This is a genomic window from Methylobacterium sp. 1973 (genome assembly GCF_040545035.1).
Classification (GTDB): domain Bacteria; phylum Pseudomonadota; class Alphaproteobacteria; order Rhizobiales; family Beijerinckiaceae; genus Methylobacterium; species Methylobacterium fujisawaense.
The window spans coordinates 449,088-558,119 of the sequence record NZ_JBEPLA010000002.1 but is presented as its reverse complement, the minus strand read 5'-3'; the positions used below and the strand labels follow the sequence as shown (position 1 = coordinate 558,119).

108 protein-coding genes (2 of these 108 running past the window's edge) are annotated in these 109,032 nt (G+C 72.4%); 60 read left to right on the top strand and 48 right to left on the bottom strand.

The window, feature by feature from the left end; all coding sequences use genetic code 11:
• From ABIC70_RS06670 to queC, 3 genes are all read left to right on the top strand, one after another.
• Window positions 1-97: the end of a dihydrodipicolinate synthase family protein gene (locus ABIC70_RS06670; protein ID WP_053608482.1), read on the top strand. It extends 869 nt beyond the left edge of the window; 97 of the gene's 966 nt are visible here — the last part of the coding sequence; the start codon falls outside the window, past its left edge; its stop codon occupies window positions 95-97.
• 135 nt (window positions 98-232) lie between these two features.
• Window positions 233-589 carry a 6-carboxytetrahydropterin synthase QueD gene (queD, locus tag ABIC70_RS06665; protein WP_053608481.1) on the top strand — a complete coding sequence of 119 codons (357 nt, stop codon included), beginning with the start codon at window positions 233-235 and terminating at the stop codon, window positions 587-589.
• Entirely contained in the window at window positions 579-1,298 is a 720-nt protein-coding gene (gene queC / locus ABIC70_RS06660; protein ID WP_053608480.1) for a 7-cyano-7-deazaguanine synthase QueC, read from the top strand. Before queD ends, queC begins: the two co-directional genes overlap by 11 nt.
• Here queC and ABIC70_RS06655 read toward each other — a convergent pair.
• Window positions 1,285-1,851, bottom strand: coding sequence for a TetR/AcrR family transcriptional regulator (locus tag ABIC70_RS06655; protein WP_043381993.1), 567 nt, complete (start codon window positions 1,849-1,851; stop codon window positions 1,285-1,287). The genes queC and ABIC70_RS06655 overlap by 14 nt on opposite strands.
• Before the next feature lie 126 nt (window positions 1,852-1,977).
• Here ABIC70_RS06655 and ABIC70_RS06650 point away from each other — a divergent pair, with 126 nt between their 5' ends.
• From ABIC70_RS06650 to ABIC70_RS06630, 5 genes are all read left to right on the top strand, one after another.
• A complete protein-coding gene (locus tag ABIC70_RS06650) occupies window positions 1,978-2,946 on the top strand; it encodes a quinoprotein relay system zinc metallohydrolase 2 (protein ID WP_052083604.1) in 969 nt (322 codons plus the stop codon).
• Window positions 2,947-2,988: 42 nt separating this feature from the next.
• Window positions 2,989-3,828, top strand: a complete 840-nt coding sequence (locus tag ABIC70_RS06645; RefSeq protein WP_051045068.1) for a quinoprotein dehydrogenase-associated SoxYZ-like carrier — start codon at window positions 2,989-2,991, stop codon at window positions 3,826-3,828.
• Between the two features lie 2 nt (window positions 3,829-3,830).
• The gene (locus ABIC70_RS06640) at window positions 3,831-4,427 is read left to right on the top strand and encodes a rhodanese-like domain-containing protein (protein WP_043757176.1); all 597 of its coding nucleotides are present in this window, start codon (window positions 3,831-3,833) and stop codon (window positions 4,425-4,427) included.
• Window positions 4,428-4,606: 179 nt separating this feature from the next.
• On the top strand, window positions 4,607-5,425 hold the full coding sequence (gene panB / locus ABIC70_RS06635) for a 3-methyl-2-oxobutanoate hydroxymethyltransferase (protein WP_043355852.1): 819 nt from the start codon (window positions 4,607-4,609) through the stop codon (window positions 5,423-5,425).
• 14 nt (window positions 5,426-5,439) lie between these two features.
• Window positions 5,440-5,721 carry a DUF333 domain-containing protein gene (locus ABIC70_RS06630; RefSeq protein ID WP_051976039.1) on the top strand — a complete coding sequence of 94 codons (282 nt, stop codon included), beginning with the start codon at window positions 5,440-5,442 and terminating at the stop codon, window positions 5,719-5,721.
• A gap of 424 nt (window positions 5,722-6,145) precedes the next feature.
• Here ABIC70_RS06630 and ABIC70_RS06625 read toward each other — a convergent pair whose 3' ends face one another.
• Window positions 6,146-7,141 carry an NUDIX hydrolase gene (locus tag ABIC70_RS06625; RefSeq protein ID WP_043355850.1) on the bottom strand — a complete coding sequence of 332 codons (996 nt, stop codon included), beginning with the start codon at window positions 7,139-7,141 and terminating at the stop codon, window positions 6,146-6,148.
• 199 nt (window positions 7,142-7,340) lie between these two features.
• On the opposite strand from ABIC70_RS06625, the gene thiE reads away from it, so the two are divergent.
• The 3 genes from thiE to ABIC70_RS06610 all read left to right on the top strand — a co-directional run bounded on the left by thiE (window position 7,341) and on the right by ABIC70_RS06610 (window position 9,614).
• Window positions 7,341-8,051, top strand: coding sequence for a thiamine phosphate synthase (gene thiE, locus ABIC70_RS06620; RefSeq protein ID WP_111473985.1), 711 nt, complete (start codon window positions 7,341-7,343; stop codon window positions 8,049-8,051).
• Entirely contained in the window at window positions 8,048-8,863 is an 816-nt protein-coding gene (gene thiD, locus ABIC70_RS06615; protein WP_043757169.1) for a bifunctional hydroxymethylpyrimidine kinase/phosphomethylpyrimidine kinase, read from the top strand. The genes thiE and thiD overlap by 4 nt, the downstream gene beginning before the upstream one ends.
• Before the next feature lie 124 nt (window positions 8,864-8,987).
• Complete coding sequence (locus ABIC70_RS06610; RefSeq protein ID WP_043355842.1) at window positions 8,988-9,614, top strand: helix-turn-helix domain-containing protein; 627 nt, start codon at window positions 8,988-8,990, stop codon at window positions 9,612-9,614.
• A gap of 7 nt (window positions 9,615-9,621) precedes the next feature.
• Here ABIC70_RS06610 and ABIC70_RS06605 read toward each other — a convergent pair whose 3' ends face one another.
• From ABIC70_RS06605 to ABIC70_RS06585, 5 genes are all read right to left on the bottom strand, one after another.
• Window positions 9,622-10,203, bottom strand: coding sequence for an ABC-type transport auxiliary lipoprotein family protein (locus ABIC70_RS06605; RefSeq protein WP_043382003.1), 582 nt, complete (start codon window positions 10,201-10,203; stop codon window positions 9,622-9,624).
• A 121-nt stretch (window positions 10,204-10,324) separates the two neighbouring features.
• A complete protein-coding gene (locus ABIC70_RS06600; protein ID WP_354439231.1) occupies window positions 10,325-11,407 on the bottom strand; it encodes an MlaD family protein in 1,083 nt (360 codons plus the stop codon).
• A 107-nt stretch (window positions 11,408-11,514) separates the two neighbouring features.
• On the bottom strand, window positions 11,515-12,300 hold the full coding sequence (locus tag ABIC70_RS06595; RefSeq protein ID WP_170861809.1) for an ABC transporter ATP-binding protein: 786 nt from the start codon (window positions 12,298-12,300) through the stop codon (window positions 11,515-11,517).
• Between the two features lie 10 nt (window positions 12,301-12,310).
• Window positions 12,311-13,465 carry an ABC transporter permease gene (locus ABIC70_RS06590; protein ID WP_043355836.1) on the bottom strand — a complete coding sequence of 385 codons (1,155 nt, stop codon included), beginning with the start codon at window positions 13,463-13,465 and terminating at the stop codon, window positions 12,311-12,313.
• A 48-nt stretch (window positions 13,466-13,513) separates the two neighbouring features.
• Complete coding sequence (locus ABIC70_RS06585) at window positions 13,514-14,689, bottom strand: MFS transporter (protein WP_354439230.1); 1,176 nt, start codon at window positions 14,687-14,689, stop codon at window positions 13,514-13,516.
• A gap of 137 nt (window positions 14,690-14,826) precedes the next feature.
• Here ABIC70_RS06585 and ABIC70_RS06580 point away from each other — a divergent pair, with 137 nt between their 5' ends.
• Together ABIC70_RS06580 and ABIC70_RS06575 are read left to right on the top strand one after the other, a co-directional pair.
• On the top strand, window positions 14,827-15,942 hold the full coding sequence (locus ABIC70_RS06580) for a hypothetical protein (RefSeq protein WP_354439228.1): 1,116 nt from the start codon (window positions 14,827-14,829) through the stop codon (window positions 15,940-15,942).
• Between the two features lie 148 nt (window positions 15,943-16,090).
• Entirely contained in the window at window positions 16,091-16,531 is a 441-nt protein-coding gene (locus tag ABIC70_RS06575) for a DUF1489 family protein (protein ID WP_053608474.1), read from the top strand.
• 216 nt (window positions 16,532-16,747) lie between these two features.
• Here ABIC70_RS06575 and ABIC70_RS06570 read toward each other — a convergent pair whose 3' ends face one another.
• The gene (locus tag ABIC70_RS06570; protein ID WP_354439227.1) at window positions 16,748-24,238 is read right to left on the bottom strand and encodes an apolipoprotein A-IV repeat region-like domain-containing protein; all 7,491 of its coding nucleotides are present in this window, start codon (window positions 24,236-24,238) and stop codon (window positions 16,748-16,750) included.
• A 290-nt stretch (window positions 24,239-24,528) separates the two neighbouring features.
• Here ABIC70_RS06570 and ABIC70_RS06565 point away from each other — a divergent pair, with 290 nt between their 5' ends.
• Both ABIC70_RS06565 and ABIC70_RS06560 read left to right on the top strand, forming a co-directional pair.
• Complete coding sequence (locus ABIC70_RS06565) at window positions 24,529-24,849, top strand: Hpt domain-containing protein (protein ID WP_075380151.1); 321 nt, start codon at window positions 24,529-24,531, stop codon at window positions 24,847-24,849.
• Between the two features lie 134 nt (window positions 24,850-24,983).
• Window positions 24,984-25,304, top strand: coding sequence for a 2Fe-2S iron-sulfur cluster-binding protein (locus ABIC70_RS06560; RefSeq protein ID WP_043347410.1), 321 nt, complete (start codon window positions 24,984-24,986; stop codon window positions 25,302-25,304).
• Between the two features lie 214 nt (window positions 25,305-25,518).
• On the opposite strand, the gene ABIC70_RS06555 is transcribed toward ABIC70_RS06560, so the two are convergent.
• Entirely contained in the window at window positions 25,519-26,694 is a 1,176-nt protein-coding gene (locus tag ABIC70_RS06555) for a vWA domain-containing protein (protein ID WP_354439226.1), read from the bottom strand.
• A gap of 335 nt (window positions 26,695-27,029) precedes the next feature.
• On the opposite strand from ABIC70_RS06555, the gene ABIC70_RS06550 reads away from it, so the two are divergent.
• The gene (locus ABIC70_RS06550; RefSeq protein ID WP_043347415.1) at window positions 27,030-27,437 is read left to right on the top strand and encodes a hypothetical protein; all 408 of its coding nucleotides are present in this window, start codon (window positions 27,030-27,032) and stop codon (window positions 27,435-27,437) included.
• A gap of 32 nt (window positions 27,438-27,469) precedes the next feature.
• Here the strand turns inward: ABIC70_RS06550 and ABIC70_RS06545 are convergent, their stop codons facing one another.
• Both ABIC70_RS06545 and ABIC70_RS06540 read right to left on the bottom strand, forming a co-directional pair.
• The gene (locus tag ABIC70_RS06545; RefSeq protein WP_182592256.1) at window positions 27,470-28,444 is read right to left on the bottom strand and encodes a helix-turn-helix domain-containing protein; all 975 of its coding nucleotides are present in this window, start codon (window positions 28,442-28,444) and stop codon (window positions 27,470-27,472) included.
• A 715-nt stretch (window positions 28,445-29,159) separates the two neighbouring features.
• Window positions 29,160-31,004: a cation:proton antiporter domain-containing protein gene (locus ABIC70_RS06540; RefSeq protein WP_043347418.1), complete on the bottom strand. Its 1,845-nt coding sequence runs from the start codon at window positions 31,002-31,004 to the stop codon at window positions 29,160-29,162.
• A gap of 314 nt (window positions 31,005-31,318) precedes the next feature.
• Here ABIC70_RS06540 and ABIC70_RS06535 point away from each other — a divergent pair, with 314 nt between their 5' ends.
• The 7 genes from ABIC70_RS06535 (at window position 31,319) to ABIC70_RS06505 (ending at window position 38,446) form a co-directional block, all read left to right on the top strand.
• A complete protein-coding gene (locus ABIC70_RS06535) occupies window positions 31,319-32,578 on the top strand; it encodes a hypothetical protein (RefSeq protein WP_043347420.1) in 1,260 nt (419 codons plus the stop codon).
• Window positions 32,575-33,216, top strand: coding sequence for a hypothetical protein (locus ABIC70_RS06530; protein WP_043347422.1), 642 nt, complete (start codon window positions 32,575-32,577; stop codon window positions 33,214-33,216). The genes ABIC70_RS06535 and ABIC70_RS06530 overlap by 4 nt, the downstream gene beginning before the upstream one ends.
• 231 nt (window positions 33,217-33,447) lie before the next feature.
• Window positions 33,448-34,299, top strand: coding sequence for an AAA family ATPase (locus ABIC70_RS06525; RefSeq protein WP_043347425.1), 852 nt, complete (start codon window positions 33,448-33,450; stop codon window positions 34,297-34,299).
• A gap of 62 nt (window positions 34,300-34,361) precedes the next feature.
• Window positions 34,362-35,312 carry a 3-hydroxyacyl-CoA dehydrogenase family protein gene (locus tag ABIC70_RS06520; protein ID WP_182592255.1) on the top strand — a complete coding sequence of 317 codons (951 nt, stop codon included), beginning with the start codon at window positions 34,362-34,364 and terminating at the stop codon, window positions 35,310-35,312.
• The gene (locus tag ABIC70_RS06515; RefSeq protein ID WP_053608470.1) at window positions 35,309-36,067 is read left to right on the top strand and encodes an SDR family NAD(P)-dependent oxidoreductase; all 759 of its coding nucleotides are present in this window, start codon (window positions 35,309-35,311) and stop codon (window positions 36,065-36,067) included. The genes ABIC70_RS06520 and ABIC70_RS06515 overlap by 4 nt, the downstream gene beginning before the upstream one ends.
• A gap of 16 nt (window positions 36,068-36,083) precedes the next feature.
• Entirely contained in the window at window positions 36,084-36,971 is an 888-nt protein-coding gene (locus ABIC70_RS06510; RefSeq protein ID WP_182592254.1) for a beta-keto acid cleavage family enzyme, read from the top strand.
• 245 nt (window positions 36,972-37,216) lie between these two features.
• Window positions 37,217-38,446, top strand: a complete 1,230-nt coding sequence (locus tag ABIC70_RS06505; RefSeq protein WP_182592253.1) for an ABC transporter substrate-binding protein — start codon at window positions 37,217-37,219, stop codon at window positions 38,444-38,446.
• A gap of 157 nt (window positions 38,447-38,603) precedes the next feature.
• Here ABIC70_RS06505 and ABIC70_RS06500 read toward each other — a convergent pair whose 3' ends face one another.
• Window positions 38,604-39,473 (bottom strand): aldo/keto reductase family oxidoreductase, encoded by an 870-nt coding sequence (locus ABIC70_RS06500; RefSeq protein ID WP_182592252.1) that lies wholly within the window; start codon window positions 39,471-39,473, stop codon window positions 38,604-38,606.
• 92 nt (window positions 39,474-39,565) lie between these two features.
• On the opposite strand from ABIC70_RS06500, the gene ABIC70_RS06495 reads away from it, so the two are divergent.
• The gene (locus ABIC70_RS06495) at window positions 39,566-40,486 is read left to right on the top strand and encodes a LysR family transcriptional regulator (protein WP_043757148.1); all 921 of its coding nucleotides are present in this window, start codon (window positions 39,566-39,568) and stop codon (window positions 40,484-40,486) included.
• On the opposite strand, the gene ABIC70_RS06490 is transcribed toward ABIC70_RS06495, so the two are convergent.
• The 3 genes from ABIC70_RS06490 to ABIC70_RS06480 form a co-directional block, all read right to left on the bottom strand.
• Entirely contained in the window at window positions 40,470-43,685 is a 3,216-nt protein-coding gene (locus tag ABIC70_RS06490) for an autotransporter domain-containing protein (protein WP_354439224.1), read from the bottom strand. The two genes, ABIC70_RS06495 and ABIC70_RS06490, sit on opposite strands and share 17 nt — an antisense overlap.
• Window positions 43,686-44,094: 409 nt before the next feature.
• Window positions 44,095-45,861, bottom strand: a complete 1,767-nt coding sequence (locus ABIC70_RS06485) for a methanol/ethanol family PQQ-dependent dehydrogenase (protein WP_279901550.1) — start codon at window positions 45,859-45,861, stop codon at window positions 44,095-44,097.
• 56 nt (window positions 45,862-45,917) lie between these two features.
• Window positions 45,918-46,514, bottom strand: a complete 597-nt coding sequence (locus ABIC70_RS06480) for an LOG family protein (RefSeq protein WP_043347456.1) — start codon at window positions 46,512-46,514, stop codon at window positions 45,918-45,920.
• A 220-nt stretch (window positions 46,515-46,734) separates the two neighbouring features.
• Between ABIC70_RS06480 and ABIC70_RS06475 the strand changes: the two genes are divergently transcribed.
• On the top strand, window positions 46,735-48,237 hold the full coding sequence (locus tag ABIC70_RS06475) for a LysM peptidoglycan-binding domain-containing protein (protein WP_354439259.1): 1,503 nt from the start codon (window positions 46,735-46,737) through the stop codon (window positions 48,235-48,237).
• A 299-nt stretch (window positions 48,238-48,536) separates the two neighbouring features.
• On the opposite strand, the gene ABIC70_RS06470 is transcribed toward ABIC70_RS06475, so the two are convergent.
• Complete coding sequence (locus ABIC70_RS06470) at window positions 48,537-49,871, bottom strand: aminotransferase-like domain-containing protein (RefSeq protein ID WP_043347461.1); 1,335 nt, start codon at window positions 49,869-49,871, stop codon at window positions 48,537-48,539.
• A gap of 106 nt (window positions 49,872-49,977) precedes the next feature.
• On the opposite strand from ABIC70_RS06470, the gene ABIC70_RS06465 reads away from it, so the two are divergent.
• The 3 genes from ABIC70_RS06465 (at window position 49,978) to ABIC70_RS06455 (ending at window position 52,486) form a co-directional block, all read left to right on the top strand.
• Entirely contained in the window at window positions 49,978-50,172 is a 195-nt protein-coding gene (locus ABIC70_RS06465; protein ID WP_043383150.1) for a DUF1127 domain-containing protein, read from the top strand.
• A gap of 85 nt (window positions 50,173-50,257) precedes the next feature.
• Window positions 50,258-52,177 carry an ABCB family ABC transporter ATP-binding protein/permease gene (locus ABIC70_RS06460; protein WP_179696555.1) on the top strand — a complete coding sequence of 640 codons (1,920 nt, stop codon included), beginning with the start codon at window positions 50,258-50,260 and terminating at the stop codon, window positions 52,175-52,177.
• A 72-nt stretch (window positions 52,178-52,249) separates the two neighbouring features.
• Window positions 52,250-52,486, top strand: a complete 237-nt coding sequence (locus ABIC70_RS06455) for a DUF6894 family protein (RefSeq protein WP_043382977.1) — start codon at window positions 52,250-52,252, stop codon at window positions 52,484-52,486.
• A 132-nt stretch (window positions 52,487-52,618) separates the two neighbouring features.
• Here the strand turns inward: ABIC70_RS06455 and ABIC70_RS06450 are convergent, their stop codons facing one another.
• Entirely contained in the window at window positions 52,619-53,524 is a 906-nt protein-coding gene (locus ABIC70_RS06450) for an NAD(P)-dependent oxidoreductase (protein WP_053608319.1), read from the bottom strand.
• Between the two features lie 415 nt (window positions 53,525-53,939).
• Here ABIC70_RS06450 and thrS point away from each other — a divergent pair, with 415 nt between their 5' ends.
• Together thrS and ABIC70_RS06440 are read left to right on the top strand one after the other, a co-directional pair.
• Entirely contained in the window at window positions 53,940-55,967 is a 2,028-nt protein-coding gene (thrS, locus tag ABIC70_RS06445; protein ID WP_043757140.1) for a threonine--tRNA ligase, read from the top strand.
• A 330-nt stretch (window positions 55,968-56,297) separates the two neighbouring features.
• Window positions 56,298-57,308, top strand: a complete 1,011-nt coding sequence (locus ABIC70_RS06440; RefSeq protein ID WP_182592249.1) for a sensor domain-containing diguanylate cyclase — start codon at window positions 56,298-56,300, stop codon at window positions 57,306-57,308.
• A gap of 242 nt (window positions 57,309-57,550) precedes the next feature.
• Here ABIC70_RS06440 and ABIC70_RS06435 read toward each other — a convergent pair whose 3' ends face one another.
• The 5 genes from ABIC70_RS06435 to ABIC70_RS06415 all read right to left on the bottom strand — a co-directional run bounded on the left by ABIC70_RS06435 (window position 57,551) and on the right by ABIC70_RS06415 (window position 59,111).
• The gene (locus ABIC70_RS06435) at window positions 57,551-57,976 is read right to left on the bottom strand and encodes a hypothetical protein (protein WP_043353555.1); all 426 of its coding nucleotides are present in this window, start codon (window positions 57,974-57,976) and stop codon (window positions 57,551-57,553) included.
• Window positions 57,977-58,034: 58 nt separating this feature from the next.
• Window positions 58,035-58,268, bottom strand: a complete 234-nt coding sequence (locus ABIC70_RS06430; RefSeq protein WP_043353552.1) for a DUF6894 family protein — start codon at window positions 58,266-58,268, stop codon at window positions 58,035-58,037.
• A 117-nt stretch (window positions 58,269-58,385) separates the two neighbouring features.
• A complete protein-coding gene (locus tag ABIC70_RS06425; protein ID WP_182592248.1) occupies window positions 58,386-58,640 on the bottom strand; it encodes a hypothetical protein in 255 nt (84 codons plus the stop codon).
• Between the two features lie 50 nt (window positions 58,641-58,690).
• Window positions 58,691-58,876, bottom strand: a complete 186-nt coding sequence (locus tag ABIC70_RS06420) for a hypothetical protein (protein ID WP_043353550.1) — start codon at window positions 58,874-58,876, stop codon at window positions 58,691-58,693.
• Between the two features lie 34 nt (window positions 58,877-58,910).
• Window positions 58,911-59,111: a hypothetical protein gene (locus ABIC70_RS06415; RefSeq protein WP_425285088.1), complete on the bottom strand. Its 201-nt coding sequence runs from the start codon at window positions 59,109-59,111 to the stop codon at window positions 58,911-58,913.
• A gap of 325 nt (window positions 59,112-59,436) precedes the next feature.
• Here ABIC70_RS06415 and ABIC70_RS06410 point away from each other — a divergent pair, with 325 nt between their 5' ends.
• From ABIC70_RS06410 to ABIC70_RS06390, 5 genes are all read left to right on the top strand, one after another.
• Complete coding sequence (locus tag ABIC70_RS06410) at window positions 59,437-59,904, top strand: Ros/MucR family transcriptional regulator (protein WP_043353547.1); 468 nt, start codon at window positions 59,437-59,439, stop codon at window positions 59,902-59,904.
• Window positions 59,905-60,143: 239 nt separating this feature from the next.
• Window positions 60,144-60,419, top strand: a complete 276-nt coding sequence (locus ABIC70_RS06405; RefSeq protein ID WP_043353563.1) for a hypothetical protein — start codon at window positions 60,144-60,146, stop codon at window positions 60,417-60,419.
• A 126-nt stretch (window positions 60,420-60,545) separates the two neighbouring features.
• Window positions 60,546-60,920, top strand: coding sequence for a hypothetical protein (locus tag ABIC70_RS06400; protein WP_111473990.1), 375 nt, complete (start codon window positions 60,546-60,548; stop codon window positions 60,918-60,920).
• 260 nt (window positions 60,921-61,180) lie between these two features.
• Window positions 61,181-61,363 (top strand): hypothetical protein, encoded by a 183-nt coding sequence (locus tag ABIC70_RS06395; RefSeq protein ID WP_043353544.1) that lies wholly within the window; start codon window positions 61,181-61,183, stop codon window positions 61,361-61,363.
• 253 nt (window positions 61,364-61,616) lie between these two features.
• Window positions 61,617-61,916 (top strand): PilZ domain-containing protein, encoded by a 300-nt coding sequence (locus ABIC70_RS06390; RefSeq protein ID WP_043353543.1) that lies wholly within the window; start codon window positions 61,617-61,619, stop codon window positions 61,914-61,916.
• A 112-nt stretch (window positions 61,917-62,028) separates the two neighbouring features.
• Here the strand turns inward: ABIC70_RS06390 and ABIC70_RS06385 are convergent, their stop codons facing one another.
• Window positions 62,029-62,247: a hypothetical protein gene (locus tag ABIC70_RS06385; protein WP_210274712.1), complete on the bottom strand. Its 219-nt coding sequence runs from the start codon at window positions 62,245-62,247 to the stop codon at window positions 62,029-62,031.
• Between the two features lie 479 nt (window positions 62,248-62,726).
• Here ABIC70_RS06385 and ABIC70_RS06380 point away from each other — a divergent pair, with 479 nt between their 5' ends.
• Window positions 62,727-62,969, top strand: coding sequence for a hypothetical protein (locus ABIC70_RS06380; protein ID WP_043383152.1), 243 nt, complete (start codon window positions 62,727-62,729; stop codon window positions 62,967-62,969).
• A 51-nt stretch (window positions 62,970-63,020) separates the two neighbouring features.
• On the opposite strand, the gene ABIC70_RS06375 is transcribed toward ABIC70_RS06380, so the two are convergent.
• The gene (locus ABIC70_RS06375) at window positions 63,021-63,272 is read right to left on the bottom strand and encodes a hypothetical protein (protein WP_043382995.1); all 252 of its coding nucleotides are present in this window, start codon (window positions 63,270-63,272) and stop codon (window positions 63,021-63,023) included.
• Window positions 63,273-63,657: 385 nt separating this feature from the next.
• On the opposite strand from ABIC70_RS06375, the gene ABIC70_RS06370 reads away from it, so the two are divergent.
• The gene (locus ABIC70_RS06370) at window positions 63,658-63,885 is read left to right on the top strand and encodes a hypothetical protein (protein WP_043382998.1); all 228 of its coding nucleotides are present in this window, start codon (window positions 63,658-63,660) and stop codon (window positions 63,883-63,885) included.
• Between the two features lie 29 nt (window positions 63,886-63,914).
• On the opposite strand, the gene ABIC70_RS06365 is transcribed toward ABIC70_RS06370, so the two are convergent.
• The 3 genes from ABIC70_RS06365 to ABIC70_RS06355 form a co-directional block, all read right to left on the bottom strand.
• A complete protein-coding gene (locus tag ABIC70_RS06365) occupies window positions 63,915-64,268 on the bottom strand; it encodes a hypothetical protein (protein WP_043383001.1) in 354 nt (117 codons plus the stop codon).
• A 148-nt stretch (window positions 64,269-64,416) separates the two neighbouring features.
• The gene (locus ABIC70_RS06360; RefSeq protein WP_043353533.1) at window positions 64,417-64,665 is read right to left on the bottom strand and encodes a hypothetical protein; all 249 of its coding nucleotides are present in this window, start codon (window positions 64,663-64,665) and stop codon (window positions 64,417-64,419) included.
• A 79-nt stretch (window positions 64,666-64,744) separates the two neighbouring features.
• Window positions 64,745-65,773 carry a hypothetical protein gene (locus tag ABIC70_RS06355; protein ID WP_354439221.1) on the bottom strand — a complete coding sequence of 343 codons (1,029 nt, stop codon included), beginning with the start codon at window positions 65,771-65,773 and terminating at the stop codon, window positions 64,745-64,747.
• 212 nt (window positions 65,774-65,985) lie between these two features.
• Here ABIC70_RS06355 and ABIC70_RS06350 point away from each other — a divergent pair, with 212 nt between their 5' ends.
• The 4 genes from ABIC70_RS06350 to ABIC70_RS06335 all read left to right on the top strand — a co-directional run bounded on the left by ABIC70_RS06350 (window position 65,986) and on the right by ABIC70_RS06335 (window position 69,492).
• The gene (locus ABIC70_RS06350; RefSeq protein ID WP_354439220.1) at window positions 65,986-68,067 is read left to right on the top strand and encodes a hypothetical protein; all 2,082 of its coding nucleotides are present in this window, start codon (window positions 65,986-65,988) and stop codon (window positions 68,065-68,067) included.
• Window positions 68,068-68,152: 85 nt separating this feature from the next.
• Window positions 68,153-68,422, top strand: a complete 270-nt coding sequence (locus ABIC70_RS06345) for a hypothetical protein (RefSeq protein ID WP_043757120.1) — start codon at window positions 68,153-68,155, stop codon at window positions 68,420-68,422.
• An 84-nt stretch (window positions 68,423-68,506) separates the two neighbouring features.
• Complete coding sequence (locus tag ABIC70_RS06340; protein ID WP_354439218.1) at window positions 68,507-68,707, top strand: hypothetical protein; 201 nt, start codon at window positions 68,507-68,509, stop codon at window positions 68,705-68,707.
• Window positions 68,708-68,781: 74 nt separating this feature from the next.
• Window positions 68,782-69,492 carry a YidB family protein gene (locus ABIC70_RS06335; protein ID WP_354439216.1) on the top strand — a complete coding sequence of 237 codons (711 nt, stop codon included), beginning with the start codon at window positions 68,782-68,784 and terminating at the stop codon, window positions 69,490-69,492.
• 550 nt (window positions 69,493-70,042) lie between these two features.
• Here ABIC70_RS06335 and fabF read toward each other — a convergent pair.
• The 4 genes from fabF to fabD all read right to left on the bottom strand — a co-directional run bounded on the left by fabF (window position 70,043) and on the right by fabD (window position 73,760).
• Window positions 70,043-71,305 (bottom strand): beta-ketoacyl-ACP synthase II, encoded by a 1,263-nt coding sequence (gene fabF, locus ABIC70_RS06330; protein WP_182592244.1) that lies wholly within the window; start codon window positions 71,303-71,305, stop codon window positions 70,043-70,045.
• A 183-nt stretch (window positions 71,306-71,488) separates the two neighbouring features.
• Window positions 71,489-71,728 (bottom strand): acyl carrier protein, encoded by a 240-nt coding sequence (locus ABIC70_RS06325; protein ID WP_007559070.1) that lies wholly within the window; start codon window positions 71,726-71,728, stop codon window positions 71,489-71,491.
• Window positions 71,729-72,060: 332 nt separating this feature from the next.
• On the bottom strand, window positions 72,061-72,798 hold the full coding sequence (fabG, locus tag ABIC70_RS06320; protein WP_043355943.1) for a 3-oxoacyl-[acyl-carrier-protein] reductase: 738 nt from the start codon (window positions 72,796-72,798) through the stop codon (window positions 72,061-72,063).
• 17 nt (window positions 72,799-72,815) lie between these two features.
• Window positions 72,816-73,760 carry an ACP S-malonyltransferase gene (gene fabD / locus ABIC70_RS06315; RefSeq protein ID WP_043355941.1) on the bottom strand — a complete coding sequence of 315 codons (945 nt, stop codon included), beginning with the start codon at window positions 73,758-73,760 and terminating at the stop codon, window positions 72,816-72,818.
• Window positions 73,761-74,054: 294 nt separating this feature from the next.
• Here fabD and rpoZ point away from each other — a divergent pair, with 294 nt between their 5' ends.
• The 3 genes from rpoZ (at window position 74,055) to ABIC70_RS06300 (ending at window position 77,916) form a co-directional block, all read left to right on the top strand.
• Window positions 74,055-74,465, top strand: coding sequence for a DNA-directed RNA polymerase subunit omega (rpoZ, locus tag ABIC70_RS06310; RefSeq protein WP_010685409.1), 411 nt, complete (start codon window positions 74,055-74,057; stop codon window positions 74,463-74,465).
• A gap of 202 nt (window positions 74,466-74,667) precedes the next feature.
• Window positions 74,668-76,923 carry a RelA/SpoT family protein gene (locus tag ABIC70_RS06305; protein ID WP_043355937.1) on the top strand — a complete coding sequence of 752 codons (2,256 nt, stop codon included), beginning with the start codon at window positions 74,668-74,670 and terminating at the stop codon, window positions 76,921-76,923.
• A 354-nt stretch (window positions 76,924-77,277) separates the two neighbouring features.
• Entirely contained in the window at window positions 77,278-77,916 is a 639-nt protein-coding gene (locus tag ABIC70_RS06300; RefSeq protein ID WP_043383019.1) for a LabA-like NYN domain-containing protein, read from the top strand.
• 4 nt (window positions 77,917-77,920) lie between these two features.
• On the opposite strand, the gene ABIC70_RS06295 is transcribed toward ABIC70_RS06300, so the two are convergent.
• The 3 genes from ABIC70_RS06295 to dapA form a co-directional block, all read right to left on the bottom strand.
• Entirely contained in the window at window positions 77,921-78,490 is a 570-nt protein-coding gene (locus ABIC70_RS06295) for a peroxiredoxin (RefSeq protein ID WP_043355932.1), read from the bottom strand.
• A 148-nt stretch (window positions 78,491-78,638) separates the two neighbouring features.
• Entirely contained in the window at window positions 78,639-79,112 is a 474-nt protein-coding gene (gene smpB, locus ABIC70_RS06290; protein WP_043355930.1) for an SsrA-binding protein SmpB, read from the bottom strand.
• Window positions 79,113-79,123: 11 nt separating this feature from the next.
• On the bottom strand, window positions 79,124-80,023 hold the full coding sequence (gene dapA, locus ABIC70_RS06285) for a 4-hydroxy-tetrahydrodipicolinate synthase (protein WP_043383024.1): 900 nt from the start codon (window positions 80,021-80,023) through the stop codon (window positions 79,124-79,126).
• Between the two features lie 200 nt (window positions 80,024-80,223).
• Here dapA and ABIC70_RS06280 point away from each other — a divergent pair, with 200 nt between their 5' ends.
• On the top strand, window positions 80,224-82,569 hold the full coding sequence (locus tag ABIC70_RS06280) for a lytic transglycosylase domain-containing protein (RefSeq protein ID WP_354439215.1): 2,346 nt from the start codon (window positions 80,224-80,226) through the stop codon (window positions 82,567-82,569).
• 284 nt (window positions 82,570-82,853) lie between these two features.
• Window positions 82,854-83,840 carry a catalase family peroxidase gene (locus ABIC70_RS06275; RefSeq protein ID WP_043383032.1) on the top strand — a complete coding sequence of 329 codons (987 nt, stop codon included), beginning with the start codon at window positions 82,854-82,856 and terminating at the stop codon, window positions 83,838-83,840.
• A gap of 214 nt (window positions 83,841-84,054) precedes the next feature.
• Here the strand turns inward: ABIC70_RS06275 and ABIC70_RS06270 are convergent, their stop codons facing one another.
• Complete coding sequence (locus tag ABIC70_RS06270; protein ID WP_043757099.1) at window positions 84,055-84,303, bottom strand: hypothetical protein; 249 nt, start codon at window positions 84,301-84,303, stop codon at window positions 84,055-84,057.
• Between the two features lie 141 nt (window positions 84,304-84,444).
• A complete protein-coding gene (locus ABIC70_RS06265) occupies window positions 84,445-85,035 on the bottom strand; it encodes a thermonuclease family protein (protein WP_043757094.1) in 591 nt (196 codons plus the stop codon).
• 114 nt (window positions 85,036-85,149) lie between these two features.
• Between ABIC70_RS06265 and ABIC70_RS06260 the strand changes: the two genes are divergently transcribed.
• The 3 genes from ABIC70_RS06260 to ABIC70_RS06250 are packed head-to-tail and all read left to right on the top strand — an operon-like array spanning window position 85,150 to window position 87,503.
• Window positions 85,150-85,482 carry a PepSY domain-containing protein gene (locus ABIC70_RS06260; protein ID WP_053608308.1) on the top strand — a complete coding sequence of 111 codons (333 nt, stop codon included), beginning with the start codon at window positions 85,150-85,152 and terminating at the stop codon, window positions 85,480-85,482.
• A gap of 12 nt (window positions 85,483-85,494) precedes the next feature.
• Window positions 85,495-86,163 (top strand): response regulator transcription factor, encoded by a 669-nt coding sequence (locus tag ABIC70_RS06255; RefSeq protein ID WP_043355909.1) that lies wholly within the window; start codon window positions 85,495-85,497, stop codon window positions 86,161-86,163.
• Window positions 86,160-87,503 (top strand): sensor histidine kinase, encoded by a 1,344-nt coding sequence (locus ABIC70_RS06250; protein ID WP_354439214.1) that lies wholly within the window; start codon window positions 86,160-86,162, stop codon window positions 87,501-87,503. Before ABIC70_RS06255 ends, ABIC70_RS06250 begins: the two co-directional genes overlap by 4 nt.
• Window positions 87,504-87,757: 254 nt before the next feature.
• Here ABIC70_RS06250 and cysC read toward each other — a convergent pair whose 3' ends face one another.
• From cysC to ABIC70_RS06210, 8 genes are all read right to left on the bottom strand, one after another.
• Window positions 87,758-88,405, bottom strand: a complete 648-nt coding sequence (gene cysC / locus ABIC70_RS06245) for an adenylyl-sulfate kinase (RefSeq protein WP_043383157.1) — start codon at window positions 88,403-88,405, stop codon at window positions 87,758-87,760.
• An 82-nt stretch (window positions 88,406-88,487) separates the two neighbouring features.
• The gene (locus ABIC70_RS06240; protein WP_354439213.1) at window positions 88,488-89,609 is read right to left on the bottom strand and encodes a hypothetical protein; all 1,122 of its coding nucleotides are present in this window, start codon (window positions 89,607-89,609) and stop codon (window positions 88,488-88,490) included.
• A gap of 387 nt (window positions 89,610-89,996) precedes the next feature.
• Entirely contained in the window at window positions 89,997-90,695 is a 699-nt protein-coding gene (gene metW, locus ABIC70_RS06235; RefSeq protein ID WP_043355923.1) for a methionine biosynthesis protein MetW, read from the bottom strand.
• Window positions 90,696-90,823: 128 nt separating this feature from the next.
• A complete protein-coding gene (metX, locus tag ABIC70_RS06230) occupies window positions 90,824-92,029 on the bottom strand; it encodes a homoserine O-acetyltransferase MetX (protein ID WP_043355903.1) in 1,206 nt (401 codons plus the stop codon).
• Window positions 92,030-92,200: 171 nt separating this feature from the next.
• Window positions 92,201-92,362, bottom strand: a complete 162-nt coding sequence (locus ABIC70_RS06225) for a hypothetical protein (protein WP_158713284.1) — start codon at window positions 92,360-92,362, stop codon at window positions 92,201-92,203.
• A gap of 125 nt (window positions 92,363-92,487) precedes the next feature.
• On the bottom strand, window positions 92,488-92,658 hold the full coding sequence (locus tag ABIC70_RS06220) for a hypothetical protein (protein ID WP_236961430.1): 171 nt from the start codon (window positions 92,656-92,658) through the stop codon (window positions 92,488-92,490).
• Window positions 92,659-92,749: 91 nt separating this feature from the next.
• Complete coding sequence (locus ABIC70_RS06215) at window positions 92,750-92,917, bottom strand: hypothetical protein (RefSeq protein WP_164706390.1); 168 nt, start codon at window positions 92,915-92,917, stop codon at window positions 92,750-92,752.
• A gap of 186 nt (window positions 92,918-93,103) precedes the next feature.
• A complete protein-coding gene (locus ABIC70_RS06210; protein WP_043355896.1) occupies window positions 93,104-93,400 on the bottom strand; it encodes a hypothetical protein in 297 nt (98 codons plus the stop codon).
• Between the two features lie 491 nt (window positions 93,401-93,891).
• On the opposite strand from ABIC70_RS06210, the gene ABIC70_RS06205 reads away from it, so the two are divergent.
• Both ABIC70_RS06205 and ABIC70_RS06200 read left to right on the top strand, forming a co-directional pair.
• Window positions 93,892-95,019, top strand: a complete 1,128-nt coding sequence (locus ABIC70_RS06205) for a pyridoxal phosphate-dependent aminotransferase (protein ID WP_354439211.1) — start codon at window positions 93,892-93,894, stop codon at window positions 95,017-95,019.
• The gene (locus ABIC70_RS06200; RefSeq protein WP_043353972.1) at window positions 95,012-95,956 is read left to right on the top strand and encodes a prephenate/arogenate dehydrogenase family protein; all 945 of its coding nucleotides are present in this window, start codon (window positions 95,012-95,014) and stop codon (window positions 95,954-95,956) included. The genes ABIC70_RS06205 and ABIC70_RS06200 overlap by 8 nt, the downstream gene beginning before the upstream one ends.
• Window positions 95,957-95,978: 22 nt before the next feature.
• Here ABIC70_RS06200 and msrA read toward each other — a convergent pair whose 3' ends face one another.
• Complete coding sequence (gene msrA, locus ABIC70_RS06195; protein WP_354439210.1) at window positions 95,979-96,695, bottom strand: peptide-methionine (S)-S-oxide reductase MsrA; 717 nt, start codon at window positions 96,693-96,695, stop codon at window positions 95,979-95,981.
• A 142-nt stretch (window positions 96,696-96,837) separates the two neighbouring features.
• Here msrA and trpB point away from each other — a divergent pair, with 142 nt between their 5' ends.
• A complete protein-coding gene (gene trpB, locus ABIC70_RS06190; RefSeq protein WP_043353967.1) occupies window positions 96,838-98,079 on the top strand; it encodes a tryptophan synthase subunit beta in 1,242 nt (413 codons plus the stop codon).
• A 228-nt stretch (window positions 98,080-98,307) separates the two neighbouring features.
• Here the strand turns inward: trpB and ABIC70_RS06185 are convergent, their stop codons facing one another.
• Window positions 98,308-98,604: a helix-hairpin-helix domain-containing protein gene (locus tag ABIC70_RS06185; RefSeq protein WP_244538785.1), complete on the bottom strand. Its 297-nt coding sequence runs from the start codon at window positions 98,602-98,604 to the stop codon at window positions 98,308-98,310.
• Between the two features lie 380 nt (window positions 98,605-98,984).
• Here ABIC70_RS06185 and ABIC70_RS06180 point away from each other — a divergent pair, with 380 nt between their 5' ends.
• On the top strand, window positions 98,985-100,850 hold the full coding sequence (locus ABIC70_RS06180) for an ABC transporter ATP-binding protein (RefSeq protein ID WP_043383052.1): 1,866 nt from the start codon (window positions 98,985-98,987) through the stop codon (window positions 100,848-100,850).
• A 109-nt stretch (window positions 100,851-100,959) separates the two neighbouring features.
• Entirely contained in the window at window positions 100,960-101,871 is a 912-nt protein-coding gene (locus tag ABIC70_RS06175; RefSeq protein ID WP_274927394.1) for a cell envelope integrity EipB family protein, read from the top strand.
• A gap of 278 nt (window positions 101,872-102,149) precedes the next feature.
• Here the strand turns inward: ABIC70_RS06175 and ABIC70_RS06170 are convergent, their stop codons facing one another.
• On the bottom strand, window positions 102,150-102,446 hold the full coding sequence (locus tag ABIC70_RS06170) for a DUF3572 domain-containing protein (protein ID WP_043353976.1): 297 nt from the start codon (window positions 102,444-102,446) through the stop codon (window positions 102,150-102,152).
• Between the two features lie 80 nt (window positions 102,447-102,526).
• On the opposite strand from ABIC70_RS06170, the gene ABIC70_RS06165 reads away from it, so the two are divergent.
• From ABIC70_RS06165 to ABIC70_RS06150, 4 genes are all read left to right on the top strand, one after another.
• Complete coding sequence (locus tag ABIC70_RS06165) at window positions 102,527-102,895, top strand: response regulator (protein WP_043353956.1); 369 nt, start codon at window positions 102,527-102,529, stop codon at window positions 102,893-102,895.
• Between the two features lie 172 nt (window positions 102,896-103,067).
• Window positions 103,068-104,441, top strand: coding sequence for a PleD family two-component system response regulator (locus ABIC70_RS06160; protein WP_043383055.1), 1,374 nt, complete (start codon window positions 103,068-103,070; stop codon window positions 104,439-104,441).
• Window positions 104,442-104,598: 157 nt separating this feature from the next.
• Entirely contained in the window at window positions 104,599-105,561 is a 963-nt protein-coding gene (locus ABIC70_RS06155; RefSeq protein ID WP_043353946.1) for an acetyl-CoA carboxylase carboxyltransferase subunit alpha, read from the top strand.
• Window positions 105,558-106,289, top strand: a complete 732-nt coding sequence (locus ABIC70_RS06150) for a DUF1796 family putative cysteine peptidase (protein ID WP_043353944.1) — start codon at window positions 105,558-105,560, stop codon at window positions 106,287-106,289. Before ABIC70_RS06155 ends, ABIC70_RS06150 begins: the two co-directional genes overlap by 4 nt.
• Before the next feature lie 78 nt (window positions 106,290-106,367).
• On the opposite strand, the gene ABIC70_RS06145 is transcribed toward ABIC70_RS06150, so the two are convergent.
• Window positions 106,368-107,288 carry a LysR family transcriptional regulator gene (locus ABIC70_RS06145; protein ID WP_354439256.1) on the bottom strand — a complete coding sequence of 307 codons (921 nt, stop codon included), beginning with the start codon at window positions 107,286-107,288 and terminating at the stop codon, window positions 106,368-106,370.
• Window positions 107,289-107,562: 274 nt separating this feature from the next.
• On the opposite strand from ABIC70_RS06145, the gene ABIC70_RS06140 reads away from it, so the two are divergent.
• The gene (locus tag ABIC70_RS06140) at window positions 107,563-108,726 is read left to right on the top strand and encodes an MFS transporter (protein ID WP_354439208.1); all 1,164 of its coding nucleotides are present in this window, start codon (window positions 107,563-107,565) and stop codon (window positions 108,724-108,726) included.
• Between the two features lie 161 nt (window positions 108,727-108,887).
• On the top strand, window positions 108,888-109,032 hold the start of the coding sequence (locus ABIC70_RS06135) for a L,D-transpeptidase family protein (RefSeq protein WP_043383066.1). It continues 1,373 nt past the right edge of the window; 145 of the gene's 1,518 nt are visible here — the first part of the coding sequence; its start codon is at window positions 108,888-108,890; its stop codon lies off the right edge, out of view.

Here is a 109,032-nt window from a genome sequence, read left to right as displayed (position 1 = left end):
CGGCCAGCGCCACTACGCGGAGACGCAGCTGCGCCTGTTCAAGGCCTGGTACGCCCGGTGGTCGGAAGAGGCCGCGGAGGACCGCCCCCGGGCCTGACCCTGCACCGGGGCGGCCCTCCTCGGCCATCGGGGGGGGGCGGGCGGCACGCCCCGGAACAGCCAGCCTTTGCGCGAAACGGTCCGTCGGCGCTATTGCGGGTGCGAGATCGGTCCCAGCCCGCGAACCCCGCCCATGAAGATCACCCAAGCCTTCACCTTCGAGGCGGCCCACCGGCTGCCGAACGTGCCCGAGACCCACCGCTGCCACCGGATGCACGGGCATTCCTACCGGGTCGAGCTGACGGTGGCCGGTCCGGTCGATGCCCACACCGGCTGGGTGATCGACTTCTACGACATCGAGTCGATCTTCGGGCCGCTGCTCGCCCGGCTCGACCACCATTGCCTCAACGAGATCGAGGGGCTGGAGAACCCGACCGCCGAGAACATCGCGGCCTGGATCTGGCAGCGCCTCCAGCCGGACCTGCCGGGCCTCACGCTGGTGCGGGTCGCCGAGACCCCGATGTCCTGGGCCGAGTACGATGGCGAGTGAGGCCGCGCCTTCGGGGGACCGCGCCGCGCTGGTGCTGTTCTCCGGCGGCCAGGATTCGGCCACCTGCCTCGCCTGGGCGCTGGACCGGTTCGACCATGTCGAGACCCTCGGCTTCGATTACGGACAGCGCCACCGGGTCGAGCTCGACCGCCGCGCCGCCCTGCGGGCGGGCACGACGGACATCAATCCCGACTGGGCGCCCCGCCTCGGGGCGGACCACACGCTCGCCCTCGACGCCCTCGGGCAGGTGTCCGAGACGGCACTCACCCGGGAGGCCGCGATCGGCTACGAGGCGTCGGGCCTGCCCAACACCTTCGTGCCCGGCCGCAACCTCGTCTTCCTGACCTTCGCGGCGGCGCTCGCCTACCGGCGGGGCCTCCGGCACGTGGTCGGCGGGATGTGCGAGACCGACTATTCCGGCTACCCGGACTGCCGCGACGACACGATCAAGGCCCTGCAGGTGGCGCTCAATCTCGGCATGGAGCGACGCTTCGTCCTGCACACGCCGCTGATGTGGCTCGACAAGGCGCAGACCTGGGAACTGGCCGAGACGTTGGGGGGCCGAGCGTTGGTCGACCTGATCGTCGAGGAGAGCCACACCTGCTACCTCGGCGAGCGCGGGCAGCGGCATCCCTGGGGCTACGGCTGCGGGACCTGCCCGGCCTGCCGCCTCCGGGCGGACGGCTACGCGCGGTTCACTGCGGCCTGAGCCCGTCCACCAGGACCGCCAGCGTCCCCCGGAAGGCCGCCGGGCTCGCGAACAGGCGCTCCATCAGCAGCGCCCCCTCCAGGGTGGCGACGACGTAGCGGGCGAGCGCCGCCGGATCCGCGCCGCCGCGGACGCTCCCGTCCGCCTGCCCCTCCCGCAGGATCGCTTCCAGCCACGCGAGGTGATCCGCAAAGAAGGCCGCAATGTCCCGGCGCAGGCGCTCGGGCAGGGCCTCGCCCTCGATGGCGAGCGCCGCGCACAGGCAGCCGAGCCCCTGCTCGACACCGCCGAGATAGAGCCGGCCATAGGCCTCGACCCGGCCCGGCCCGTCCGGGACGTCCCGGCGGATCGCCTCCAGGGCGGCGGCGTAGCGCGCCGCATAGGCCGCCACCAGGGCGGCGCCGAGATCGATCTTGGTGGGGAAGTGGTGGTGGATGCTCGCCTTGCGGATGCCCACCGCCGCCGCGAGGTCGGCGTAGCTGAAGCCGGCATAGCCGCGTCCCCGCACCAGGGTCTCGGCCTGCATCAGCAGCTCGGCGCGGGTATCCCTCATCGCGGCGATCGTCGCTCCGGCTCACGCGAATGTGGGGCCGGCCGCGATCCCGATCCCGGCCCACCCCTTGACGGAGGAGCAATCTACCTACTTAATGGTAGACAATCAAGATCGGGAGGTTTCGGCATGACGGCATCCGCCGTCCATCCGAGGACGTTTGCCGCCGGCGCCGGGCTGACGCGGCGGCACGCGCTCTTCGCGGGGCTCTGCCTGTGCTGCCTGCCGACGCTGGGCCGCGCCGCCGAGAGCTTCACGATGGAGGAGGTCGGCCCGGGCGTGTTCGTGCGCAAGGGCCTGATCGCCGACGCAACCTCCGACAATGCGGACGCCATCGCCAATATCGGCTTCCTCGTCGGCAAGAGCGGCGTGCTGGTGACGGAATCCGGCGGCAGCCTCGCGGACGGCCAGTGGCTGCGCGCCGAGATCGTCAAGCGCACGCAGAAGCCGATCACCCACGTCGTGCTGACCCATGTCCATCCCGACCACGTCTTCGGCGCGGGGGCGTTCGTCCAGGACAAGCCGGTCTTCATCGGCCACGCCAAGCTCACCGAGGCGCTCTCGGCCCGGGGCGAGTTCTACCGCAAGCGCCTGATCGATCTCCTGGGCGAGGACCGGACCGGGCCGGTGGTCTACCCGACGATGAGCGTGGCCGAGACGGCCGAGATCGACCTCGGCGACCGGCGCCTGACCTTCACGGCGCACGGGCCGGCGCACACCACCTCGGACCTGTCGATGATCGATTCCGGCAGCGGCCTGCTGTTCCCCGCCGACCTGCTGTTCGTGAACCGGATCCCGTCCCTCGACGGCAGCCTCAAGGGCTGGCTGAGCGAGATCGAGCGCCTGAAGGCCATGGGCGCCTCACGGGCGGTGCCGGGCCACGGCCCCGTCGCGGTGGATCTCGCCCCGGCGCTGTCCGACCTTACCGGCTACCTGACCGCCCTCCGCGACGGGACCCGGGCTGCGATCGCCAAGGACGTCCCCATCGAGAAGGCGGTGACGCGCGTCGCCGCGGACCAGCGGGACAAGTGGGCGCTGTTCGAGACCTACAACGGCCGCAACGTCACCGTGGCCTATCAGGAACTCGAGTGGGAATAGGATTTTCGGATCCCCATATCGGATGACAACGGGAGGCACGCCATGACCCACCGGATCGGAAAGACCCTCTCCACCCTCGCCCTCGGCGCCGCCTTGGCGGCGACCGCCCTGTCCGGCCCCCTCGTCCACGCTGCGCAGGCGGCGGGCGCCTCCGATACCGATCAGGAGCGGGCGGCCCGCTGGCAGGAGATCGCCAAGTCGATCTTCGGCGACCGCCAGATCGCCCAGACCGACAGCCTCGTGAAGATCGACGCCCCCGCCCGGGCGCTCGACGCCGCCCTGGTGCCGATCACCCTGACCATGCCCAACGACGGGCAGATCAAGGCGGTCTCGCTGATCATCGACGACAACCCGGCGCCCTACGCGGCCAAGTTCGAGTTCGGACCGGCCGCCGACCCGGCCGAGTTGAAGCTGCGCGTTCGGGTCAACAACTACACCGACATGCACGCCGTGGTGGAGACGCAGGACGGCAAGCTCTACGAGGCCAAGCAGTTCGTGAAGGCGTCCGGCGGCTGTTCGGCCCCGATGGGCATGAGCGACGAGGAGGCCATGAAGGGCATGGGCGACATGCGCATGAAGTTCGCCGAGACCCAGCCCGGCAAGCCCGTGGAGGCGACGCTGATGATCCGCCACCCGAATTTCTCGGGCATGCAGATGAACCAGGTGACCCGCGACTACACGCCGGCGCGCTACATCGACAAGCTCACCGTCTCGGCGGGCGACCGGACGGTCTTCACCATGACGGGCGACATCTCCATCGCCTCGAACCCGGTGATCAACTTCGCCTTCAAGCCGGACGGCAAGCCGATCCAGGTGGCGGCTTCCGACAACCAGGGCGGGCGCTGGCAGCACAGCTTCACCCCGCCGGGCCCGACGAACTGACCATGCGGCGCCTCCTCCTGACCGGCCGGGCCGCGGCGGCCTGTGCCGCACTCCTCTGCCTCGCCGCCGCGCCGGCCGATTCGCCGGTCAACGTCCCCGAGCCGGAGGGGCTCTATGCCGGCCCGCCGAAGGGCTACACGCCACAGACCCTGAAAGGGGCGACGGTGGTCGATGCCGACGCCGTCGCGGCCCTGATGGCGGGCCCCGACAAGCCGGTGCTGATCGACGTGGCTGCCCCGGACCGCAAACCGTCGAACTTCCCGGAGGGACGGTTGTGGCTTCCGGTGCATCCCTCGATTCCGGGGGCCGTCTGGATGCCGGAGGCCGGCGCCGAGCCCCTGGCGCCCGCGCGCGAGGCGCTGTTCTACGACCGGGTCGCCGCGCTGACGGGCGGCAACAAGGCCCGACCGGTGGTGGTGTTCTGCCACGTGGAGTGCTGGGGCAGCTGGAACGCCGCCAAGCGCCTCATCCTGAAGGGCTATACCGGCGTGCGCTGGTTCCCCCAGGGCGTCGAGGGCTGGCAGGAGACGCACGAGACCGCGAACCTGCAGGTCGATCCGGCCTGGAAGGCGGGCGCCGAGCCACAGGCGGGGCGCTGACCGGCGGCGCCGGGCGGTGTAAGAGGGACGCATGAAACGGGACGCGCCCCCTCTCCCGAGCGGGAGAGGGTTGGGGTGAGGGAACAGGTCTTTCCGGACGAGTCACCCCCTCATCCTGTCCCACTCCCGCACGGGAGGGGGACAGGCGCTTGCCCTCGGTGCCGGAAGGGATCTGAATCATGTCGCAGGTCGTGCAGTCCCGACGGCTTCGGGCGATCGATATCGGCAAGCGCAAGGCCGAGGGGCGCAAGATCACCGCGCTGACCGCCTACCACGCCCACACGGCCGGCATCGTCGATCCCTATTGCGACTTCATCCTCGTGGGCGATTCCCTCGGCATGGTCATGCACGGGATGGAATCGACGATCCCCGTGACCCTGGAGATGATGATCCTCCAGGCCCAGGCGGTGATCCGCGGCACCGAGAAGGCGCTCGTCGTGGTCGACATGCCGTTCGGCTCCTACGAGGCCAGCCGGGAACAGGCGTTCCTCAACGCGTCCCGGGTGCTGAAAGAGACGGGCGCGGGCGCGATCAAGATGGAGGGCGGAGCCCATTTCGCCGAGACGGTGGCGTTCCTGGTCCAGCGCGGCGTACCGGTGATGGGGCATATCGGCCTCACCCCGCAGGCTGTGAACACGATGGGCGGCTTCAAGGTCCAGGGCCGGGGGCCCGACGACGAGCGCCGCCTTCTGGAGGATGCCCGCGCCATCTCCGAGGCCGGCGCCTTCGCGATCGTGCTGGAGGGCATCGTCGAGCCGGTGGCTCGCGCCATCGCGACCTCGCCCCGGGTGACGGCCGCCACGATCGGCATCGGCGCCTCCGCAGTCTGCGACGGCCAGATCCTCGTGCTGGAGGACATGCTCGGCCTGTCCGAGCGGACGCCGAAATTCGTGCGCCAGTTCGGCAGCCTGCGCAACCATATCGAGGAGGCCGTGAAAGCCTACGCGGAGGAGGTCCGGGCCGGGCGGTTCCCGGCCGACGACCACACCTACGGGTAGGGCAGGGGCGGCCGATGTCCCCTCCGATCCTGCCGTCGGGCGGTCGCGCCGAGAGGCTCGTCATCGCCTTCGCGCTGTGCGCCGCCATCGCCCGACCGGGACCGGCGCAGGCGCTGGAAAACCCGGCCTCCGCCTTCTGCGCAACGATGGGGGGACGGTCGATCATCGCGAAGCTGCCGGATGGGGGCGCGATCGGGCTCTGCTCCCTGCCGGGCAACAAGATCGTCGAGGAATGGACGCTCTACCGGATGCTCCATGGCGTGAAGCCCCCGGCCGACGACAACCCGTTCCGATAGCCCGGCCACGCGCGGGCGCATGCGAATCCCGAACGCGCCGCGCCCGTTCGAGGATGCCGTGACGGCCGGCGCGGGCGCGCTCTGTACCGGCGGACGACCACACCTGCAGTGAGAATCCGACACGGGGCGACCAACGCTGGACCAGCGCGTACGGTCGCCACGGCCTCGCCTGGAGCCATGCCGGCGCCTTCAGCACCGGCGCGCAGATCCTCGTGTCGCTCCATCCGGAGGCCGGTTTCCACACCCTCGTCCTGACGAACGCCGTCCCGTCCGGCCTGCCGGAGGGGCGCGCCGACAGCTTCGCCGACCGCGTCTTCGACGGCCGGGCCGGCCAGGACAGGCTGAAGGCCTGGGGGGCGGCCTACGGCGCACCGCCGGCCTGGGCCTCGGCATCCTGGCGCGACGGAAAGATCGATCCCGTTCGTCAGCCCACCCGCCGCGACGGCAGCCGCAACCCCGGGGCGGGCCGCTCCAGCAGCACCTCCCGGCGGAAGCGCACGAGCCGCGCCGGCCGGCCGGCGGCGCCGCTGGTGACGCTCTCGGTCTCCTCCACCAGTCCCTGCTGCGCCACGAGACGGCGGAAATTCTGCTTGTGCAGCTGCGTTCCCGACAGGGCCTCCACGGTGCGCTGGAGCTGGAGCAGGGTGAATTCCGGCGGCATCAACTCGAACACCACCGGGCGATACTTGATCTTGCCCCGGAGCCGGCCGATCGCGGTGGCGAGCACCCGCCGGTGGTCGAAGGCCATGGGCACGCCGGTCGGGTCGTTCGGGAGGGCCGGACCGGGATTGCCCTTCGCCTCCGGGATCAGACCGGCCTCGAACAGCAACTCGTAGCGCTCCAGGACACGCTCTTCGTTCCACGTGCCGCCGTTCATGCCGAAGGTCAGGCCGAGGCGGTCCAGGCGGCGGGTCCGGGTAGCACATTCCTCGGGCTCGGACGCCCAGGCGGCGAGCCGCGCCTCGATGGCGTCGAGCTGGCGGGGGCGCCCCTGGCGGAAATCCTCGTAGGGCAGGTAGCGGTACCAGTTCTGCCACGCGGCCTCGGCCAAGCCGGCCGGCCGCTCCTCGCGAACGAGCGCCAGATAGGCCACCGAGAGCGAATGCACGCCGGACAGGTTCGCCGTGCCGGAGCGGTCCCGATCGCCGAAGGTATAGAGCTGCTCCACGTAGCCCAGACGCTGGTGCGTCTGCCGCTCCACCCAGGCGCGCAGGCCCCGTTCCAGGGTCGCGTGTTCGGGGACCAGCGGGCCGGCCGGCAGGCCGTCGCCCCGGCCCGGTGCCTGGTCGGGCACGCGGATCGTCAGGGCGCGCGGCTCCCCCTTGGTCGCGGCGACGATCACCGCGACGAGGCCTACGGAGGAGCGCTCCGGCGAGGCCTGCGCCCCCCGCGCATCCGTCTGCGCCGCGGCACCCTTCATCGTTCCTCGACCGCCTCTCCCCCGGGACGCGCCGGAGCGGATCCCACCTATAGGGGGACAGGATCGCCGCGCGTCAACGCCGCTGTCGGACGGAGCGGCCCCGTGCGCTTGCCAACGCGCCGATGCCTGCCCAAACAGGGAGGGACCGGCGCGGACGCCGCCGGGGCGGTTCTGCCGGAACGAGGATACAGCGACAGCGATGCCAGCCAGCGCCAGCGCCGCATCGACCGGGAGACAGGCGGTCGACCTGCGACTCTACGGCCTCCTCGACGTCGGCGTCTGCGGCGCCGACGGGGCGCGGCTGGCTGAACTCGGCGCCGAAGCGGTGGCCGGGGGCTGCACCCTGCTCCAGTACCGCGAGAAGGACATCGCCGATGCCCGCGCCGCCCTGGGGCGGATCCGGGCGATCTTGGAAGCCGTGGGCGGCCGGGTCCCGGTCCTCGTCAACGACCGCGTCGACCTCGCCCTCGCCGCAGGCGCGGACGGGGTGCATCTCGGCCAGAGCGACCTCCATCCGGCGGATGCCCGCCGCCTCCTGGGGGAGGGCGCGATCATCGGTCTCACCCTCAAGAAGGCCGCCCAGGCGGACGAGCTGTACCGGCTTCCCGTCGACTACGCCTGCATCGGCGGCGTGTTCGCCACCACCAGCAAGGACAATCCCGACCCGCCCGTGGGCCTCGACGGCTTTGCCAGCATCGCCTTCCGCGCCCGCCTCGCCCGCGGGGCGGACCTGCCGCTCGGCGCCATCGCGGGGATCGGCCTGGACAACGCCGCCGCGGTGATCGCCGCGGGGGCGGACGGCGTCGCGGTGATCACCGCCCTGTTCGGCGCGGACTCGGTGCGCCAGCGCGCCCGCGACCTGCGCGCGCGGATCGACGCCGCCCTGGCGGAGCGGGCGGCCTCGCGATGAGCGACCCCGCGCCCATCGCGGTGACGATCGCGGGCTCGGATTCCGGCGGGGGCGCCGGCATCCAGGCGGACCTCAAGACCTTCTCGGCGCTCGGCGTCTACGGGGCCAGCGTGATCACGGCGCTGACCGCGCAGAACACGACGGGGGTCCAGGGCATCCACGACGTGCCGCCGGACTTCGTCACCCGGCAGATCGACAGCGTGTTCTCCGACCTCGCCGTGAAGGCCGTGAAGATCGGCATGCTGTCGCAGGTGGCGGTGATCGCCGCCGTGGCCGAGGGGCTGGCGCGCCACGCCGGGGCTATCCCGGTCGTCCTCGACCCCGTGATGGTCGCCACGAGCGGCGACCGGCTGATCGCGGACGCGGCCGTGGCGACGCTCCGCGAGCGGCTGCTGCCGCGGGCCGATCTGATCACCCCCAACCTGCCGGAGGCGGCGGTGCTCCTCGGCGAGGCCGTCGCCACGGACGCGGCGACGATCGTGGCCCAGGCCCGGCGGCTCGTGGGGCTGGGCGCCCGGGCGGTGCTGATCAAGGGCGGCCACGGCGTGGGGCGCGAGAGCATCGACCACCTCGTCACGGCGGACGGCACCCTGCGGACCCTCTCGGCGCCGCGAATCGCGACGGCCAACACCCACGGCACCGGCTGCACGCTCTCGGCCGCGGTGGCGGCGGGACTCGCCCAGGGCCTGGATCTGCCTGAGGCGGTGGCGGCCGCCAAGGCTTACCTCACGGCCGCCCTCGCCGCCGCCGACCAGCTCGCGGTCGGGACGGGCCACGGGCCGGTTCATCACTTCCACGCTCTCTGGTCGTAGGCCGCGCCCGAGCCGGCACTTTCCAGCGCCCCCGCCGCCCGCCGCCTTGCAACCGGGCGGCGATTGCGTTTGAAGAAGCGCACGATCGTTCGGATAACGGAACGGTACAGGCGGACCGGTGACGATGCAGGATCAGGCGGAACGGCCCGACCGGGGGCGCGGGCGCGACCTGCTGACCGGCGCGCAGGCGCTCTCCGGGCAGCTCGGCAAGACCATCCAGCGGCTGCGCAAGGCCTACAACCTGTCGCTCTCGGAACTCGCCGAGCAGTCCGGCGTGGCCAAATCGATCATCAGCCAGATCGAGCGCAACGAGACCAATCCGACCCTCGCGACCATCTGGCGCCTGTCACAGGCGCTGGACGTGTCCATCGAGCGGGTGCTGGCGGCGGGCGACGAGGAGCCCTTCATCGAGAAGACCTCCCGGGCCGACACGCCGATCCTCGTCTCCGAGGACGGGAAGGTGCGGCTCGCGATCATCGGCTGGCTCAAGACGATCGAGTGGCTGCAATGGTACGAGGTCACGGCGGATCTCGGCGGCGTCCTCGACTCGGATCCGCACCAGCGCGGCTCGGTGGAATCGCTGTCGGTCGCCGAGGGCGCGTTCGAGGTCGAGATCGGCGGCAGCGTGCAGCGCGCGCGGGCCGGCGAGACCCTGCGCTACCGCTGCGACCGGCCCCACCTCATCCGCTGCACGGACGGCCCGGCCCGGGCCACCATGGTGGTGATCATGAAGGCCGCCGTGATGGAGTGAGGCGGTTTCACCGCCCGCTGTTCACCCACCGCACCACGTCGGCGAGCACGGTCACCAGCGCCTGATCGAGGGCGCGGGCGCCGTTTCCGGCATCGATCTTGGACACCGGGACCCGGGCCGTGAAGATCCGCGCGGCGGCGACCTTGCCGGTGCCGTCGGCCACGAGCTTCAGCGACAGGTCGACCACCGCCTCGCCGGTCGCGGCCTGGACATCGAAGGCGCGGATCTCGCTGATCAGCTGGTAGTCGGCCACGACCTTGTCGCCGGGGCGACTCACCGAGCGGAGCCGGCCGGAATTCTCCAGGCTCTGGATGAGCCGCGTCTGGATCAGGCGCGGCAGCCGGTCGGCCCATTGGCCGCCGCCCAGGAAGGACAGCGCCCCGCCGTTCTCGCGCACGATGATCCGGTCGGCCTCGAAGGGCTGGATCCCAACCGGCTCCGACACCACGATCGAACGGCCGGCCGCGATCGGCCGGCCCGCGGGGGGCAGCGCCGCGAGGTCGAAGGTGAGGGGCGCCACACCGCCGCCGCAGCCGCCCAGGAGGGCGGCGAACAGCGCGGCGGCGAGGATGTGGGACGAGCGGACCATACACATGACCTGAGAAACTCCGCCGGCGAGCAGCGGAGCTGTAAAAGCTATGCGGTTAAAACTAATCCGCTGCGGCATCCGTGCCGTGCGCCGGGACACATCCGCCGGGCCCCGCGCGCTTTCAGCGCCCACCGTTGTATTCGGGCAACGATGGCTTGCCGCCGAAGATCACCTGGCTCGGGTCGCGCTCCAGGCTGCGCACCGTGCGGTTGAGGGTGCTCAGGGTCCGCTGCCCGTCCCCCGACAGGGCCTCCACCTCCCGGCGGCCGGTGCCGCTGAGCCGTCCGAAACTGGTCGCGATGCTGGCGGTGCGCTTGTCGAGGTTTTCCGACATGGTCCGGAACGCCTTGCCGGCGTCGCGCACCGAGATCGCCGCCGCGCGGATCTCCGCGAAGGTGCTGGAGCCCTCCTGGCCGGAGGCCGAGCCCAGGAAGCTCTCGGCGCCGTTGAGCACCGAGTCGATCTTGTCGGCCGAGGCGCTGAGCTTGCCGGCGAGCAGCCGGGCGTCGTGCAGGCCCGCCTCGATGTCGGGGCTGGCCTTGGACAGGGCCGCCGAGAAGCGGTCGGCATTGTCGATCACGCGGCCGAGCTTCGCACCGTCCACCGCCTTGACCAGGGCGGAGATGTTGGGGCCGGCATCGGCGAGCGTCTTGGAGAAGGTCTCGACATTGGACAGCGACCGGTTGATCGCCCCCTCGTTGGCGGAGACGAGCCTGTCCAGGCGGGCGAGCATGTCGTCGGCCCGCTGCGCCACCTGACGGGCCAGCGCCATCATGTCCTGCATGTCGGAGGAATCGGCGAAGATGGTCGGCGGCTCGCCGTTGGCCATCGGGGTCAGCACCGGCGCGTCGGCGTTGCCGCCCGACAGGGAGATCACCGAGACGCCGGTGAGCATCGCCGAGTCGAGGCGGGCGCGGGTGTCGGCCCGGAGCGGGGTCGCGGGATCGACCTTGATCGTGGCGAGCACCCGGCGGGGATCCTGCGGAGCGAGGCGGATATCGGTGACCTCGCCGACCTTGATGCCGTTGAAGTTCACGCTCGATCCGCGCGAGAGCCCCCCGACCGAGCCGGAGAAGACGATGCGGACGATCTGGCTGACCTGCCGCGACGAGCCGCCGGAGAGCCACAGCACGGTGCCGAAGCCCGCCAGGATGACGGCGATGGTGAAGGCCCCGATGAGGGCGTAGTTCGCGCGGGTTTCCATGCGCTCAACCTGCGGTTCTGGCCGGCGGGGATGCGGCCGGGCCTGTGGCCCCGGCACCCGGAGGGGAGCAGGGCGGGATCTGGGTGGGACGGTGATCAGGCATCGGGTCAGGCATGAGCCGAGGCGCCGCCCGTGGCGATGGTCCGGGCACGCTTGCCGTGGAAGTAGGAGCGCAGCCAGGGATGGTCGCTCGCCAGCATCTCGTCGATCGTGCCGGCGGCGATGATCTGGCCGTCGCCGAGCGCCGCGATGCGGTCGCAGGCGGTGTAGAGGCTGTCGAGGTCGTGGGTGACCATGAAAACGGTCAGGCCCAGCGTTTCCTTGAGGGTCGAGACGAGGTCGTCGAACTCGCCGGCGCCGATCGGGTCGAGGCCCGAGGTCGGCTCGTCGAGGAACAGGATCTCGGGGTCGAGGGCCAGGGAACGGGCGAGCGCCGCGCGCTTGATCATGCCGCCCGACAGCTCCGAGGGCAGCTTGTCAGCGGCGTCGGGCTTGAGGCCGACCATCTCGATCTTGAGCCGGGCGAACTCGTCGAGGAGGCGTTCGGACAGGTTCAGGTGCTCGCGCATCGGCACCTGGATGTTCTGCTTGACGGTGAGCGCCGAGAACAGGGCGCCCTGCTGGAACAGCACGCCCCAGCGCTGCTCCATCCGGCGCCGCTCCGCGTAGGTGAGCTCGTCGACGTCCCGGCCGAACACCTCGATCGTGCCGGCGCGCTTGGGGTTGAGGCCCAGGATCGTCCGGGTGAGCACCGACTTGCCCTGGCCCGAGGGCCCGACGAAGCCGAGGATCTCACCGGCGCGGATGTCGAGGCTCAGACCCTTCAGGATGTTGCGGTCGCGGAATCCGACCACGAGGTCGCGCACGCGGATGATCGGGGCGGGGGCGGTCATCGGGTCGGCCTCAGAAGTCGATCGCGGCGAAGAACACCGCGAACAGGCCATCGAGGACGATGACCATGAAGATGGACTTCACCACCGACGCGGTGACGTGGCGGCCGAGCGATTCCGCCGAGCCTTCGACCGCGAAACCCTCGATCGTGGCGATCACCCCGATGGTCAGCGCCATGAACGGCGCCTTGATCAGGCCGACCATGACGTGGTGGACGCCCACCGCCGCCTGGAGCCGGACCAGGAACTGGTCGAGGGTCAGGCCGCCGTAGAGCATCGCGGTGAGGCCGCCGCCGGCGAGCGCCGCGAGGTCGCCGATCAGCGTCAGCATCGGCAGGCCGATCATCAGGGCGAGCACCCGGGGCACGATCAGGATCTCGACCGGGTCGAGGCCCATGACCCGGAGCGCGTCCACCTCCTCGCGCATGCGCATGGAGCCGATCTCGGCGGTGATCGCCGAGCCGGAGCGGCCGGCGACCATGATCGAGGTGAGCAGCACGCCCATCTCGCGCAGGATCAGCAGGCCGATCAGGTTGACCACGAAGGTCTGGGCGCCGAAGCGCTGGAGCTGGAAGATCCCCTGCTGGGCGACGATGCCACCCACGAGGAACGAGATCAGCACGATGATCGGCGTGCCGTTGAGCGCCACCTGCTGGATCTGGTTGATCAGGGCGTTGCCGCGGAACGTCCCGGGCCGCAGGGCGACGCGTCCGCAGGCGGCGATCAGCTCGCCGAGGAAGGCGAGGGCGGTCACGAATTCATGGCCGCCCTGCACCGTCTGGCGCCCGGTGGCATCGAGCAGGCCGACGACCGGGCCGTGCCGCCGGGGCGGCGGCGCGTCCGGCTCGCGCAGGCGAACCTCCCCCAGAAGGGTGCGGTGCTCCGGCCGTGCGTTGAGATAGGTGAGGGCGCCCCCCGCCTGCTCGATCTCGGCGCGGGTCCGCTCCAGAACCCAGGCGCCGAGGGTGTCGAGGCGCTCGATGGCCGACAGGTCGACCGCCACCGGCCCGGCGCGGCCGGCCGCCGCGATGCCCGCGGCCGCGGCCTCGACGGCCGGGCCCTGGTCGGCGGTCCAGCGGCCGTCGAGCGTCAGACGGCCGTCGGCCGTCCGGTCCCGCAGCGCGGCGCCGGCCAAGGCGCCGGGAACAGTGCCCTCGCTCAGCAACACCCATACTCCTCGATCGAGGCACCACCCTGCCCGGCGGTTATGACGACATTACGGTTGACGATCCGTCTCCAACCTCACCCCTGAAGCGCGGCGTGAGGCCAGGGCGAGCCCCAGGCCCGCGGCGGCGAGCGGCGCCATGAGCAGGAAGGCGAGGGGGCCGCCGGCCCGGTAGGCGACGCCGCTGCCCAGGGTCGCGACCACCGAGATCCCGGCATTGACCGCGCTGAGCGTGCCCTGCGCCCGGCCCCGGGCGCCGTCCGGGGCGTAGGCCGAGACCGCCGCCATGGCGCCGAGCTGCGTCGCCCCGAAGGTCAGGCCGTGGAGGCATTGCAGCGGCACCAGCGCGGCGAGATGGTCGCCGAGGAGGAACATGCCGACCGCCCGCAGGATCGCCGCGACGGCCCCGGCGCCGAGGAGCCGCACCGGGCTGCGGCAGGCGGCGGGCAGGGCGGGCAGGGCGGCGAACAGGGCGATCTCGGCGAGCACCCCGGTCGCCCAGAGCGAGCCGACCCAGGCTGCCGGGATCCCCTGGCTGGTCCAGTAGATGCTGCCGAACCCGTAGATCGCCCCGTGGCTCGCCTGGATCGCGGCCGCCGCGCCGATGCACAGCCACAGCTTCAGCGGCAGCCGCGGCCGGCCGGCTCCCGCCGCGGACGGCGGCAGGGCCGCCACCGCGCGGCTGCGCCACGCCACCAGCGCCGCGCCGAGGGCGAGGCCGGTCAGCAGCAGCGGCACGGCGAGCCGCCCGCCGAGCACCGAGAGCAGGACCCCGCCCGCGAGGTTCGCCAGCAGGAACGCGATGGAGCCCGCCATCCGGATCCGCGAATAGGCGAGGCGGGAATCCCCGCGCACGGCCGCGAGCGTCAGGTAGTCGATGCAGGGCACGAGGGGCGCGCCGGCGACCGCGTTGAGCACGATGAGCGCGGCGAGCCACGGCCAGGCGATCCCGGCTGCGGCGGGCATCAGCGCGTAGGTCAGGCTGAGCGCGAGGCTGCCGAGCAGGATCAGCCGGCGCGGGCCCAGGCCCCGGTCGAGCAGGCTCATGAGCGGGGCCGTGGCGGCGATCCGCGTGGCGATCGGCAGCGCGAGCAGGAGGCCGATCACCCTTGCATCGAGGCCCAGGGCGTCGAGCCACAGGGGCATGAACGGCATCGCGATGCCGATCTCGGTGAACACCACGGCGTAGAGCAGCGACAGGCGCGCCGGGCCGGACGGGCGGGGCAAGGCGGGTCTCGACGGGAGGGGCGGGGGGCGTAGGCCGTCCGTAAGCGCCCGTTAAAGGGAGTCTGTCAAATTCCCGGGGATTGGCGCGCACCTGGGCGGGCCGCTACCGCGCCCGCCGCCAGCGTCCAGAGAGGCCCATGTTCGGTTCCGTGACTCCGAGCGCGCATGCGTCGGCCGAGTACGAGGCGATTGAGGCGACGATCAGCGCCAGCGAGCGCGGCCGCTGGTTCCTCGCCGAATACGCCCGGCGCAACCGGGGCCCCGAAACCGAGGTGCTGCTCGGAGCGATCGCACGGCTGGAGCGGAGCGTCACCGCCGACCGCGGGCAGGAGGCTTTCGGCCACCTGCGCGGCAACCTTCTCGACATGGCCGACGCGATCAGCCGGACCAAGGGCGAGATCGCGGCGCTCAACGCCCCGAACAGCGACGAGACCCGGCTGACGCAGGCGTCGCTCGCCCTCGACGCCATCGTGCGCGAGACCGAGCAGGCCACCTCCGACATCCTCAGCGCCGCCGAGTCGATCCAGGAGGCGGCCTGGACCCTCCGCGAGCATGGGGCCGACGCGCAGGCCTGCGACGCCCTCGACCGCCACGCCACCGCGATCTACACCGCCTGCTCCTTCCAGGACCTGACCGCGCAGCGCACCGCCCGGATCGTCTACACCCTGCGCTACCTGGAGGACCGGGTCTCCGCGATGATCGCCATCTGGGGCGAGGACGCGGTGCGGGTTCCGCCCCACCGGAGCGCGCGGCCGGCCGGCGAGCCGGCCGATCTGAACCAGAGCGACGTCGACCGCTACATCGCCATGGACGTACCGGCCATCACGGTGGCCGCCCTCGTGGCGCGCCCCGGCAGCCCGGCGCTCCACGAGGATCTGGTGTTCCTCCCGGTCTCGGCGGAGGCCGAGCCGGATGCGGAAGCACCGGAGCGGGTCGCGGATTCCGAGCCGGAGGCTGTCGCGGCGCCGGTCGAAGAGATCGACAGGGTGGCCGACCTGGACACCGTTCCCGGGTTTGCCGACGAGCCCGAGACTGTCTCGCCCCCTGACACCGGCACCTTCGCCGAGGCCGCGCCGGAGCCCGACGCCGCGCCGGAGCCCCACGACTGGCTCGGAGCGGATATGGCCGATCTGGCCTGGGGCGAGGCCGTCGCGGCGGCCCCCGAGCCGGCCATGCCGCCGGAGGATCCGGCCCTGAGCTTCGCCGAGATCGCGGCGCTGACGCCGGAGCAGCGGCTCGCCCTGTTCGCCTGACGGCTTCCGAGCGAGGCCGACGCGGCCCCGGCCATCCGCGCGCACGGAAGACCGCGCCGCCGCATCCGCCTGAGGCGGTTCGGCAGGCGCGTCCCGACGCGGACCCTGCTATCAGGGCCGCCCCCGGCAATCCCGAGCAAGCACGTCCGTGGCCCTGCACCTGATCAAGCTCTGTGTCGGCCCCGCCACCATCGCCGACCTCGAGGCCCGGCAGGCCCGGTTCCGGGAGGAGGCCCTCCGGGACGGCCGGCCCGCGGCCCCGTTCCACGTCACCCGCACCCTGCCCAAGCGTCACCGGGAGATCACCGGGCGCGGCTCGATCTACTGGGTGATCCGGGGGACTCTGTCCTGCCGGCAGGCGATCACCGCGATCGAACCGCTGACCGGCGAGGACGGCATCCCGCGCTGCCGGTTGGTCTTCGATCCGCGCCTCGTCCCGGTGGCGCCCCGGCCCTGCCGGCCCTTCCAGGGCTGGCGCTACCTCACGGCGCGCGACGCGCCGGCCGACCTCGGCGCCGAGGCGTCGGGGGACCTCGCCGAGATGCCCGAGGCCCTGAGGCGCGAGCTGGTCGGCCTCGGCCTGCTGTGAGGATGTAGCGCCCCCCACCGCTCAGTCCCCCGCAGGCCCTCCTGAGGCGCCGGCGCACGGCGGTGGCCGCGAAGGAAGCCCTCCAGACGGCGCCGCGATCCCTGCATCCCCGCGAGGCCTGCTGCCGCAGGCCCCTCAGGTGAGGGGGAGGGTGGGACAGCTCTCACCCCGGCCTGCGAACCCGCCGGAGCCATCTCGGCCCCGGCGGGATCCGTCCTACGCCCCGTCGAAGCGCCCGCTGGCATGGGCCAGCATCGTGTAGACCTTGCCGGTCTCGGAGGTCAGGTAGGCATCGGTGCGCTTGGCGTCGCTGTCGTTCTTGACCACGTCGCCGAGCAGGCGCTCAAACTCGCTGACGTAGCGGTCGACGCTGCGGCGGAACTCCGCATCCGACCGGTACCGGCGCTGGATCTCCGCGAAGGTCGCCCGGCCCTGCGGCGTGTAGATCCGCGGGTCGAACAGGTTCGGCTCGCCCCGACGGTACCGCTCCCACAGGTCGACCGCGGTCCGATGCTCGATCATCTTGGCGATGTCGGTCGAGATCGTGTCGAGGGCGATCCGCCCGGTCTCGGCGGCCGCCACCGCGGGCCGGCGGGCCGGCTGTGCGGGCGCCGGCGCGTCGGCAGCGGGCACCTCCTCCTCGTCGTCGTCCAGCGAGGCGCGGGTCAGCAGGTCGGACAGCCAGCCGCGCTTGTCGCCGGCCTGTGCCGGGCGGGCGGTCGCGGAGGGGCGGGGCGCCTCGATCCGGGCCGGGGCGGCGCGCGGCGCCGCCGCGGGGGCCGGGAGCGCCGGGGCGGCGGAGGCCGCCGGTGCGGCCGAAGGCGCGGCCGCGGGGGCCGCGGCGGACGCGGCCGCGGGGGCCGCGGCGGACGCGGCCGCGACGGCGCGGCCCCCGCCTTCCGCGACCCGGCGCTGGGGCTGGGCCTGCGGCTGGGCGACGTCGACCGAGCGACCGGAGCGGGAGACCAGGGACGACAGCTCGTTGAGCGCCTTGATCTGGTCCGCCACCACCCGGCGCATCTCGCCGGTGGCATCCTGCGTCTCGCGCGGCAGCTCGAGGACGCCCTTGGCGAGTTCGGCGCGGGTCGCGTCGAGTTCGCCGCGGATCGAGCCCGCCATCTCGCGCAGAGCCGAGAAGGAATCGCCGAAGCTGGCCTGGGCCTCCTGGAAGCCGCTGCGCATCTCGCGGGCCGCCTCCTCGATGACCTGCCGGACGCCCTGGGCGGCCTTCTCGCCCTCGGCGCTGGCGCTGTCCTTCAGGTCGGCGAAGGCGCTCGTCACCGAGGCCCCGGCGCCCTGGGCCGACTGGGCCAGGGACTCGCCGACGCTGCGGGCCCGCTCCTCGGCGGCGCGCAGGGTCTGCTCGATGGTCTGCGCCAGGGCGTTGCCGTTCTGCTCCAGGGCGGCGGCCCGGGCCTCGAAGGTGGCCAGCGCCTCGGTGAGCTTGGTCTCGCGGCCCGACAGGGCCGAGTCCAGGCGTTCCTCGATGGCCGCCAGGGAGGCCGCGGCCCGGTCGAGGGCCGCCACGTGCGCGGCGGTCTGCTCGCCGAGGGAGCGGCCGCGGCCGTCGAGGGTCTCGGCGAGGCGCGAGGCCTCGCTGAGCGCCCCGTCGGCGGCGCCGCGCAGGGCCTCGACCTGGGCCGAGACGCCGGCGCTGGCACGACCGGTCTCGGCGGCGATGCGCTCCAGGGCCCCCTGGACCTGCTCGATCCGGCCGGCGAGACCCCGCTCGATCGCACCGAGGTTGGTGTCGGCCCCGGCCACGAGGTCGGTGAGCGCGGTGTTGGCGGCCTCGATCCGCTGCAGCAGGCTGCCGAGTTCGCGACCCATCCGGTCGTTGGTCTCGAACAGCTCCGAGAGGGTGCGGCCCGCGCCGTCCTCGACGGCGGCGCGCAGCAGCTCGGCCGAGGCCCGCGACTGCACGGCCAGTTCCTCGGTCCGCGCCCGCAGGCTCTCGGCCAGGGGCACGCCGGTCTCGGCGAGCGCCCGCTCGATCGCCTCGGCCCGGTCCGCGAGCGCCCGGGACAGGTCCATCATCGGCCCGTCGATGGCGCCGCGCAGGCGCTCGACATGGCCCTCCAGGCTGTCGCCGACCGCGCGGCCGCTGCCCTCGACGCTGGCGACGAGCGCGCCGCCGCGCTCCTCGATGGCGCGCACCAGGGTCTCGGCGCTCTCGGCGAGGCGGCGGGACAGGGCTTCGCCGCGGGCATCCACCAGGGCGCCGAGCGCCGTGGCACGGCGCTCGAACCCGGCCCCGAGGGCCTCGGTGCGGGCGTCGATCAGGCCGGCGAGCGCGGCCTCGCGGCGGCTGAGGGTCTCGGCCAGCGCCGCGTTGTGGGCGTCGACCTGCTCGGCATGGGCCCGCGCCCGCTCGTCGAGGGCGGCGACCAGGGACGCCGTGCGCTCGTCCATCAGGCCCGCGAAGGCCTCGTGGCGGTCGTCGAAGGCGGTGGCCAGGGTGTCGGCGCGCTGCGCCACCAGGGTCGCGAACAGCCGCATGCGGCTGTCGATGCGCTGGGTGAAGGCATCGGCACGGGCGTCGACGCCACGGGCCAGGGCCTCGCTCTGCGCCTCCACGGCCTGCGCCAGGGCCGCGGTGCGGCCCTCGACGATGCCGTCGAGATCCCGCAGCCGGGTGTCGAAGGCCTCGACCAGGGCGCCGGTACGACCCTCGACGACGCCGTCGAAATCGCGCAGCCGGGTGTCGAAGGTCTCGACCAGAGCGCCGGTACGGCCTCGGACGACGCCGTCGAGGTCGCGCAGCCGGGCGTCGAAGGTCTGAACCAGGGCGCCGGTGCGACCTTCGACGACGCCGTCGAGATCCCGCAGCCGGGTGTCGAAGACCTCCACGAGGGCGCCGGTACGGCCCTCGGCCGCCGCCACCAGGGCCTGGCTGCGGTCCTCCAGAAGCCCCTCGATCGACGCGCGGGCCTGCTCGAAGGTCGACCGCAGGGTCTCGATGCGCGCGTCGACGCGCTCGGACACGTCGCGGCCGGTGCCCTCGACCAGCGCGCCGAGGCGGTTCTGCACCCGATCGAACAGGGTCTGCAGCTCGCCCGTCCGCTCCTTGAGGGTCTCGGCGAGCCGGTTCTCGCGCTCCTCGAGCAGGCCGGCGATGGCCGGGTTCACCCCCTCGATGGTCGCCTGGAGCGCCTGGGTGCGGTGCTCGATGGTCCCGGCGATCTGGCGGCCGCGGTTGTCCACGAGGCGGTCGATCTCGCCCTGCGCCCGCTCGAACAGGCCCTGAAGGTCCGAGAGGCGGGAATCCAGCAGGTCCGCCATCTGGGCGGGTGCCGCGTCGAGGGTCGCGCGCAGGCCCTCGGTCCGGGCCGCGATGGCGTCGGCGACGTCCTGGCCGCGTCCGTCCACGAGGTCGCGCAGGCCGGCCTGAGCCTCCTCGAAGAGGGTCTGCAGGCGCTGCGTGCGCGCGTCGAGGGTGGCGGCGAGCTGGCGCTCGCGGGTCTCGACCAGCGCCGAGACGGCGGCGGGCGCCTCCTCCAGCACCGCGCGCAGGGATTGGATGCGGGCATCGACCGTGGCAGCGAAGCGGCCGCCGCCGCCCTCGACCACGCCGTCGAGGGCCGCCTGGGCCTCCTCGAACAGGGTGCGCAGGGCCTGGGCCCGGGCAGTGAGGGTGTCGGCGAGGCGGTTGCCGCGGCCGTCGACCAGGCTCTCGAGATGGCCGAGCCGCTCGTCGAACAGGCTGCCGAGCTGGCGGGTCCGTTCGTCCAGGGCGCCGCTGGCGGAGCCGAACGCGCCCTCCAGGGCGGTGACCAGCGCCTGCCCGCGGCCGTCCAGCGCGGCGTGGATCGGGCCCATGCGGCCGTCGAGGGTGGCGGCCAGGGTGCCGGCGTGGTCGTCCAGCATGACGCGGATCTGGTTGGTCCGGTCGTCCAGCAGGGTGTGGACCGAGCGCACGCCCTCGTCGAGCAGGCCGCTGATGTCGGCGGTGCGGCTCGACAGGGTGTGGCCCAGGCGGCCCTCGCCGGCATCGAGCATCCGCTCGGCATCCGCGATGGTCTGCTGGAGCTTGGCGAGCACGCTGTCGCCGCGCTGGTCGATCAGCTCGGCGAGGGAGGTGCCGCCGCGGTCGAGCAGACGGGCCAGCTCGGTGATCCGGCCGCCGATCGCCCCGAACACGGCGCGGCCCTTCTCGTCGAGCTCGCCCGACATGGCGGCGATGCGCTCGTCGATGAGACGGCCGAGGAGGTCGGCGCGCTCGGCGAAGGCGGCGTGCACGGCCTCGGTGCGGGCGGTCAAAGCCGCGTCGGCGCTCTCGGTGCGCTCGTCCACCAGCCGGACCATCGACTCCGCACGGTTCGCCAGCGCGGACTCGAGGCCGCGGGTGGCCTCCTCGATGGTGCCGGTGAGGGCGCGGACGCGCTCGGCCATGGCGCCGTCGAGGCCGCCGGTCCGGTCGGCGATCATCGCCACGAGGTCGCGGGTCCGGCCGGCCAGCTCCTCGTCCACCGCGCGGGTGCGCGCCTCGATGAGGCGGATCGCCTCGAAGGCCTGCACGCCGAAGCTCTCGTCCACGAGGCGGGCACGCTCGTCCAGGGTCTCGGCGATCGCCTGCAGGCGGCCGATGACGCCGGTGTCGAAATGGCCGGCGCTCTCCTCGATCCGGCGAGCGATCTCGCCCGTGTGCCGGGCGATGTCCTGGCCGAGGCCGTTGGTGCGGCCCTCCAGCATCTCCATCAGGCCGCGATGGCCCTCGGCCATGACCCGCGCCATCTCGTCGGTCCGGGCGCGCAGCGCCTCGTCCGCCGCGCTGGTGCGGCTTCCGAGATGACCGTCGATCTGGCCGACGAGGTCGGCCACGGTGGCGGCGATCGCGGCGGCCCGCTCCGCGGAGCGCGTCTCCAGGCCCCCGAGATGGGTCTCGATCAGGCTGCCGGCCTCGCGGGCCCGGGCCGTGATCGTCTCGGCCACGGCCTCGCCCTTGCCGGTGAGGAGCCGGTCCATCTCCTCCAGACGGGCGCCGACGGTCTCGCCGAGGGCGGCGGTGTCACGGCCGATCCGGTCGGCCAGGATGTCGCCGCGGGCGATGGTCTCCTGCAGGGCGGCGAGGCGGCTGCCCAGCGTCTCGTCGATCGCCCGGACCCGGCCGTCGGCGGTCTCGGCGAAGCTCGCACCGGTCTGGCTGAGGGTGTCGGCGATGCGGGCGCCCTGGCTCGCCACGGCGAGCACGATGTCGCGGCCGGTGCCGCTGATCCGGGCCTGGGTCTCGTCGGCATGGCTGGCGAGCAGCTCGGCGACGCCGCGGCCATGCGCGCCGAAGGCCGCTTCCATCTCGCCGATCCGGGCGGCGAGGTCGGCCGAGATGGCGCGGGCGGCCTCGGCGAGGCTGCCGGTGGCGTCGCCGGTCCGGGCGGCGAGTTCGCGGTTGAGGTCGTCGAGGGCGGCGCGGACGGCCGAGACGGCGGCCGTGCCGCGCTCGCCGAGTTCCGTGCCGGCGCGGTCGGCGGCGTCGCGGAACCGGGCGGTGAGGATCGCGGTCTCGGCCTCCACGGCGCCGGTGACCTCGCCGGAGGCGGTGCGCAGGGTCTCCAGGGCCGCGGTGAGCCGGGCGGCGGCATCCCGCGTCTGCGTCTCGGCGGCCTGGCCGGCCTGATCGGCGGCGGCGCGCAGCGCCGCGGCGGCCTCCTCGGTGCGCGCCGACAGGGTGGTGGCGGAATCCGCGACCCGGCGCTCGAACACCCGCACGGCCTCCAAAGTCCGGGCCTCGACCGCGCCGGTGGCCTCGTCGGTCGTGCCGCGCAGGGCGCTGGTGGCCGCCTCGGCCCCGCGCTGGAGCGCCGCGACCGCCTCGGCGGTGCGGCCGTCGATCTCGCCCGACAGGCTCTCGACGGTGCCCCGCAGGGATTGGACCGCCGAGGAGGCCCCCGCCTCGAAGCCCTGGCCCAGGGCCGCGAAGGCGGCCTCCAGGCGCGCCGCCACCGTCTCGGTCCGGTGCGCGATGCTGCCGCCGGCCTGCTCGGCCGCGGCGGCGACCCGGTGCTCCAGGTCCGCGGCCCGGACCGTCACGGTCTCGTCGAGGCGCGCCGCGATGCCGTCCATCCGCTCGGCGAGGGCGCTTCCGCGCTCCGACAGCCCTTCGGCGATCCGCTCGGCGGTGCCGACGAGGTCGTCGCGCACGGCGCCGGCACGGGCCGTCAGGGTCTCACCGGCGCCGCTGGCCGCCAGCGCCAGGGCAGCCTGGGCATCGCGCCCGCGGCCCTCGATCGTCTCGGCGACCGACAGGCCGGCGCTCTCGATCTCGGCGCGCAGCGCGAGGCCGCGGCCGGCGATGTCCTGGGTGAGGGCCGAGCCGGTCTCGGCGAAGCGGGCGGTGATGTCGGCGCCCATCGCGCCGAAGCGCTCGGTCAGCTCCGAGCCCCGGGACAGGAAGACGGATTCCAGCCCCGTCACGGATCGCTCGAAGCTCTCGCGCACGGTGCCGGCCTGGCGCTCCAGCGCGTCGCTGACGCGGCTGCCGGTCTCCTCCAGGGTCCGGGTGAGGGCGCCGGCATTCTCGGACAGGCGATCGGCCAGGGTGGTGCCGGCGGCCTGGAAGGCGCCGGTCGCCGCGCCGGCGCGATCCTCGAAGCTGCGGGTCAGGGTCTCGCCGACCTCCTGGATGGCGCCGCGCACCTCCTGGCTGGTGGCCGCGAGGGTGTCGACGAGGTCGCTGCCGCGGGCGGTCATGAGGTTGACCACCCGGTCGCCGGCCTCGCCCAGGGAGGCGGTGATCGCGGCGCCGCGGGTCTCCAGGGCGCCGGTCACCCGCTCGCCCGCGCCGGTCACGGCCGACACGATCCGGTCCGAGGCGCCTTCCAGATCCTGGCTCAGGCTCTGGTGGGAGCCGGCAATGGCGCTGCGCACCCGGTCGGCGTTGGTGACGATCGCCTCGCGCTGGGCCACCAGCTCGTCCACGAGGGAGCGGATGCGGATCTCGTTGTCGGAATAGGCCCGCTCCAGCGTGGCGATCTCGCCGCGGACCAGGGTCTCCAGCTCGCCGGCCCGGGCGAGCGCCCGCTCGACGCCGTCGCCCACCGCCGCCACCTCGCGGCGCACCGTCTGCGACATGGTCAGGACGGCGTCGGTGGAGAAGCTCTCGGGCTCGGCCAGACGCACCGCGACCTCGCCGACCGCACGGGCGACAAGGCGCATCTCCTGGGCCCGCACCGCGAGCATGGCGGCGATCACGAACAGCACCACCGGGCCGAACAGGGCGGCGGCGCCGACGCTCGCCTGCAGGGCAGAGAGCCCCGACACGACGGCGCGCAGGTCGCCCTCGGACTTCGACCATGCGATCAGCACCAGGGCGCCGATCCAGACGGCGCCGGCGGCGAGCGCGAGCAGGTAGGGCTTGGGCGAGGAGCGCACCCGCAGGGTCTGCTGCAGGATGCCGATGTTGCGCCGGTCGTCGTTGGCCACCAGCGAGCGGTCGGGGGGCAGGAGCCCGCCCTCGCGGCGCGGGCGGTCCAGGCCCGGCGGCGGCAGGTCGGAGGCGAGCGGCGGGTCGAGATCGAGGCGCGGCGGCATGGTCCGCCCAGCGGCATCGAGGCCGCCGTCGAGGAGCGGCTCGGCGTCACCTACATCGGGCAGGCGTGGCTCGGCGCGGCCATCGGTGCCGTTCGGCGTCAGGGCGTCGAGGTTCAGCGCCTGCTCGATCGCAGAGAGCGCGGCCTCGGCCGGGTCCTTCAGCTTCTTCTCGGTCGCCATTCAACGCCTCGTTACACGGGTTCACCGACGCCTTGGGGAAGGCTGATGCCGGAGACGCAACGCCCCGTTTACCATTACAAGACTAAACTCAGGCAGCGACTGCCGATACCCGAGCCCTCGACTGGCCCCAGAAAACGTTAACCGAATGGTTACCGCGCCCGTCGCTCACCGCGTCCACCATCCTGCCGCAGGGGAGGGGTCCGGCGCGATCCCCACCCGGCGAATCAGGGGGTGAATTGTGTGGATCAGATCCGCAATCCCCGACGAATCCGGATGCCGGGAGCCCGAGCATGCAGGCCATCGACCCCGCGGAACTGGACGCCCAGACCGGTGGCGACGCCGATCTGGCCCGTGAGGTCCTGGATCTGTTCGCCGGCCAGTGCCGGTCGATCCTGCCGCGCCTCGCCGACCCGGCCGTGCCGCGGGACACGCGCGCCGACCTCGCCCATACCCTGAAGGGCTCGGCCGCCGGCGTCGGGGCCGTGCGCGTGCGGGCCCTGGCGGATGCCGCGGAGGCGCGCCTACGGGACGGCACCGGGCCCGTGCCGGTCGACGACCTCGCGGACGCGGTCGCGCAAGCGCTGGCGGAGATCGCGGAGGCCCGGGCCTGACGGGGTCGCCGCAATGCGGCGATCGATCCGGGACCGGTGTCTAATGCCGCGCTTGCATTCCGCGTTTCCAGCCGCCAAGCAGGCACGCCGCCCGTCGGACAGAGTGCGCTCGACGCGAGCCCGGAGCCCCCAGCATGCCCAAGATCACCTACGTCGACCACGCCGGGACGGAGCGGACCGTCGAAGGCAGCGTCGGCGCGACCGTGATGGAGACGGCTCTGCGCAACAACGTGCCGGGCATCGACGCGGAGTGCGGCGGCGCCTGCGCCTGCGCCACCTGCCACGTCTACGTCGCCGACGCGTGGATCGAGGTGGTTGGCAAGGCCCAGGACATGGAGCAGGACATGCTCGACTTCGCCAGCGACGTCCGCGAGAATTCCCGCCTGTCCTGCCAGATCAAGATCACCCCGGCGCTCGATGGACTCGTGGTGACGACGCCGTCCCAGCAGGGCTGACAGGCCCTCCGATCGCGGAGCCGGCCGGGCCACGATGTCGCGGAGCGTCCCGATCCCCGCACCCTCATCCTGAGGCGCCGGAGCGCAACGGAGGCCTCGCAGGAGCCCTCCAGTCAGCGCCGCGATCCCTCGCGCCCGCCTTCTAGGCCCGCAGACGCGGGCACCTCAGGATGAGGCCGCGGATCGGCGCGACGAAGCCGGGGCATACCGAGCCTCACCGCACCAGCGCCCGGGCCGCCGCGTCGAGCCCGTCCAGGGTGAGGGGGAACATCCGGCCGGCGATCAGCCGCTGCATCATGCCGATCGACTGGGTGTAGCCCCAGTGCGTCTCGGGCACCGGGTTCAGCCACGCCGCCTTCGGGAAATGGTCGAGGAGCCGCTGCATCCAGACGGCGCCGGCCTCCGCGTTCCAGTGCTCCACCGAGCCGCCCGGCGTCGCGATCTCGTAGGGGCTCATCGAGGCGTCGCCCACGAAGACGAGCCGGTAGTCGCTGCCATAGGTGCGGATCACGTCGAGCAGCGGCGTCTGCGCCTCGTGCCGCCGCCGGTTCTCGGTCCAGACCGCCTCGTAGGGGCAGTTGTGGAAGTAGTAATGCGCGAGGTGCTTGAACTCCGAGCGCGCCGCCGAGAACAGCGCCTCCGCCTGCTCGATGTGCCAGTCCATCGAGCCGCCGACATCGAGGAACAGCAGCACCTTCACGGCGTTGCGCCGCTCCGGCCGCAGCTTCACGTCGATATAGCCCTGGCGGGCGCTCGCCCGGATCGTACCGTCGAGGTCGAGTTCCTCGGCCGCCCCCGTCCGGGCGAAGCGGCGCAGGCGCCGGAGGGCGAGGCGTAGGTTGCGCGCGCCGATCTCGCGGTCGTCGTCGAGATCCTTGAATTCCCGCTTGTCCCAGACCTTCACCGCCCGGAAGTTGCGGTTCCCGTCCTGGCCGATCCGGATCCCCTCGGGGTTGTAGCCGTAGGCGCCGAAGGGCGACGTCCCGCTGGTGCCGATCCATTTCGAGCCGCCCTGGTGGCGCCCCTTCTGCTCGGCGAGCCGCTGCTTCAGGGTCTCGAACAGCGTGTCCCAGCCGAGCGCCTTCAACTCCGCCTTCTCGGCCTCGGTCAGGTACTTCTCGGTGAGCTTGCGCAGCCACTCCTCGGGGATCGCCGCGGGCTCGACCGCCTCGCCGAGGGTCTGAAGCCCCTTGAACACCGTGCCGAACACCCTGTCGAACCGGTCGAGATGCGCCTCGTCCTTCACGAGCGCCGTCCGCGACAGGAAGTAGAACGCCTCGACATCGTGCCCGGCGAGGCCCCGGTCCAGGGCGCCGAGCAGGATGAGGTACTCCTTCAGGGAGACGGGGACCTTGGCGTCCCGGAGGGCCGTGAAGAACTGCAGCAGCATCCCGGGAGAACGCGCCAGCCGGGCGCCCGGGTCAAGCCCGCGCGAATCGGCCAAGGCCGCGCCGGGCGGCGCAGGACTTTCTGGGCCGGATTTCGAGTCTTCGGCGATGGTCGACAAGATTCATCGCCGTCGACGCGGCCGGATCTCGGGCCGAAGCGAGTCTCTCCGGGCCGATGGGACTCATAACCTGGGTATAAGTTGTCGAATCTGTTGATATGTGCCCGGACAAGCCTCGCCCGGTCACTCAATCGGTCATGGGAATCGCTCAACTCGGGGCATCGAGTGTGTGCGGACGCGGCGACGCGGTCCGGACCGGACTGGCGAGGAGACCTGCGATGGCGGTCATCCTGCGGAATCTGACGGAATTCAAGCGGTTTCTCGGGAAGCCGGGGGCGACGATTCAGCTGGTGCGCAACACCTTCATGGATCGCCAGCCGGAGGCGACCCGGGACGCGTATCGCGACAAGGGCATGTATGCCCCTCGGGCGGTGCAGGCCCTGTCGCGCAAGGCGGCGGTCTTCACCCTGCGCGGCTATCCCGGCACGGTCTGGCTCTATTGGGACAAGGGCGCCCGCGGCTGGCGCTTCTCCGGCGACACCGTGACGGTGCCCCTGGTCACCGGCCTCGGGCCGGCGGACGAGCTGGTCTACCGGTGCAGCTTCGCCGACGGGTTCGAGCCGGCGCCGCGCAGCCGCGTGACGCGGCGGCCCAAGCACGAGGACGCGCAGCCCGCCCTGATCTGACGGCATCGGCGGCTTGCGCGCACCGGCCCGCTTCAGGCCATGCCGGCCGCCGCGGCGGCGCGTGCCGCCCGCGTGAGTCCGGACGCGACCTTGTACTCCGTCGGCGTCTGCCCGAAGCGCTCCTTGAAGCGGCGGGAGAAGTGCGCCTGGCTGGCGAACCCGCATTGATACGCGATCAGGCCGACCGGCACGACGCCGTTGACCGGATCGGCCAGCTTCGCGTGCGCCAATTGCAGACGGCGCTCCCACATCCAATCCATCAGTGCGATGTTCTCCGCGCTGGCCACCTCCTGAAGCCGGCGGACCGAGATATTGAGCGCGGCCGCGACATCGTTGATCGACAGGCCCTCGACGCCGATATGGTCGATGATGAAAGCCCGCGCCCGGCTCAGGATCGCGGCGCCGCCCAGGGACCGGGGCGCGTCGGACTCCACTTTCTCCGCAAAGCCGGCCGCGATGAGTTGAACGGCAATCGCAGCCACGCGCGCCTGGCAGGCCGGATCGAGGGTCGCGCCATGCTTGATCAGCGCGGACAGGTACGAGACGATGATAGGAAAGCTGGTCTGCGTCGCGTCGATCGACAATCCCGTCAGGCACCGGGCCGGCCCCATTGCCAGCTCCAGCACCGCCCGCGGGATGAAGACATTGATGATGTCCAAGCCTTCAGGATGGGCACCCAGGAAGGGCTGGGTGTTGTCCAGGAGCGAGATCCCGCCGGCACTGGATCGATGGTATTGGCCGTGATCCAGATTGAAGGTCCGCTCCGACGCCAGGATGACGAGATAGAAATCGTTATCGGACGATCGGATGTGAGACCGCGTCCGGACCATGGCGTGGGGCGATCCGACGTAGTGCGCGATCGTGAGGTTGTCGACGGTCAGAGTGTTCAACGCGGCGCGAAAGTTCTTTCGCTCCAGATCCACGAACTCGAAACTGCCGAACATGGTTCGGCATGCCTCAACCCAGTAATCGAAACGTGTCTGGAGCGGCACCGCGTCCGTGTTCATCCGCACGGTCGCGTATTCTGATATGTCCCGATCACCGCCGACCCGCGGAAATCGGCCGTCCCCCTCATACATCGCGACCTCGCTCGACGCCGCACGCACGGATCGGCGGGAAGACCCGGATGGCGAGCCGGTCTTGCGCCGCCGGTTGAACGTTACGTGACGCGCAGAACATCAGGAGACCGCTTTTAGCCATCACGGGCTTCACCTCGCATCAGACGCGCACCGGTCGAATGCCGCAATCCTACAGGGCGAAATCTTGAGCCAATCTCACCTGCAATCGCACCGCGCCCTCAGAGGCACCTGCGGGCGAAGACAAAATTCGCAGAGATCGAATCGATTTCAGCCAAACAAAGAACTACTTAGGCAAATATTCCGTAATATCGTATTTGAACACGCGACCCCTAGCAGCACGCACTACAGACTTCACGCGAAAAAAATTTGGCGCCGCTTTCTGTTCGAATCAATCGCGTCGAAAGATTTCGACGTCTCCTGCGCCTGCCGGCCGCCGCCGCAGCACGACTTGGCTGAAGCTGGGAAGCGGCCGGCGTTGGACGCGGCAGGACCCGCAACCGGGCCTGGGACAGCCAGGCAGTCGTGATCCTGCCCTTGGTCGGGCGGCGGAATCGGCACGCTCTCCGGTTCCGCAGACGGACAGCGGACGCGCTACCGCGGCGGCGCCCCGCTGGTTCGGCAGGGCTGCGGCTCACGCCTCCTGTCACGCCTCCTGGCCGGCCGCCTCCTGGCGCTCGGGCTCGCGCTTGGCCGGCGGCTTGCCCAGAGCCTTGCCCACCGTGCGGCGGGCACGGAAGATCGGCTTCGCCTCGTTCTCGCGCTTCTTCAGCAGGGTCCGGTACTCGTCCCGCCGCTCGTGGATCGACGCGATGACGAGCCCCATCGGCACGCCGACATCGACCAGCACGGCCTCCGAGAGCTGCAGGGAGGCCTCGATCGTCTCCGGCACCGCGTCGTCGACGCCGAGTTCGTAGAGGGACGACGCGTGGCGGGCGTCGCGGGCCCGGGCCACGATGGTCAGGTCCGGCCGCTCGGCCCGGGCCGCCACCACCGCCGCCTCGACGGCGCGCGGGTTGTCCAGGGTGACGACCAGGGCCCGGGCCGTGGCGATGTCGCAGCGGCGCAGCATCTCGGTGCTGCCGCTGTCGCCGAAATAGACCGGCGCCCCGGCGCGGCGCTGCTCGGCCACCCGCGCGGCGTCGGAATCGAGGGCGAGGTACGGGATCTGGTGCCGCTCCAGCATCTCACCGACCTGCCGGCCGACGCGGCCGAAGCCCGCGACGATCACCCGGTTGTCCACCCGCTCCGGCACCGGCTCGGCCTTGGCGGCGGCCTGGGCGCTGGCCGTCGCCCGCATCTTGAGCCGGCGGCCGACGGCGGCGAGCGCCGGGATCATGATCATGGTGACGGTGGTCACCACGAGGGCGGCCGCGCCGACCTCCTCCGGCACGAGCCCGGTGGCCATGGCGCCGCCGATCAGCACGTAGGCGAACTCGCCGCCCGGCCCGAGCAGCAGCGCCGTCTCCAGCGCCACGGGCCGGGGGATCTTCAGGACCGGAGCCGCCATCATCACCACGGCGGCCTTGATCAGGACCAGCGCCAGGGACAATCCGAGGATCGCGCCGGGGCTCGCCATGAGCTGGGCCGGGTCCAGGTTCATGCCCACCGAGACGAAGAACACGCCGAGCAGGAGGCCCTTGAACGGGTCGATCGTCGCCTCGATCGCCCGGCGGTACTCGGTCTCGGCCAGCAGAAGGCCGGCCACGAAGGCGCCGAGCGTCATCGACAGGCCGCTCGCCGCCGCGGTCAGCGCCGTGCCGACGATGACCAGCAGGCAGGCGGCCATGAACAGCTCGGTGGAGCGCGTGCGCGCCACCAGCTGGAACAGCGGGCGCAGGGCGAGGCGGCCGGCGACCACGATCAGGACCAGCGCGATCGCCGCCTGCCCGAGCGCCATGGCCAGCGCCCAGCCCTTGTCGCCGCCGTCGTCGCGGCCGAGCACCGCGATGGCGAACAGGACCGGCGCCACCGCCAGATCCTGGAACAGCAGGACCGCGAAGCTGGTGCGGCCGGTGGGCGCGTTCAGCCGCTTCTGCTCGGCCAGCACCGGCAGCACCACGGCGGTGGAGGACAGGGCGAGGCCGATGCCGACGATCGCCGCGCCGGTGAGCGGCACGCCGAGCCCGTACAGGATCGCCCCGAGGATCAGCGCGGAGCAGCCCACCTGCAGGGAGCCGAGGCCGAAGACCAGCCGGCGCAGCACCCGCAGGCGCTCCCAGGACAGCTCGATCCCGATCATGAACATCAGGAAGATCACGCCGAATTCGGCGAGGTGCGCGATCTCGGCCCGGTTGCCGATGGTGAAGAGGTGCACGGAGGGATAGGTGTCGGCCAGCCGGCCGAGGCCGAAGGGTCCGAGCAGGGCGCCGGCGCCGATGAAGCCGAGCACCGGCGAGATCCGCAGGCGGTGGAACAGCGGCACCACGATGCCCGCTGTGACGAGGAACAGGATCGCTTCCTTGTAGGAGCCGGCATGGACCTCTGGCATCGGCGGCGGATCGAACCTCGTCTCTCGGGGCTGCGGGGGGACGCCGATCACGGCTTCGCGATCATGGGTCGTCGCCGTGCTGCGGGCAACCGCTTTCAGGCCGGGAACGGGCCGGCGCAGGTGCGCTCCGACACAAGCCGGATACATCGATCGGGTGAGACATTTCCGCCACCGGGGCGATGCTGCGGGCGATCACCCGGTGGATGTGTACGGCGGGTGTGTGCAACGCGGCTCAAAATCGGCACAATGGGCGCATACACGCCTGAGTTAACCGGGGGTTAAGCTCGGCCGGGCCCTGCCCGGAACTGGACCGGATGGATGCGACGAGGCCGATGATCTCCATCAAATCGATATTCTCCGGTCCGACAGCGCCCCCCAGCCGCGATCGCGAGCGCGAGAAGCGCGAGTGGAAGCTCGAGTCGGACCGCTGGCGCCACCAGCGCCACGTCGAGAAGGGCTACCGCATCAAGTGGGGCTACGTGGCAATCGCGTACCTCGTCGAGTTCATGGTGATCGGCGCCTCGCTCTGGGGCGCGTGGCTGTTCGCCGGCGTCTACAGCGACGGCGACTGGCACGCCTTCTACTTCATGCTGCTGGCGCCCCTGGTCTACGCCGCGGTGGAGCTGTGCCGGGTGCCGCTGGGCATCCTGGCGCGCACCCAGCGCTCGCATTTCGTGCGCGGGCTGGCGGTGCTGGGCATCATCTTCGCGGCGGGCGTGACCACCAAGTCGGTGTCGCAGCTCGGCGAGATGATGTTCCATCCCCGCCTGATGGAGGCGGCCCGGACCAAGACGGCCCTGAAGGACGCCCAGGCCGACCGTGCCACGATCGGCGACCGCATCAAGGCGGCGGACGAACGCGTGGCCCAGTACACGGCCGAACTCGACCAGATCGAGAAGCGCTCCGCCGACAACGCCCAGCAGCTCGCCGGCCTGCCGGCCCAGCGCTGCGAGCGGGTCTTCGGCACCAACAGCAAGGGCCGGAAGTACCAGAACCTGAAATGCGTGGCCGATCCGCGGGTCGCCGCCCTGTCGCAGGGTGTCGCCAAGGCGTCCGCCGACCGCGCCGGGATGATCAAGGACCTGGAGGAGGCCCGCAAGGCCCGCGCCGCCCTCGATCCCGGCGCCGCCGACCGGCGCGTGGCCGATGCCGAGCAGGGTTACCGCAACGCGGTCAACCGCTCGCAGCTCCATTCCTTCACCGCCATGGTCTACGGCGTCGACCCGATCGACGTGACCGAGAGCCAGGTCCACGCCTTCCTGCGGATCTTCGTATTCCTGCCCGCGGTCTGCGCCGCCTTCGCGTCGACGATCCTGGCCCTCTGCGCGGTCTCGACCCGCCGGACCTTCATGGACGAGGACGACCTCGGCGCCGCCGTGAACCCGGAAGCGGCGCCGTACATGCTCGACGCGATCGCCGACGCCCTGCGTTCGAACCCTGAGCCGATCCTGCCGCGGGCCGCCAACGCCTCGGGGGCAGTGATCCCGATGAACCGCCCGGCGCAAGGCCAGCAGGCGCTGCCCAACCAGGCCCATCCGGGCCAGACCCTCCCTGCCGCTGGAGCCGGCGCATGAACTACGTCGCGAGCGGGACCCCCGAGAACATCGCCCTCGCCCAGCAGGTGAATTCCCGCCTGCGGGCGGATTCGAGCTACGTCGCCGCCCGGGCCTTCCTGTTCCGGGCGCTGGGTTTCGGCGCCTTCGCGTGCCTCGCCGGGATCGGCATCGGGGCGGCGGCCTATGGCTGGGCGACGCTCAACCAGTTCGACACCGCGGCGGAGAAGATCGCCGCCGCCATGCAGGCCGCCCTCTCGGACGTGACCCTGAAGACCAAGGGCGAGGTCACGCTGACCGACAACGTCTTGAAGCTCGAAGGCCTGCCCAAGGCATCCGCGTCGCCGACCCCCACCAAGGCGCAGCTCGGCAGCGACGCGGCCCCGGCCTCGAAGGCGACGGTGAACACCACCTTCACGGTGTTCAAGCAGGTGCCCTATCTCGACGGGCAGATCGTGACCGGCTGGAACTTCAAGGACAGCGCCGACCAGCCCTACCAGCAATATTGCTACTTCTCCCGCCGCACGGCCGAGGCGAAGGGGCAGGTCGAGATCAAGATCGACCTCGCCATGGACGGCAAGACCCTGCCGCAGCCGCAGAAGTCGGACGTGAACCTGGAGATCCTGGCCCGGAACTGCGTCTGGCACGAGAAGGGCTGACCAGGTCCCGAGGTTGAGCTCGGATCTCCACCCTCATCCTGAGGTGCCGGAGCGCAGCGGAGGTCTCGGAAGAGGCCTCCATCCGGCCGCGCGTTCCCCAAAAGCCTTCCTGCGGGGCTCGCTGACGCGGGCGTCTCAGGATGCGGACGCGGGTCGGATCCGGCGCCGCGCTTGCGGCCCGGCTGCGCGCCGCGTTACCCCTGGGCTCAAGCCCCTCTCTCCGAGACCGCGATGCGCTTTTCCGGAACCGAGACCTACGTCGCGACCCCCGACCTCACCGCGGCGGTCAACGCCGCGGTGGTGCTGGAACGCCCGCTCCTGGTGAAGGGCGAGCCCGGCACCGGCAAGACGGTGCTGGCCGAGGAGATCGCCAGGGGACTCGGCGCGCCGCTGATCGTCTGGAACATCAAGTCGACCACCAAGGCGCAGCAGGGTCTCTACGAGTACGACGCGGTCTCGCGCCTGCGCGACTCCCAGCTCGGCGATCCCCGGGTCTCGGAGATCGGGAACTACATCCGGCGCGGCAAGCTCTGGGAGGCGTTCACCGCGCCCGAGCGCCCGGTCCTGCTGATCGACGAGATCGACAAGGCCGATATCGAGTTCCCCAACGACCTCCTCACCGAACTCGACCGGATGGAGTTCCACGTCTACGAGACCGGCGAGACCGTCAAAGCCGTGCGCCGGCCGATCGTGATCATCACGTCGAACAACGAGAAGGAGCTGCCGGACGCCTTCCTGCGCCGCTGCTTCTTCCACTACATCAAGTTCCCCGACGCCGAGACGCTGCAGCGCATCGTCGACGTCCACTATCCGGGCATCAAGCACCGCCTCGTCGAGGAGGCCCTGCGGACCTTCCTGGCCTTGCGCGAGGTGCCGGGCCTGAAGAAGAAGCCTTCGACCTCGGAACTGCTCGACTGGCTGAAGCTCCTCGTCTCCGAGGACATCGCCCCCGAGACCCTGCGCGAGCAGGACAGCCGCAAGCTGATCCCGCCCCTGCACGGGGCGCTCCTGAAGAACGAGCAGGATGTCAGCCTCTTCGAGAAGCTGGCCTTCATGATGCGCCGGGACCAGCGCGGCGGCTGAATTCGCGTGAAGACCCGAGGACTCCCGCCAGAGGAGCCCGGGACAGGGACGGAGCGTGCGGCATGGGCGAGATCGCGATCGTCGGCGGCGGCGTGATGGGGCACGGCATCGCCCTGGTGCTGGCGCTCGGCGGCCACGGCGTGCGGATCACCGACACGTCACCGGAGACCCGCGCGCGGGTGCCCGGCCTGATGGAATCGGCGCTGGCCACCCTGCAGGAGGCAGGGGCCGCGCCCGCGGGCTGGGATGCCGAGCGACTGGCACGGGCCGTCCGGGTCGAGGCGGCGCTGGACGCGGCGGTGGCGGGCGCCGGCCTCGTCATCGAGGCGATCACCGAGAACCCGGAGGCGAAGCGCGCCCTGTTCGCCGAGCTCGACCGGCTCTGCCCGGCCGACGCGATCCTCGCCAGCAACACCAGCTATCTCGACGTGTTCCCGCTGATCCCGGAGGCCCGGCAGGCGCGGGCGCTGATCCTGCACTGGTACACGCCGCCCTACATCGTCGACCTCGTCGACGTGGTCCCGGGGCCCGGCACGGATCCGGCGGTGGTCGCCGCCATGGCCGACCTCGTGCGCGGCCTCGGGCAGGTCCCGATCGTGCTGAAGCGCTTCATCCCCGGCTACATCGCCAACCGCATCCAGCAGGCGATCAGCGCCGAGGTGTTCCGGCTCCTCGACGAGGACGTCGCCGCGCCGCGGGACATCGACGATGCGATCATCCACGGACTCTCCTTGCGCATCCCGATCCTCGGCCACCTCGCCAAGGCCGACTTCACCGGCCTGGAGCTGACGCAGCGCGCGCTCGCCAACGGCAGCTACGCGCCGCCGCCGCCGCGCACCCGCTCCGAGACCCTCGACGCCCTCTGCGCCGCGGGCCGGACCGGGGTGATGGCGGGGCGCGGCTATTTCGACTGGGGCGGCCGGGCGCCCGCGGAGCTGTTCCGCGAGCGCGACCGCAAGCTCCTGGCGCTCAAGGCGGCGATGGCCGGGATCGGCCGGATGGAGGGATCATGATCGGAGCGGACCTGTCCGGACGGCGCGTCCTCGTCACCGGAGCCTCGTCGGGCATCGGCCTCGCGACGGTGGAAATCTTCGCCCGCAACGGCGCCGCGGTGGCGCTGAATCACCTGCCCGACGATCCCCGCGGTCCCGCCGAGGTCGCGCGACTTGCCGGGACGGGGCTCTCGGTGCTCGCGCTGCCCGGGGACGTGTCGCGGGCGGGCGAGGCCGAGGCGATGGTGGCGGCCGGGATCGACCGGCTCGGCGGCCTCGACGTGCTCGTCAACAATGCCGGAACGTCGGGCACGACCACGCCCATCGCCTTCGAGGATCTCGACGCGATGAGTGAGGATTTTTGGGCCACGATCCTGGCGACCAACCTCCTCGGGCCGTTCCGCTGCGCCCGGGCCGCGGCCGCGACCCTCAAGGCGAGCCGGGGCGCCATCGTCAACACCGCCTCGGTGGCCGGGCTCGGGCGGCGGGGCTCTTCGGTGGCCTACGCGGCCAGCAAGGCCGGGCTGATCAACCTGACCCGCAGCCTCGCCCGGGCGCTGGCGCCCGACGTGCGGGTCAACGCGGTGGCGCCGGGCCTCGTGGCCACGCCCTGGACCGAGCCCTGGTCGGAGGCGCGCAAGGCCTCGACGGTGGAGCGCACGATGCTCGGCCGCATGGCCCGGCCGGAGGACATCGCCGAGACGATCTTCTTCCTCGCGGCGGGGGCGGCCTACATCACCGGCGAGACGATCACGGTCGACGGCGGGGCGATCTGAGCCCGGGGAGGATACGATGTCGAGCACCACCGTCATCACCTGTGCCCTCACGGGCTCCTTCGACACGCCGAAGAAGAATCCGGCCGTGCCGGTGAGCCCGAAGGCCATCGCCCAGTCGGCCCTCGAGGCCGCCGCCGCCGGGGCCGCGGTGGTCCACATCCACGTCCGCGATCCCGAGACCGCCGCGCCCAGCATGGAGTTGGCCCATTACCGCGAGGTGGTGGAACGGATCCGCGACCAGAACGACAGCGTGATCCTCAACCTGACCACGGGGGCGGGGGGCCGGTTCGTGCCCGGCGATCCCGATCCGGCCGTCGCCGGCCCGGGCACCACCTTCGTGAGCCCGGAAGCCCGCACCCGGCACGTGGCGGCACTCACACCCGAGATCTGCACCCTCGACGTCGCCACGATGAATTTCGGCGAGCACCTGTTCCTCAACACCCCCGGCCACCTGCGGGCAATGGCGGGTCACATCCGCGACGCGGGCGTGAAGCCCGAGATCGAAGTGTTCGATCTCGGCCAGATCGAGCTGGCCCGGCACCTGATCGCCGAGGGGCATCTGGCGCGGCCGCCGCTGTTCCAGATCTGCCTCGGCATTCCCTGGGGAGCGCCGGCGACACCGGAAGCCCTGGTGGCGATGCGCGCCCGGCTGCCGGAGGACGCGGTCTGGTCGGCCTTCGGCATCGGCCGTGAGGAGTTCCCGATCCTCGCGGTCGCCGCCGGCATGGGCGGCAACGTCCGCGTCGGGCTGGAGGACAACCTGTACCTGTCCCGCGGCACCCTCGCGCCGAGCAACGCCGCGCTGGTGGAGAAGGCCGTGAACCTGCTGGCCCATATCGACCGTGCGCCGGCCACGCCCGATCAGGCGCGGGCGATCTTCGGGCTGGCGCCGCGGGGCGGTTGAGAGTCCGGTCGCCGCCGCTCACCCGTCATCACGTGCGCAGCGAAGACGGGGTGGCGCCTCGGAGAAGCGAATGCCCGTCCGCGATCACCGAAGCGTCGTCGCGGGCGGGGAAGGCGGCCCCTGACGGAACGCCCGCATCCTCACGCGTTGCCGTATCGACCGCGATCCCCCCCGGATAGTCTGCACCCTGAGAAGAACCGAGCGGCGATCAACGCCGCCGCGTTCGGACAAACAGGGAGAGAGACATGACGGTCCGCCACCACGTCGCGCGACTGCTCGGGAGCTTGTGCGCGCTCGGCGCCGGCGCCGCCTTCGCGGCCGACCTCGTCCCGGTGAAGATCGGCGTCCTGAACGACCGCTCGGGCGTCTACTTCGATTCCACCGGCGAGGGCTCGGTGGTGGCCGCCCGCATGGCGGTCGAGGACTTCAAGCCGGAGGCGCACGGGCTGAAGGTCGAGGTCGTCTCCGCCGACCACCAGAACAAGCCCGATGTCGGCGCCTCCGTCACCCGGCAATGGTACGACCGCGACGGCGTCGACGCGGTGTTCGACGTGCCGACCTCCTCGGTGGCGCTCGCCATCGCGCAGATCACCAAGGAGAAGAACAAGGCCTTCATCAACTCGGGCGGCGGCACCGCCGACCTCACCGGGCCGGCCTGCACGCCCAACACCGTGCACTGGACCTACGACACGGCGGCGCTCGCCAACGGCACCGGCAAGGCGATGCTCAAGCGCGGCGGCAAGACCTGGTACTTCATCACCGCCGACTACGCCTTCGGCCTCGCCCTGGAGCGCGACACCAAGGCCGTGGTGGAGAAGAACGGCGGCACGGTCGTCGGCGGCGTGCGCACGCCCTTCCCGAACCCGGACTTCTCCTCGTTCCTTCTCCAGGCCCAGGCCTCGGGGGCGCAGGTGATCGGGCTCGCCGATGCCGGCCTCGACGCCGCCAACGCCATCAAGCAGGCGCACGAGTTCGGCATCCGCCAGGGCGGCCAGAAGATCGCCGCCCTGCTGATCGCCATCACCGACATCCACTCGCTGGGCCTGGAGGTGGCGCAGGGGCTCGACTTCACGGCCTCGTTCTACTGGGACCTCAACGACGGCACCCGCGCCTTCGCGGAGCGGTTCGAGAAGCGCATGCCCGGCAAGAAGCCGACCTCGTACCAGGCGGGCGTCTACGCCAGCACGCTGCACTACCTGAAGGCGGTGGCGGCCCTGCATTCGGCCAAGGACGGCGCCGCCGTGGTGGCCAAGATGAAGGAGATGCCCACCGACGACCCGCTGTTCGGCAAGGGCTCGATCCGGCCGGACGGGCGCAAGATCCACCCGATGTACCTGTTCGAGGCCAAGGCGCCCTCCGAGTCGAAGGGCGCGTGGGACCTCTACAAGGTGCTGGAGACGATCCCCGCCGAGCAGGCCTTCCGCCCGATGAGCGAGGGCGGCTGCCCGATGGTGGCCGGCATGACCGCGAAGTAGGGGCCCGAGCTATCCCACCAAACCCCTCAGCCTGAGGTGCCGCGCAGCGGCCGCGAAGGAGGGCTCCAGGGATCGCGGCGGTATCGGGAGGGCTCCTTCGAGGCTTCCGCTTCGCTCCAGCACCTCAGGATGAGGGCGGGGGTCGGATGAGCGCCTCTCACGCCGCCCCGATCCGGTCGAGCGCCGCCATGGCCTCCTCCGGCAGGCTGAGTTCCGCCGCCGCGAGGTTCTCGCGCAGGTGGCCGAGGGACGACGTCCCCGGGATCAGCAGGATGTTGGGCGACCGGCGGAGCAGCCACGCGAGCGCCACCTGCATCGGCGTCGCGCCGAGCCCGGCGGCCACCTCCGACAGGGTGCCCGATTGCAGCGGGCTGAACCCGCCCAGCGGGAAGAACGGCACGTAGGCGGTGCCGGAAGCCGCGAGGGCGTCGATGAAGGCGTCGTCGCCCCGGTGGGCGAGATTGTACTGGTTCTGCACGCAGACGATGTCGGCGATCCGGCGCCCGTCCGCGACCTGACGCGGCGTGGCGTTGCTCAGGCCGATCCGGCGGATCAGCCCCCGGCGCTGGAGATCGGCCAGCACGGTGAGCGGCGCCTCGACCGGGCCCTCCGCCGGCCCGTGGACGTCGAACATCAGGCGCAGGTTGACCACGTCGAGGGCCTCGACGCCGAGGTTGCGCAGGTTGTCGTGGACCGCCTGCGTCAGCTCCGCGGCCGAGAAGGCCGGGTTCCACGAGGCGTCGGCCCCGCGCTTCGCGCCGACCTTGGTGACGATCACGAGGTCGTCCGGGTAGGGGTGCAGCGCCTCGCGGATGATCTGGTTGGTGACGTGCGGCCCGTAGAAGTCGCTGGTGTCGATGTGGTCGACGCCCGCGGCGACGGCCGCGCGCAGCACCGCGATGGCGGCGGCGCGGTCCCTGGGCGGCCCGAACACGCCCGGCCCGGCGAGTTGCATGGCCCCGTAGCCGAGCCGCTTCACCCTGCGGTCGCCGAGTTGGAACGTGCCGGCCTGCGCGATGTCGGTCATGACGGATCTCCTGTTCGCGTCCCGGATGTAGACGCCAGCGATTCGACCGATAAGCGGTGACAATCGGCACGGGCTGTGCGGATCTTCGAACAATGACCCAGGATCTCACGGACCTCGCCGCCTTCGTGACCGTGGCGCGGGCCGGCGGCTTCCGCGAGGCCGCCCGCGCCGGGGGCGGGAGCGCGTCGCGCCTCAGCGAGGCGGTGCGCCGGCTGGAGACGGGGCTCGGCGTGCGCCTCCTGAACCGCACCACCCGCAGCGTCGCGCCCACCGAGGCGGGCATGCGCCTGCTGGAGCGGCTCGGCCCGGCTTTGGCCGAGGTGGAATCCGCCCTCGACGTGGTGAACGGGTTTCGCGACCGGCCGGCCGGGACGCTGCGGCTCAACGTGCCGTTGAGCGCGGCGCGCCTCGTCCTGCCGGCCCTCGTGCCGCCCTTCCTGGCGGCCTACCCGGAGATCCGCCTGGAGGTGGTCGTCGAGGACGGGTTCGTCGACGTGCTGGCGGCGGGCTGCGACGCCGGGATCCGCTACGACGAGCGGCTGGAGCAGGACATGATCGCCGTGCCGATCGGCCCGCGGCGGCAGCGCTTCGCCACCGCCGCGTCCCCGGCGTATCTCGACCGGCGCGGCCGGCCGGAGCATCCGCGCGACCTCCTCGCCCATGCCTGCCTGCTCGGCCGGTTCCCGAGCGGCGCCCTGACGGCGCCCTGGGAGTTCGAGCGCGACGGCGACATCGTCCGGGTGGACCCGTCCGGGCCGCTGATCGTGCGGGTCGCCGCCAGCGACCTCGCGGTGGAAGCCGCGGTCGCGGGTACCGGGATCGTCCACCTTTTCGAGGACTGGCTGCGCCCGCAGCTCGCGAGCGGCGCCCTGGAGCCGGTGCTGGAACCCTGGTGGCAGGTCTTCTCCGGCCCGTTCCTCTACTATCCGGGCCGGCGGCTCTTGCCGGCGCCCCTGCGCGCCTTCGTGGATTTCGTCGGCGCGCAGGCGTCGCGCGCTAGAACCGGAGGGTGAAGGTGCCCTTCACGGCCTGATCCTGGGCGCGGGCGCCGGTCTGGCCGGTATAGGCCACACCCAGGCTCGCGTTCGGCGCCACCGCCAGATCGAGCCCGACCTGCGCCACCAGCGCGTCCCGGTCGATCGGCACGCCCGCGCTCAGGAAGGCCGGGCCCGTGCCGAACCGCAGCAGGGCCGTCGGCACCACGTCGCCGAAGGCCCGCCGGTAGCCGACCAGACCCCGCAGCGTCACCGGAAGACCCAACCCCAGCTCCAGGCCCGTCTGCGCCCGCACCCCCACGGTCGCCGCGCCCAGATCGTAGTCCCGCGCGACGCTCGCCAGCGCCGCCGCGCCCCCGGTCTCCGCGAAGGCGTCCCGCCGGATGCCGACATACGCCCCGCCGACGAACGGCTCGACGTAGGAGGCCGCCGGCGGCACCGGCACCGCGACGCCGTCCCTCGACACCAGAGCCGCCGGAGCCGGCTGGCCGAGCGCGATCCTCCAGCCGATCTCGCCGAAACCCTGCACCGTATAGCCGCCGCCATGGCCGCTCAGCGTGTCCGACAGCCCGTACAGCACCGCCCGCCGGGTGCGCGTGTCGGTCTCGGCGTAGAGCGCCCCCAGCCGCAGCGACAACGGCCCGACCTCATAGCCGCCATACAGGCCGCCGAAGCCGCTCTTGAGCGTGGCGCTCTCCGCCCGGCTCGTGCCGCCGGACCGGCCGGCGCTGTCGAGATACGCCTCCGTGTAGCCGCCGACCACGCCGACGCGCAGCCCGTTCGACACGCGGACATCCGCGCCCGCCGCGAAGCCGGCGATCTGCCGGTCGAGGTTGAACGCGTTGCCGCCGCCCTCGGCCGTGCCGAAGGCGCCGAAGCCCTGGCCCCAGAGCCCGAACACCTGCGGGTCGAGCGTCCGCACCGGCACGCCCGCCACCACCGGCTGGCGCCCCGGCAGGTCGGCCGCGTAGGCGGCCGGCAGGGTGCCGTAATCGAGCCCGGTGCCGGGGCTGCCCCAGCGCAGGCGGTCGAGCACCGCCTCGCGCACGAAGAACGCGGTCTCGTAGGCGGTGGACACGGTGCCGGCATGGATGTCGCCGGCCAGCGCCCGGAAGCCGGCATCGGCCTCGGCCGTGGTGAAGGCGACCGCCGCGTCGAAGAGCCGGCCCGGGCCGGCCGCCTGGACGGCGTTGGCCGCCGCCATGCCGTTGCGGCTGGTGGCTGACGCGGCGAACGGCACGTCGTTGCGGGTGAGGGTCAGGTCGACCGCGTCGGTCCGGTAGCGCAGGCCCGGGCTGAGGAAGGCGAGGTTCGCCGTCACGCCGGCGAACTGGCCCGAGACGCCGCCGGCGGCGGAGAGGATCGTGTAGGTGGTGCGCGGGTTGTAGGCGCCCGAGGCGGCCAGCACCTGGACGGTGCCGCCCGACAGGGTGGCGCTGCCGGTGGCGGCGATGCGGTCGGCCTGTCCGGCGGCGTTGGCCTCGACCCGGTAGGTCGAGCCGGCCGCGAAGGCGGCATTGCCGGCGACGGTGAGCGTGCCGATGGAGTTGCCGGGAGACACGGTGCCCCCCGAGAGTGCGCCGATCCCGCCCACCGTGCCGGAGCCGCCGAGCTCCGCCCCCGGCAGCACCGACACGACCGAGTTGGCGAGGGAGCCGTTCACCGCGAGCCGTCCGGCCTGAACCGTGGTGGCGCCGCTCAGCGTGCTGAGGCCGGTGAGCGTGAGGGTGCCGGCATTGGTCTTGGTCAGGGTCCCGGAACCCGAGATGGCGTTGGCCAGCGTCCCGTCGACGGATTGATCGACCACGAGGGTAGCGTTGTCGACGATCGCGCCCGTGCCGAAGGCACCCGCATGGCCGACCAGCGTCCCGCCGCCGATCGTCGTGCCGCCCGCGTAGGTATTGGCGCCGGCCAGCACCAGGGTACCGCTGCCGAGCTTCTCGAGGCTGCCCGCGCCGCCGATATCGTTGCGCCACACATCGTAGGCCGAGAAGCCGCCCTTGGCCGCATCCAGGGTGACGCTGACGGGACCGTTGAAGGCCCCGTAGCCGTCGGCGGCGGCGAACAGGTTGATGCGGTCGTAGCCCAGGCCGTTGTCGAGGAATCCGCCGGAGGGAAGCTCGGTGGTGGCGATCACGTCGCGGCGCTGCGCCGCCGTGAGGTAGGGGAAGCGCGTCGCGAGCAGCGCCTCGGCGCCCGTCGGGACCACCGGCGGCAGATTGGTGGGTCCGACCGAGGGGAGACCGTAGGTGAGGCGCGCCGTGTAGGCGGCCTTGTTGCGCGCGTAATCGGAGAAGCGGTCGGTGGCGGGATCGACCGCGGCGTGGGCGCACCGTTCCAGCGGCCCGCCGCAGGCCTGGCTCAGGTAGCTCTGGGCCTGCGCGACGGCGTCCGCCAGCAGGGTCGCGTTGGCCGGGTCGTTGAGCGCCCGGATGGCGAAGTAGGTCGCCAGCACGCGGCCGCCGATCACGTCGGTGGGCGAGTGCATCCCCGCCTCGATGCGGTTGTCACCGAGCTCGCTGGCGCGGGTGAGCAGTTCCTGGAACCGCTGCGGGACCGCGTAGGCCAGGGCGAGGGCCGAGAGGTAGGCGGCGTTGGTGTGGCCGCTCGGGAAGCCGCCATCCGTCGCGGGCGTCGGGCTCTTCTCCGGCACGAGGGAGGGCGGCACGACGAAGCCGAGGCTCTCGCCGTTCAGGCTCTGCCGCCACGGGCGCGGGTAGCTGTAGGCGTCCTTGGCCGGGCTGGTGGAGGCGTTGGTCCGGAACACGTTGACCAGCTGCACGACCTTCCCGAGGGGCGACGTCGTCACGCCGGCGCCGGTGCCCTGGTCGACATACTGGACGCGGGACGTGGTCGCGTCGAAGGCCGGGATCGTGGTGGTCGCCCCGGACCCCGCCAGATAGGCCTCGGTCAGCGGGCCGAGGCCGTCGATGACGCTGTAGCTCTGGTTGCGGCGGTCGTCGTAATAGGCGGCGACCTCCTGCGCGAGAGTCCGCTCCCGTGCCCGCTCGGCGACGATCTGGATGTTGCGCAGCAGGAGGGGCGCCCCGAGGGCCGTGGGCGATCCGGTGTCGTAGGTCCGTCCGGGGATCCAGATCCGCCCGAAGCCCGACAGGATGTCGACGCCGTTGCCCGCACCGGGCGTCTGTGCCTGGGCGCCCGAACCGAGCATCGCGACCGCCAGAGCGGCGATTGAGACCCCATATCCCCGTTTCATGATGCGCTCCCCGACACCGCCCCGTCCGGCCGGTCGCGCGCCCCATATCCAAGATCATCGATGGAAAATCGTCATATTTCGTTCAAAATCTGACGTATTCTCGATTCGTATCTTCAGAGCAACACTCTGTAAGTCGGCTTATTTTCGAATAATATACCGAGATAGCCGGATTTAATCTATCACATTATCCGTCAATAACTGGGTTTTGGTCTTCGATTGCCGCGTACGTGCGGCCGCACCTGAATAGCCGCGCCCGAGGTCGGACGCGGTTGCAGGGGTCGGGGCCAGGCGGGGCAGGGGAGGCGGCCCGGATTGCGCCCGGGCGGATCCGGTGCCGAAGCGACCCGGCGGGATGCCGTGCGAATCGCCCGGCGGCGCGTGCGGATGCCGCCGGGACCGGCGGCCGGGCCTACTTCGGCAGTTCGAACACCGTGAGCTGCCCGCCCGGCGCCGTGTATTGCGACAGGGCCGCGTAGCCGCCGACCGCCCCCGAACCGTCGGCGGGATCGGTGAGCCCGGCCGCCAGACCGATCCCGGCCCAGCCGCCGACCCCGGAGAGCACCGCCACGTACTGCTTCCCGTCGTGCAGGTAGGTGGTGACGTTGCCGACGATGCCGGACGGCGTCTTAAACCGGTAGAGCTCGTGCCCGTCCCGGGCATCGACCGCCTTCAGGTAGCCCTCCAGCGTGCCGTAGAAGACCACGTTGCCGGCGGTGGCCAGCGCCCCCGACCAGACCGAGAAGGCTTCCGGGATCGTCCAGGCGATCCGGCCCTTGGCGCCGTCCCAGGCGATGAACGCCCCGGTCCGGTCCGAGCCCTCCGGCGGGTGCAGGGTGAGCGTCGCGCCGACATAGGGCTGGCCGGGCGTGTAGGTGACCCGGAACGCCTCGTAATCCATGCACATGTGGTTGGTCGGCACGTAGAACAGCCGGGTCAGGGGCGAGTAGGCCGCGGGCTGCTGGTTCTTGGCGCCCAGCGCCCCGGGGCAGATGTTCTTGGTCACCTCCTCCTCGTCGGCCTCCCCGGGCGCATAGCGCTTGTCGACCACCGGCCGGCCGTAATCGGGGGCGGCGGGGTCCATCACGATCCGGCTGGCCCAGTTGACCGTGGGATCGAACTTCTCCGCCACCAGCACTTCGCCCGTGGCGCGGTCGAGCGTGTAGCCGAAGCCGTTCCGGTCGAAATGGGTCAGCACCTTGCGCGACCGGCCGGCGATCACCTGCTCGGTGAGGATCATCTCGTTGACGCCGTCATAGTCCCACTGGTCGTGGGGGGTCATCTGGTAGACCCAGCGGGCCATGCCCGTGTCGGCGTCGCGGGCGATGATCGCCATGGACCAGCGGTTGTCGCCGGGGCGCTGGGACGGGTTCCAGGTCGCGGGGTTGCCGGTGCCGTAATAGACGAGGTTCAGGTCGGGATCGTAGGAGAACCAGCCCCAGCTGCAGGCGCCGCCGGTCCGCCATTGGTCGCCCTCCCAGCTCGTCAGCGAGGAATCCTTGCCGATCGGGCGCCCGAGTTCGGTCGTCGTCTCCGGATCGACCAGCATGTCGGCATCGGGCCCGGTGGCGTAGGCGCGCCAGAGGCGCCGGCCCGTCGCCTGATCGTAGGCGGTGACGTGGCAGCGCGCCCCGTACTCGCCCCCCGCGAGCCCGACAATGAGCTTGCCGTGGACCGGCAGGACCGTGGCGGTGTTGGTCTCCCCCCGGCCCGGATCGCCGTTCTTCACCGACCACAGCACCCGGCCGGTCTCGGGGTCGAGGGCGACCACGGTGGTGTCGGCCTGCTGCAGGAACAGCCGCCCGTCCGCGTAGGCCAGCCCGCGGGAGACCGTGTCGCAGCACATGACGGCGATGACGCCGGCCTCCTGCCGGGGGGCGTAGCGCCACAGGATTCGGCCGTCATGGTCGAGGTCGAGGGCGTAGACCACGTTGGGGAAGGGCGTGTGCACGATCATCACGTGCCCGACCACGATCGGCGCGCCCTCGTGGCCGCGCAGGACGCCGGTGGAGAAGGTCCAGGCGACCTTCAGGCGCCCGACATTGCCGGCGTCGATCTGGGCGAGATCCGAATAGCGGGTGTTGGCGTAGTCCAGGGTCTGGAGGACCGGCGCGGGTCCGGCCGAGGCCGCGCCGGCGAGGCCGGCGAGCGGCAGGGCCGCGAGGAGGGAAGCGCGCATCCTGAAAATCCTCCCGCCGCGCGGTCGCCGGCGCACCGGATCCCGCCCGGACCGCCTCACATCCGCTGCTGGACGATGGTCTCGGCCTGGGGATCCGGCTCGTGGCCGGCCGTGCGGAGCATCGGCACCACCTCGGCCGCCTCGCGGGCGACGAGGTAGCTCAGGTCGAGGCCCTCGCGGATGAAGCCGTGGCCGCGCATGTGCTCGAACAGGGCGAGCAGCGGCGCCCAGAACTCCGCCACCGAGACCAGCACCACCGGCTTCCGGTGCCGCCCGAGCTGCGCCCAGGTCAGCTGCTCGACCAGCTCTTCCAGGGTGCCGATGCCGCCCGGCAGGGTCACGAAGGCATCCGAGTGCTCGAACATCAGGCGCTTGCGGGTGTGCATGTCGGGCACCACCACGGTCTCCTGGACGTCCGCCAGCATGTGCTCCCGCGCCTGGAGGAAATCCGGGATGATGCCGGTGACGTGGCCGCCGGCGGCGAGCGCCGCCCGGGCGACCGTTCCCATCAGGCCGACATCGCCGCCGCCGTAGACGAGGCGCATCCCCGCCTGCGCGAGCGCGGTCCCGAGGACCTCCGCGGCCTCGCGGAAGGCCGGGTCGCGGCCGAAGCCGGAGCCGCAATAGACACAGACTGTCCTCACCGGGGCCATCCGGCGCCCTCCTCGCGCGTCCGTTGCGAGCCGTCCAGAACACGCCCCGCGCCCGGCACTCCACGCGCCAAACTGCTGAATTCGCGGGGGATTCGCCCGCCTGGACGGCGGGACGGCTTGGTGTCAGGACCATGTACGGTATTATGGGCGGCGCCGTCGACGGTTTTCGCGCGGGGCGGCCCGACGGGCGGCGGCAGGATCAGGGGAGGCCTTCGTGGCGATGTCGAGACAGGTGCGGCGCAGTCTCGCCCTGGCGCTCGCCGGCCTTCTCGGCGGACTGGGACTCGTGCTGGCGCTGTTCGGCGGCGATTCCCTGCGGCGGCTCACCGGCCGGCCCGGTCCGGACTCCCCCGCGCCGAGCGCCAGCCTGCGCGGCCTGACCGATCCGGGCGCCGTGGCCGGTCGCCCCGACCCGACCATCGACTTTCGCGACGACAAGCCGGGCCGGGCGAGCCCGGCGCCGGGGGCGGGCAACATGGCCGCCCGCCCGCAGGATCCCCGCGCCGCCGCACCCGGAGCGCCGCAGGCCGGCCCAAGCCCGGATGCGCGCCTGCCGGACGCCGCCGAGGCGCCGCGCTTCGACATCGTCCGGGTCGAGCCGAACGGCGACGCCGTGGTGGCCGGCCGCGGTGCGCCGGATGCCGGGATCGAGATGCTGGTCGACGGCAGGCCGGTGGCCCGGGCCAAGGCCGACGCCAACGGCCAGTTCGCGATCGTGCCGCCGGCCCTGCCGGCGGGGGCCAGCACCCTCCGCCTGCGCATGACCGGCAAGGACGGGCGCGCGACCGAGTCGCAGCAGAGCGTCGCGGTGGATGTCGCCCCCGGCCGGGATCGCCAGCCCCTGGTGGCCCTGACCGCCCCGGACGCCGCGACCGTGGTGCTGTCGCAGCCCTGCGCCCCCGGCGCGACGGCCGACGCCAAGGCGGGAGGCAAGGCGGATGGCAGGGCCGGATCCAAGCCCAGCTCTCAGCCCGGCTCTCAGCCCAGCACCGAGCCCGGCTCCAGGCCCGCCGACCCGGCGCAGGCCGCGCGGCCGGCCGGGAGCGGCGAGACCCGCGAGGCCGCGGCGCCCGGGTCGGCGCCGACCCGGATCGTCAGCGTGGACGTGCAGGGGAACGGCCGCCTGTTCGTGACGGCCACCGGTACGCCGGGAGCCAGGATCCAGCTCTACCTCAACGACACGCTGATCGCCCCCGGCAGCATCGGACCGGACGGCCGGGCGACCTTCACCATCGGGCGCGGTCTCAAGTCCGGCCAGTACCAAGTGCGGATCGATGAGGTCGACCCGGCCACCGGCAAGGTCGCCAGCCGCGCGGCGGTGCCCCTGTCGGTGCCCGAGCCGGCGCAGCTCGCCGCCCGGGAACCCGCCGAGCCTGCGCCCTCGGCCGCCCAGGACGGGGCGCGGGCCCCGGACGCGCGGGCCGGCGACGCCCGCGACGGGGCCGATCGGGACCGGCCGGCCGCGGCCTCGCCCCCGGCCACCGGAGCGAGCCCCCTGGTGGCCGACATGGCGGGGCCGAACCGGGCCGGGACGGTGTTCGTGCCGGAGATCAGCACGGCCCGGATCACCCGCGGCGACAATCTGTGGCGCATCAGCCAGCGCACCTATGGCCGGGGCGAGCGCTACACGGTGATCTACGACGCCAACCAGAACCAGATCCGCGATCCGGACCTGATCTATCCGGGCCAGATCTTCGTGCTCCCCGCCGACAAGCGCGGCTGAGCGGCTTCGGGGCCTGCCCGACCGCCCTCAGGGCCGCCGGGGCGGCCTGAAACGCCGGAGCTCCAGACCGCGACCTCGTCCTGGGGTGCCCGCGCGCGCGGGCCTCGCAGGAGGGCTCCGGAATCCCGATCGCCAATCAGGGCGAGGCCCAGGGACGGGACGGGTCCCCGCGCGCAAGGCGCCCGGACCGCCTCCGGTCGATGCCGCCGAACCGTCGTCACGCCGGCCGCCGTGACCGCGGCGGCACAGCCCGGGCAGAGCCGGGTAGAGCCGGGCACCGGCGCCGTCCCCAGACCGCCTCACTCCACGACCTGATCGTCGCCCGCAAACGCCAGGCGGCGCAGGCTGCGCAGCGCCCCGTCGAGGTCCGCGCGGGACGGGGAGGCCAGGGCGAGGCGCACCGCGTTCGGCGCGTGGCCGGGATGGACCGCGAAGGCCGAGGCCGGGAGGAGGGCGATGCCCTGGCGCAGGGCCGCGGCCGCGTAGGCCTCGGCCCGCCACGTCTCGGGCAGTTCCAGCCAGAGGTGGTAGGCCTGCGGATCGCCCACCACCCGGAGGTCGGCGAGCGCGGCCCGGGCCAGAGCCTGCCGGGCCGCCGCATCGTGGCGCTTGGCCTCGGCCAGCGCCGCCGCCGAGCCCCCGGCCATCCAGTGCATGCCGGCCGCGAGCGACAGGCCGAGCACCGTCCAGGCCCCCTGGCGGACGGAGGCGGCGAGCCGGTCGGTCAGGGCAGGCGGCGCGGCGATCAGGCCGACCGTCAGGGCCGGCATCACCCGCTTCGACAGGCTGTCCACGAAGATCACCCGGTGCGGCACGAGGCCGGCCAGCGGCGGCGCCTCGGCCAGGAAACTGTAGACCGCGTCCTCGATGGCGATGAGCCCGGTGCGATCCAGGACCTCCGCCAGGGCGGCCCGCCGCGCCGGCCCCATCGTGGCGCCGAGGGGATTGTGCAGGGTCGGCTGGAGATAGACGCCGCTCAGCGGGGTCGCCCGGTGGGCCTGGAGCAGCGCCTCGGGACAGACACCCTCGGCATCCATCGCCAGCGGGATCAGCGTGATCCCGAGCCGCGCCGCGATGCCCTTCACCCCCGGATAGGTCAGGGGCTCGCAGCCGATCCGCTCGCCGGGCGCCGCCAGGGCCGCCAGGGCGGCGGCCAGCGCCTGCCGGCCGTTGCCGGTGAACAGGATATCGGCGGGATCGGGGGCGTACCCCTCCCGGGCCAGGAACCCGGCGGCGACGGCCTGCGCCCGCGGCGTGCCCGCGGGCCCGTACTGGCTGAAGCCGATCTCGGCGCCGCTGCGGGCCAGCGCCGCCAGGGTCTCGGACAGGACCGCCTCCTGCTCCGGCAGGCGCGAATGGGTCCGCTGCAGGTCGAGGGCCGCCGCGGGCGGCTCCGGCCGGAGCAGGCCGGCCTGCCCCGGATCGCTGCGGACATAGGTGCCCCGCCCGACCTCGCCGGTCACCAGCCCCCGGCGGGCCAGTTCCGCGTAGACCCGGCTCGCCGTCGAGACCGCGATGCCCCGGGCGTAGGCGAAGTCCCGCTGCGGCGGCAGCCGCGCCCCGGGGCGCAGCCGGCCCGCCGCAATGTCGGCGGCGATCGCGTCGGCGACGGAGCGGTAATCCGCGGCGCGCATCATTGCTCCGAGATCAATGTTTCGATTGATCCGAGATGTGTATCGGATCAATGCTCCGCCAGCAATCCCGGCCGGACTGCACATCCCCGCCACCGGATCGACCGCGATGCCCGCCGTCACATTGTCTTCGTCACCCGCCCTTCGCCGCCCCGCCGCGCGCCCGTCCCTGCTCCGGACGTGGCTGAATCGGATCCGCACCCGGCGCGCCCTCGCGGCGCTCCACCCCGATCAGGCTCGGGATGCCGGCCTGGAGCCGTGGGCGCTGCGCATCGAGATCGCGAAGCCGTTCTGGCGGGCGTGACGGGTGCCCTGCGCGCAGCGCGGGTGATCCCGCGCCGCCCCGCGCCTATATGCGGCACTCAGCATTCCCTCCCGACAGAACCCGCATGACCGACAAGACCGCGCCTCAGGCCGGGCCGCCTCTCCCGGCCGAGCGCCCCGGCCTGATCGCCACCTACCGCCGGCTCTGGCCGCATCTCTGGCCCCATGGCCGGCCCGACCTGCAGCGCCGCGTCTTCCTGGCCTTCGGCCTGCTGCTCGCCGCCAAGCTGGTGACGATGGTGACGCCGTTCACCTTCAAGTGGATTACCGACGCGCTGGTCGCCGCCGTGGGGGGCAAGGACGCACCGGTGCCCACGGGGCTGCTCGCCGCGCCGATGCTCTTGATCGCCCTCTACGGCGTCTCGCGGATCGCCATGTCGGCGCTGACCCAGGTGCGCGACGGTCTGTTCGCCAAGGTGGCGATGCATGCGGTGCGGCGCCTCGCGCTCCAGACCTTCGAGCACATGCACCGGCTGTCCCTGCGCTTCCATCTGGAGCGCAAGACCGGCGGCCTCACCCGGGTGCTGGAGCGCGGCCGCGCCGGCATCGAGGAATTGTCGCGCCTGATGGTGCTGACGCTCGTGCCGACCATCGTCGAGTTCGTGCTGGTGCTCGGCGTGCTGGCCTACGAGTTCAGCTGGACCTACGCGGCGACCGCCTTCGTGACGGTCGCGGCCTATCTCGCCTTCACCTACAAGGCGACCGAGTGGCGGATCGCCATCCGCCGCCGGATGAATGCCTCGGACACGGACGCCAACACCAAGGCGGTCGATTCGCTGCTCAATTACGAGACCGTCAAGTATTTCGGCGCCGAGCGCCGCGAGGCCGCCCGCTACGACGAGTCGATGGCGCGGTACGAGAAGGCCTCGACGCAGACCTACGTGTCCCTGGCGGTGCTCAATGCCGGGCAGGCGGTGATCTTCACCCTGGGCATGACCGTGGTGATGTGGCTCGCCGCCCGGGACATCCTGGCCGGGCGCACCACGATCGGCGGCTTCGTGCTCGCCAACACCATGCTGGTGCAGCTCTCGATGCCCCTCAACTTCATGGGGATGATCTACCGCGAGATCAAACAGGCGCTCATCGACATCGACGACATGTTCCGCATCCTCGGGCAGAACCCCGAGATCGCCGACCGGCCGGGCGCCGCGCCGCTCGCGGTGGCGGGCGGCACGGTGCGGTTCGAGGATGTCCGCTTCGCCTACCATCCGGAGCGGCCGATCCTGCGCGGCGTCTCCTTCGCGATCCCGGCGGGCCAGACGGTGGCGGTGGTCGGGCCCTCGGGGGCGGGCAAGTCGACGCTCTCGCGCCTGCTGTTCCGGTTCTACGAGCCGCAGGGCGGGCGGATCAGCATCGACGGGCAGGACATCGCGGCGGTGACGCAGGAATCCCTGAGGGCAGCCATCGGCATGGTCCCGCAGGACACGGTGCTGTTCAACGACACGATCGGATATAACATCCGCTACGGCCGGGCCGACGCCACCGACGCGGAGCTGCGCGAGGCGGCCCGGCTCGCGCAGATCGACCGCTTCGTCTCGAGCCTGCCGGAGGGCTACGACACGCCGGTGGGCGAGCGCGGCCTGAAGCTCTCGGGCGGCGAGAAGCAGCGGGTCGCCATCGCCCGGACCATCCTCAAGGCGCCGCCGATCCTTGTGCTCGACGAGGCGACCTCGGCGCTCGATTCCTTCACGGAGGCGGAGATCCAGTCGGCGCTGGACCGGGTCAGCCGCGGCCGCACCACCCTGGTGATCGCCCACCGGCTGTCCACGGTGGTCAACGCCGACGCGATCCTGGTCCTCGACCACGGCCGCATCGTCGAGCGCGGCACCCATGCGGAGCTGCTGGAGGCCGGGGGCGTCTACGCGGCGCTCTGGGACCGCCAGCGGGAGGCCGATGCGGCCCTGGAGGTTCTGCAGCGCGCCGACGCACCGGTGGCGCCCCGGCCCGGGCAGGCGGCCCTGCCCGAGACCGAAGCCGCGGAGTGACCGGGCGGACACAAGCGGACCGTGCCGAGCGGCCCAGGTGCAACCGGAGGCGGCAGCGGCCGTTTGCCGGACATGCCGCACTTCTATCTCCACATCCGTGACGGCCAGTGGCTGATCGAGGATCTCGACGGCGCTGACCTGGCCGACCTCGACGCCGCCCGCGCCGAGGCCGAGCGCTCCGCCCGCGCGCTCTTGGAGATCCAGCGCGTCGACGGCGCGGTGCTGGCCGGCCAGTCCTTCGAGATCGCCGACGCGTCGGGTGCGGTGCTGGCGGTGGTCCCCCTCAAGGACGTGCTGGAGCTGCCCTGATCCCGCGGGATGCCTCGCATCCGCGCCCGCGTCCCGCGGTGCCGGAGCGCGGCGAAGGCCGCGAAGGAGGCCTCCGGCCGGGCGCGCGATCCCTGAAGCCCTCCTTCGCGGCCGCTCCGCCGGGGCGATCCCCTAGGACCGCGACCGCACCCGGACCCCGAGCAGCGCCTCGAACGGCAGGACCATAGCGCCCTTGTCCCGGTCGCCGTGTCCCTGGCGCAGGGCGGTCTGGTAGGTGACGGTGGCGGCCGCGGTGACCGGCATCGGGAAGCCGTTCTCCGCGGCGATCGCCGCCGCGGCGACGAGGTCCTTGTAGGCCGCCCCCATCGGATAACCCTCGTCGAAGCGGCCCTGGAGGATGCGCGGCACGAAAAACTGCGCCGCGTAGCTTCGGCTCGTGCCCGTGGTGACCACCTGGGCGACCTGATCCGGGTCGAGCCCCAGGGCGACGGCCATCGGCAGCACCTCGGCGAGCGCCGCGATGTTGATGTCGTAGAGCGCGTTGTTGATCGTCTTGGTGAGCTGGCCAGACCCGGCCGGCCCCATAGCGAGGATGGTCGTGCCGATCCGCGCCAGCAGCGGGCGCACCCGCGCCACCGCCCCGGCCTCGCCGCCGCACATCACGGTGAGCGTCCCGGCCTCGGCACCGGCCGGCGCCCCGGAGACCGGCGCATCGACGAAGGCGCGCCCGGTCGCCGCCACGGCGCGGCCAATCGCCAGGGCCTTGGCGTGGGCGATGGTGCTGAGGTCGACCACGACTGCCCCGGGGGCGAGGCGCTCCGCCAAGGCGCCGGTGCCGAAGAGCGCCGCCTCGACCGCGTCGCCGTCCGGCAGACACAGGAACAGCACGTCGGCGCCGGCGGCCTGACCAGGATCGGTCGTGGCGACGAGCCCCGGCGTGTCGAGACCGGCGAGGCGCCGCGGATCGCAATCAATCGCGACGAGCGTCTCGGCGTCGGAGTCCCGCTTGGCCGCGAGGTTGCGGGCGATGGGATGCCCCATCGCGCCGAGGCCGAGGAGGGCGAAGCGCGCGGCCATGCGGGTGTCCCTGTTCCGGGTGTCCGGCCGCCCGCCCGTCCGTACGGGGGGAGGCGCCGCGCCAGCATGTCGCCGGACGGGGCCGTCTTCCAGCCCCGTCTCCGGCATTCGTGGGACGCGCGTCATCCCGGGGCCGCGCAGCGGGACCCGGCTCCGGAGGCTGCTCCGGTCGGGACACCCGCGCCGTGCCCCCTCTCCCGTGCGGGAGAGGGGACCCGAATTCCCTGTGCTCGCGTCCCGCCCTCCAGCGCGGCCGCGCGGGATCAGGCGCACCGGAACGGCGGACGGGGGCCAGGGATGCGTGGAGTTGCGCCGCGCCGTTGTTCCCTCGCCCGAGAAATCGGTCTACACGGCCGCTCCCCCGAAATTGCTTACCTGCCGCGTATGCAGGACTGAGCCCGGAGACGCTCGAACCATGCCGATCCTCACCTTCCCCGATGGCAACACCCGGGAGATCGCCGCCGGCACCACCGGCCGCGCCGTGGTCGAGGGCATCGCCAAGTCGCTGGCCAAGCGCACCGTCGCCATGGCGCTCGACGGCACGGTCGCCGACCTCGACGACCCGATCGCGGGCGACGCCCGCATCGAGTTCCTCGACCGCACCGACCCGCGCAGCCTGGAGCTGATCCGACACGATTGCGCCCACGTGCTCGCCGAGGCGGTGCAGGCGCTCTGGCCGGAGACGCAGGTCACGATCGGCCCGGTGATCGAGAACGGCTTCTACTACGACTTCCATCGCGAGACCCCGTTCACGCCCGAGGACTTCCCGAAGATCGAGGCGAAGATGCGCGAGATCATTGCGCGCGATGCCCCCTTCACCAAGGAAGTCTGGACGCGCGAGGACGTGCGCGCCCTGTTCGCCGGCAAGGGCGAGGGCTTCAAGGTCGAGCTGGTCGACGCGATCCCGCCGGGCGAGGATCTGAAGATCTACCGGCAGGGCGACTGGTTCGACCTCTGCCGCGGCCCGCACATGACCTCGACCGCCAAGGTCGGCACCGCCTTCAAGCTGATGAAGGTCGCGGGCGCCTACTGGCGGGGCGATTCGAACAACCCGATGCTGACCCGCATCTACGGGACGGCCTGGGCGAGCCAGGCCGACCTCGACGATTACCTGCACCGGCTGGAGGAGGCCGAGCGCCGCGACCACCGCCGCCTCGGCCGCGAGATGGACCTGTTCCACTTCCAGGAGGAGGGGCCGGGCGTCGTCTTCTGGCACGCCAAGGGCTGGACGATCTTCCAGGAGCTGATCGCCTACATGCGCCGCCGCCTGCGCGGCGACTACGCCGAGGTGAACGCCCCGCAGATCCTCGACAAGGCCCTGTGGGAGACCTCCGGCCACTGGGGCTGGTACCGGGAGAACATGTTCGCCGCGCAGTCGGCCGGCGAGGAGGCCGAGGACAAGCGCTGGTTCGCCCTCAAGCCGATGAACTGCCCGGGCCACGTGCAGATCTTCAAGCACGGCCTGAAATCCTACCGCGACCTGCCCCTGCGCATGGCCGAGTTCGGGATCGTGCACCGCTACGAGCCGTCGGGCGCCATGCACGGGCTGATGCGTGTGCGCGGCTTCACGCAGGACGACGCCCACGTGTTCTGCACCGAGGACCAGCTCGCCGACGAGTGCCTGAAGATCAACGACCTGATCCTCTCGACCTACGCGGATTTCGGCTTCGACCAGATCGTCGTGAAGCTCTCGACCCGGCCCGAGAAGCGCGTCGGCTCCGACGCCCTCTGGGACCATGCCGAGGAGGTGATGACCCGGGTTCTGGCCCAGATCGAGGAGCAGTCGGCCGGCCGGATCAAGACCGCGGTGAACCCGGGGGAGGGCGCGTTCTACGGGCCCAAATTCGAGTACGTGCTCCGCGACGCCATCGGCCGCGACTGGCAATGCGGGACCACGCAGGTGGACTTCAACCTGCCCGAGCGGTTCGGCGCCTTCTACATCGACGCCGACGGCGCGAGGAAGCCGCCCGTCATGGTCCACCGGGCGATCTGCGGCTCGATGGAGCGCTTCACCGGCATCCTGATCGAGCATTTCGCCGGGCATTTCCCGCTCTGGCTGGCGCCCGTGCAGGTGGTGGTGGCGACGATCACCGGCGAGGCCGACGCCTACGCCCGGGACGTCATCCGGACCCTGGAGCGGGCCGGCCTGCGGGTCGAGGCGGATCTCCGCAACGAGAAGATCAACTACAAGGTCCGCGAGCACTCGCTGGCCAAGGTGCCGGTCCTGCTCGCCCTCGGGAAGCGCGAGGCGGAGGAGCGGACGGTCTCGATCCGGCGGCTCGGCAGCCAGCAGACCCGCACCCTGCCTCTGACCGAGGCCGTGGCGGCCTTCGTGGCGGAGGCGACCGCCCCGGATATCCGCCGCGCCCAGGCGGTGGCCGAGACGGTCCCGACCAGCGACACCGTCCTCGACGGCCATCACGGCGTGCACGACGCCCCGTGATCGCGCCGTGATCGCGCCGCCGCGCGGATCGCGCGGCGGCCGGATCGACCCGCCCGGCCTGCGCCGCCGGGCGGACGCGGAAACCGCCTTGGCCGACGGCCGGCATCCGCGCGCCGGGACCTCGTCCGGGGCTCTGGACAGTCTTGAGGCGCATCCACGCGACCGTCTCAACTTCCGGATGGCGCGACCGCGCCAAGGATCGTTGAACGCGAATTGATTTCGTCAAGGTTGGCGAAAGGAATCCCATTCTATGAGGACAAGGGATTAATTTCCGAGCCGGCTCGATCCGGCGGCCGCGCGACGTGGTCGGGTTGCATCGGGGGAATGGCCATGACGGCGCGGTTGGGCAGGGCGGCGATGAAGCTGGCGCGGCGCTATCCTCGGGCTGTCCGTGGCCGGCGCCAGGACGGCCTCGGCCGCGGACGCACCCTCGGACCCGGTTTGGTCCGGGCCCTGGATTCCCTGCCGCACGGCCTGTGCGTGTTCGATGCCGCCGACCGGCTGCTGTTCATGAGCGACGGGTTCCGGCGCCTCTTCGGGTCGGCCGCGAACCGGATCCGGCCCGGCCTGCATGCTCGGGAGGTCGATGCCGCGAGCGCGGCCGGGCCCCTCCCGTCCGACCGGGATCCGAACGGGCTCTGGGCGGCGTGCCGGCGGCTCCGCGCCCGGGGCACGACCGATGCGGTGGTGCAGACGCTTCCGGACGGGCGCCAGATCGCGCGCACGCTGCACCCGCAGGCCGGCGGCGGCTGGACCGCCCTGTGGGAGGACGTGACCGAGCGCCGCCGGACGGAGTCGCTCCTGCGCTACATGGCCCACCACGACCCGCTGACCGGATTGCCGAACCGCTACCTGTTCGCGGCCCGGCTCGACCGGGCCCTGGCGCGCCGCGACGGCGTGCCCTGCGCCTTGCTGTCCATCGACCTCGACGGCTTCAAGCCGGTCAACGACCGTCACGGTCACGCCATGGGCGACGCGCTCCTGCGGCAGCTGGCCGAGCGCCTCCGGGAGGGGTTGGGGGCGGCAGACATCGCCGCGCGGCTCGGGGGCGACGAGTTCACCATCCTCCTGGGCGACGCGGCGCCGGCGCCGGCGCTGGGCTTCGCCCTGCACCTCCAGGCGCGCCTCGCCGCCCCCTACGATCTCGGTGCGGGATCCCCGATCCGCGTGGGCGCCGCGATCGGCGTGGCCTGCGCACCCCTGCACGCCACGCGGGCGCAGGCCCTGGCGGAGCGAGCCGACGCGGCGATGTACACGGCCAAGCGGCTCGGCCATCCGTGCCTGTGGGACGAAGCGCTGATTCTCGGGCCGACGGATACCGGACGCGGAGCCCCGGCCTGAGGCGGCCGCACCCCGATGTGCCGCGGAACACGCCCGCCGCGAAAGCTTGGGCTTATCTCTTCCCCATACCGCGAAGACAGTCGCGAGCCGGAGGGAGATCGACGATGAGCTGGACCAACCGCATCACACTGGCGCTCACCCTGGCGGGTGGCGCCATCGCGCTGACCCTGTACGCGCAGGCCCTGTCCCTGCCGGCGCATTTCGTCTGAGCGGAGCCGCCGGATCTGCGGGCGGGGAGGCGCTCAGCGCGCCTTCTCGTGCTCCCCGAGGCCCACGGCCTTGTAATCGTAGGTCGGGTAGAACTCGGTGCGATACGCACCCCAGGCCGTGTCCTCGAGGACGCGGTTGACCTCGCGCAGGCGGGATGCGGGCAGCCGCAGCACGATGATCTGCCCGATCCCCATGACGACGGTCCAGGAGACGACCTCGATGCCCGGAGGCGGGAAGGCCTTGTAGAATCCCTGCCGGGCGAGCTGCGCGTTCAGGTCCGCCAGCGGGCGCGATTGGTCGTGGCGCAGGAAGACCGTCAGCATCACGGCGTTGTCGGCCGTGGCCGAAGCCGTGCCCGCCGGCGGGGGCGGTGCGGTCTGCGCCGTCGCCCATCCGGCCGAGCCGAGAAGCATGAGCGCTGCCGCGAGGGCACGGGCCGGACCTGTCGAACGTCGCATGTGATGCCCCTGTCTTGGACCCGTGCCGGCCTCCGACACCGCGCCGGAGGGCGCGCCGTCAGCCGGTTTCAACATCGTAGGAGAGGCGCAGCCGCAGGCGGACCGCGCCCTGCTCGTCGCGCACGGCGATGACGTAGTCCTGCCGCTGCACCGGATCGGTCAGCCCCTGCGCGACCCGGGTCAGCAATCGAACCGCCTTCGCCCGCGCCGCGGCAAGATCGGGCAGATCGAAGCCGTCCCGATCGCGAATCAGGTTGGCGCCGTCGTGGAGATCGATGAAATAGCGGGGCACGGATGCGGGCTCAGCGAGCGCGGAAGCGCGCAGGTATCGACCGCCGGTGTTTCTACGTAGTTTCCCGCGGGCCGCACTGCGCGGTCCTCCGTGTCGCATCCCGAGACGCGGCCGGGATCAGTTCCCCAGAAGAGTCTCGGCAAAATCGTCCGGAACCTCCCCGAACTGGCCGAGGATCGTCACGCCTTCCAGTTCTCCGGTCTCGTCGTCCGCGACGATCTTGAGGGCCGCCGCGCCCGGCATGCGGGCGGCCAGCGCCTCCGCCTTCTTGAGGGCGCCGAACTCGCTCTGGGCGGGCTCCTGACGGGCGGGCCGCAGGCGTTTCCGATGCAGCTCGAACGGCTGCACGAGGAAGGTGGTCCTCAGGGTCATTCCGGTCTCCTCGGCGCAGCCGGCGATCGCGAGGCCGACGGCTCGCTCGCCTACAGGCTGCGTGTGGTCACCCCAAGGGCGAGCAGGACGTAGGCACCGATGAAGAACCATTGCCGGTGCGCCACGACCGTTTTACCGACCATGGGGATGCGCGTGTACAGGCTGGCGACGGCAAGGCCGATCAACACGGCCGACACCAGGAACGTGAGCAGGCGCGGGGCGGAGAGCGTGGGCATGGCCCATGCTCGCGCCGGCACGCTTACCGGACCGTTACCGGTCGAGCCCCGGAACGAGGGGGCGTTGCGCCGTCAGCGGCCCCTGGGTGCCCGGAAGCAGTCCGACCTCGGCGAGCCACAGAACCGCGATCGCTCCGGCCAGCAGCGTCGCGAGCGAAGCGAGGCGCCCGGTCCACCGCCGGAGGACGATCATCACGACCACGACGGCCAGCAGGGCGATGAGAAGCACGAGCATCAGCATGGCCGCGCCATGCCACGCCCCGGCCGCCGCGTCACCGCAGAAGACGATGCAGCCCCCGGCCGACAGAGACGCGCAAGCTCCGAAGCCGCGAGACTCGCCTTCTGGTCGTTCCGCAGAGTGGAAACACTACCGCAGTCGATAGGCTTCGCCGGGCCGCGCAAGAAAGTTCTCCATCGCCGATTGCCAGATCTACCTTCCAGCTGTCCGCCGCGCGCACGCCAGTCATCCGCAGGATGCCCCGCGCCAAACGCTTTTGTAACTTGCATTCAGCGCTCAAAAGTAGCAGATCCCTCGTGAGGGGCACATCAGGAATCTTGCAGTGACAGAGGAAACCACAGGGCCCAACTCGAATTTCATCGAGCTGGCGGGCGACATCGTCGCCGCCTACGTGTCGAACAATCCGGTTCCGGCCTCGGAGCTGCCGGCCCTGATCGCGCGGGTGCACGGCGCGATCAGCGGGCTCGTCGCCGGGACCCTGACGCCGGAGACCGGGGCGGCGCCCCAGGCCGATATCGAGAAGCCGAGCGCGGCCCAGATCCGCAAGTCGGTCCGGCAGGACGGGATCGTCAGCTTCATCGACGGCAAGACCTACAAGACGCTGAAGCGTCACCTGACCAGCCACGGCCTCGATCCGCGCAGCTACCGGGACCGCTACGGCCTTCCGGCCGACTACCCGATGGTCGCCCCGAGCTACGCCGAGCAGCGCTCCGCCCTCGCCAAGGCGATCGGCCTGGGCCAGCCCGGCGCCATGGCCGAGCGTGAGCGCAAGGGCCGCAAGGCAGCCTGAAGGCGGACATCTCCGGGGGTGCCCCGTGCGGGGCGCCCCCGCAACGCTCCGCGGAGCCACGCGCATCGCGCCGCTGCGGCCGGAACGGTCCGCAGCCTTTGGCCGCCGGAACGCACCGAAACCGTTGCATCACCGCCACACGCCTCCAAGACATCGCAGGACACGGACAAGCTGCCACACTCTGCACAAAGCTGATGCGCACGCCGGAGCCCAGGGATGTTACCGAGGGGTTCGGCGAGATGAAGCGAGAGCAGACGATGACGAGTTCGGTCGTGCCGTTCCCGGCGCATATCGCGCCCGCGGTCGCGGACGAGGACACCGCGTCGATCATCGCCGTGTTGCAGGATCAGCTGGCGCTGGCCCGCGAGGGCCGTTTGCGCTCGGTGGCGGTGGTCTCCGTCTCGGCGGACGGCGAGGCGATCGGCACGCAATGGTCCTGCAAGGGCTCCGACATCAGCAACCTGATCGGCAAGCTGACCGTCCTGACCCATGACATGATGGCCGCCCGGAAGTGAGCGACGGGCTCTCGCGGGTGCGCCCGCGAAACGAGCCCACAGGCCCGCGCGGATGCGCGGGCACTGTCCGCCCGCTGCGGCGTTCCAGAGGCGTGGTCCGGTCCCGGACCGAAGGAAGGCCTCCGGATGACTCGTGCTCTTCTGCTCCCCGCGTTACTGGCCGCGGCCGTCCTGCCCGCCGCGGCTGCGGCGGCCGAAGACCCGAAGGACGCCACGCGCACCGAGACGATCGCGGGTCTCGTGCGGATCGTCGGCGCGCAAGCTGGCATCGTTCTCTACTGCCGCAAGTTCTACACCGTCGATGATACGGTCTCCGAAGGCTTGTCCCGCACGGTCCGCCGGGCACTCGACGTTTCCCTCGGCCACCGGCAGGCGCAGACCGTCATCGCCGCGGAAGGCCGGCGCGTCGCGGAGGAGATCGCCGCGGTGGGTGCGGAGCAATGGTGCGCCGACCAACGCGAGATCCTGAATACAGACGGCGTCCGCGTCTTCATCGACTGAGCCCGCTGGGGGCCGGCCCTGCGCTCAGCCCCCACGACATCGACAGCCCTCGCGACAGATCTTCCACGAGGCCCGCGCCCAGAACAGATGAGGACGGCAGACCGACTTTATGTTCCGCAATGCAGAACAGATTATGATCTTGTTCGCCCGTTCTTCGTCTGTCATGTTTTGACGACGGATGAAACTGAACAGATCAAGCCGGTCGCACTCGTCCGTACAAGAGCCCCAAGGGCCGCGAGACCGGCGGAGAAGGAAACGCCATGTCCCGACCGCTCTATCTGGCCCTCGCCCTCGTCCTATGCGGGGCTGCCGTCACGCTGTTCGCCTTCATGCGCGCGCCCCAGTCGAAGGAATTCGCCGGGTGGGATGTCGCCTTCATGAGCGGCATCGGCGCGGTCGCCCTGGGCTTTCTCACCACCCTCGTCGAGGTCGTCACCGGCTAGGACCGGCACCGGATCGATACGCAAGCCGCGACCGGTGCGGCGCAGACGAGGCCGACCCGCCGGTCACGGCTTCATCGCCCCCTTTCTACTGGGCGGCCGGCGCGGCACAGGCCACGCGGTCGCCCGATCGCACCGCGCCCGAAGCCCGCTGAATTCACAGTTCGGCGGGCATCCCGACAATTCGATGCATTTCGCAAACCCTGTCTGAACCCGGGTGTCCGATCCTGTCGGACAGAGGTTTGTCGAGGCGGTGATGTTCGAACGACGCAGCGCTCCGCGCACGATCCTGAACGAGACCGGCAGCATCTCGGTGGACGAGCATCGAAGCCTGCCCTGCATCGTCTACGATCGATCGGCCGGCGGCGTGCGGATCGCGCTTCCGGACACCGAGATCGTGCCGGATCGCTTCATCCTCAGTATCGACGCGAGCAACGAGATCCTCGTCTGCCAGGCCATCTGGCGCAAGGCGGACGAGATCGGGGCGACCGCGGACGTCCCCGAGACGGCTCGGTCGGGCGGCTGGACGATGCTTCACGAGCTGGAGCGGGCCTGAAGGCGGCCGAAGGCCGGTCCGCCCCGCAGCGAGGCCGCGCGGCCCAAAGTGGCCCTTCGCATCGGATCATCGCGCCGGTCGGCGCGCCGGGGCACCGTGGAGCCGGCTCGCGTCAGTCCCAATCGATGTTCAGAGAGCGCTCGAAGGCGGCCGCGGACAGTTCCTTGCCCTTCGGGTCGGCGACCGTGATCTCGCGGAAGCCGCGCCGGGCCAGTTCCCAGGTCTTCTCCATGGCTTGCTCGTCAGTCCCGCAGGCGAACGTCATGACGCGCCCGGACGGATCAATCCCCTTGACGGTGAACACGTCTCTCTCCCTGCTCTCACCTCCCATATAGAGGCGCGTCCCGCATCGCGCCTCCCGCCATCGTGAGAGACACGGGGCCCCGTCGCGTCGTTCCGCGCAGGGCGGGCCCTCAACACGGAGCGGCAGGCCATCATCGGCCCACCGACGCACGGGATTCGCCCGTGAGACGCGAAACCGAGATCCGACCGGTCGTTGCACGGTACGGTCGATCCCTGGACCTCCGTGCTCGTGCGGCCGACCCGCCTGGGCGAGGATGCGTCGCCAGGCGGCTCCGACCCGGACACGCGCCTTCGCCGGGACCGGCCTCGCACAGGCCCGCAGGGCCATCGGGAGCTCATCGACGCGCTTCACGATTCGGCCGATCCCGCCCGCACCCGCGGGCAGGCGCTCGATGCCGCGATGACGCCGTGCAGGACGTGTACAGAGCCATCCGCGCCCGGTCTCTGGGCGCGTGGGCGGGCGGCCCGTCGCGGCGCTGCCGGCCGTCTTCGGACGCGGAGTTGGCAATGATGTACGGGGAGGTGGGCCGCCTGGCGGATGAGGGCCTGCGGCTGAGCCTGCGGCAGGCCGAGAATGCCGCATTGCTCGTGATGGCGATGCAGTATGCCTGGGCGGAACTGTGGCTCGAGGGATATCGGGCGGCCGGAGCCGCCCTCAGTGCCGAACGCGATCAACGGGCGCGGACGCGGCGCTTAATCCGTCGCGGCGTATCGCCGGCGGCAGCCGCTCAGGCGTTGCACATCGTCTGAGTCAGGGCCGGAGACAGAGGCGCCCGGGGCGCTCCGTCTCCGGCGGCGGGCTCAGCGACTCGCCTCGACGGAGGCCTGGACCATCGGTCGGCCAAGGGCCGAGACCGTCCGGCTGACGGTCGCCGGCGCCGCCACGGGCTGAGGCGTGGTGGTCAGGTCGTGGATCGCACGGATCTGCTGGGCAGGCCGGGCCTGCTCCCGATAGAGCGGCGGGGTCAGGTGCAGGTGGTCGTCGGCGGCGGCCGGGCCGATGAAGGCGGCCGAGGTGAGCGCGGCCGACGCGAGGATGAGGATCGTGCGCATGGTGCGTCTCCGTTTCGATCGCAGCGTCGACCGCGGATTGCGATCGACCAGCGCATGAGACCACGGATTTGTGCGATGCGGCATGCGTTTTTCGCATTGCACCATATCGCCACGACGGCACGGTTTTGCAATGTTCCCGGGCTTTCCGGGGGGCCTGAGCAGGGCGACAATTAAATGCCCATGCATTCGATGCAAATGAACTAAACTTCCATTGGCCGGTTCTCAAATATAACTTGGACGCGCGCATCATTTAATTTCTGATCCGGGCGCCGGATGGTTCGTCGCAGCCGCACGGGCGCACCCGGATTGGCGGCCTCCGGCGCCAGATGCCCGTCACACAGGCCCGGTAGACCCACACACCATGCCAAGCATCACGGATGCGCCGATGACGCCCTCCGATCTCGACAAAAGGGCCGAACTCACCATCTGGCCCGCACGCGCGACCGGTCGTTCCGCGGAGGGGCGCCCGTTCGCGACGCTGCGCGAAGCCCTCGCGGTTGCGCTCGAGGCGATCGCGTCCGACGACGCCCAGCCGTGGATCATCACCGAGGCTGGTGACATCCTCTCACCGCGCTGGATCCAGGCGCATTCCCGCTCGCGATCCCTGCAATAGCTGGGGCGACGCGGGTCTTGCGGACACGATCAGCAGCCGATGCAGATGTCGCGCACCACGTGCGGGTGTCGCAGACCGGTGCGCTGGTTCGGAAGCCGCCCTTCGAGGGATGAAAATCCGCTCCCCAGCCCCGGGGGACGTCGGCGCCCCCCGGTCGGGTCGGCCTGGACCGGCGCCGGTGCCGGCGCCGCCGCGACCGGTGCGGGCTGGGCCGGGAGGACGGGGGCGGGAGCGCCGCTGGCCATCCCCGGATCGGGCTGCGTCAGGGCCATGCCGGGAACCGGAGCCGTCGGCGCGAACTCGCCGGCACGTCCCGGCAGGGAGGCGGCGACGAGGGGAGCGACGATTGGGCCTGCGACGACGAGCCGGGTCAGCGGATGCATCACACTCTCCAGGCTTGGAAGCCGGCACGGCACGGAAAGCCGCGCCTGTGCCCGCCAATCCCGATGACGGGCCGCGGTCCGGCCCCTGTGTGACGCGGGGGCCGACGCGGCGCCACTCATCCATTCGACGGAGCGGTCTCCGGGCGGCTCAGTAAGCGCGACCGTAATAGGGCTGCGAGACCGGGCGATAGCGGTCGCTGACCGGCCACGTATAGGGCTGATTCTTGCCGGTCTGCAGGTGCGACCGGAATTTCGGCTCGTTGAAACCGATCCCGTGCAGGCCTGTCGCGCCATGGGCGCCCTGCGCCTTGGGGCCGGCATCGCGCGCCAGGGCTGCGCCCGAGACGCCGAGAACGAGAACGGCCGCGAAAGAGACACGGCCCAGAATGACGCTCATTTCTGCCTCCTGTCCCGGCCCAGGTGCCGGAACAGGATGAACGGCATCGGTTCGGCCCGGTTCCGGTTCCGGGAGGCGCTCAGAAGCCGCCGCCGAGGCAGGCTTCGGCCAGGGGATCGCCGCAGAGGTCGCCGGTCCGGACCGGCGCGGCCGCCGCACCGCCGATGCCGGCCCCGCCGAACGCCCCTCCGCCGGACGGGAGCGTGCGGGCCGCTTGTGCGGGATCGTCCGCGCGGAGCCCGCTCGCCCCGACGATCCCGGCCCCGCCCGTTCCGACGCCCCCCGCGCCGGCCGCTCCGGAAATCGAGGCGCCCGCGCCTGGGCTCACGGTCGCGCCGGTCCCGAGCCCGAACACGCCGAACGGCCCGACGCTGGACAGGGTGGTGCCGGACGCTCCGATCGCGGCCGCGTCGGCAGTCCGGCCTGCGAGGCCGGCCGACGCAGCCGCAGGGAGCAACGTTCCCGATGTCCCGACAGAGCCGACACCCGTGGCGGTGCCAAGACCGTTGAGGGAGCCCGCACCTGTCAGGGCGGTCGTCTGCCCCGTGCGGGTCGTGCCGCCGGATCCCAGGCCCAGGGAGAGGCCAGACCCGCCACCCAGACCGATCGTGCCGCTGGTCAGCGACAGGGTGCTCCCCGGTGACGCGCCCAGCCCCGAACGCGACGCGGTGCCGAATCCGCTGCGCAGGCCGCTGGCGCCGATCGTCCCCCCGGTCCGGAGGCTGGAGCCGGAGACGCCTGCGCCGCCGGTCGCGGCCGAGCCCAAGGTTCCGAGCTGGCCCGCACCGGTCGATCCCGCGGCCGATGTGCCGATGGCAGTCCCGGCCGATTGTCCGGCCGAGCGCCCGCCCGAGGCGCCGATGCGGCCGCCGCCGCCCGCGCTGCCGAAGCTGAGCTGGCCGGCATTCACCAAGCCGCCGGTCTGCGCCGAGACGGTCGGGAACGGGCCGGTGGTGGTGCCGCCGCCGAGGCTGAGCTGGCCGGGATTGGCGATGGGCGTGATCGGCTCCGGCGAGGCCGAACTCGGCACCGTCGCGGTGGCCGACAGGCTCTGCGCCGAAGCCGGGATGGCGATCGGCAGCAGCAGGGCGGCGAGGATGGACCGCATGGCACGCTCCGCAGGCCGGCGGACGAAGACAAAGCCGGACAGATTTGTTGCCGAGAAACAGAGGGGCGTCCGGCCGGTTCCGGCGGCGCACCGACGCGGAACGCCCGCCCAAGGCGCGGAAAGAGCACCGTCGGCCTTCATGCTGCCGGAAAGGCGGTGTGGTCTCGGCGGCGGATCCGCCCGGACCTGCGCCCCGACCTGCGATCGTACCGTTGCCCGAAACCCTCGCCTCAGGCTTGCGCAGCGCCGGCTGGCTCGCCGGCCTGCCGGCCCTCGCGCTGATCTGGGCGAGTGCGACCCTCTACGCCGCCCCGCGGATCGCCGAGGGACTCGAGGCCGAGGGGGCGGCGGTGACATCCGGCACGGCCACCGCCACCGGCGAGCCCTGGCTGCGCCTGGAGGCCAGCGGCCGCGACCTCGTGGCCGCCGGCGAGGCGCCGGACGTCGCCGAACGGGCCACCGTGCTGTCCCGCCTCGCGGCCCTGGACGGCCCCCGCCGCATCGTCTCCGAGGTCGGCATCGTGGAGACCGCCGCGCCCTTCCAGTGGGCGGCGATCCGCACCGGCCCGAACCGGATCGCCCTGGAGGGCAGCCGCCCGGTGGAGATCGGCCGGCGGGCCCTGGAGGCGCGGATCACCGGCGCCCTCCATACCGGCACAGGCCTCGACGACACCGCCCGGGCCGCCCGGGGGGCGCCGCCGGACTTCGCCAGCGCGGCCGCGTTCCTGGCAGCCCGGCTCTCCGGCCTCGCCAAGGGCGGGCGGGCCGCCCTCAGCGACACCGTGCTCAGCCTCTCGGGCGAGGCCCTGGACGTGCCGGCCTACGAGGCCCTGCGGGCGGCGCTCTCGGACCCGCCGGAGGGCTTCAGCATCGGGCGGATCGAGATCCTGCCGCCCAAGGTGGCCGCGTACCGGTTCGCCGTGGAGAAATCCGGCCGGGGCGTCGTCCTCGACGGCTTCACCCCCTCGGCCGCAGACCGCGAGGCCGCCCTGCGCGCGGCCACCGAGGCGGCGGCGGGCGGCGCCGTGGAGGACCGGCTCCTGGCGGCCCGGGGCCTCGACCCCGCCATCGACCCGAAGGGCCTCATCGCCTTCGCGTTCAAGCTCGCCGAGCTGATCCAGTCCGGCCGCGTGGTCTTCCAGGACGGGGCGGTCTCGGTGACCGGCGACGCCATCGACGGGCAGGCGCTCCCGGACGCCGAGGCGCTGATGCGCGACGGCCGGCCCGCCGGCGTGGCAGCCGGGCCGGTGGCGCTCACGGCGCGGCCGCTCTCGCCCTACCGGGTGGCGATCCGCCGGACCGCCGATTCCGTACTCCTCACCGGGCATCTGCCGGACACCGCGACCCGGGAGCGGGTGCTCGCCGCCCTGCGCCCGCGCCTGTTCCGGGAACCGGTCATCGACCGCACCCGCCTCGCCGACGGCGCCCCGCCGGATCTCGGGGACGCGCTGGCCGCCGCCGCCCCGCTGGTGGCGAACCTCGCGGACGGGACCGTCACGGTCTCGGACCGCGCCCTGACCCTGACCGGCGAAAGCCTCTACCGGGAGGGCGCCGCCCGCACTCCGGACCGGCTGGCCGAGGCGCTGCCCCCCGGCTGGACCGGACAGGCCACCGTCACGGCCCGGGACGCCGCCGAGCGGCGCGACCCCGCCACCTGCCGCGCCGACTTCACCGCCGCCCTGGCCGGCACCGACCTGCGTTTCCCCGCCGGGGGCGCGGTCCTGACGCCGGCCTTCTACCCGACCCTCGACGCCCTCGCGGCCCTGGCCAAGACCTGCCCGTCGCTGCGCATCGCCGTCTCGGGGCCCGCCGACCCGACCAAGCCGACCCCGACGCCGGCCGCCGGTCCGGCGGCCACGGGGGAGGGCGCGCCCGCCGCCGCACCGACCCAGATCGCCAGCGCCGCCAAGACGGAGTCCCCCAAGCCGGAATCCTCCAAGCCGGAGCCCCCCAAGGGAGATACGCCCAAGACGGAGACGCCCAAGGGGGAGACGCCCAAGGGGGACACACCCAAGGGGGACACGCCCAAGACGCGGGGCAAGCCGGATCACGCCAAGACCGAGGCCGGCAAGGCGGAAGCGGCCAAGAAGGACGCCAGGAAGGAGCCGGCCGCGCACGGCAAGGCTTCGGCGAAGAAGCCCGCCGAGGCCCCCGAGGAGCCGCCGCCCGACCTGCCGCGCCTGCGCGCCCAGGCGGTGATGGAGTATCTCCTCCAGGCCGGCGCCCGACCGGAGCAGGTCACGGCCGGGCCGGACGGGCCGGCCGGCCCCGTCGTCTTTGCGCTGCTGCCGTGAGGGACATCCGCTCCGCCCCGCGCCCGCCCGCCGGGCCGCGCCCATCCGCGCGCATCGATCGCGCCCGCAGGGAGGCCGGACGGCCGTGACGCTGCTGCTCGCCGGATTCTGGCCCGGGCTCGCCGGGGCGGCCGCGCTCGGCCTCGTGGTCGGGGCGCTGGTCGGCTGGCCGGACCGGCTCGCCGCCTCGCTGGGACTTTGCGTGGTCGCGGGGCTCGTGGCCGCGGCGGCGCTCGCCGGGTTCGTGCCGGGCCTGCCCGGTTTGTGGCTCGACGGCGCGGGCCTGATCCTGCCGGTCTACTGCGCGGCCTGCGCCCTCGGGGCGCTGGGGCGCCGCCTCGTCGTCCGGGATTAAGGGTTCGGGAACCGGTCCGCCCCCCGGCGGCGTTCATCCGGCAACAGGGCCCCGAGGGCCCGCCCCGAACCCGGAGAGGCCGCGATGCCCTGGACCGTCGAAAGTCCCCATTCCGCGAAACGCCGCGCCGTCCGCCTGCCGCGCCCCCGCGCCGGCGCCGCCGCCACCGGCCTGTTCCTGGCCGGACTGATCCTCTCGGCCGCGACGGTGCCGCTGATCGAGCCCGCCGACGCCACCACCGCCGCCCACACCACGCAGGCCGCGCTCACCCCTCCGGCCCGCTGAGCGAGGCAACCCGCGCCCGCCCCCGAGGGTTGTTCGCCGGGGCCCGTCCGGCCCGAACCGTGGGGGAGACGCGCATGGGACTGCTCGAATCGGCGATCGGCGGCGTGCTGGGCCAGGTGTTCGGCGGGCAGAAGCAGGGCGCCGGGGGCATGTCGCCCCTGGTGAAGGCGCTCTTGATGCTGCTGCTGGCCAAGGGCGCCAGCGGCGGCTTCGGCGACATCTTCGGGCGCGGGGGACGGGGCGAGCCGGGCCCCGAGGCCGACCGCTCCGGCGGCGCCGGCCCCTACGGCCGTGATCCCGGCCAGCACCCCGCCGATGCCGGCGGACGCCGCCCCGACGACGGGGGCGATATCGGCGGCTGGGACCAGTATGGCGGCCGCCGCGACGGGGGCCCGGAGGGGCCGACGGATCCGTCCCTCCCGCCCGGCGATTTCTCGGATCTGTCCGGCATGCTCGACGGCCCCGGCGACGCCCCGGCCCCGAGCCGCGCCGCCCCGGAGGGGCAGGGGGATCTCGGCGGCCTCGACGGGCTGGTGGACCGCTTCCGCCAGGGCGGCCTCGGCGACGTGATCGAGTCCTGGATCGGCCCCGGCGCCAACCGCCCGGTGGCCCCGGACCAGCTCGCCCGGGCGCTCGGCCCCGACACGGTGGACACCCTGCAGAGCCAGACCGGGATGGACCGGGACACGCTTCTCGCGCAGCTCGCCCAGGCGTTGCCGGAGGTGGTGCACACGCTCACCCCGCAGGGGCGGGTGCCGGGGGAGGCGGAGCGGCGGGGGTGGTAGGACGACAGGTCGGCTGGCGCGCGGCGCGTCGGACAGCGATCCCGATCGCGACCTCATCCTGAGGTGCCGGAGCGCAGCGCAGGCCTCGAAGGAACCATCCAGTCAGCCCCGTGATCCCTGGAGCCCTCCTTCAAGGCTGCTGCGCAGCACCTCAGGATGAGGGCGGGCACGGGATTCCGCGCCCAGGTCTCACGGCCACCAGCGTCGCGGATCAGAGGAAGAGTATCTGCGCCGGCGCCATTGTTGGACCGGAGGCAGTATCCTGCCCTGAATGCCGTGACGGGCCGCAGGTTTTACCGATTTGTCGACGAGACGCCCGCGTTGACCGACAGAAGAACTGCTAGCCGGAACGTATTTCCTCTTGCAAGCATCGTCGGCGCGCGCTCGACCTGCTTCAGGCCCGTGCCAGCTCCCAACCGCCCGGACGCGCACGGCCCGTCAGCGTGCAGTCTCCACCCGTTGCAGGAACGCGGAGGCATTCCACACGTCAGATCGCGATCAATGCTTCTGAGAGAGTTGCAGACCGTCTCAGCGTGAGACGGTGACGCTCTTAAGCGACCCGCCGCATCACCAGCGACGCATTCGTCCCGCCGAATCCAAAAGAATTCGACAGCACGACATCCACCCGCTTCCGCTTCGCCTCGAACGGCACGAGGTCGATCTTGGTCTCGACCGAGGGGTTGTCGAGGTTGAGCGTCGGCGGGATGACGTTGTCGCGCAGGACGAGGATCGAAAAGATCGCCTCGACCGAGCCGGCCGCACCCAGCAGGTGGCCCACCGAGCTTTTGGTGGACGACATGGTGGCGTTCGCGGCGGCATCGCCCAGGAGCCGCTCCACGGCCTTCAGCTCCAGCTCGTCGCCCATGGGCGTCGAGGTGCCGTGGGCGTTGATGTAGCCGATCTCGGACGGCGAGATCCCGGCCCGCTTCACCGCGGCGCTCATGCAGCGGAAGGCGCCGTCGCCGTCCGGGGACGGGGAGGTGATGTGGTAGGCGTCGCCCGAGAGGCCGTAGCCCACCACCTCGGCGTAGATCTTCGCGCCGCGGGCCTTGGCGTGCTCGTACTCCTCCAGCACCACGATGCCGGCGCCCTCGCCCATGAGGAAGCCGTCGCGGTCGCGGTCGTAGGGGCGGGAGGCCTTCTCCGGCGTGTCGTTGAAGCCCGTGGTCAGCGCCCGGCAGGCGGAGAAGCCCGCGATCGAGAGGCGGTTCACCGGCGATTCGGCGCCGCCCGCCACCATCACGTCGGCGTCCCCGAGCGCGATCAGGCGGCTCGCGTCGCCGATGGCGTGGGCGCCCGTGGAGCAGGCCGTCACGACCGCGTTGTTCGGGCCCTTCAGGCCGTGGGCGATCGAGACCTGGCCGGAGGCGAGGTTGATGATCCGGCCCGGGATGAAGAACGGCGAGATCCGGCGAGGCCCCTTCTCGTGCAGGGTCACGGAGGCGTCGTAGATGCCGCCGATGCCGCCGATGCCGGAGCCGATCAGCACGCCGGTGGCGCACTGGTCCTCGTGGCTCTTCGGCGCCCAGCCGGCATCCTTGAGGGCCTCGTCGGCCGCCGCCATGGCGTAGACGATGAACGGATCGACCTTCCGCTGCTCCTTCACCTCCATCACGAGGTCGGGGTTGAAGGTGCCGTCGGTGCCGTCGCCGAAGGGGACCTGCGCGGCGATCCGGCAGGGCAGGTCGGCGGATTCGAAGCCGCGGATCGGGCCGGCGCCGCTGTCGCCCGCGATCAGCCGGCTCCAGGTGTGCTCCACTCCGCAGCCCAGCGGCGTGACCATCCCCAGACCCGTGACCACCACCCGCCGCATGTGCCCTGTCCCGTCTTGAGGCGCAGCCCCGCCGGCAGAGCCGCGGTCGCGCATCGTCCTAACGCCCTCGGCGGCGGAATCGGTCCCGGCGGGATCCGTCACGCCTCCGAGCCTTGAAACGCATAACGGCGCGGGGGCTGTTTCGCCTCACCCGCGCCGCGTCAAACCCGGTCCCCGGCGCCTTTAGGCGGCGGAGTTCTTCTCCAGGAACTTCACGGCGTCGCCGACCGTCTGGATGGTCTCGGCAGCGTCGTCCGGGATCTCGACGTTGAACTCTTCCTCGAAGGCCATGACCAGCTCGACCGTGTCGAGGCTGTCGGCACCGAGGTCGTCGATGAAGTTGGCGCTCTCGACCACCTTCTCGGGCTCCACGCCCAGGTGCTCGACGACGATCTTCTTCACGCGCTCAGCGATATCGCTCATCGGTCTTCCGTCCTCGTCCTTTTGGTCTGTCAGTCTTCTCGGGGTGGTGCCGTGGCCGCGTCGCGCCCTTGCGGGCTTGTTGTGACGGGCCGGTGTCCGATCGCGCGTGCTTCTGAGGTGAACCGGCGCGTGAGCCGGGACGCCCCCGCCGGAGGGCCTTGGACTGAAAACCCGCTGAACCGTCAACCCCCTGTACGGCTGCGGGGCGTGGTAGCACAGGGTTCCCGCCCTGGCGAGGGCCCGTTCAGAAACCCTTCATGGGTGTGGCACTTGCGTGTCGGCGGGGGTGATTCGCGCGCGATCGTCGCCGGTTCGAGACCGGTCTTCGCACACTAGTACATGGCCATACCGCCATTCACGTGCAGCGTGTGCCCGGTGACGTAGGCCGCCTCCGCGGAGGCGAGGTAGAGACAGGCCGCGGCCACCTCCGAGCCTTCGCCGAGCCGCCCGGCGGGCACGCGGGCGAGGATGCCCTCGCGCTGCTTCTCGTTGAGGGCGTCGGTCATGGGCGAGCTGATGAAGCCCGGGGCGATGCAGTTGACCGTGATCCCGCGCGAGGCGACCTCGGCGGCGAGCGCCTTGGTCATGCCCACGAGGCCGGCCTTGGCGGCGGCGTAGTTGCCCTGGCCGGGATTGCCGGTGCTGCCGACCACCGAGCCGATATTGACGATCCGCCCGGAGCGGCGGCGCATCATGCCCTTCACGGCGGCCCGCGACAGGCGGAAGGCGGCGGTGAGGTTGACGGCGATCACCTGCTCCCACTCCTCGTCCTTCATCCGCATGAACAGGTTGTCGCGGGTGATGCCGGCATTGTTCACGAGGATGTCCAGCGGGCCGATCGCGGCCTCGGCGGCCGGCACGAGGCCCTCCACCGAGTCCTTGTCGGAGAGGTCGGCGGCGACGGGGCTCGCGCGCTCGCCGAGTTCGGCGGCGAGCGCCTCCAGGGCCGCGGGCCGCGTGCCCGAGAGCGCCACGGTGGCGCCCTGGGCGTGCAGCGCCCGGGCGATCGCCTGGCCGAGGCCGCCGGTCGCGCCGGTGACGAGGGCCTTGCGGCCGGTGAGATCGAACATGCGGGGCTCCTGTCGGATCAGAGCGCGAAGGCGGCGACGTCGGCGGGTGTGCCGACCGCCGTGGCGCTCGCCTGGGGGGCGATGCGCTTGACGAGGCCGGTCAGCACCTTGCCGGCGCCGAGTTCGTAGAACCGGTCGACGCCCGTCGCCGCCATGGCGGCGACGCTCTCGCGCCAGCGCACGGTGCCGGTGACCTGCTCGACCAGGGCCGTGCGGATCGCCTCCGGATCGGAGACCGGGGCGGCCGCGACGTTGGCGTAGAGGGTGACGCGCGGGGCCTTCAGGGCGACGGCGGCCAGCGCCCGGGCCATGGCCTCGGCGGCCGGGGCCATCAGGCGGCAGTGGAACGGCGCCGAGACGTTGAGCATGACGGCGCGCTTGATCCCGCGGCCGGTGGCGATGCCGATGGCGCGCTCCACGGCCGGCCGGTCGCCGGAGAGCACCACCTGGCCGCCGCCGTTGTCGTTGGCGACGTCGCAGACCGCGCCGCCGCCGGCCTCGTCGGCCGCCGCCTCGGCGACGGATCGGGCGGAGTCGAGATCGGTGCCGATCAGCGCCGCCATGGCGCCCGCGCCCGGCGCCACCGCCTCCTGCATCGCCTCGCCGCGCAGGCGCAGCAGCTTGGCGGCATCCGCGATCGTCAGGCTGCCGGCGGCCGCGAGGGCCGCGTACTCGCCCAGCGAATGGCCGGCCACGCAGGCCACGTCGCGTTCGAGGTCGAGACCGCGCTCGGCCTCCAGCACGCGCAGCACCGCGAGGCTCGCCGCCATCAGGGCCGGCTGGGCGTTGGCGGTGAGGGTCAGCTCCTCGACCGGCCCCTCGAACATCAGCCGCGACAGGTTCTGGTTCAGGGCGGCGTCGACCTCGTCGAGGACGGCCCGGGCCTGCGGGAAGGCCTCCGCGAGGTCCCGCGCCATGCCGACCGCCTGACTGCCCTGGCCGGGAAAGATGAGTGCGCGCATGTTGCGTCCTGATCGCCGGCACCTTTCGGCGCGCGAACGCCGCCCGTGTCGGCCGAAACTCTGGAATGGGGCGCGCACTCGCACCCGCGGCCGTGGGTGTCAACAATGCGCCGCACCATGACGCCGCACCCACGCCGCACCGACGCCGCACCCGGGCCTCGGCGCGCCCGGCCCGCAGCGCTCGCCGGAGGCGCGCCCGGCGCAACCCGCTGTGCTTGTTGCACAACGGCATCCGGTGTAGAGTGGCGCCATACCCGACATCTTCCGTCGCTCAAGCCCAAGGAGCCGCCCCGCATGGCGCGCGTCACCGTCGAAGACTGCATCGAGAAGGTCGAGAACCGCTTCGAGCTGGTGCTGCTGGCGAGCCACCGGGCCCGCCTCCTAGCCGCCGGCGCCCCCCTGACCATCGACCGCGACCGCGACAAGAACCCCGTCGTGGCCCTGCGCGAGATCGGCGACGAGACGATCACGGCCGACGACCTCAAGGAGCAGCTGATCCACTCGATGCAGAAATACGTCGAGGTGGACGAGCCGGAGGCCGAGACCGTGCCGCTGCTGTCGAGCTCGCCGGCCGCCGCCGCGGTGGCGCCCCAGTCCTCCAGCGACGACGCGGCGGTCCAGTTCGACCGCATGAGCGAGGAAGATCTGCTCCGCGGCCTCGAGAACCTCGCCCCGCCGGTCGAGACCGACGACGAGGGCGAGTGAGCCGGACACCGTGGGCCTGGACGCGCACGACCTGACCGAGACCGGACCCGGCGGAGACGCCGGGTTCTCTCGTTCCGAGGCCGGCCCGGCGCCGGAGGGTTTTCCCCCGCCGGGGGCTGGCGCCGGCCCGGCGGTTGCGGAACAATCGCGCGTGATCCCGACCCCACGCACGACCCAGGAAGCCCCGGCCCCGTCCCGGCGGATGATGCGCCAGTACGAGCTCGTGGAGCGGGTCAAGCGCTACAATCCGGCCGCCGACGAGGCGTTGCTCAACCGCGCCTACGTGTACGCCATGCAGGCGCACGGCACGCAGAAGCGTGCCTCGGGCGACCCGTTCTTCGCCCACCCCCTCGAAGTCGCCGCGATCCTCACGGACCTCCACCTCGACGACGCCACCATCGTGGCCGCGGTCCTGCACGACACCGTGGAGGATACCGAGGCGACGCTGGAGGAGATCCGCCGGCTGTTCGGGCCGGAGATCGGCGCCCTGGTCGACGGCCTGACCAAGCTCAAGCGCCTCGACCTCGTCTCCAAGCAGGCGGCCCAGGGCGAGAACTTCCGCAAGCTGCTGCTCGCGGTGGCGGCGGATGTCCGCGTGCTGCTGGTCAAGCTCGCCGACCGCCTGCACAACATGCGCACCCTCCAGCACATGCGGGAGGACAAGCGCCACCGCATCGCGCAGGAGACGCTGGACATCTACGCGCCGCTCTCCGGCCGCATGGGCATGCAGGAGCTGCGCGAGGAGCTGGAGGATCTGGCCTTCCGCAACCTGGAGCCGGAGGTCTACGCCACCATCACGCAGCGGCTGGCGCGGCTCACCGCCAAGTCGGAGAGCGTGGTCGAGACCATCGCGCAGGTGCTCACCGAGAAGCTCGCCGCGCAAGGCATCACCGCGGAGGTGAGCGGCCGGCAGAAGCGGCCCTTCTCGATCTGGTCGAAGATGGAGCGCAAATCCGTCGCCTTCGAGCAGCTCTCCGACATCTTCGGCTTCCGGGTCGTCGTCAACACCGTGCAGGAATGCTACGCGGCGCTGGGCATCGTCCACACCAGCTGGCCGATGGTTCCGGGCCGTTACAAGGACTACATCTCGACCCCGAAGCAGAACGATTACCGCTCGATCCACACCACGGTCATCGGGCCGAAGAGCCAGCGCGTCGAGCTGCAGATCCGCACCTGCGCCATGGACGACATCGCCGAGTACGGCATCGCGGCCCACGCGCATTACAAGGAAGTCGGCGCCGAGCTGGTCAAGGATCCGGGACGCGCCGAGGGCAGCGTGCATCCGCGGCTCGCCGGCGAGAGCGGCGCTTACCAATGGTTGCGCCGGACCATCGAACTCCTCGCCGAGGGCGACAGCCCGGAGGAGTTCCTGGAGCACACCAAGCTGGAGCTGTTCCAGGACCAGGTGTTCTGCTTCACCCCGAAGGGCCGGCTGATCGCCCTGCCGCGGGGGGCCACGCCGATCGACTTCGCCTACGCCGTGCATACCGACGTCGGCAACACGGCGGTGGGTGCCAAGATCAACGGCCGGATGGCGCCGCTTCTGCACGAACTCGCCAACGGCGACGAGGTCGAGATCAGCCGCTCCGACGGCGCCTCGCCCCCGGCCGCCTGGGAATCGCTCGTCGTGACCGGCAAGGCGCGGGCGGCGATCCGGCGGGCGACCCGGGCCGCCGTGCGCCGGCAATATGCGGGCCTCGGCCGCCAGATCCTGGACCGGGCCTTCGAGCGCGCCGCCAAGACCTTCTCGGAGGACAAGCTGCGCGGCGCCCTGCCGCGGCTCGCCCGCGCCACCACCGAGGACGTGTTCGCCGCCGTGGGGCGGGGCGAGATGTTCTCGGGCGACGTCGTCCGCGCCGTCTATCCCGACCACCGCGACGAGCGCCGGCCTTCCCCCGCGCAGGGGGCCGCCAACGGCGCCGGCCGGCTGGTCCGCTCGGCCGACCAGACCATGCGGCTCACCTTCCAGGGCGCCGACGGCAAGGAGGGCGCCGAGGATCGCAGCGACGCGATCCCGATCCGGGGCCTCGCGGGCGACCTTCCCGTGACCTTCGCGCCGAATGGCGGCGCGGTCCCGGGGGATCGCATCGTCGGCATCCTGACCCCCGGTGTCGGGGTCACCGTCTACCCGATCCAGTCGGCGGCCCTCGCCGCCTTCGACAACGAGCCGGAGCGCTGGCTGGACGTCCGCTGGGACACGGAGGCGCTGGGCGGCGAGCGCTTCCCCGCCCGGCTGGCGCTGAAGTCGATCAACGAGCCGGGCGTGTTCGCCCAGATCGCCCAGGTGATCGCCGACCACGACGGCAACATCGACAACATCTCGATGAAGCGGCGCACCCAGGATTTCACCGACATCACGATCGACCTGTCGGTCTGGGATCTCCAGCATCTCAACGCGATCATCGCCGAGCTGCGCGGCAAGCGCCCGGTCAACAGCGTGGAGCGCGTCAACGGCTGAGTCCGGGTGCCCGCGCACGGCCGGGCCCCGACGCATCTGAGGTTTACGGGATCGACTTCCGTAAACCTCTTTCTTCAGCGCAGATGCCCATTCGATCAATCTCCCGAGCCATTGATCCAGGTTTCCAGAGCCGCACATCTCCGTGCTCTGCTTGACACGGACGCGTTTGAAACGAATGGTCCGGTCGCCAGAGCGGCGGCCGCACGCACACGGACCGCGTCGTTACGCGCTGGATTGCAAAGCTTGGCGCCCCCGATCGCGGAGCACCGCCCCGGCCAGTCGCCGTCGGCGGACCCTGGCCGTTTAATCAGACGATTTCCTGTCACCCACGATTTTCCGGGATCTGACCTGTTCATGCCCACAACCCAACGCAGCGCCATCTTCATCGACGGCGCCAATCTCTATGCCACCACCAAGGCCCTCGGTTTCGACATCGATTACAAGAAGCTGCTCAAGGAATTTCAATCGCGCGAGAACCTTCTGCGCGCATTTTACTATACCGCCATGATCGAGGATCAGGAATATTCATCGATCCGCCCCCTGATCGACTGGCTCGACTACAACGGCTACCGCGTCGTGACCAAGCCCGTGAAGGAGTTCACGGATTCGATGGGCCGGCGGAAGTACAAGGGCAACATGGACATCGAGCTGGCGATCGACGCCCTCGAACTCAGCACGCATATCGATCACATGATCCTGTTCTCGGGCGACGGCGATTTCCGCTCGCTGGTCGAGGCGATGCAGCGGCGGGGCGTCAAGGTGACGGTGATCTCCACGATCCAGACCCAGCCGGCGATGATCTCCGACGAGCTGCGGCGGCAGGCCGACGAGTTCGTCGACCTCGCGAGCCTCGCGGGCCGGATCGGGCGCGATCCGGGCGAGCGTCCGGTCCGGGCGCCCGGCGAGGCGCCGAGCCGTTACCGCGGGGAGGGCCGGACGAACCCGGGCCTGGAGAACCGCTACGGCATCCGCCAGCCGGAAGCCGAGGAGTAGGCCCTCAGGCGCCTGGCCGGTCGAGCCAGGCGAGAACCTGCCGGGCGCTCTGGTCCGGCGGGAAGACCGGGTAGAACAGCGCGCTCACCACGCCGTCGTCGATCACCAGGGTCAGGCGGCGCAGCAGCACCGCGCCGCCGGCCTCGAAGACCGGCAGGCGCGCCGCCATGGCGAAGGCCCGGTGCGGGTCGGCGAGGAGCGGGAAGGGCAGGTGCAGGCGCTCGGCCGCCTCCCGCTGGTAGGCGCTCGTCTGGGTCGAGAGGCCGAAGACCTGGGCCACGCCCCGGGCCTTCAGCTCGGCGTGGTGGTCGCGGAAATCGCAGGCCTGCGGCGTGCAGCCCCGGGCGCCCGGGATCGCGTCCCAGTCGGGGGTGAGGCCGGGCTTCCCCGGCTCGCCGGTGCGCGGATACGCGTAGGCGACCGTGCGCCCGGAGAGCCGCGCCAGCGAGACGGTGCGTCCATCCGTTGCGGTGAGCGCCACGTCGGGCAGGCGCATCCCGCGGAGATGGGCGGCCGCGCCGTCGTCGACGGGAACGGGCAGGTCGTCGGGCAGGACGTCGTGGCTGGATGGCATGGGCCGCACCTCGTATGCGCGAGTCCGGGCCGCCGCACCGGCGGAGGCGGGATCATGCGACGGCGCGGGATCGCCGCCAAGGCGATCCTGTCCGCGCCCCCGGTGCATCCGGCTCAGCCCCACCGGCCCCGGGACCTAGGCCCGGAACCTAGCCCCGGTCGCGCAGCAGCCGGGCCCGGTCGCGCTGCCAGTCGCGCTCCTTCACCGCCTCGCGCTTGTCGTGGGCCTGCTTGCCCTTGCCGAGGCCCAGCTCGACCTTCGCCCGCCCCTGGTCGTTGAAGTAGATCTTGAGCGGCACCACCGTGTAGCCCTGCCGCTGGGTCGCGCCGATCAGCTTGTTGATCTGGCGGCGGTGCAGCAGCAGCCGGCGGGGGCGCTTGGTGTCGTGGTTGAAGCGGTTCGCCTCCAGGTATTCCGGGATGTAGGCGTTGAACAGCATCAGGTCGTTGCCGGAGGGACCGGCATAGGCCTCGCCGATCGTCGCCTTGCCGCCGCGCAGGGACTTCACCTCGGTGCCGGTCAGCGCGATGCCGGCCTCGAGGGTGTCCTCGATGGTGTAGTGGTAGCGCGCGGCGCGGTTGTCGGCGACGATCCGCCGGCTGGGCTCCGGTTTCGGGGCCATGCGGGTGCCTCTCAGTCGACCAGGAGCCCGGCATGCCGCAAGGCGTCGTCCACGATGCGCTTCGTGGGCTCCGTCACCGGCACGAGCGGCAGGCGCAGCTCCTCCTGCATGTGGCCGAGCCGGGCGAGCGCGTACTTCACCGGCGCCGGGTTGGCCTCGGCGAACAGGCCGGTCTGGAGCGGGAACAGCTTGTCCTGGAGGGTCAGCGCCCTGGCGTAGTCCCCCGACAGCGTCGCCTCCTGGAGGTCGGCGCAGAGACGCGGGGCGACGTTCGCCACCACCGAGATGCAGCCGTGGCCGCCCTGGGCGTTGTAGCCGAGCGCCGTCGCATCTTCGCCTGAAAGCTGGATGAAGCTCGCACCCATGGCCTGTCGCTGCTGACTGACGCGGTCGATCTTGGCGGTCGCGTCCTTCACGCCGGCGATGTTCTTCAATTCGAAGAGCCGGGCCATCGTCTCGACACTCATGTCGATGACGGAGCGCGGCGGGATATTGTAGATGATAATCGGAATGCCGACCGCATCGTTGACGGCCTTGAAGTGGGCGTAGAGGCCCGCCTGCGTCGGCTTGTTGTAGTACGGCGTCACCACGAGGACGGCGTCGGCCCCCGCGCGCTCGGCGTGCTGCGCCCGCTCGACCGCCTCGGCGGTGGAGTTGGAGCCCGCACCCGCCACGACCGGCACGCGCCCGCCCGCCTCGTCGATGCAGGCCTCGACCACCCGGTCGTGCTCGGAATGGGTGAGGGTCGGGCTCTCGCCGGTGGTGCCGGTCGGCACGAGGCCGTGGCTGCCCTGCTCGATCTGCCAGCGCACGAATTTCCGGAAGGCGGCTTCGTCGAAGGCCCCGTCGCGGAAGGGCGTCACAAGCGCGGTGAGCGAGCCCCGCAGGCGGCTCCCGGTCATCTCGGTCATCTCAGGCGTCCCAAAGGGTCCCAGTTGGGATTTCGGCGGTCTCGGCGCCGCACGCGGTCCGCATCGTACGGGCGCGGACGGGCAGACATAGGCGGTCGCGCCACGGCGCGCAAACAGATCGTCGCGACGGTTAACGCGATCTTAATGGTCGCGGCCTCATCCTCGACCTTTCCCGTTCCGGTGATCAGAAGGGGGGAATCGTGACCCGATCCGCGGCCTCGCATCCGGCCTCGAAGCGCACGTCCCTCGCCGCCGCGGCGCTCATCGCCACCGTCGGCGTCGCGCTCGCCGGCACGGTCGGCCCCGAGCCGTCCGCGACGCCCCCGGCCTCGCAGTCCCCGGCCTCGCAGCCCACACCGCCGGCGAGCGACGCGCTCCTCCCCACCGGCCAGGTCCAGGGCATGCAGGCCGTGAAGGCCGCCGACCCGGTCGCCGCCGATGCCCTGAAGCTCGACCCGGTCCACGCCTCCGGCGGCGACGACAAGGGCGAGGAACCCGCACGGCCGCTGCCGGCCGCGGCCTCGGCCTACGCCTCCGCCGACCCGGATGCCCCGGTGGCCTTCCCGCTGCCCGACGCCGCCGTCACCCCGGCGGCCCCGGTGCCCGAGGTGCCCGATCCCGCGCGGCCGAAGATCTCCGGCGACACCGACCCGACGCTGCTGCGCGGCGCCATCGACCTCTACCGCAAGGGCCGGGTCGCGGACGGCGACCGGATGCGCGACACCTTCACCGATCCGGCCGCGAAGGCGCTGCTCGAATGGGTGGCGATCCGCGCGGGCGCCGGGATCGGCTTCAACCGCACGGTCGCCTTCGTCCGGGCCAATCCGGACTGGCCGGCCGGCCCGCTGCTGCGCCGCCGGGCCGAGGAGGCGCTGCTCTCCGAGCGGAAATCCCCCGCGATCGTCCGGGCCTATTTCGCCACGGCGAAGCCGGCCAGCGCGCCGGGCAAGTTCGCCCTGGCGCTGGCGCTGCGCGCCGAGGGCTGCGAGGCCGACGCCGCCGAGATGGTCCGCGACCTCTGGCGGACCGAGAGCTTCGGGCGCAGCCTGGAGGCCAAGGTGCTCGACGCCTTCCCGGACGTGCTCACCCGGATCGACCATCGCTACCGGATGGAGCGGGCGCTCCTGAAGGACGATTGGGAGAGTGCCGGCCGGGCGGCCGGCTATGCGGGCGGTGGCTATGCCAGCCTCGTGCGCGCCCGCCGGGCCGTGGAGGACAAGTCCTCCGGCGCCGCGGCCGCGCTCGCCGCGGTGCCGCCGTCCCTGCGCGGGGACGCCTCCTACATCTTCTCCCGGGCGCAGTATTTTCGCCGGGCCGACAAGCCCGAGGCCGCCGCCGCCGTGCTCGCCACGGCGCCGACCAATCCGGACGTGCTGGTCGACGGCGACGAGTGGTGGATCGAGCGCCGGATCGTGGCGCGCAAGCTCCTCGACCTCGGCGATGCCAAGACCGCCTACGCGGTCGCCAGCGCCCCGGCGGCGCGCAGCCCGGAGAAGCGGATCGAGGCCGAGTTCCACGCCGGCTGGATCGCCCTGCGCTTCGCCGGCGATCCGGCGAGCGCCGCGCAGCACTTCGCCCGGATGGCCACGGTCGCGGAGAGCCCGATCTCGCTGGCGCGGGCCGCCTACTGGCAGGGTCGGGCGGCCGAGGCGCTCGGGCAAAAGGACGAGGCGAAGCGCTTCTACGAGCGGGCGGCCCTCCAGCCGATCGCCTATTACGGCCAGGTGGCCCGGGCGCGGCTCGGCCAGACGAGCCTGCCCCTTCGGGCGCCCGCGGACCTCGAGGGGGCCGAGCGGCAGGCCTTCGAGGGCCGGCTCTCCATCCGCGCCCTGCGCCTCCTCGGCGAGGCCGGGATCAAGGAGCTGGCCCTGCCGCTCTACATCGACGCCGCCCGGGACCTCTCCGACCCGCGCGAGCTCCAGGCGCTCGGCGACCTCGCCACCGACATGAAGGATCCCCGCGCCCTGGTGGCGATCGGCAAGCTCGCGGTGCAGCGCGGCCTGCCGCTGGACGCCCACGCCTACCCGACGATCGGCATCCCCACCTACGAGACCTTCACGGCGGTGCCGCAGGTGGAGCGGGCCATGGTCTACGCCATCGCCCGGCAGGAGAGCCAGTTCGACCCGCGGGCGCAATCGGGCGTGGGGGCGCGGGGCCTGATGCAGATGATGCCGGCCACGGCGCAACGCACCGCCCGCCGGGTCTCGGCCGCGTTCGACGTCGACCGCCTGACCAGCGATCCCGCCTATTGCGCGAAGCTCGGCCAAGCCCATCTCGGCGAGCTGATGGAGGATTGGCGCGGCTCCTACGTGCTCGCCTTCGCCTCCTACAATGCCGGCGGCGGCAACGTGAAGAAGTGGATCGACGCCTACGGCGACCCGCGCCGGGGCGACGTCGACGTGATCGACTGGGTGGAGCGCATCCCCTTCACCGAGACGCGCAACTACGTGCAGCGGGTGATGGAGAACCTGCAGGTCTACCGCTCGCGGCTCGACAGCCGCAGCGCCCTGCTGATCGACGGCGACCTCCACCGCGGGGCGCGGTAGGGTCCCGGAATGAGGCGCGGCCCCCTCTCCCGTGCGGGAGAGGGGGCGCGGGCGCCCCTTCCGGCACGCGGCTGACCATCACGGCGCGCGGAGGGTCGACACCCGCTCGACGCGCGAGACTCTCCCGTTCGCGCCGCGGCCCTCCGATACCGACACCCGATTTTCCCGCATTCCGCTCCGCCGCGGCATAGCTTTTGGTTGTGCCTCCCGTGCTTGGCTCCCTAGAAGATGGGCCGGTCCGCCTTGACCGGCTCCCGAGAGCCCGCACCGCCGAGAGGATCCCCATGCTGCATCCGAGATTGGGTTTCGCCCTGCTGCTGAGCACCGTGCTCGCGGCCGGCGCTCCGGCCCTGGCCCAGGAGGCCTCCACCGCCGAGCAGACGATCGACGTGATGAACACGCTGTTCGGCAAGCATCCCGGGGCGCGGGCCAACCACGCCAAGGGCGTGGTGGCCGAGGGCAGCTTCACCCCGTCGCCCGAGGCGGCCAGGATCAGCAAGGCCTCCCTGTTCAAGGGCCCGGCGGTGCCGGTCACGATCCGGTTCTCGGACGCCACCGGCGTCCCGACCATCCCGGACGGGGCGGCCAACGCCAACCCGCACGGCCTCGCGCTCAAGTTCAAGCTGAGCGACGGCTCGGAGATGGACGTCGTCACCAATGCGCTGAAGTACTTCCCCGTCGCCACGGGCGAGGACTTCCGCGACCTCCTGAAGGCCGTCGCCGAGAGCGGCCCGAAGGCGGCCCATCCCACCGCGCTGGAGCGCTTCGCCGCCGCCCACCCGGCCGCCGCCACGGCGGGGGGAACCGCCAAGACCCCGTCGAGCCTCGCCCGGCAGACCTATAACGGCGTCAACGCCTTCATCTTCGTGGATTCCGCCGGCAAGCGGCAGCCGTTCCGGTTCCGCTTCGTGCCCGTGGAGGGCGAGGAGATCCTCCCGCCCGAAGAGGCGGCCAAGCGCGATCCGAACTTCCTGATGGCCGAGATCGGCCCGCGGGTCGCCAAGACGCCGGCGAAATTCAGGATGCTGGCCCAGCTCGCCGAGCCGGGCGACCCGACCAACGACGCCACCAAGCCCTGGCCGGACGACCGCAAGACGGTCGATCTCGGCACCGTGACGGTGAGCACGGTGGTGCCCGACAGCGCCGAGGCCGAGAAGGCGCTGCTGTTCATGCCCAACAACCTGACCGACGGGATCGAGGTCTCGGACGATCCGCTGATCGATGCCCGCGTCCAGGCCTACGCGGTCTCGTTCAGCCGCCGCTCGCAATAGGGCGGCCCGGCCGGATGGGGATCCCGGACCCGCGGCCTCATGCTGCGGTGCCGGAGCGCGGCGGAGGCCCCGAAGATGGCCCCGAAAACGACCCCGAAGGCGGCCTCCGGCCCGTCGCGCGATCCCTGGAGCCCGCCGTCGAGGCCCGCTGACGCGGTCACCTCAGGATGAGGTCCGGGGGTGGGCGGACGCCCCCCCCTCGATCCGCCCCGGATCAGCGGCTCGTCCCGGCCGCCGGGGCGGGCGGCGCCTTCGCGTCCCCGGTCCGCCCCTTGCTCTCGACCGAGCCCGTGCGGGCGCCGTCCCGGATGGCCCCCGTGCCGCTGAGGCCGCCGGCACCCATGCTGGTCGTGGACGCGCCGGCATCCGTGCGTCCGTCGGCCTTGCCGCCTTGCCCCTCGGCGGCGGCCGCCGCGCCGGTGAGCAGGACGGCGAGCAGGATTGTCGCGTTCAGGATCCTCATGGGGCCTCCGCAAGTCCAAGTGCGCCATTTCACGTGCGCTATTTCAGGTGCGCCATTCCAGGTGCGCCCCGGACGGGCCTACGGGTCCAACCGGGCGCAGCCGGGCGCGTTCCCGGGAGAGGGCCGGTCGTCGGCCGGTCGTCACCCGGCGGCGCCGAGAGACGCGGCGGCGCGCCGGCCCCGCCGCTCGGCGGGATCCTGGAACACCCCCGACCACAGGCCGAGGCGCCGCCCCCAGGCGCGGTCCGCCGCTGCCGCGTAATCCGGCGCCACGTCCCGATCGGGCAGGGCGAGGCCCTGCGCCACCATCCAGGCCCCGAGATCCGCGTCGCCGACCCGGCAGAGCGCCGTCGCCGCGTCCCCGGTCCCATGGCCCCGCGGCTCGCAGGCGACGGCCGCCCCGCCGATCCGCTCGGCCAGCGCCCGGGCGGCGTCCCGGCCGCACGGGTAGGGCCGGTCCTGGGCGTCCGCGCAGGTCGCGTCGGCCTCCGGCGCGGCGATCCCGAACAGGCTGACCGCGCGGGTGCCGACGCGCAGCGTCCCGCCGTCGATCACCTGGGCGGGGCCGCTCAGGATCTCGCCGGCCCGGGCGGGGGCGTGCCAGGACAGGCCGCCCGCCAGCAGCGCGGCGAGGAGCGGCAGGCGCGAGCGGCCGGCCTTGTCGTCCGGGCAGAGGAGGGTGCCGGCGAGGCCGGCCGCGCAGGCGAGGAGGATACCGACGAAGAGCGACATGGTCTCAGGTCTCCGGAAGGGCTATGGCCGCCCTTGTGCCGAAGCGCCGCCCCGCGACCCTGACACCGCCTGTCAGCGTCCCGTCAGGCGGCACGGCTTAAGCCTGCTGCCCGCATGAGCCCGTTCCCGCCCCGCCGCCTCCACCGCCTCGTCGGCCGCGTCCTGGCCCTCGGCCTGCTGGCCGCCCTCGCGGGCGGGCCCCTGCACGCCTCCGAGGATGCCGACCGCGCCCGCCGGGCCCTGGAGCGGGGCGAGATCCGCCCCCTCGACGCGGTGCTGGAGGCGGCCCGGGCGGCGGTTCCGGGGGATGTCGTGTCGGTCGATCTCAAGCACGACGAGGGGCGCTGGCTGTACAAGCTGCGCATCCTCGGGGCCGACGGGAAGCGCCGGACCGTGAAGGTCGATGCCGGCACGCTGAAGATCCTGGACGAGGACGACGATGATTGAGGAGGCCGGGCCGTGCGCGTCCTGATCGTCGAGGACGAGCCGCGCATCGCCGCCGACATCCGGCAGGGGTTGGAGATGGCCGGCTACGTCGCCGACGTGGTGGCGGACGGCGAGGCGGCGTGGTTCCGCGCCGAGACCGAGCCCTACGACGCCATGGTGCTGGATCTCGGCCTGCCGCGGCTCGACGGGCTCGGCGTGCTGCGCCGCCTGCGCGCCGCCGACGTCGCCCTGCCGGTCCTGATCCTCACCGCCCGGGACGGCTGGCGCGAGCGCGTCGAGGGCATCGACGCCGGCGCCGACGACTACCTCGTCAAGCCGTTCCGGATGGAGGAGCTGGTGGCGCGGCTCCGGGCGATCCTGCGGCGCACCGCCGGCCACGCCTCGCCGGTGCTGCGCGTCGGCGCGGTGGAGCTCGACACCCGCACCCGCGCGGTCAGCGTCGACGGACGGCCCACGGAGCTGACCGCCCTGGAATACCGGCTCCTCGCCTTCCTGCTGCACCGGCAGGGACAGGTCGTGCCGGCGGGGGAGCTGCTCGACCACCTCCACGGGGTCGGGACCGAGCGCGAGGCGAACGCCCTGGAGGCGCTCCTGACGCGCCTGCGCCGTAAGCTCGGGCCGGGGGTGATCGAGACCCGGCGGGGCCACGGCTATCTGGTCCCCGGACCGGGTGGATCGTGAGGCGCGACTCCCTCCGCCTCCGGCTCGGCCTCGCGGCGGCCGCCCTGATCGCCCTGGCGCTGGTGCTCGCCGGGATCGGCCTCACGGTGATCCTCGACCGGGTGCTCGACGCCCGCACCGTCGCGGAGCTGGACCGGACCGCCAAGCTCATCGCCGGGCGGGTCGGCCTCGCGCCGGACGGGGCGCCGACGCTGTCCCGGGACCTGCCGGACCCGCGCTTCGCCACGCCCTATGGCGGCCTGTACTGGCAGGTGGAGGCGGGATCGCACCTGCTGCGCTCGCGCTCCCTCTGGGACAAGAGCCTCGACCTCGGCCGGGCCGGAGCGGGTGCGCAGACCCCCGCCACCCTCGACACGACCGGGCCCGATGGCGGAAGGCTCATCGCGGTGGTGCGGCCGGTCCAGATCGGCGCGCAGGGCTCCGAGACCGCGCTGCGGGTCGCGGTGGCGGAGGACCGGCGCAGCCTCGCGGCGAGCCGGACCACCTTCCTGCGCCTGCTCGTCCCGGCCCTCGTCGCCCTGTTCGTCGTCCTGACGCTGGCGATGGGCCTGTTCGTGCGCCGGGCGCTCGGCCCGTTCCGGGTGCTGCAGGCGGAGCTCCTGGCGGTCCATTCCGGGCGGCGGGCGCGGCTGCCGGAGCATTTCCCCGACGAGGTCCGGCCGCTGGTCACCGACCTCAACCGGCTGCTCGACGCGCAGGAGCGGGCCCTGATCCGCGCCCGCGACGCCGCCGCCGACATGGCCCACGGCCTCAAGACCCCGCTGGCGGTGCTGGACGCCCTGGCGCGCCGGACGGGGCCGGCCGACCCGGCGCTGGCGGCCGAGATCGCCGAGCAGGCGCGGGCCATGGGCGGGCAGGTGGAGCGGGCGCTGACCCGGGCGCGGATCGCCGCCGCGGGCGACCTGCGCCGGAGAAGCTGCCGGGTCGCCCCGGTGGCGGAGCGCCTGGTCGCGACCCTGCGCCGGCTGCCGGAGGCCGACTCCCTGGAATGGAACGTGGCGGTGCCCGAGACCCTTGCCTATCCCGGCGAGGAGGGCGAGCTGATGGAGGTGCTGGGCAACCTCCTCGACAATGCCCGCAAATGGGCGCACCGCCGGGTCCGCGTCACCGGGACGATCGCCGGCCGCCCGGGCCTCGCCGTCGCGGATGACGGCCCCGGCATGAGCCCGGCGGCGATCGCCGGCATCGGCCGTGGCCAGCGCTGGGACGAGAGCCGGCCGGGCAGCGGCTTCGGCATCGCCATCGCCCGCGACGTCGCCGAGGCCGCGGGCGCCCAGCTCGAGTTCGGGCGCTCGGAGATGGGGGGCCTGCGGGCGGAGCTGAGCTGGCCGGGCGCGTAGGGACACCCGGAGCCGCTGGCGGGCGCGACCTGCCCCCTCTCCCGTTCGGGAGAGGGTTGGGGTGAGGGACCGGACGCTTCAGGACGGCGCGCGCTGTCGACGCGCAGGCACGGTGCGCCTCGTCCGGACAGCTCCCGACCCTCACCCTGTCCCTCTCCCGCACGGGAGAGGGGACCCGCGCCCGGTTTCGGATCGTCGGCCCGTCCGCCGCTCGACAGGCCGCGAGCGGCGTCGGATGATCCCGGTCGCGCCGCTCACCCCCGCGGCTTCGCCGCCTCGGCGGCCCGGCTCAGCCGCATCAGCCGCGCGCTCAAGGCGCGGGCGCAGGCGTCCGTGCTGCGGCCCTCCGTGGTGATCGTCAGGTCCGGCTGCTCCGGCGCCTCGTAGGGCGCCGAGATGCCGGTGAAGCCCGGGATGCGGCCGGCGCGGGCCAGCCGGTACAGGCCCTTCGGATCCCGGGCCTCGCACAGGCCCAGCGGCGTATCGACGAACACCTCCAGGAACGGGATGTCGCCGGCGATCCGGCGGGCCAGCGCCCGGTCGGCCCGGTAGGGCGAGATCAGCGAGACGATCACCACCGCGCCCGATTCGGCCATCAGCCGCGCCACCTCGGCGGTGCGCCGGACGTTCTCGGCGCGGTCCTCCGGCGAGAAGGCGAGGTCGGCGTTCAGCCCGTGGCGGAGGTTGTCGCCGTCGAGGACGGCGCTGTGCCGGCCGCCCGCCACGAGGATCCGGTCGGCCTCGACCGCGAGGGTCGACTTCCCGGCCCCCGACAGGCCGGTGAGCCACGCGATCACCGGGACCTGGCCGAGGCGCGCCCAGCGCGCCTCCCGGGCCTGGAGGGGGTGCCAGGTCACGGGGCCCGGAGGGAGGCCGGTCGGGATCTTCTGCAAGACGCACATATCCACCGCCTGGGGCAGCGTGCGCGGAGGCGGCTGCCGGTCTTTGGACATCGACACGGGATCGGGGGGCCGGCGCGGGCCGTTAGGGCACGCGCCAGACCGGGCAGCCGACGGCCTCGCCGAGCCGCGCCTGGCATTCCTCCAGGATGTGGGCCGTCCGCCACCACCACGCGGGCGGGGACCGGAAGGCGGCCTGCGCCGTCGCCGCCCGCACCAGCGCATCGACCGCCGCCTCCGTCTCCGGCGCGATCGGCCCGGAGGCGAGTTCGTTCGGCGGTGCCGCGGGGGCGGGATCGATGACCGCGTCCCAGGACTGCCCCCAGCAGGCGGCGGCGAAGCGCGCGTTTGCGGCCGCGTAGCGCGCCGCGACGCGGGCCAGACCGTCCGGCGCATCGCCGCGGAACCGCTCGGCATCGAGCCCTCGCGCCCAGGCCCACTCGTCGAGGACATGGCCGAGCAGGCGGGGATGCCCGGCCACCTGACGGTGGACCCCGAGCCGGTACAGGCGGCGCGACGCCTCGACCGCGACGGGTCCGGAACTCCGGTTCGTGCGGTATTCCAGGTCGGCGGGACCGAGGAGCGGCGCGAGGCGCGCGCCCAGGCCGAGCCCGTCGACCAGCCGCGCCAGCAGCGGGGCGTCGGACCGGCGGTCGCGGTACGGCAGGGCGGTGACGCGCCCTGCGGCGGCACGCAGCCAGGGCTCGAGCCGGGCCGCGTAGTCGTAGCGCCCGGACGCGCCCTCGGAGCGCAGGAAGCCGCGGAACGTGCGGCCCTCGGCGACGACCTGAGCCCGCAGGGCATAGGCCGAGGCCAGCTGCTCACCCTGCGGCTTGACCACGAGCGCCGCCTCCAGGGCGAAGCCGCGGCGCGCGAAGAGGTCGGACAGGATCTCGGGCACGCGCCAGAGCGGGCGCTGGACGGAAAAATCCTCGTACGAGAGCACGACCGTGTCGGCCGGCGTGGTGGCGAGGATCGCGTCGAGCCGCGCGAGGGCCTCGCGGCGCTCCGCGGCGCCGCGGCGGCGGTCCAGCGCCTGGCCGAGCCGGTAGTGATTGACGTCGTCGCTGCCGGGGGCGCCCGGCGGGGCGAGGTTCGGGTAACAGATCCCGACCGAGGCGAGACGGGGGCGCAGGCGGGCCAGCACCTCCTGAAACGCGGTGGAGCCGGTTCGCGGCATCCCGATGTGAACGATCGCGCGGCGCACGTGTCCTGTCGACCCTGCTGGATTTCGTGATTGCGGCAAGTCTTCCGCACAGCCGGACACAGTCCACGACCCCTCGTGGACGCGCACGTCTCGGGAAAACGCCAAACGAATCCGTAATCACGGTCCGATCACGGGAACGCGACCAGAAATAGCCAAGCTCCGTTTCTGCTCTATTTCGGATCGGGCAAAGCGCGTCGGGCACGGTGCGCATGCCGGCCCCTCCGAGGGAGGCGCGGAGGGAGGCGCGGCGGGAGGCGCGGCGCAGCCTCCGTGCGGGACAGGGGGGGGCTGGGGACGCGAGGCCCGATCCCGGCGCCTCGGAGCGCGGCGGACGGCGATCCAGGGCCCCTACAGGGCGCGGCGCCGAGGCGGCGCCGCGTTCGCGCGCTAGCTTCCGGCGTCCTCGCGGCGGAGCAGGAACACGCCCTGCGCGCCGAACAGGTTCCAGACCCACCAGGGCATGGAGAACCGCATCGGCCTGCCGCGGGCGTCGAGCGCCGTCGCGTGCTCGATCCGCGCGCCGATCAGGCGGCACAGGCCGACGAAGTCGCGGATCGTGCAATGGTGGATGTTGGGGGTCTCCCACCACGCGTCCGGCATGATCTCGGTGACCGGCATGCGCCCGCGGAAGGCGAGTTCGGACCGCACGCGCCAGTGCCCGAAATTCGGGAACGAGATGATCACCTGCCGGCCGATGCGCAGCAGGTGCTCCAGCACCACCCGGGGGTTGCGGGTCGCCTGGATGGTCTGGGACAGGACCACCACGTCGAAGGCGCCATCCGGGTAGTTGGCGAGGTCGGTGTCGGCGTCGCCCTGGATCACCGACAGGCCCCGGGCGAGGCACGCATTCACGCCCTCGCGGGACAATTCGATCCCGCGCCCGTCGATGCCCCGGCGGTCGCGCAGCAGCGCCAGCAGCGAGCCGTCGCCGCAGCCGATGTCGAGGACCCGGGCGCCCGCCGGCACGAGGCCGAGCACGACGATATGGTCGACCCGGGCGCCGTTGCCCTCGCCGGCATGGGGGAGGGCGTCCGCGCTCTCCCAGGGTGCGCCGTGCGGGGCCTGTCCGAGGGAATGCTTGCCCATGGAATGCTTGCCCATGGAATGCTTGCCCAGGGCGTGCTTGCCCAGGGCGTGCTTGCCCAGAGCGTGCTTGCCCAGAGCGTGCTTGCCCAGGGGCAGCTTGCCGAACATCATCTTGCCGGACCCGCCGCTCACAGGCCGCGCGCCCGGGCGGCGGCGTCGATGAAGCCGCGGGCGGCGGAGAACATCGCCGGCTCGTCGAGCAGGAAGGCGTCGTGGCCCTTGTCGCTCTCGACCTCCACGAAGGCGACCGGCGCCGCGGCGGCGTTCAGCGCATGGACGATCGCCCGGGAATCGCGGGTCGGGAACAGCCAGTCCGACGTGAAGGAGATCACGCAGAAGCGCGTCTTCGTCCCCCGGAAGGCGTTGGCGAGCACGCCGCCATGGTCCTCGGCGAGGTCGAAATAGTCCATCGCCCGGGTCAGGTAGAGGTAGGCGTTGGCGTCGAACCGCTCGACGAAGCTCAGGCCCTGGTGGCGCAGATAGCTCTCGATCTGGAAGTCGGCGTTGAACGAGAAGGTCGGCGCCGATCCGCCCTGGAACCGGCGGCCGAACTTGCGATGCAACGCCGGCTCGGAGAGATAGGTGATGTGCGCGCCCATCCGGGCGACGCCCAAGCCCTTGGCGGGCCGCGTGCCCGCCTCGAGGTAGCGCCCGTCCGCCCAGGCCGGATCGGCCATGATCGCCTGCCGGCCGACCTCGTGAAAGGCGATGTTCTGCGCCGAATGGCGGGGGCCCGTGGCGATCGGCATCGCGGCGAAGACGCGCTCGGGATAGAGGGCCGCCCATTGCAGCACCTGCATCCCCCCCATCGAGCCGCCGATGCACAGGAAGAGGTCGTGGATGCCCAGGTGCTCCAGCAGCATCAGTTGGGCGCGGACCATGTCGCGGATCGTGACCAGCGGGAAGTTCAGCCCGTAGGGCCGCCCCGTCGCCGGGTCGATCGAGGCCGGCCCGGTGGAGCCCATGCAGGAGCCGATGACGTTCGAGCAGACGACGAAGTAGCGGTCCGTGTCGATCGGCTTGCCGGGGCCGACCAGGGTCTCCCACCAGCCGGGCTTGCCGGTCACCGGGTGGGTGTGGGCGAAATACTGGTCGCCGGTGAGCGCGTGGCAGATGAGGACCGCGTTCGAGCGCGCGGCGTTGAGGGTGCCGGCGGTCTGGTAGGCGATCTGGAACGGGGCGAGTTCGATGCCCGCATCGGTGAGCAGCGGCGTGTCCGCGGAAAACCGCGCCACCGGGCTCTTCGGGTCGAGCGCCTGCGAGCGCTCGGACGCGCGCCGTGCCGGCTCGTCGATCGGGTCCGGCCTCAGGGCCGTGTCCGGTTGGGTGTCCATGGCGGGTCGCGACGACCGTGTATCCGTTCGGATCCGAACCGGGAGAGCATCGTGCCGCCAGACGCGCCGCACTCGCCCGACGCGGCCAGCCCTGCGGAGGTAATGCGCGGGGGCCCGAGCGTCAACGCGCGCAGGCCGGCGGCCGCCGCCGGGTTACCCAGGCCGGGTTACTCAGGCAGGGTCTTGCCCGTCGGGGACGCCGGATGTCCAATCGGACGCGCGCGTCCGGATCTCGGTCGCCGAGGCGCCGGTCACGGCGCGTTGCGCGCGCAGCCATGCGGGTTCGACCAAGCCGGCCGCACCGTCCAGGACGAAGTTGAGAACGACGCTCATCTCGACACCTCCATCGCGCGCTGTCGTCGCGATGGCGCAGGTCTACGGCGGGCAGGCGGCCGCGACGGTGCGCCCGGACACGCAGGATCCCGGGAACGGGGCCGTGCCGCCGCAGCGGATGCCGCTCACGCGAGCGGCGCGGCCATCACGGCCAGTCCCAGGGCCGGAAGGCCGAGGGCGAGGGCGGCGCGGGCATCCAGCCGATCCGCGCCGACGCCCGCCCGCCAGTGACGGCTCGCAGCACTTTCGATCAATATCCCGGTGAGAACGAGACCGCAGCCGATCAGGGCCTGCATCGAAACCATGAATCCCTCGCCCAGCCGGCCGCACGTCCTGGCGCGGCGCCTGATTGCCGGTGGGAAAGTGCGTCCTGGGGCTGGCGGTTCCTCAGCGCATCGCAGCCGCGCAGGCCGCGAAGACCAGGGCGGCCCCGGCGGCCGTGATGCAGCCGTTGGCCCAGGGCGCCGGCTCGACACGGCGCAGGCGACAATCCGCGGCGAGCGAAACGAGGATCCCGATCAGGAACAGGCTGCAGGGGATCAGGTCACCGGGCATCGTCGATCCATCCAGGCGCATGCAGGGCGCGGCACGCCCGACGCGCCCCCGTTCTCCGGGTTCAACAGGCCGAAACGTGGCGAGTGCCCCGCGGCATTTGCGCGTCGCCGATTTGCCGCGGCGCGCCCGGATGGATCGAGCCCGTCAGAGCTTGCGGATCGGGGCTTGCCCGTCAGAGCTTGCCGTTCAGAGCTTGGCCGAGGCGGGCCGGGTGTCGAAATCCTCGGGCCCCAGATCCAGGAGATCGTTCGGGGTCTCGGTCCGGTCGTAGGCCTGGCTCGCCGCGGCCTCGATCACCGCCTGGTTGCGGGCGAACAGCTCCAGGGGCGCGAGGTCGGCCCCGCCGCCGAATTGCTGACGCAGCACGGGGATCGGGACCTCGACCGCGATCACCCGCTGGCCGTTGGTCATGCCGAAGCGGATCAGCGTGTCGTCGGCGGGGAGGATGTGGGCGCCGCCGTCCAGGTATCGTTCGAGGGGCATGAATGGGGTCCTTCGCATGGGGCGCCTGCCGGCGGAGCGCCGGCATTGAGCCATGACTTCGTGCGGGCGTACAAGACGCCGCAGCGCCGTCCGATCCATCCCGGATCGGGTCCGTCTCGAATCGTCGGCGCGGTCGGGAGCGCCCGGGTCGGGACAGGGCTCGGATCGGGTGGCCCCGGCCTGCGGAACTCGGTCTGCCGGACGCGGCGGGACCGGCGCATCCCCGGCGCATCCGATGACCAGCGGCCACGCCACGCGCCTTCCCTCGCCGCGGCGTGCAGCCTCGAACCCGGACCACGAGTCCCGCCGGGATCGGATCGAGGCGGCGCGCGACCGGCGTGGCGCCCCGGGCTGCGTGATTGCGCCTCAGGACGTCCGGGCGCGCTCACCGGGACCGGCGCCCCTGAAGCGGGCCCGGGTTCACCGGCAAAGGAAATGCTGTAGACGGACGCGGAACCGACCGAACCCCGCGCATCCCGAGTCGCACCGCAATGTCCGCCCTCCGCCCCGCCCGTCCGGAACCACGCCCCGGCGTCCTGGCGATCGACACCTACGTGCCCGGCAAGAGCGGGCGGCCCGGCGGCGGCACGGTCTACAAGCTCTCCTCCAACGAGACGCCCCTCGGCGCGAGCCCCGCGGCGCTCGCCGCCCTCCACGCGGCGACCGCCAAGCTCGAGACCTACCCGGACGGGCGCGCCACGGCGCTGCGCACCGCCATCGCCAGGCGCTACGGGCTCGATCCCGAGCGGATCGTCTGCGGGGCGGGATCGGACGAGCTGCTCTCGCTGCTGGCCTACGCGTATGCCGGGCCGGGCACCGAGGGCATCTACTCGGAGCACGGCTTCCTCGTGTACCGGATCGCCATCCTGGCCTCGGGGGGCGAGCCGGTGGTGGCGCCAGAGCGCGACCTCACCGTGGACGTCGACGCGATCCTGGCCCGGGTCACGGACCGGACGCGGATCGTCTACGTCACGAACCCCAACAACCCGACCGGCACCTACCTGCCCTTCGACGAGATCCGCCGCCTCCACGCCGGCCTGCCGCCGCACGTGCTGCTGGTGATCGACGGCGCCTATGCCGAATACGTCCGGGCGAACGACTACTCGGCCGGGCTCGAACTCGCGCTCGAAGCCGAGAACGTGGTGATGACCCGCACCTTCTCGAAGATCCACGGGCTGGCCGCCGTGCGGATCGGCTGGATGGTCGCGCCGTCGCACGTGGCGGACGCGGTCAACCGGATCCGGGGGCCGTTCAACGTCTCGGGGCCGGCGATCGCCGCGGGCTCGGCCGCCATCGCCGACGAGGCCCACATGGCCGCCGCCGCGGCCCACAACGCCGAGTGGCTGCAGAAGCTCACCGAGGGCGCCCGGGCGCTCGGCCTCACGGTCACGCCGAGCGTCGCGAACTTCCTGCTGATCCACTTCCCCGACGCGCCCGGCCGCTCGGCGGCGGATGCCGACGCGTTCCTGACCGAGCGCGGCCTCATCACCCGCCGGGTCACCGCCTACGGCCTGCCCAACGCCCTGCGGGTGACGGTGGCCGGCGCCGAGGCGAACACGGCCTTCCTGGCGGCGCTCGGCGACTTCGTGCGTGGCGCCCAGGGGAGCACCCATGCCTGAGGCGCTCAAGGCCGAGAGGCCCGCCGTCGACCGTCTCGCCATCGTCGGCCTCGGGCTGATCGGATCCTCGATCGCCCGGGCGGCGCGCCGCTACGGGCTCGCCCGCACCATCGTGGCCGTCGACCGGGACGAGGCCGTGCGCGACCGGGTGCGCGAACTCGGCATCGCCGACGCGGTCACGGGCGACCCGGCGGAGGGCGCGGCCGACACCGACCTCGTGATCCTGTGCGTGCCGGTGGGCGCCATCGGCGCCGCGGCGGCCGAGATGATGCCGCATCTGAAAGCCGGCGCGATCGTGTCGGATGTCGGCTCGGTGAAGGGCGCCGTGGTGGCGGCGATCCGGCCGCACCTGCCCGAGGGCGTCGCCCTGGTCCCCGGCCACCCGATCGCCGGAACCGAGTTCTCGGGGCCGGATGCGGGCTTCGCGACCCTGTTCCAGGGCCGCTGGTGCATCCTGACCCCGCCCGAGGGCACCGATCCGGCGGCGGTCGAGACCGTCCGCGCCCTGTGGGCGGGGATGGGCGCCAATGTCGAGACGATGAGCGCCGAGCACCACGACCACGTGCTGGCGATCACCAGCCACCTGCCGCACCTGATCGCCTACAACATCGTCGGCACCGCCGCGGACCTCGAATCGGCGACGCAGTCCGAGGTGATCAAGTTCTCGGCCAGCGGATTCCGCGACTTCACCCGCATCGCCGCCTCCGACCCGACCATGTGGCGGGACATCTTCCTCAACAACCGCGAGGCGGTGCTGGAGATGCTCGGACGGTTCAACGAGGACCTGTCGGCGCTCGCCAAGGCGGTGCGCTGGGGCGACGGCGACGCGCTCCACGCGATGTTCACCCGCACCCGGGCGATCCGGCGCAGCATCGTGGCGCAGGGCCAGGAGACCGCGGCGCCGGATTTCGGCCGGCCGCGGCCACCGGAGGAATAGCGGACCGCGCCGGGCCGCCCGCTCAGGCCGGCGGGCTGTTGACCAGAACCGGCTGCGCCGCCGTCCGCTCCGGGAACAGGCTGCGCAGCGCCTCCAGCTTCGGCGCATCGTTGGCGGCGATGTACGGGTGGCCGGGATGCAGGGCCATGAAGTCCTGGTGGTAACCCTCGGCCGGGTAGAACGCGGCCGCCGGCTCGATCCGGGTGGCGACCGGCCGCGCATAGGCCTTGGCCGCGTCGAGCTGGGCGATGTAGGCCTTCGCCACCCGCGCCTGGTCGGCATCCTGCGGGAACAGGGCCGAGCGGTACTGGTGCCCGGTATCGGGCCCCTGGCGATCCACCTGGGTCGGGTCGAGGGCCACCGAGAAGAAGATCCGAAGGAGCTCGTCGTAGCGGATCGCGGCCGGGTCGTAGGTGACCGAGACCGCCTCGGCATGGCCGGTCCCGCCGCCGCTCACCGTCCGGTAATCGGCCTCCGCGCGGGTGCCGCCGGCATAGCCCGACACCGCATTGCTCACGCCGCGCAGGTGCTGGAACACCCCCTGCACGCCCCAGAAGCAGCCGCCGGCGAAGACCGCGACGCGCGGCCCCGGCGGCTCGGCGGAGCGGGTCGCGGCCTCCGGCAGGCGCCGGGGCGCTTCCTCGGCGAAGGCCGGAAGCCGGGGGAGCAGGACGGCCCCTGCGAGTCCGAGCCCGAGGGCGGCCCCGAGGAGCGTGCGGATTCGATCGCGATGTGCCATTCTATCCTCCTGCCGGAAACCAACAGGGTGTTCGCCCCGTGGCCCGAACCGGTTACGCGGGCGGGACGCCGCATTGCAGCCGCGCCCGCATGGGTCTACGCACCCGCAACAGATCGACCCCAGCGACCGCAGGACCCGTCCCGTGACCATCGCCCCCGAGCCCAACTCCTTCCGCACCGGTCCCGACGAGCGCGGCCGCTTCGGCATCTTCGGCGGCCGTTTCGTCGCCGAGACGCTGATGCCGCTGATCCTGGAGCTGGAAGCCGCCTACGAGGCCGCCAAGGTCGATCCGGCCTTCGCGGCCGACATGGCGAGCTACGGCACCCACTATATCGGCCGGCCGAGCCCGCTCTACTATGCCGAGCGGCTGACCGAGCACCTGCGCGCCAAGGCTCCGGCCGGGCAGGGGGCCAAGGTCTATTTCAAGCGTGAGGAGCTGAACCATACCGGCTCCCACAAGGTGAACAACGTGCTGGGCCAGATCCTGCTGGCCCGGCGCATGGGCAAGCCGCGGATCATCGCCGAGACCGGCGCGGGCCAGCACGGCGTCGCCACCGCGACGCTCTGCGCGCGCTTCGGCCTCAAGTGCGTCGTCTACATGGGCGCGGTCGACGTCGCCCGGCAGGCGCCCAACGTCTTCCGCATGAAGATGCTCGGCGCCGAGGTGATCCCGGTGGAATCCGGCACCCGGACCCTCAAGGATGCCATGAACGAGGCCCTGCGCGACTGGGTCACCAACGTCGCCGACACGTTCTACTGCATCGGGACCGTCGCCGGGCCGCACCCCTATCCGGCCATGGTGCGCGACTTCCAGTCGGTGATCGGGCGTGAGACCCGGGAGCAGATGATCGCCCAGGAGGGCCGCCTCCCGGATTCGCTGGTCGCCTGCATCGGCGGCGGCTCCAACGCCATGGGCCTGTTCCACCCGTTCCTGGACGACCGCGAGGTCGAGATCTTCGGGGTCGAGGCGGCCGGCCACGGGGTTCATTCCGGCCTGCACGCGGCCTCGCTCACCGGCGGCAAGCCGGGCGTGCTGCACGGCAACCGCACCTACCTGCTGATGGACGCGGACGGACAGATCGCCGACGCGCACTCGATCTCGGCCGGGCTGGACTATCCCGGCATCGGGCCCGAGCACGCGTGGCTGCACGAGACGGGTCGCGTCACCTACATCTCGGCGACGGACACCGAAGCCCTCGAGGCGTTCAAGCTCTGCTCGATGCTGGAGGGCATCATCCCGGCCCTTGAGCCGGCCCACGCCCTGTCCAAGGTTCTGGAACTGGCGCCGCAGCGCCCGGCCGAACACCTGATGGTGATCAATCTCTGCGGTCGCGGCGACAAGGACATCCCGCAGGTGGCGGAGATCTTCGGGACGACGCTCTGAGGGCCGGCGCCTCCGGGACGCACCCCTCTTCCCGGACGCCCGGAACGCCGTGGACGGCGATCCGGGATCCGGCAGACGAAGCGCGGCGGAACGGGCCTGCGCGTTTCGGGCGGACGCTTCGCGACGTCCGGCGCGGGATCCCGGGCCGCAATCCGCCGGCGTCGCACGCGCCCGGGACAGGGGCGAGCCCGGACGACACCACGTGACACCGGGCCGGCCGCGGCCGCCTCACCGCACCGTCACCTGATCCTTGATCTTCTCGTAGACCGACCGGCTGAGCACCCGCTTCGACAGCAGCTGCTCCACCGCGGTGTAGGGCCGCTTGGCAACGATCGCCCGGCCGATGGCGCCGCCGCCACGCAGGCGGTTGAGATCCGCCACGGAGGCCGTGTTGAGATCGACCACGGCCAGGGCCCGGGGCCCGGCGCTGTCCTCCGCCCGCTCGACCTCGGCCTGACCGGCCGCGTCCTCGCCCTGCGGTTGAGGCGCCGCCTGCGGAGCCGGAGGGTCGGCGGGAACCGCCATCGCGTCGGACGGCATCTGTAACGGCGCGGCGGGCGCCGGGGCCTTGCCGGGCTGCGCAGGCGCGGGCTGCGCAGGCGCGGGCTCGACCGCCGCGGACGGGGCGGGAGCCGGCGCGGGCGGCGGGGCCGTCGAGGGTTCGGGAACCGCCGGTGCCGAGGGCGCAGGCGGGGATACCGGTCCGGGCGCCGGGCCCGGCAACAGGACCTGCACCACCGCCGCGAGTATGCCGGCAATGATGAGGAGGACCGAAATTCTGAGGATTGCAGGACCGCTGAGCACGCACCACTCGACGAGGATTAAAACTATATGCATCTACAGTTAATGCTGTCTTTGCGCGTCGTCCAATCCACGTCCGAAATCCGGTGAGCAATCCCCAGGGGATGAGCGCGCGGACGAGGCTCGGCGCACGCCTGGGCGAGCGGCTCGGGGAGCGCCTGGGCGCCCTGCGCTACCTGCCGACCCTGTTCCGGGAGATCGCCGCCGCCAGCCCGCGCCTGCTCGCGGCGAGCCTGTCGCTGCGCCTCGTGGCGGCCTGCCTGCCGGTCCTGATGCTGTATCTCGCCAAGCTGATCCTCGACGGGATCGTGGCCGAGCATGCCCGGCCGGCGCCAGGGGCGGGGCTGGCGGACTGGCTGGCCGATCCCGGCCGGGCCCGGCTCGCCGGGCTGGTGGCGGCCGAATTCGGCCTCGCCCTGGTCTCGGACCTCACCGGCCGTCTCGCGAACCTCACCGAGACCCTGATCGGCGACCTCTACGCCAACGCCGCCTCCCTGCGGCTGATGGCGCACGCCGCCGCCCTCGATCTCGCGCAGTTCGAGGACAGCGCCCAGCAGGACCGGCTGGAGCGGGCGCGCCGGCAGGTCAGCGGCCGCACCGGGCTCATCGGGACGGTGTTCGGCCAGTTGCAGGGGCTCCTGACCCTCGCGACCCTGGCGATCGGCGTCGCGGCCTTCACGCCCTGGCTCGTGGTGCTGATCGCCGCCGCCCTGGTCCCGGCGGTCCTCAACGAGTGGCATTTCACCAAGGCCGGCTACCGCCTCGCCTGGATCCGCAGCCCGGAGCGCCGCCGGATCGACTACCTGCGCTACCTCGGCGCCAGCGTCGAGACCGCCAAGGAGATCAAGCTCTTCGGCCTCTCGGACTACCTGACCGGCCTCTACGGGACGGCGGCGCGCCGGCTGCTCGCCGAGAACCGCAGCCTCGCCGTCGCCCGGGCCGGCTGGGGCTTCGCCTTCGCGAGCCTCGGGACGCTCGCCTACTACGCCGCCTACGCGGTGATCGTCTGGCGGACGGTGGCGGGCACCTTCTCGGTGGGCGATCTCGCCTTCCTGGCCGGCGCCTTCCAGCGCCTGCGCGGCGGCCTGGAGGGACTGCTCCTCGGGCTGACCCAGATCACCGGCCAGGCGCAGTACCTCGACGACTTCTACTCCTTCTTCGCGATCCGCCCGCAGATCCGCTCGCCCGCGCAGGCCGTGCCGGTGCCGCGCCCGATCCGGGAGGGGCTGGTCTTCGAGGATGTCGGCTACCGCTATCCGGGCACGCAGGCCTGGGCGCTGCGCCACCTCTCCTTCGCGATCCGCGCCGGGGAGACGGTGGCGCTGGTCGGCGGCAACGGCGCCGGCAAGACCACGATCGTCAAGCTGATGACCCGGCTCTACGACCCGCACGAGGGCCGGGTGCTCCTCGACGGGGTGCCGCTCACCGCCTACGACCTCGACGAGCTGCGGGCGCGGATCGGGGCGATCTTCCAGGACTTCGTCCGCTTCGACCTCACGGCGGGCGAGAACGTCGCGGTCGGCCGGATCGAGGCCGCCGGGGATGCGGAGCGCATCGCGGCCGCGGCGGCCCGGGGGCTGGCGGCGCCGGTGATCGAGCGCCTGCCCGAGGGCTACGCCCAGCCGCTGGGCAAGCGCTTCGCCGGCGGCCTCGACCTCTCCGGGGGCGAGTGGCAGAAGGTCGCGCTGTCCCGGGCCTACATGCGCGAGGCCGAGATCCTGATCCTGGACGAGCCGACCGCGGCCCTCGACGCGAGGGCCGAGCACGACGTCTTCGCGCGGTTCCGGGAATTGTCGGCCGGGCGGACGGCGGTGCTGATCTCGCACCGCTTCTCCACCGTGCGCATGGCCGACCGCATCCTCGTCCTGGAGGGCGGCCGGGTCCTGGAGGAGGGCGGCCACGCCGCCCTGATGGAGCGGCGCGGCCGCTACGCCGAGCTGTTCACCCTGCAGGCTGAGGGCTACCGGTAGGGGAGCCGGAAAGCGGGGGCGGGGCCCTCGGGACGCCCCCGCGGCCCGGCCCAAGCATTGCCCGATTCCCTGAGCCTGCTATCTGCGGCGGACCGAATCGAGGTTGTCCATGCGCCTGCGCCTCTTCCGACTGCTGACGGCCGGCCTTCTCGTCTGCGCCGGGAACGCTCAGGCGGCCCCGCCCGCCGGGCCCGAACCGTCGGCCAAGCCCGAGGCGGCGACCCCGTCGCCCGAGATCGTCCTGGCCAACCATCGGGCGGTCTACGACCTGTCGCTGGCCGAGGGCGGAGGCACCCGCTCGGTGGAGAGCGCCCGCGGGCGCATCGTCATCGACTTCCGGGGGGATGCCTGCCGGGGCTACACGATGCTGACCCGCCAGGTGACGGAACTGTCCTCCGGCGAGACCGGCACGCGCCTGTCGGACATGCGCAGCACCACCTTCGAGGGCGGGCAGGGGCGCGAGTTCCGGTTCAAGACGACGACGCTGACCAACAACAAGGCCGCCGCCCCGGTGGACGGGACCGCCTCCGAGCAGGGCGACGCCCTCACGGTTAAGCTGAAGGGCGGCCCGAAGCCGTTCACCGTGGAGGGGCCGGTCCTGTTCCCGAGCGAGCACATGCGCCGCCTGATCGCGGCGGCGCGGGCCGGCCAGTCGACCCTCTCGGTCAAGGTCTACGACGGCTCGGACGACGGCAAGAAGATCTACGACACCTTCGCGGTGATCGGCCACACGGAGACCGGCCCGGCTTCGGCCGCGGGCTCCGACCGGGACAAGCCGCTGCGCGACGGTTCGCTCGCCGGCATGCCGCACTGGCCGGTCCGCCTGAGCTACTACACCGAGGGCGCCGGGGAGCGCACGCCGATCTACACCCTCGGCTTCGACCTGTACGAGAACGGCGTCAGCGGCGCGCTCAAGCTCGATTACGGCGATTTCGCCATCCTGGGCGACATGACCGCCCTCGACATCGACGCCAAGGCGGGGCGGAGCGACAAGGACGCGGGGAAGGGCTGCACGCCCTGAGCGCCGGTGGGCAGAGGGCGCGCACCGTTCCGACCATGCTCCCGGGCTCCCGGGCCCGCCGATCCGATCGGGGGGCGGGTCGCGCGTTGGGTCGCGGCCCCCCTGTGCGCGGGCTCGCCGATCCCCACGTCGTGTGCCAGCCATCCACCGCGTGAGAGACCAGCGCCCGGGACCCATGCCTCATGGTGCTGGGCCAGGGGCAGGCCGGGCGCGGATCGCGGGCAGGCCCGGGATCCGCGGGCGGGACGCGCGCAGCGGTCCGCGTCGCGCCCGAGGTCTTACGCCCATTCGTCATCCGGCCGCGGCGACAGCCGCTGCCACGCCGCGGCGATCCGCTCCGGCTTGACGCCGAGACCGTTCGCGCAGGCGACGAGGACGTTCTCGTCGCCCATCACGTGGTCGAGGACGCCCACCAGGAAAGCCGGCTCCCGGGCGCTTTCGCGCAGCGTGTCGGGGCTCAATCCGCTCGCCGCCAGGAAGGGCAGGAGCCGGTCCTCGTCCCCCGCGATCCACAACAGAACGTCCAGGGCGAGCCGTTCGGCGGACTCATCCCCTTGAAGAGGTTTGCCATTCATCAACATGTGAACGCTACAAAGGTGACGGAGGGGCTTCACCGCCCACTAATCATGATCGGCGCGCACCGGGACATCGGATCATGAAGAAGACGGTGCTGATCGTCGAGGACAACGAGTTGAACATGAAGCTGTTCAACGACCTGCTGGAGGCGAACGGCTACGCGACCCTGAAGACCGCCCACGGCATCGAGGCGATCGAACTGGCCCGCGCCCATCATCCCGACCTGATCCTCATGGACATCCAGCTCCCCGAGGTCTCCGGGCTCGAGGTGACGAAATGGCTCAAGGAGGATGACGACCTCAAGGGCATTCCGGTCATCGCCATCACGGCCTTCGCCATGAAGGGCGACGAGGAGCGGATCCGCGAGGGCGGCTGCGAGGCCTACCTGTCGAAGCCGATCTCGGTTGCGAAGTTTTTGGCAACGGTTCGGGCCTATCTTGAGCCGTGACCACGCCGGCGAGGCGCGCCGTTGAACCGGTCACCCGATCCGTCCGGGTCGGGTGACCGGTTCAACCGTCCGTCCTGTCGTATCCGCCCAGGCCCCTGCGGCTGACCGGCGGCGCGCGCCACGGCACACGGTGCCCGGTCCGGGCCGCTCCACCGCGCCCCTACGAGGAAGCATGTCGGCCCGTGTCCTGATCGTCGATGATCTGTTCCCGAACGTCAGGCTTCTGGAGACGAAGCTCGGCCTGGAATATTTCGACACGCTCGCGGCCATGAATGGCCGGGACGCGATCGCGATCTGCGAGAAGGGCCTCTGCGACCTCGTCCTGCTCGACGTGATGATGCCCGGCATGGACGGGTTCGAGGTCTGCCGGCACCTCAAGAACAACCCGCTCACGGCCCATATCCCGGTGGTGATGGTCACGGCCCTCGACCAGCCCGCGGACCGCCTGCGCGGCCTCGACGCCGGGGCCGACGACTTCCTGACCAAGCCCGTGGACGACACCGCCCTGTTCAGCCGGGTGCGCAGCCTCGTGCGCCTCAAGGCGGTGACCGACGAGCTGCGCCAGCGCGCGCTCGCCTCGCGCGAATTCGGGATCGGCGATCCCCTGGCGCTGGCCACCGCCGAGACCGGCCTCGATGCCCGGATCCTGCTCATCGAGGACCGCCCCGGATCGGCCGAGCGCCTCGCCGGGGCCCTGCGCCAGCACCACGTCGTCACGGTCGAGCCCGATCCGCAGGCGGCCCTGCACCTCGCCGCCGAGGCGCCCTTCGATCTCGCCCTGGTCAGCCTCGATCTGGCGGGCTTCGACGGCCTGCGCCTGTGCAGCCAGCTCCGGTCGCTGGATCGGACCCGGACGATGCCGCTGATCATGCTGGCGGAGGAGCACGACCGCGCCCGGGTCGTCCGCGGCCTCGATTTCGGCGTGCACGACTTCCTGATGCGCCCGGTCGACCGCAACGAGCTGATGGCCAGGGTCCGCACCCAGGTGAAGCGCAAGCGCTTCACTGAGGCGCTCCGGGGGGCGATGCAGGCCTCGCTCCAGATGGCCGTGATCGACGCGCTCACCGGCCTGCACAACCGGCGCTACCTCGACAACCATCTCGGCACGCTGTTCGGCGACGAGGCCGCCCGCCGGGCCCAGCTCTCCGTGCTCATCCTCGACATCGACCACTTCAAGGGCATCAACGACAGCTTCGGCCACGAGGCCGGCGACGAGGTGCTGCGCGGCTTCGCCGAGCGGGTCCGCCAGCACACCCGGCCCATCGACATCGTGGCGCGCTACGGCGGCGAGGAGGTGGTGGTGATCCTGCCGGAGGCGGGGCTCGGCGAGGCCCAGGGCATCGCCGAGCGCATCCGCGAGCGGGTCGAGGCGGTGCCGTTCTCGGTGCTGGGAGCCACCCGGACGGTGCCCGTGACCGTCTCGATCGGAGTCGCCGTGCGCCGCGGCGAGGATCTCTGCGCCGCCGACATGCTCCGGCGCGCCGACCTCGCCCTCTACCGGGCCAAGGCGGCCGGACGGAACCGGGTCGAGTCGCAGGCTGCCTGACCTTCCGGCCGCGGCCTGTCCGGGCCGCCGGCCGAGGGCCCGGACCGCCGGTCGAGGGCCCGGTCCGGCAACAGGCCGGTTGACACCACTCCCGCCATCGCCAACACCTCGCGCCCGCCGCCCCCGCGCGGCGGACCCCGGGAAGATCTGTGATACGATGGCGGTGACGCGCACCTACCTCGACTTCGAGAAGCCGGTGGCCGAGCTGGAGGCCAAGCTCGAGGAACTGCGCGCCGTGAGCGCGCGCGACGGCGCGGTCTCCATCGCCGAGGAGGTCGGCCGGCTCGAGGCCAAGGCCGGCCAGGCGCTGGCGGAGATCTACGCGAACCTCACCCCCTGGCAGAAGACCCAGGTGGCGCGCCACCCGCAGCGGCCGCACTTCGTGGACTATTGCGACGGGCTGATCACCGAGTTCACCCCGCTGGCCGGCGACCGGAACTTCGGCGAGGACGAGGCGATCCTCGGCGGGTTCGGGCGGTTCCGCGGACGGCCGGTCCTGGTGCTCGGCCAGGAGAAGGGCGCCACCACCGAGGCGCGGCTGCGCCACAATTTCGGGATGGCCCGCCCCGAGGGCTACCGCAAGGCGGTCCGGCTCATGGAGACCGCCGACCGGTTCGGTCTGCCGGTCCTCGCCTTCGTCGACACCGCCGGCGCCTATCCGGGCATCGAGGCGGAGGAGCGCGGCCAGGCCGAGGCCATCGCCCGCTCCACCGAGGCCTGCCTCGCGCTGGGCGTGCCCAACGTCGCCGTGGTGATCGGGGAGGGCGGCTCGGGCGGCGCCATCGCGCTCGCCACCGCCAACCGGGTCCTCATGCTGGAGCACGCGATCTACGGGGTGATCTCGCCGGAGGGCGCCGCCTCGATCCTGTGGCGCGACCAGGGCCGCGCCGCCGACGCCGCCACCGCCATGAAGATCACCGCCCAGGACCTGCTGCGCCTCGGCGTCATCGACGGGATCATCCCGGAGGCCACCGGCGGGGCGCATCGCGACCGCGAGGCGGCGATCCGGGCCGCGGGCGACGCCGTCGCCGACGCCCTCGCCCTGTTCGACGGCCTGACGGCCGTCGAGATCCGCGACCGGCGCGCGGAGAAGTTCCTGGCGATCGGCCGGACCCTGTGAGCGAGCCCGGGGCGTCGGGGGGGCTGTTCGGCGCGCTCGGCCGGCTGCTGGGCCGGCGCGACGCGCGGGAGCCGGACCGGCACAACCATATCTCCCTCGGCTGCAACTGCCAGATGGCGCACGTCCTCAAGACGCTCGACCTGCGCCAATGGTCGGGGCCCCTCGACTGGATCTTCTCCATGCCCGGCATGGCCCGGGACTGCCTCGCCGACGATTTCTCCGCGCTCGTCGACCGGAGCCAGCTGGAGAGCATCCCGGAATCCGAGCGGCGCGGCCCCGGCATCTGGCGGGGGCGCCACCGCCTCTACCGGGAGCGGCACGGCCTCGAATGCGTGTTCAACCACCACGACCCGGCGACGAGCGAGGCGGATTACGCCTTCCTCACCGAGGGCGTGCGCCGGCTGCGCCGGGCCCTCGACACGCCGGGCACCGACAACCGCCTCTGGATGATGACCCATCTCCACACGCCCCGGGACGTGGTCGAGGCGATCGACGACCTGCTCGGGCAGCGCGCCAGCCGCAACCACCTGACCTTCCTGCAGCTGGAGACCGGGCATCCGCGCATGGCGGTCGCCGAGGCGGTCGACCTGCGGACATCCCTGCGCTGGCTCACCGTGCACACGCCCTCGGAGCCCGTCGGCCTGCGGCTGGCCGACCCGGCCGACGACGCGGCCTTGGTTGAGATCATCCGGGCCGAGGCGGCGCGGCGGCCGGCGCTGTTCGGCTGAGCGGGCGCCAAGCCCGAACTGCGTGGCGCGCGACAGGGCGACGATCGCGCCGACGCGGACGGGCGCGAGGCAATTCCCTCACGGGTGAGCGCCGAAGGCGGCCCCGCGCATCCGCTCCGCCAGGAAATTCACCAGCACGCGCACCCGGGCCGGCATGGCGGGGCCGCCCACGAACACCGCGTGGATCGCCTCGCGGTCCTGCGGGTTGAACGGCTCCAGCAGCGGCACCAGCCGGCCGGCGGCGAGATCCTCGGCGATGTGGAAGTTGCCGACCCGGGTGATGCCGGTGCCCTGCAGGGCGAGCTGGACCAGGGTCTCGCCGTTGTTGGCGGCGACGTTGCCGCCCACCGGCAGGACGCTGTCGTGCCCGTCGATGCGGAACGGCCATCCGGGCTCGGAGCGGCGGAAGCTGAAATCCAGGCAGTTGTGGCCGGCGAGGTCGGCGGGCCGCCGCGGCGTGCCGGCCCGGGCGAGGTAGGCCGGCGAGGCCACCACCGTCCGGCCGGTCTCCCCGAGCCGCCGGGCGGTGAGCGGGCTGTCGGCGAGCGGGCCGAACCGGATCGCCACGTCGGCCCGGCCGCCGAGCACGTCGGCGAGTTCGTCGCTGAGGTCGATCTCCACCGTGATGCCGGGATGGCGCTCGACGAAGGCGGCGAGCAGCGGCACGATCACGAGCCGGCCATGGGCGGTGGCGGCGCTGACCCGGACCCGCCCGCGCGGGCAGCCCCGGTCGGCGAGCGCGGCTTCGGTCTCGTCGAGATCCGCCAGGATGCGGCGCGCGGCGCGCCCGTAGGTCTCGCCCTCGGCGGTGAGCCGGAGGGTCCGGGTCGTCCGCACGAGGAGCTGCGCGCCGAGCCGCGCCTCGATCCGGGCGACGATCCGGCTGACCGCGGAGGGCGTCAGCCCGAGCCGGCGCGCCGCCCCCGACAGGCTGCCGGCCTCCGCCACCGCCACGAACACCGCCATCTCGCCCGCCCGGTCGACCTTGTCGCGCAGCATCATGCCCGTCTCGCGATGCCCGAAGCCGATCCCGGGCGCTCCGACCCGAGGCCCTCATCCTGTGGTGCCGGAGCGCCCCTCCGACGCCCGCCGGCGCGGGCACCTCACGATGAGGGCGTGTTCGGGAGAGCCGCGCAGGATGCCCCCGTCGCCGAGCCGTCGGCAAGCCCGCATTCGTGCCGTCGGCGCACAGATCCTGGTCCCGAGCGGGGACTACTGCCCTGGAGACGAATCCGTCACCTGCCTCCGCGGAACGAACGGAGATGCGGACCCCATGGCGCTCAACCCACCCTTGCTGGCCCTCGCGGTCGGCGCCTTCGGCATCGGCGTGACCGAGTTCACCCCCATGGGCATGCTGCCCCTGATCGCCGCCGACCTGAACGTGTCGATCCCGGCGGCGGGCCTCGTCGTCAGCGCCTACGCGCTGGGCGTGGTGATCGGCGCGCCGCTCGTGACCCTCGCCACCGCGCGCCTGCCCCGGCGGCGTCTGCTGGTCGGGCTGATGGCGATCTTCACCCTCGGCAACCTGATGGCGGCCCTCGCCGACAGCTACGCTATGCTGGTCGCCGGCCGGCTCGTGACCGCGCTGAACCACGGCGCCTTCTTCGGCGTCGGCGCGGTGGTGGCCGCGGGCCTCGTGCCGCCGGAGCGCCGTGCCGCCGCGGTGGCGGCCATGTTCTCGGGCCTCGCCATCGCGACGATCGGCGGCGTGCCGCTCGCCGCCTGGACCGGCGCGATGCTCGGCTGGCGCGCGGCCTTCTGGGGGATCGCCGCGATCGGCGCCGTCGCCATGCTGGCGCTGCGGCTCGCCCTGCCGGAGCTGAAGGCCGAACCGAGCGCCGACCTGTGGTCCGAGCTGCGCGTCCTCGGCCGCGGCCCCGTCCTGGCGGCCCTGGCGCTGACCATGGTGGGGTTCAGCGCGATGTTCACGGTGTTCACCTACATCGCGCCGATCCTGCGGGCCGAGACCGGCGCGACGGCGCCGTTCGTCACCGCGATGCTGGTCCTGTTCGGGCTCGGCTTGACCGTGGGCAACTGGCTCGGCGGCCGGCTCGCGGACCGCTCGGTGGACGGCACGATCATCGGCGCGCTGGCGGCGCAGCTCGTCGTCCTCGTGCTGTTCGCCTGGGGCATGCACGGGGCGGCCGCCGCGGCGTTGCTGATCGTCCTCTGGGGTGTCGCGAGCTTCGCCAGCGTGGCCCCGCTCCAGATGCGGGTGATGGCGCAGGCGGCGGACGCGCCCAGCCTCGCCTCGGCCATGAATATCGGCGCCTTCAACCTCGGCAACGCGGTCGGGGCTGCCGTCGGCGGCGCCACGATCGATGCCGGGCTCGGCTACCCGGCGGTGTCCCTGGCCGGCGCCGCCCTGGCGCTGGCCGGCCTCGTCCTCGTGCTCTGGCTGGGTCGCCCCGCCGCGGTCCCGGCCGCCTGTGGATAGGGCCTGCGCCGCAGGCTCTCCACACCGGATAACAATCCAGTGTTGCACCCGCGTCCTTGCGGTAAGGAAGGCGCAAGCTTAACGAGCCTATTGGGTTGGGGAGTGGCACCCGACGCGGCCAGCAAGGCCCGCGGGCGCGCGTAAGACGATCGAGGTTCCCCATGACGGCGCGTCTCGCGACCGCGCGACTGCTGGCGGCAGCGTCCCTGCTGGCCCTGTCGCTCGCCGCCTGCCAGGACGGCTCCGGGATCAACGGCCCGAGCGCGCGCAGCCTCGCGCCGGTCGCCCCCCAGACGGTCGCCCTGA

Coding starts and splice junctions, on each gene's coding strand:
- ABIC70_RS06460 (WP_179696555.1), top strand. CDS start 50,258: ATGACCGACAAGACCGCGCCTCAGGCCGGGCCGCCTCTCCCGGCCGAG.
- ABIC70_RS06515 (WP_053608470.1), top strand. CDS start 35,309: ATGATCGGAGCGGACCTGTCCGGACGGCGCGTCCTCGTCACCGGAGCC.
- ABIC70_RS06365 (WP_043383001.1), bottom strand. CDS start 64,268: ATGCATCCGCTGACCCGGCTCGTCGTCGCAGGCCCAATCGTCGCTCCC.
- ABIC70_RS06415 (WP_425285088.1), bottom strand. CDS start 59,111: ATGCTCGTGCTTCTCATCGCCCTGCTGGCCGTCGTGGTCGTGATGATC.
- ABIC70_RS06565 (WP_075380151.1), top strand. CDS start 24,529: ATGCAGGCCATCGACCCCGCGGAACTGGACGCCCAGACCGGTGGCGAC.
- ABIC70_RS06625 (WP_043355850.1), bottom strand. CDS start 7,141: ATGAAGGGTGCCGCGGCGCAGACGGATGCGCGGGGGGCGCAGGCCTCG.
- ABIC70_RS06400 (WP_111473990.1), top strand. CDS start 60,546: ATGACTCGTGCTCTTCTGCTCCCCGCGTTACTGGCCGCGGCCGTCCTG.
- ABIC70_RS06490 (WP_354439224.1), bottom strand. CDS start 43,685: ATGAAACGGGGATATGGGGTCTCAATCGCCGCTCTGGCGGTCGCGATG.
- ABIC70_RS06390 (WP_043353543.1), top strand. CDS start 61,617: ATGTTCGAACGACGCAGCGCTCCGCGCACGATCCTGAACGAGACCGGC.
- ABIC70_RS06485 (WP_279901550.1), bottom strand. CDS start 45,861: ATGCGCGCTTCCCTCCTCGCGGCCCTGCCGCTCGCCGGCCTCGCCGGC.
- ABIC70_RS06265 (WP_043757094.1), bottom strand. CDS start 85,035: ATGTCGCTCTTCGTCGGTATCCTCCTCGCCTGCGCGGCCGGCCTCGCC.
- metW (WP_043355923.1), bottom strand. CDS start 90,695: ATGGGCAAGCATTCCCTCGGACAGGCCCCGCACGGCGCACCCTGGGAG.
- ABIC70_RS06420 (WP_043353550.1), bottom strand. CDS start 58,876: ATGCCCACGCTCTCCGCCCCGCGCCTGCTCACGTTCCTGGTGTCGGCC.
- ABIC70_RS06640 (WP_043757176.1), top strand. CDS start 3,831: ATGCGGCGCCTCCTCCTGACCGGCCGGGCCGCGGCGGCCTGTGCCGCA.
- ABIC70_RS06375 (WP_043382995.1), bottom strand. CDS start 63,272: ATGCGCACGATCCTCATCCTCGCGTCGGCCGCGCTCACCTCGGCCGCC.
- ABIC70_RS06650 (WP_052083604.1), top strand. CDS start 1,978: ATGACGGCATCCGCCGTCCATCCGAGGACGTTTGCCGCCGGCGCCGGG.
- ABIC70_RS06475 (WP_354439259.1), top strand. CDS start 46,735: ATGTCGAGACAGGTGCGGCGCAGTCTCGCCCTGGCGCTCGCCGGCCTT.
- ABIC70_RS06505 (WP_182592253.1), top strand. CDS start 37,217: ATGACGGTCCGCCACCACGTCGCGCGACTGCTCGGGAGCTTGTGCGCG.
- ABIC70_RS06425 (WP_182592248.1), bottom strand. CDS start 58,640: ATGACCCTGAGGACCACCTTCCTCGTGCAGCCGTTCGAGCTGCATCGG.
- ABIC70_RS06335 (WP_354439216.1), top strand. CDS start 68,782: ATGGGACTGCTCGAATCGGCGATCGGCGGCGTGCTGGGCCAGGTGTTC.
- ABIC70_RS06165 (WP_043353956.1), top strand. CDS start 102,527: ATGAAGAAGACGGTGCTGATCGTCGAGGACAACGAGTTGAACATGAAG.
- ABIC70_RS06630 (WP_051976039.1), top strand. CDS start 5,440: ATGTCCCCTCCGATCCTGCCGTCGGGCGGTCGCGCCGAGAGGCTCGTC.
- ABIC70_RS06605 (WP_043382003.1), bottom strand. CDS start 10,203: ATGGTCCGCTCGTCCCACATCCTCGCCGCCGCGCTGTTCGCCGCCCTC.
- cysC (WP_043383157.1), bottom strand. CDS start 88,405: ATGTGCGTCTTGCAGAAGATCCCGACCGGCCTCCCTCCGGGCCCCGTG.
- panB (WP_043355852.1), top strand. CDS start 4,607: ATGTCGCAGGTCGTGCAGTCCCGACGGCTTCGGGCGATCGATATCGGC.
- fabD (WP_043355941.1), bottom strand. CDS start 73,760: ATGCGCGCACTCATCTTTCCCGGCCAGGGCAGTCAGGCGGTCGGCATG.
- ABIC70_RS06180 (WP_043383052.1), top strand. CDS start 98,985: ATGAGCGCGCGGACGAGGCTCGGCGCACGCCTGGGCGAGCGGCTCGGG.
- ABIC70_RS06555 (WP_354439226.1), bottom strand. CDS start 26,694: ATGCTGCTGCAGTTCTTCACGGCCCTCCGGGACGCCAAGGTCCCCGTC.
- ABIC70_RS06260 (WP_053608308.1), top strand. CDS start 85,150: ATGAGCCCGTTCCCGCCCCGCCGCCTCCACCGCCTCGTCGGCCGCGTC.
- ABIC70_RS06170 (WP_043353976.1), bottom strand. CDS start 102,446: ATGAATGGCAAACCTCTTCAAGGGGATGAGTCCGCCGAACGGCTCGCC.
- smpB (WP_043355930.1), bottom strand. CDS start 79,112: ATGGCCCCGAAACCGGAGCCCAGCCGGCGGATCGTCGCCGACAACCGC.
- ABIC70_RS06210 (WP_043355896.1), bottom strand. CDS start 93,400: ATGCCCCTCGAACGATACCTGGACGGCGGCGCCCACATCCTCCCCGCC.
- ABIC70_RS06435 (WP_043353555.1), bottom strand. CDS start 57,976: ATGCGACGTTCGACAGGTCCGGCCCGTGCCCTCGCGGCAGCGCTCATG.
- ABIC70_RS06155 (WP_043353946.1), top strand. CDS start 104,599: ATGGCGGTGACGCGCACCTACCTCGACTTCGAGAAGCCGGTGGCCGAG.
- thrS (WP_043757140.1), top strand. CDS start 53,940: ATGCCGATCCTCACCTTCCCCGATGGCAACACCCGGGAGATCGCCGCC.
- ABIC70_RS06385 (WP_210274712.1), bottom strand. CDS start 62,247: ATGGGAGGTGAGAGCAGGGAGAGAGACGTGTTCACCGTCAAGGGGATT.
- ABIC70_RS06295 (WP_043355932.1), bottom strand. CDS start 78,490: ATGCCATCCAGCCACGACGTCCTGCCCGACGACCTGCCCGTTCCCGTC.
- ABIC70_RS06440 (WP_182592249.1), top strand. CDS start 56,298: ATGACGGCGCGGTTGGGCAGGGCGGCGATGAAGCTGGCGCGGCGCTAT.
- ABIC70_RS06395 (WP_043353544.1), top strand. CDS start 61,181: ATGTCCCGACCGCTCTATCTGGCCCTCGCCCTCGTCCTATGCGGGGCT.
- ABIC70_RS06325 (WP_007559070.1), bottom strand. CDS start 71,728: ATGAGCGATATCGCTGAGCGCGTGAAGAAGATCGTCGTCGAGCACCTG.
- ABIC70_RS06355 (WP_354439221.1), bottom strand. CDS start 65,773: ATGCGGTCCATCCTCGCCGCCCTGCTGCTGCCGATCGCCATCCCGGCT.
- queC (WP_053608480.1), top strand. CDS start 579: ATGGCGAGTGAGGCCGCGCCTTCGGGGGACCGCGCCGCGCTGGTGCTG.
- ABIC70_RS06380 (WP_043383152.1), top strand. CDS start 62,727: ATGATGTACGGGGAGGTGGGCCGCCTGGCGGATGAGGGCCTGCGGCTG.
- ABIC70_RS06455 (WP_043382977.1), top strand. CDS start 52,250: ATGCCGCACTTCTATCTCCACATCCGTGACGGCCAGTGGCTGATCGAG.
- ABIC70_RS06140 (WP_354439208.1), top strand. CDS start 107,563: ATGGCGCTCAACCCACCCTTGCTGGCCCTCGCGGTCGGCGCCTTCGGC.
- ABIC70_RS06160 (WP_043383055.1), top strand. CDS start 103,068: ATGTCGGCCCGTGTCCTGATCGTCGATGATCTGTTCCCGAACGTCAGG.
- ABIC70_RS06560 (WP_043347410.1), top strand. CDS start 24,984: ATGCCCAAGATCACCTACGTCGACCACGCCGGGACGGAGCGGACCGTC.
- ABIC70_RS06370 (WP_043382998.1), top strand. CDS start 63,658: ATGACGCCCTCCGATCTCGACAAAAGGGCCGAACTCACCATCTGGCCC.
- ABIC70_RS06405 (WP_043353563.1), top strand. CDS start 60,144: ATGAAGCGAGAGCAGACGATGACGAGTTCGGTCGTGCCGTTCCCGGCG.
- ABIC70_RS06200 (WP_043353972.1), top strand. CDS start 95,012: ATGCCTGAGGCGCTCAAGGCCGAGAGGCCCGCCGTCGACCGTCTCGCC.
- ABIC70_RS06225 (WP_158713284.1), bottom strand. CDS start 92,362: ATGAGCGTCGTTCTCAACTTCGTCCTGGACGGTGCGGCCGGCTTGGTC.
- ABIC70_RS06550 (WP_043347415.1), top strand. CDS start 27,030: ATGGCGGTCATCCTGCGGAATCTGACGGAATTCAAGCGGTTTCTCGGG.
- fabG (WP_043355943.1), bottom strand. CDS start 72,798: ATGTTCGATCTCACCGGCCGCAAGGCCCTCGTCACCGGCGCGACCGGC.
- ABIC70_RS06340 (WP_354439218.1), top strand. CDS start 68,507: ATGCCCTGGACCGTCGAAAGTCCCCATTCCGCGAAACGCCGCGCCGTC.
- metX (WP_043355903.1), bottom strand. CDS start 92,029: ATGGACACCCAACCGGACACGGCCCTGAGGCCGGACCCGATCGACGAG.
- ABIC70_RS06360 (WP_043353533.1), bottom strand. CDS start 64,665: ATGAGCGTCATTCTGGGCCGTGTCTCTTTCGCGGCCGTTCTCGTTCTC.
- ABIC70_RS06305 (WP_043355937.1), top strand. CDS start 74,668: ATGATGCGCCAGTACGAGCTCGTGGAGCGGGTCAAGCGCTACAATCCG.
- ABIC70_RS06645 (WP_051045068.1), top strand. CDS start 2,989: ATGACCCACCGGATCGGAAAGACCCTCTCCACCCTCGCCCTCGGCGCC.
- queD (WP_053608481.1), top strand. CDS start 233: ATGAAGATCACCCAAGCCTTCACCTTCGAGGCGGCCCACCGGCTGCCG.
- ABIC70_RS06525 (WP_043347425.1), top strand. CDS start 33,448: ATGCGCTTTTCCGGAACCGAGACCTACGTCGCGACCCCCGACCTCACC.
- ABIC70_RS06535 (WP_043347420.1), top strand. CDS start 31,319: ATGGATGCGACGAGGCCGATGATCTCCATCAAATCGATATTCTCCGGT.
- ABIC70_RS06540 (WP_043347418.1), bottom strand. CDS start 31,004: ATGCCAGAGGTCCATGCCGGCTCCTACAAGGAAGCGATCCTGTTCCTC.
- ABIC70_RS06570 (WP_354439227.1), bottom strand. CDS start 24,238: ATGGCGACCGAGAAGAAGCTGAAGGACCCGGCCGAGGCCGCGCTCTCT.
- ABIC70_RS06480 (WP_043347456.1), bottom strand. CDS start 46,514: ATGGCCCCGGTGAGGACAGTCTGTGTCTATTGCGGCTCCGGCTTCGGC.
- ABIC70_RS06580 (WP_354439228.1), top strand. CDS start 14,827: ATGTTCGGTTCCGTGACTCCGAGCGCGCATGCGTCGGCCGAGTACGAG.
- ABIC70_RS06530 (WP_043347422.1), top strand. CDS start 32,575: ATGAACTACGTCGCGAGCGGGACCCCCGAGAACATCGCCCTCGCCCAG.
- ABIC70_RS06495 (WP_043757148.1), top strand. CDS start 39,566: ATGACCCAGGATCTCACGGACCTCGCCGCCTTCGTGACCGTGGCGCGG.
- ABIC70_RS06300 (WP_043383019.1), top strand. CDS start 77,278: ATGCCCACAACCCAACGCAGCGCCATCTTCATCGACGGCGCCAATCTC.
- ABIC70_RS06470 (WP_043347461.1), bottom strand. CDS start 49,871: ATGCGCGCCGCGGATTACCGCTCCGTCGCCGACGCGATCGCCGCCGAC.
- ABIC70_RS06520 (WP_182592255.1), top strand. CDS start 34,362: ATGGGCGAGATCGCGATCGTCGGCGGCGGCGTGATGGGGCACGGCATC.
- ABIC70_RS06145 (WP_354439256.1), bottom strand. CDS start 107,288: ATGCTGCGCGACAAGGTCGACCGGGCGGGCGAGATGGCGGTGTTCGTG.
- ABIC70_RS06600 (WP_354439231.1), bottom strand. CDS start 11,407: ATGGAAACCCGCGCGAACTACGCCCTCATCGGGGCCTTCACCATCGCC.
- ABIC70_RS06545 (WP_182592256.1), bottom strand. CDS start 28,444: ATGAACACGGACGCGGTGCCGCTCCAGACACGTTTCGATTACTGGGTT.
- ABIC70_RS06270 (WP_043757099.1), bottom strand. CDS start 84,303: ATGAGGATCCTGAACGCGACAATCCTGCTCGCCGTCCTGCTCACCGGC.
- thiE (WP_111473985.1), top strand. CDS start 7,341: ATGCCAGCCAGCGCCAGCGCCGCATCGACCGGGAGACAGGCGGTCGAC.
- ABIC70_RS06205 (WP_354439211.1), top strand. CDS start 93,892: ATGTCCGCCCTCCGCCCCGCCCGTCCGGAACCACGCCCCGGCGTCCTG.
- ABIC70_RS06500 (WP_182592252.1), bottom strand. CDS start 39,473: ATGACCGACATCGCGCAGGCCGGCACGTTCCAACTCGGCGACCGCAGG.
- msrA (WP_354439210.1), bottom strand. CDS start 96,695: ATGGCACATCGCGATCGAATCCGCACGCTCCTCGGGGCCGCCCTCGGG.
- ABIC70_RS06450 (WP_053608319.1), bottom strand. CDS start 53,524: ATGGCCGCGCGCTTCGCCCTCCTCGGCCTCGGCGCGATGGGGCATCCC.
- ABIC70_RS06510 (WP_182592254.1), top strand. CDS start 36,084: ATGTCGAGCACCACCGTCATCACCTGTGCCCTCACGGGCTCCTTCGAC.
- ABIC70_RS06655 (WP_043381993.1), bottom strand. CDS start 1,851: ATGAGGGATACCCGCGCCGAGCTGCTGATGCAGGCCGAGACCCTGGTG.
- ABIC70_RS06595 (WP_170861809.1), bottom strand. CDS start 12,300: ATGACCGCCCCCGCCCCGATCATCCGCGTGCGCGACCTCGTGGTCGGA.
- ABIC70_RS06215 (WP_164706390.1), bottom strand. CDS start 92,917: ATGCCCGGTGACCTGATCCCCTGCAGCCTGTTCCTGATCGGGATCCTC.
- ABIC70_RS06220 (WP_236961430.1), bottom strand. CDS start 92,658: ATGCAGGCCCTGATCGGCTGCGGTCTCGTTCTCACCGGGATATTGATC.
- ABIC70_RS06465 (WP_043383150.1), top strand. CDS start 49,978: ATGCCCGCCGTCACATTGTCTTCGTCACCCGCCCTTCGCCGCCCCGCC.
- ABIC70_RS06610 (WP_043355842.1), top strand. CDS start 8,988: ATGCAGGATCAGGCGGAACGGCCCGACCGGGGGCGCGGGCGCGACCTG.
- thiD (WP_043757169.1), top strand. CDS start 8,048: ATGAGCGACCCCGCGCCCATCGCGGTGACGATCGCGGGCTCGGATTCC.
- dapA (WP_043383024.1), bottom strand. CDS start 80,023: ATGACCGAGATGACCGGGAGCCGCCTGCGGGGCTCGCTCACCGCGCTT.
- ABIC70_RS06175 (WP_274927394.1), top strand. CDS start 100,960: ATGCGCCTGCGCCTCTTCCGACTGCTGACGGCCGGCCTTCTCGTCTGC.
- rpoZ (WP_010685409.1), top strand. CDS start 74,055: ATGGCGCGCGTCACCGTCGAAGACTGCATCGAGAAGGTCGAGAACCGC.
- ABIC70_RS06185 (WP_244538785.1), bottom strand. CDS start 98,604: ATGGCGGTTCCCGCCGACCCTCCGGCTCCGCAGGCGGCGCCTCAACCG.
- fabF (WP_182592244.1), bottom strand. CDS start 71,305: ATGCGGCGGGTGGTGGTCACGGGTCTGGGGATGGTCACGCCGCTGGGC.
- ABIC70_RS06275 (WP_043383032.1), top strand. CDS start 82,854: ATGCTGCATCCGAGATTGGGTTTCGCCCTGCTGCTGAGCACCGTGCTC.